We start from the raw sequence: 114,107 nt of genomic DNA, 5'->3' as shown, positions 1-114,107 counted from the left end.
GGCAGCTGGCCGCCGCCAATGTTCAATTGCCGATCGTGTTCATGACCGGTCACGGCGACATCGCCATGACCGTGCGGGCGATGAAGGCCGGTGCCGTGGATTTCCTCGCCAAACCGTTCCGCGAACAGGACCTGATCGACGCGGTGACTGCCGCCCATCACCAGGACCGCCAGCGACGCGAGTCCGAACGCGGCCATCAGCAAGTGCTTGACCGTCACGCCACCTTGACGCCACGGGAGCAGCAGGTCATGGCCCTGGCGGTGTCGGGCCTGATGAACAAGCAGATCGCCGGGGAACTGGGCTTGAGTGAAATCACCGTAAAGATTCACCGCGGCCAGGCCATGCGCAAGATGTGCGCGCGCTCATTCGCCGATCTGGTGCGCATGGCCCAAGTGCTGGAACTGCGCGGCGAACATTAGAAATGCTCATACCCACGTATACTTGGCGGGGCCGCCGGACGGCGTATCTTGCAGTGACACGGGCGCCTTTATGGCCACCTGATATCACCTCCAGGTATCGACATGTCCAACACGGCAATTATTTCAATCATTGATGACGATGAGTCAGTTCGAATTGCATTGGATGGCTTGTTACGTTCCCACGGCTATCAAGTTAAAACATACGCCAGCGCCTTGGACTTTCTATCTTTCGGTGAACTTGAAAGCACGGCTTGCCTGATATCGGATATTCAAATGCCTGGCATGACCGGTATTCAGATGTACGATCGATTGGCGAACCAGGGCATTCTTATCCCGATCATATTCATCACCGGATACCCTGGCGTGCCCCCTCGTCTCAGCATTGCCGCGCCCAAGCCGGTGGCATTTTTTCCAAAGCCCTTCGACTGCGCTGAGTTGATCGCCTGTATCGAGTCGGTACTTGCTCATTCCACTTGACGAAATCGCAGCGTCATACCTTCGTATAGATCCCCCCTACCCAGGCATAGGCCTGATGACCTTATGTAGCAGTGTCAATCACGGTCCCGGTCAATAAGCTTTCCCACAGCGAACCAGAACTGAATGTGCTCGGTATCAATTCATCGAAGCCAGGCATTTCTGGAGAACTTCGCGACACGGTCACGCTGAAACAGTTAAACAATTCAACGTATCGATTTAGTCTTCGGGAGCTCATCATGAAACAACATATTCTGGTTGTTGGCGCAGGTTTCGGCGGGGTCTGGAGCGCATTGAGCGCCGCCCGGCTGCTCGACCAACACGATCGCAATGACGTGCAGATCAGCGTCCTGGCGCCCCAGGCTGAGCTGCGCATCCGCCCTCGTTTCTACGAACCGGATGTCCATACCATGGCCGCACCGCTGGGTGACCTGTTCGACGCGGTTGGCGTGAAATTCGTACAGGGCTCGGCGAGCAGTATCGATGTCGACAATAAGCGGGTTGGCTACGTGGATGTGTTCGGCACCCAGGGCACCCTGGGCTACGACCGCCTGGTGCTCGCGGCGGGCAGCCAACTGGTTCGCCCTGACCTCGAAGGCATGATCGAGCACGCCTTCGACGTTGATGAAATCGAACAGGCCACCCGTCTCGAGGCCCACCTCAAATCCTTGAAAAATCTGCCAGACAGCCCGGCCCGCAACACGGTGGTGGTGGCCGGCGGCGGCTTTACCGGAATCGAAACCGCCACCGAAATGCCCACACGCCTGCGCGCTGCCCTCGGTGAGGACGCGAGCATCCGGGTCATCGTGGTGGATCGCGGGCCGCAGATCGGCGCAGCGTTGGGCGACGGTATTCGTCCGTCCATTGTCGAGGCGTCCGAACACCTGGGTATCGAATGGATCCTCAACGCCTCGGTCGAGTCGGTGGATGCCGGTGGCGTTACCCTGTCGAGCGGCCAGCGTATCGAGTCCCATACCGTGATCTGGACCGTGGGTTTCCGCGCCAGTCCGTTGACCCAACAGGTACCCGGCACCCGTGATCGCCAGGGTCGCCTGCACGTCGATGCCAACCTGAAAGTCCTGGGCCAGAACGACATATTCGCCAGCGGTGACGTGGCCTACGCCGCCACCGACACCCTGGGCAACTACGCGGCAATGTCCTGCCAGCACGCCATCGCCCTGGGCCGCTATGCCGGCAATAACGTCGCCGCCGACTTGCTGGGCGTCGCGCCGATGGCCTACAGCCAACCCAAGTACGTGACCTGCCTGGACCTCGGTGCCTGGGGCGCGGTGTATACCGAAGGCTGGGATCGCCAGCTCAAGTTGGTCGGGCAAGAAGCCAAGGAGCTCAAGACCCAGATCAACACGGTGTGGATCTATCCGCCGGCGGCTGATCGCGCGGCCGCCCTGGCCGCAGCCGACCCATCGATTCCGGTGGCCTGACCTCCATATCCGACCCCGGCCAGTCTCTCCTTTCTGCGCCGGTCTTTCCCGGACGCCTGCCAACGATACTTGGGCAGGCGTTTTTTTCGGCGCTCGTCGCCAAGCCAGGCTGAATATCGTCACTGCCCAGCAAAATCCGTATCAATGCCCGCCCCCTACTCCTTATGCACAAGGTAAGGTAGGCCGTCATCATCCGGACCGAGGTGTACCGTGGCGTCCTATTCCTTGCGTCAGTTGAAGTACTTCGTCACCACCGTTGAATGTGGCAGCGTCGCTGAAGCGTCCCGCAAGCTGTACATCGCCCAGCCGTCAATTGCCGTCGCCATCAAGGGTTGGAAGACAGTTTCGGCGTGCAACTGCTCATTCGTCATCACGCCCAGGGCGTATCGTTGACGCCCGGTGGCGCGCGTTTCTACCGCAAGGCCCAGGAGCTGTTGCGCATGGCCCGGGAGTTCGAGCAGAACGCGCTGGCCGACAACGACGTGGTCAGCGGGCAGATCGACATCGGCTGCTTCGAAACCGTCGCCCCGCTCTAGTGGCGAGGGAGCTTGCTCCCTCGCCACGGTATTCCGGGGCGGCAGACAATGGCTTATCCCGCCACGACGCCGGCCTGAGTGACTCACTCACTGCATCCGCGCCGGAAACGCCTTGAGTTCCAGCTTCTCCATCACCAACCCGATGAACGCCGAAACCGCCAGCGGCAACTGCCGCCGGCTCGGATAGAGCACATTCAGGCCGAAGCCGGTGCGTTGGTATTGCGGCAGCACCCGCACCAGCCTTCCGGCTTCCAGGTCGAGGCTGCTCAGCGCCCCCGGCAACACAGCGATGCCCAGGCCGGCGACGGTCGCCCGGCGCAACGCCTGGGCGGTGTTGGCGTGGAAGCGGCTGGCGATCTGCACCTGTTCCTCGATGCCGTCCGGGCCAACGAATCGCCAATGGGCCATGCCGCCGGGATGAGCGAAACTCACGCCGTCGTGGTGAACCAGGTCCTGCAACGAAAGCGGTGCGCCGCGCGCGGCAATGTACGCGGGGCTAGCAACCATGCCGTCACCGTCGTTCTTGAGCAGTTGGCGGCCGACATACCCCGAATCCTGCAACGGACCGCCACGAAAGGCCACGTCAATGCGGTCGGCAATCAGATCGACCCGAGCATCGCTGAGCACGAAATCAAGTTGTACTCGCGGATGCGCGGCTAAAAAATCGGCCACCCATTCCATCGGGAAGAAATCGAAAAAGTCCGCCATCGCCGCGATGCGCACCAGGCCGCTGGGCTCCTCGCTGCCCATCATCAGTTCCTGTCCGGCGTCCATCAGGCCGTCCACCGCATCCACGCAGCGCTCATAAAACCCCTGGCCCGCATGGGTCAGCGTGAGTTTGCGGGTCGAGCGCTGCAAAAGTCGTGATTCCAGCTGCACCTCCAACTGCTGGACCCGTCGGCTGACGGTGTTGGAAGGCATGCCCAGGCGCCTGGCCGCTTCAGCGAAACTGCCGCTGCGGACCACTTGGACGAACAGCGCAACATCGTTGAGATCGAGCATGGCGCGCACATTCCTTCGTTATATGGACGAGTTCAATCCGATTGTATCGGCTAATCAATCTATTGGCAGGCACTTATCCTTCTCGCATCGAGGCTCAACGCCCAAGACTTGGAGGCAACCCCATGAACAGCATCGTCGCAGCGCCACCCCGCGCCATCGTCCATCGCACTGCTGGCAGCAGCCATGGGCCAATCACCCGGCTCATGAGCCCCGGCGACCTGGGCCAGCTCTGCAAGCCATTCGTGTTTCTCGATCACTTCGCCTTCAACGCAGATGCCCTGCAAAGAGGTTTCGGCATGCACCCGCATTCCGGGATAGCCACGCTGACTTACATGATCGAAGGCCAAGTGATCTACGAAGACACCACCGGCCAGTCAGGCACGCTGCCCAGCGGCGGCATGGAGTGGATGCAAGCCGGTAACGGCGTATGGCACACCGCTCGACCGGTTGCGGGTTCGCCGATCCAAGGCTTCCAGCTCTGGGTTGCGCTGCCGGCGGCAGAAGAAAATTCTCCGGCCCGCAGCGTCTACCTGGCCCCCTCCGAGATCCCCCGCGAAGGTCCGGCGCTGGTGTTGCTTGGCGAATACGGCGCAGCCCGCAGCAGCGTCGCCTCCCCGGCAGGCATGAATTACCTCGCCGTGCAGTTGCAGGACAACGAGCACTGGCGCTACACGCCTCCGGCCGGGCACACCGTCGCCTGGCTGGCGGTCAACAGCGGCGGCCTCAGCGCCAACGGCAAGGTCAATGCCGGGGAAATGGTGGTGTTCGAAGAATCCGGCGCGGCCATCGACATCGTTGCCCGGGGCGCGACTTCCTTTGTGCTCGGTTCGGCGGTCAAGCATCCCCATGATCTGGTGATGGGCTACTACTCGGTGCACACCAGCGAGGCCGCCCTGGAAAAAGGCGAGAAAGAAATCCAGCGCATCGGCGCCCTTTTGCAACAAGAGGGTCGGTTGGCCTGACCGACCCTCGACTAAATCCCTAATTCCTACCCAATCCCTTAGAGGTGAATCATGACTGACATCGATCTCGATCTTTTGTTGTCCCGCACTCAAGTCGGCAAGCTGTCCCTGAAAAACCGTATGATCATGGCGCCCATGACCCGCAGCCGCGCAGGCGCTGGCGATGCCGCCACGCCCTTGATGGCCGAGTACTACAGCCAACGCGCAAGCGCCGGCCTGATCATCAGCGAAGGCTCCCAGGTGTCGGCCCAGGGCAAGGGTTACCTGAGAACGCCGGGGATCTTTACCCCTGAACACATCACCGGCTGGAAACAAGTGACCGACGCGGTCCATGCCGAGGGCGGGCAGATCTTTTTGCAACTCTGGCATGTGGGCCGTCTTTCCCATCCCTTGGTGCAAGTCAACGGCGCCCAACCCGTCGCCCCCTCGGCAATCAAGGCCGATGGCGAGATCTACACCGCCGAAGGCCTCAAGCCCTACGAACTGCCACGGGCCCTGGAACTCGATGAAATCCCCGGGGTAATCGCCGACTTCCGCCAGGCGGCCGTCAACGCGAAGGTCGCCGGTTTCGACGGCGTGGAGATTCATGGCGCCAACGGCTACCTGATCGACCAGTTCCTGCGTGACGGCACCAACCAACGTACCGATGCCTACGGCGGCTCGATCGAGAACCGCGCGCGCTTCCTCAAGGAAGTGGTCGAGTCGGTGATCGAAGTCTTCGGCGCCAGCCGCGTCGGCGTGCGCCTGTCGCCGATCTTCAGTTACTTCTCCATGAGCGACAGTAACCCGCAAGCAACATTTGACTACACGGCCAGGATGCTCAGCCGCTATGGCTTGGCTTACCTGCATATCGTGGAATTGGGCGAAGGCTCGTTCGACTTCCTGGAGCTCAAGCGTCGCTTTGGCGGGACGTACATTGCCAATGGCGGCTACAGCGCCGAACGCGCCGCCACTGCCATCAGCCGTGGAGAAGCAGACCTGGTGGCATTCGGCACGCCGTTTTTGGCAAACCCGGACTTGGTGGAACGGTTCAAACGGGGCCAGGCGCTGAACATCCCTGACGCCTCGACGTTCTACCAGGGCGACGAGCGTGGTTATACGGACTATCCGACTTTGACCGAGGCTTGATTAGGAGCGTCTCGCTTAGGCTTGTACAAATAGAGAAAATACTTGTACAAAAAGCTTTAATTTGTACAAGTCGTGCAGTAGGCTTCTGAAAACTTGTACAGGCATCACTTCCTGTACAACAATCGGAGCCTATGCATGTCCGTCTACCTCCAGCGTTTCGCCCACGCTTTCGCCGAGCTGGACGCCAGTCGCCTGGCTGAGCTCGATGAGCTCTACAGCCCCGACGTTCAGTTCCAAGACCCTCTGCACCGGATCGAAGGCCTGCCGGCCCTGCGCACCTACTTTGCCCAGTTGTACGCCAACGCCAGCAACCTGCGCTATGAATTCCACGCCTTCGATGAAGTCGGTCCCGGAGAGGGCTATCTGCGCTGGACCTTGCATTTCAGCCATCCGCGCCTGGCGCAAGGGGCGCCCATCGCGCTGCAAGGTTGCAGTTATCTGCGTTGGAACGACCGAGTCTACTGGCATCAAGACTTTTTCGACGCAGGTGCCCTGCTCTACGAACATCTGCCGCTGTTTGGATCAGTAATTCGCTGGCTCAAGCGGAGGTTGGCATGAGCCGTGTCTGGCTGACCGGCGCCAGCAGTGGGATTGGCGCGGCATTGGCAGCAGTCCTTTTGGAACAGGGGCATCACCTGGTTGTGAGTGCGCGCCGGACCCAATCCCTGGAGACCTTGGCCGCACGCTATCAAGACCAGATATGGGTGCTCCCGGGCGACCTGACCGACCCGCACCAGGTCGCCACGATTTGTCAACAGATCGACCTTCATTGGGGGGCGCTCGACCTGGTGATTCTCAATGCGGGCACCTGCGAATACCTGGAGCCGGGGCACTTCGACACCCGCCTGGTCGAACGGCTCGTCAACACCAACCTGCTAGGGACTTGCCACTGCCTTGAGGCCGCCTTGCCGTTGCTGCGCCGAGGCCAGCGTCCCCATCTGGTGGTGGTGGGCAGCGCGGTCACCTGGCTGGCCCTGCCTCGTGCCGGCGCCTACGGTGCGTCCAAAGCCGCGTTGCGCTATCTGATCGAATCCTTGCGCATCGACCTGGCCGCCGAGGGAATCGACGTCACCCTGGTCAATCCCGGCTTCGTCGACACACCACTGACCCAACGCAACGACTTCCCCATGCCCATGCGTTGGTCGGCGCAACGAGCCGCCCGCCATATCGCCCGACGCCTGCCGGCACGGCCGCTGGGCATTACCTTTCCATGGTCCTTCACGCTGGTCCTGCGCCTACTCGGGCATTTACCCGCTCGCTGGCGGCTGGCCCTTGGCCAACGCCTGGCTCGCCCCTCCAAGGAGCCTTGAACATGCGCATCGCGATCATCGGCAGCGGCATTTCCGGACTGACATGTGCTTACCTGTTGGCCCGCAGGCACCAGATCACCCTGTTCGAGGCCGACGACAGGATCGGCGGCCACACCCACACCGTGGATGTCGATTGGCAGGGACAACGCTACGGCGTAGACACAGGCTTCATTGTCTACAACGACTGGACCTACCCGAATTTCATCCGTCTGCTGGACCAGTTGGGCGTCGAATCCCGCCCCACTGAAATGAGCTTCTCCGTGCATGATCCGGCCACCGGCCAGGAGTACAAGGGCCACACCCTGCGCAGCCTGTTCGCCCGCCGCCGCAATCTATTCTCGCCGCGGTTCTGGGGCATGTTGCGGGACATACTCAGGTTCAATCGGCAGGCCACCGCCGACCTGCAGGCGCAGCGCATCGACCGCAGCGCCCGGCTCGGCGACTATCTGCACAGCGAAGGGTATAGCCAACGTTTCATCGATCACTACATCGTCCCCATGGGCGCAGCAATCTGGTCGATGTCGCCCGCCGGGATGCTGGAGTTCCCCCTTGAGTTCTTTGTGCGCTTTTGTCACAACCATGGCCTCATGTCGGTCAATCAGCGCCCTCAATGGCGAGTGATCGCGGACGGCTCCCGCGGTTACATCGAGCCTTTGTGCGCCTCTTTTCGCGAACATATCCGGCTCAACTGCGCAGTGCAGCACGTGAGTCGCAACGCGACTGGCGTCAGCGTGACCAGCACTGCCGGTACCGAGCATTTCGATAAAGTGGTGTTCGCCTGTCACAGCGACCAGGCCCTCGCCCTGCTCGAGGCGCCAAGCCTGGCGGAGCGTGAAGTCCTCGGCGCCCTGAGCTACGCCAGCAATGAAGTGCTGCTACACACCGACACCCGCCTGCTTCCCCTGCGACCCCAGGCCTGGGCCAGCTGGAACTACCGCCTCGGCGGCCCTGCGCAAGCGCCTGCCGCGGTGACCTACAACATGAACCTGCTCCAGGGCCTGGACGCCCCGGTGACCTTCTGCGTAAGCCTCAACCTGGGCGATGCGGTCGACCCGGCCAAGGTCCTGGCCCGCTTCGATTATGCGCACCCTCAGTACAGCCTCGCCGCCATTGCCGCCCAAGCCCGCCAAGGTGATCTGCAAGGGCATCAGCACAGTTATTTCTGCGGCGCCTATTGGGCCAACGGCTTCCATGAGGATGGCGTGGTCAGTGCCCTCGACGTGGCGAAGCATTTCGGAGAACAGCTTTGAACAGCAGTGTGTGTCGCGGCTGGATTGATCATCGGCGCCATACGCCGCGAATCCACGCCTTCCGCTATCGGATCGGCATGCTTTACGTGGACCTCGCCGAACAGGAACACATGCTGGGGTTGTCGCGCCTGCTACGGCCCTGGTCCTGGGCCCCCCTGTGCTGGCGCGAGCGCGACTACCTGCCATCGCGCACCCGCCTTGGGGTTCCCCTGGTCGAGGCGGTGCGGCAGATCCTCGATGAAGCCCTGGGTTTCGCGCCCCAAGGGGCGATACACCTGCTGACTCAACCGCGCAGTTGGGGCCTGTCGTTCAACCCGGTGAGCTTCTATTTCTGCCATGAAGCCAACGGGCGCCTGGCGGCGATCCTCTGCGAAGTGCGCAACACCCCCTGGCGCGAGCGCTATCACTATGTATTGCCGGTGCCTCCCGGCGAGTCCTGTGCCTTCAGGGTGGCCAAGGCCTTTCATGTGTCTCCGTTCCTGCCACGGGATATGGACTATCACATGGGATTCCTGGTCCAGGACACGCACATCCGCATACGCATGGAGAACTGGCGCGACGGCCACAAGGTGTTCGAGGCCGACCTGGCACTCAAGCGCCAACCCCTCGACGCCTCGTCGCTGCGCCGACATGTCCTGGCCTTCCCCTGGATGAGCCTGCGCACCGTCAGCGCCATTTACTGGCAGGCCCTGCGCCTGCTTTTCAAACGCACGCCCCTCCACGCCCACCAGGCCAGCGAAGACGGCCTGAGCCTGGGTCAACCCGCTCACAAGGATCCCAATCATGTCCGAACCGACCCTGAGCGCTACCAAGGCTGGTAGTTGCGACCTCTTTAACGGAGGCTTTTTCAAGCAAGCCGTACTGGGTCAGTTACGCCGCCTGCGTCACGGCCACCTGCGACTGCTACTCAACGGCGAGCCTTTGAGCTTCGGCGACCTGGCCAGCCCCTTGGTGGCAGAGCTCGAGATCCTTGACGATGCAGTCTGGGGCATGGTTGCCTGCAACGGTTCCATCGGTGCCGGCGAGGCCTATGTCCAGGGCTATTGGCGCAGCGGCGACCTGACGGCGGTGACGCGCCTGTTCGTTGCCAACCTCGAGGTGCTCGATGCCATGGACAGCGGCCTGGCACGCATCGGCCGCCCGCTGCTGCGCTGGCTGCACTGGCTCAACCGCAACAGCCGACGGGGTTCGCGGCGCAATATCATGGCCCATTACGACCTGGGCAACGGTCTGTTCGAACGACTGCTCGACCCCACCATGATGTATTCAGCCGCCATGTTCGAAAGCCCCGTACAAAGCCTGGAAGAGGCCCAGCTCAACAAGCTCGCCCGCATCTGCCGCAAACTCGACCTGCGCCCCGGCGACCATTTGCTGGAAATCGGCACAGGCTGGGGCAGCCTCGCCATCTACGCCGCCAGCCAATATGGCTGCAAGGTGACCACAACCACGCTGTCCCAGGAGCAATACACCCACACCAGTCGACGTGTCGAGGAGCTGGGCCTGCAACAGCAGGTTCAAGTCTTGCGCAAGGACTACCGCGACTTGCAAGGGCGCTACGACAAGCTGGTGTCCATTGAAATGATCGAAGCCGTCGGGCATCGCTATCTGCCCGAGTATTTCCGGCGCTGCGCCGCGCTGCTCAAGGACGACGGGCTGATGCTGCTGCAATCGATCACCATTCGCGACCAGCGTTATGAGCAGGCCCGGCGCTCGGTGGATTTTATCCAGCGCCATGTTTTTCCTGGGGGCGCGTTACCGTCGCTGTCGATCCTGCTGAAGACTGCCAGCACCCAGACATCGCTCAACCTCCTGCATCTCGAGGATTTCGGCACACATTACGCTCGCACGTTGCGGCATTGGCACGACAACTTTCGCCAATCGCAACAGGCATTGGCGCAGTTGGGTTACGACGAAACCTTCCAGCGCCTCTGGGAGTTCTACCTGTGTTACTGCGAAGGTGGGTTCATCGAACGTGCGATCGGCGTGTCGCAACTGCTCTTCGCCGCGCCCGGCGCCCGTCGATCCGCCTTGCTGGAGCAGCCGTCCGCGTGATGAGTCGCACCGGCCTGATCGTCAATGCCCTCTGGTTGCAACTGGGTTGGTGGGGCTGTGTACTCGGGGCTCAGGATCCGTGGTGGCTGTTGCTGGTGGTCATCGGATTACTGGCCCACCTGTGGCTGTGCCCGGCGCCCCGGGCAGAGCTGTTCGCGGTGATGCGTGTCGGGCTCAGCGGCATGCTGCTGGACTGGAGCCTGGGCACGCAGGGCTTGTTCATCTTCCAGCAAACCCCACTGCCGCTCTGGCTGGCGCTGCTCTGGCTGGTCTTTGCCACAGGCCTGCGTCATAGCCTGGCCTGGGCCAGGCGGCCGCTATCGCGTGGTGTGTTGCTGGGCTTGGTCGGTGGCCCGCTGGCCTATTGCGTGGGGGCTCCGCTCGCCGGCGTCGCCTTGCCACTTGGGGTCGTTGGCACCGCGCTGATCCTCGCACCGATATGGGCTATATGGCTGCCCCTGACGCTGCGCCTGGCCGAACCGAACTGAGCTGGCCCCAGAACGCCGTCGCTACCAGGGCTCATCGAGGAAAAGCGGTACGCGCAGTGGCTCGATCGGCCCCTCACGCTGGCCGCACATCTCATCGTGGACAACCTGCTGCACCAGCGTGCATGGCAGCCGTGGGACGAAACGCAGCAGCTCCCGCAGATGAGTGGTAGAACGAATCTTCAAGGTCTTTCCCGATTCATCGCGCAGCGTAAGCAGGCCAGCGTCCAGCCGGGCGCGCAACACATAGATCCCGCCCTCCAGCGACAACAATTCCAGTTCGTGGACGCGTCCCTCGACAGCCAGCTCCGTGAGCGCCTGCAAGTTCATGGCACGTTTGCGCAACGGGTCAGCCCTATCATCAGTAGCCATGTGATCAGAAAATGTTTCACTTGATTTTTCTCTACTCACTTGAGGTTTGTATTCCAAGCAGTTGATTTCTAAGGCTTGAGTCCCGACTTTTAGCATCGAGCCAGATGGCAAAAAAAGACTGGGCGAATAGCGGGTCGGTTATCGCGAGGGACAGTTTTTCATCCACATAGAAACGACAGCCCTGCCCCGGCAGATACAGGCCAGTGATGCGGCTTCCAGGCTTCACATCAATAAAGGCACCGCGCATGTGAGCAGCCCATTCGTCCCGGCGCTTGGCGTCCAGGGGCGCACCATTGAGGCGCTGCATTTCCTTGAGGCTCGTTTCGACCAAAGACGCTTTGCCGATGGCGCGTCGGTAGTTGAGTTCCAAGGCAAACGCCGTTTCCAGGCTTGGCGTAGCGGCCGTACTCCAGAGCCTGGCCTGATAGATGTCGAACCCATACCATTGGAAATCGGCTTGCCCAACCAGGCGCGTGCCGGGCAATACATCGCGCCAGTCCGACAAGGCTTGGGGGCAATGAAGCGCAGATAGGCAAAGCGCTACGGTAACCAGGCTTTTCCTGAACGCGAACGACCGGGCCATGATGGCGTTACCCGCTGATCAAGGGAGCCCTGATAATTGTACAGGATTAGAATTTTGTACAGCTTTTATGAGCTATACGCTTTCCGACACATCAATCTGAAGCGGAACCACCCTTCTCGGCGCCGAGCCTGGTGGCGTGGCTGTCGCCGCCTGGACCAGTGCTTCAACCGCCTGTTCGGCCATTGCCACGACGGGATGAGACAGCACCGCCTGAACCAACCCCGTCTTCAACGCCTCGCGTGTCAACGGCGTCAGGTCGTGGCACACCACCACGGGCAGGCGAAGCTGCTGCGCCTGGAGGCTGCGCAAGGCACGCAACACGCCGGCAATGCCGCCACCGGCCACATACAGCCCGGCCAGGTCGGGCTCGGCCGTCAGCAAATCCAGCGTATTGCCATACGCGAATTCATCGTCCTCCAGGGTCAAGCGCGACGCGAGCAACTCCCATTCGCTGGAATGCTCGGCCAGGTAACTGCGAAAGCTCAGCTCACAGAGTTCCTGGCACTGGAAACGCTGGCTGCTGAGCATGACGGCCGCGGGGCCAGGTCGATTCGCCAGGCGGCTGATGAACCAGCCTGCCGTGCGACCGGTGAGTCGATTGTCCAGCCCGACATACCCCGTGCCACCGACGCTGGACAGTTCCGACAGCAACGCCACCACCGAAACGCCCGTCTCGCGCAATTGCGCAACCGCGTCCCGGACCCGGGGATGATCCACCGCCACCACGCCCAGGCCATCCACCTGATCGCGTAGGGCCAGGATGCGTTGCGCCACGATGACCGGGTCGAGATCGTCCAGATAACCGATGACCACGCGGATCCGTGCTCGCGTGCAGGTCGCGGCGGCGTTCGATAGCGCATGGGCGAGCCCCTGGTAAAAAGGCACGCCGCTTTTCTGCAACAGGAAACCCAACCGCAAGGTCGGGCGGTCGTTGAGCACCCGCTGTTCAATGACGCCCTTGGCATGGAACCCCAACCGCGCGGCAGCCGCGGCGATGCGTTGGGCGGTGTCGGCGCGCACATCGGCGCGCAAATTCAGCACCCGGTCGACGGTGGACAGGCTGACCCCCGCCTCCCGAGCGACATCGGCCATGGTGGGACGCAGTTTACGGCGGCGTTCTGACATGTTTTGACACCTCTGCTCGGCATCATGAGGGGTTTTGACAGATTAAGCCATCGCCCCATGGCCCCCTCGCCGGTGACGCAATAGCATCAGGCCAAGCACATAACAACAAACACAGCCGGAGCGCCTCATGACGATCCATATCTGCACCGCGCCCTGCTGCTGGGGCGTCGACGACGTCAAGAACCCTTTCCTGCCGCCGTGGCGCCGGGTGCTTGGTGAAGCGGCCGAGGCCGGCTATCGCGGGATCGAGCTGGGGCCGTACGGTTACCTGCCGCTAGACGCCGAAACCGTCTGCCCCGCCTTGTCCGAACAGGGTCTGCAGGTGGTCGCCGGGACGATCTTCGACGACTTGGTCAACCCCGCCAACCTGCCTGAACTGCTGCGCCAGGCCCACGATATCTGCACGCTGCTCAGGCAGTTGCCCCCAATGGAAAAACAGCCCAGCCAACGCTTCGCCGGGCCGTATCTGGTGATCATCGACTGGGGCCACGAGGCGCGCGACTACGCCGCCGGTCACTCGGACCGCGCCCCGCGCCTGGACGATGCCCGCTGGAACGCAATGATGGCGCACATCCGCACCATCGCCGACATCGCCTGGCATCAATACGGCATCCGCGCCGTCATCCATCCCCACGCTGGCGGCCACATCGAATTCGCCGACGAGTTGGCGCGCCTGGTGGACGACATCCCCCATGAAGTCGCCGGGCTGTGCCTGGACACCGGGCATCTTTACTACGCCGGCATGGACCCGGTCGCGTCGCTGCGCACCTACGCCCATCGCCTGGATTACCTGCATTTCAAGGACATCGACCCAGTGGTGTTCGACCAGGTGCTGAACGAACACATTCGCTTCTTCGCCGCCTGCGCCCGGGGCGTGATGTGCCCCATCGGGCGTGGCGTCATCGATTACCCGGCGTTGCACAGCCTCGTGCATGAACTGGGTTATGTGGGCTGCATCACCGTCGAACAGGAACGCGACCCACGCAACGCCGGGAGCAGCCTCGACGACGTGGTCGCCAGCCGCGCCTACCTGGCTGGCATAGGTTTCTGATCACACAAGGACAACGACATGATCAACGGCAGCAAAACCCTCACACGGCCCATCCGCTGGGCCATGGTCGGTGGCGGCGAACACAGCCAGATCGGCTACATCCATCGCTCGGCCGCCCTGCGCGACCGGAACTTCGAATTGATCGCCGCGGCGTTGGATATCGATCCCACCCGTGGCCAAGTCTTTGGCCAGCAATTGGGCATCGACCCCGAACGCTGCTATCCGGATTACCTGAGTCTGTTCGAGCTGGAGGCGCAACGTCCCGATGGGATTGAAGCGGTGTCGATCGCCACGCCCAACGGCACCCACTACGCCATCACCCACGCGGCCCTGGAAGCCGGGCTGCATGTGGTCTGCGAAAAGCCGCTGTGCTTTACCGTCGAACAGGCCGAGGCCCTGCGCAGCCTGGCGCACGCCAAGGGGCGCATCGTGGGCTTGACCTACGGCTACGCCGGGCACCAGTTGATCGAACAGGCCCGGGCGATGATCGCGGCCCAGGAACTGGGGGAGATCCGCATGGTGCACATGCAATTCGCCCATGGTTTTCACAGCGCGCCCGTGGAGGCCCGGAATCAGGCGACCCAGTGGCGCGTCGACCCGCGCCAGGCCGGGCCCAGCTACGTATTGGCGGATGTCGGCACGCATCCGTTGTATTTGTCCAAAGTGATGCTGCCCGATCTGAAGATCAAACGCTTGATGTGCAGCCGGCAAAGCTTCGTCGCCAGCCGCGCTCCCTTGGAAGACAACGCCTACACCTTGATGGAATACGAAGGCGGCGCCATGGGCATGGTCTGGTCCAGCGCGGTGAATGCCGGTTCGATGCACGGGCAGAAGATCCGCGTGATCGGCGCCCGTGCCAGCCTGGAATGGTGGGACGAGCGCCCCAACCAACTGAGCATCGAGATCCAGGGCCAACCCGCGCAGATCCTGGAGCGCGGCATGGGCTACCTGCACGCCGACGCGCTGCAGGACGACCGCATCGGTGGCGGGCACCCCGAAGGGCTGTTCGAAGCCTGGTCCAACCTTTATCGCCGCTTCGCCCTGGCCATGGATGCTGCCAACCGTGGCGACAGCGAAACGCTGGCCACCCTGCGCTACCCCGATATCGATGCAGGGGTGGATGGTGTGCGCTGGGTCGAGCGTTGTGTGGAGTCAGCTGAGAAGGATGCTGCGTGGGTCGCCTATTGACCCGACGCCAGTCAGTCAAAATAACCCTGTGGCGAGGGAGCTTGCTCCCGCTGGGCTGCGAAGCGGCCCCGTCTTGGGACTGCTGCGCAGTCCAGCGGGAGCAAGCTCCCTCGCCACGGGTAATGAGTATTCCTCAATGGAGAACAACAATGAAAATCGCCCTCGACCCCTACATGCATCGCCACCTGAGCCTGCCGGACCTGTGCCGCAAGACCGCCGAGCTCGGCTTCGAGTATCTGGAGCTGTCGCCACGGGAAGACTTCCTGCCCTGGTGGGTCCGCCCCCGCGCCCATAGGGAGCGCATCGCCGAGTTCAAGAAAGCCCTGCGCGACCACGACCTGCAACTGGCCTCGCTGCTGCCGATGTACCGCTGGGCCAGCCCCCATGAAGACGAACGCCGGGCAGCGGTGAGCTACTGGAAGGAGGCGATCCAGGTCGCCGTGGACATGGGTTGCACCACGATGAACTCGGAATTTGGCCGTGGGCCGTCGCCTGATCGTGGGCATACAGTCAGTTGCTGCGGTGGCGTGCACAGCCATGAGTCGAGCGAAGCGGCCTGGTGGCGCTCCATGGAGGAACTGGTGCCGATCCTGGAAAGCGAGGGGGTCACGCTGAACGTCGAACCTCACCCCGAAGACTGGTGCGAAACCCTGAACCCGGCCCTCGACATGCTCAAGACCCTAGGTTCGGACAACGTCAAGTTCCTCTATTGCACGCCGCATACCTTCTATTTCGGCGATGACATGAAAGCCATGATCGCCGAAGCCGGGTCGATGATCGCCCATGTCCACATCGCCGACACCTACAACCACAAGGCCTCGTCCGGCCTGCGCTACATCGTCAACCCGCCCGGCGCCAAGGTCACCGTCCACCAGCACATGGACATGCACCAGGGCGAGATCGACTGGGACCTGTTTTTCAGCGAACTGGCCAAGACCGGCTTCGACGGCATCGTCACCGCGTGTGTGTTCGGCTGGGAGGAACGGGCGGATGAATCCGGGCGCTTCATGCGCAAGGAAATCCAGGCCTACGTCGACAAGTACTTCAGGTAGACCGCGTTGGTCACGGGAGCAATGGCACGATCCGCGGCTCGATCGCCTGTTCGCTCACCTCCAGCAGCGCCAGCGTCACCGGCAACTTGAACCGTCGCCGGCCGGCGCTGCCTGGGTTGAGATAGAGCCGCTCGCCACGCCACTCGATCAGCGGTTTATGGGAATGGCCGGTGATCACCAGCCGCACGCCCGGATCGAGTGGCGCCGGCACATCCGCGATGTCATGGACCAACAGGACCTGCCATCCCTCCAGGTCGAATTGCAGGCAGTCGGCAAGGTGCGCTGCCCACTCGGCGTCCAGGTCGTTGTTTCCACGCACCACCTGCAGCGCGCCGATGGAAGCCAAGGCCTCGAGGATTTCCGGGCTGCCGATATCACCGGCATGAATGATCCGCTCACAGCCCTGCAACGCGGCAAGTGCTTCGGGGCGCAGCAGGCCGTGGGTGTCCGAAATCACGCCAACTTTCATGAAACCTTTCTCCTTCATCGTGTGTCGCCGGTTATACCTGCCTCGTCGCAGTTAGCTAACGTGCTGAAATCGAATAGGATAGGCTGCGCCCTGAAAGGCGCAGACCTGCCGTGGAAAGGATATGTCAATGCTCGGACGCAAGCAGCCAGAGCCCCAGATCGCCCCCCCCGATGAAGCCTTTTCCCAACAGGCTGTGCGGGCCGGAGCTACATTTCGGCTGACCGTTAGTTTCATGCTGGTGGTCGTCATCGCTTTCCTGGCCGTCGAAGGCTGGCGGACCTGGCGCGACTACCGCGCCGCGTTTGCCTCTGCCCGGGACTCGGTGACGAACCTGGCACGGGCGACGGCCCAACACGCCGAAGACACCATCCGACAAGTGGATGTGGTCACCGCCGCCCTCAGTGAACGGGTGGAAGGCGATGGCCTGCAGAACATGGACGTCCCGCGTGTCCATAAGCTATTGGTGCAACAAGCCGCGATCATGCCGCAATTGCACGGGCTATTTATCTACGGCCCGGACGGCCAATGGCTGGTGACGGACAAGAAAGTCATCCCGGAAATGGCGAACAACGCCGACCGTGACTACTTCCAATACCATCGCACCCATGAGGATCGAGGCGTGCGCATCGGTGACGTGGTCCAGAGCCGTTCCACCAACGACTTGATCGTTCCCATTTCCCGCCGCCTGAACAATCCCGATGGCTCGTTTGCCGGCGTAATGCTGGGGACCGTGAAGGTCAGCTATTTCGTCGACTATTACGGCGACTTCAAAATCGATGGCAAAGGCGCGCTGGTCCTGGCCAAGCGCAGCGGAACGATCCTGGTCCGAAGGCCCTTCGTCGCCTCGGTGATTGGCAAAAGCCTCGTTAACAGCGTGATTTTCAGGGAGCATTTACCCACCTCCAACCAAGGGGTTGCCGAAGCCAAGGCCGTCATCGACGACACCGAGCGCCTGTACGGCTACCGGGCCTTGACCACGTATCCGCTGGTGGTGGAAGCCGGCTTGTCCCGCGAATCGATCATTGCGCCGTGGCGCCGGGACCTGCTCAAGACCGGCCTGGTGCTGATTTTCCTCATTGCGATCCTGGTGGGCTTCGGGCTCATCGTGTTGAGCCAACTGCGCTACCGGATGACCATGGAAAAGCAGATTCGCAGCGCCCACCAGGCCATGCGCGACATGGCGCTGACCGACAGCCTGACCGGGCTGGGCAACCGTCGGCGGCTGGACATAGCTTTGGCCGATGAGCTGCGCCTGGCCAGGCGTCAGGGCTCGTCCCTGGCCCTGATCATGCTGGATGTCGACTACTTCAAGCGTTTCAACGACAAATACGGCCATGCCGCCGGCGACGATTGCCTGCGGGCGATTGCAGGCGCGATCGGGCAGACCATCAAGAGGCCGGGCGACCTGGCGGTGCGCTACGGCGGTGAAGAATTCACCGTGTTGTTGCCCAACACCGACAGCGCCGGGGCCGCCAAGGTCGCGCAGCAAATCCTCGAAGCCGTCAGGGCCTTGAACATTGAACATGGCGATCATCCCTTGGGCATCGTGACCATCAGCGCCGGCATCACCACCAGCCAGCCGAGCGACGGGGATGCAACCCCGGCGATGCTGATCAAGGCCGCCGACGCCTTCTTGTACCTGGCGAAAAACACCGGGCGAAACCGTTGGTGCAGCGCCGGTTCGACGCCGGGTTGAACCCGCTGGGCGCACCGCGCATCGGTCAGAATCGTGCAAATCCAAGTCCACAGGTGTCGGCGAGGCGCCTGGCGGCTACAATGCGCGCTTCGACCGTGACCAGCCTGACTAAAAACAAATGTCCTTGCCCAAACATCATCTGGAATTGCTCAGCCCCGCCCGCGACGTGACCATCGCCCGCGAGGCCATCCTGCATGGCGCCGACGCCGTGTACATCGGTGGCCCGAGTTTCGGCGCGCGTCACAACGCCTGCAACGAGGTGGGCGATATCGCCCGGCTGGTGGAATTCGCCCACCGCTACCACGCCCGCGTGTTCACGACCATCAACACCATCCTGCACGACAACGAACTGGAGCCGGCCCGCCAGCTGATCCACCAGTTGTACGATGCCGGCGTCGACGCGTTGATAGTCCAGGACCTGGGGGTGATGGAGCTGGATATCCCGCCCATCGAGCTGCACGCCAGCACCCAGACCGACATCCGCACCCTGGCCCGGGCCAAGTTCCTCGACCAGGCCGGTTTCTCGCAACTGGTCCTGGCCCGCGAGCTGAACCTGCAGGAAATCCGTGCCATCGCCGACGAGACCGATGCGGCCATCGAGTTCTTCATCCACGGCGCGTTGTGCGTGGCCTTCTCCGGCCAGTGCAACATCTCCCACGCCCAGAACGGCCGCAGCGCCAACCGTGGCGACTGTTCCCAGGCCTGTCGCCTGCCCTACACCCTGAAGGACGACCAGGGCCGGGTGGTCGCCTACGAAAAACACCTGCTGTCGATGAAAGACAATAACCAGAGCGCCAACATCCGCGCCCTGGTCGAGGCCGGCGTGCGTTCGTTCAAGATCGAAGGCCGCTACAAGGACATGGGCTATGTGAAGAACATCACCGCCTATTACCGCCAGCGCCTGGACGACGTCCTCGAAGACCGCCCGGACCTGGCCCGCGCCTCCAGCGGCCGCACCGCGCACTTCTTCGTCCCCGACCCGGACAAGACCTTCCACCGTGGCAGCACCGACTATTTCGTCAGCGAACGCAAGATCGACATCGGCGCCTTCGATTCGCCGACCTTCACCGGCGTACCGGTGGGCGTGGTGGAAAAAGTCGGTAAGCGCGACTTGCAAGTGGTGACCTTCGATCCGTTGTCCAACGGCGACGGCCTCAACGTGCTGGTCAAGCGCGAAGTCGTCGGTTTCCGTGCCAACATCGCCGAGCCCAAGGGTGAATTCGAAGAAGACGGCCAGAAGCGTTACCGCTACCGCGTCGAACCCAACGAGATGCCGGCCGGCATGTACCAGTTGCGCCCCAACCACCCGTTGAGCCGCAACCTGGACCACAACTGGCAGCAAGCATTGCTCAAGACCTCCTCCGAGCGCCGGGTCGGCCTGGCCTGGGTGGCGTGCTTGCGTGAGGAACGCTTGGAACTGACCGCCACCAGCGAAGAAGGCATCCGCGCCAGCGTCGTCCTGGACGGGCCGTTCGGCGTGGCCAACAAGCCGGAACAGGCCCTGGAGCAATTGCACGACCTGCTCGGCCAACTCGGCACCACCGAATACCACGCCACCGCCATCGAGCTGGATGCGCCCCAGGCGTTCTTCATCCCCAACTCGCAGCTCAAGGCGTTGCGCCGCGAAGCCATCGAGGCCCTGACCGCCGCCCGCCTCGAAGCCCACCCACGCGGTGGCCGCAAGGCCGAGACCAGTCCGCCACCGGTGTACCCGGAGTCGCACCTGTCGTTCCTGGCCAACGTCTATAACCAGAAGGCCCGGGACTTCTACCATCGCCACGGGGTCAAGCTGATCGATGCGGCATTCGAGGCCCACGAGGAAACCGGTGAAGTGCCGGTGATGATCACCAAGCACTGCCTGCGCTTCTCGTTCAACCTCTGCCCCAAACAGGCCAAGGGCGTCACCGGCGTGCGCACCAAGGTCGCGCCGATGCAGTTGATCCACGGCGATGAAGTGCTGACGCTGAAGTTCGACTGCAAACCTTGCGAGATGCACGTGGTCGGCAAGATCAAGGGCCACATCCTCGACCTGCCATTGCCCGGCAGCACCGCGCAACCGGTGGTCGGCCATATCAGCCCTGAAGACCTGCTCAAGACGATCCCGCGCGCACCGCATTAAGGCAATAGCAAGCCCACATTGGGTTTCGGGCGTTCACAAAACATGCATCCACCACAGGTCCCTGTGGGAGCGGGCTTGCTCGCGATAGCGTCAGCAGCATCAGCATTGATGCAAGCTGACCCACCGCTTTCGCGAGCAAGCCCGCTCCCACAGAGGATTGGTGGCAAACACAAGTGCTGTGAACACCCTAAACCCATTGTGGGAGCGAGCCTGCTCGCGAAAGCGGTGGGTCAGTTTGCATTGATGTTGAATGTGCCGCCGTCATCGCGAGCAGGCTCGCTCCCACAGGGGTCTCGGGTGCTTGACAGCTCTCCGTCATTTTTCATTTCTACGTCGTTTTCGCTTTTCCGGGCGACAAATCGTGTTCAAGGGGCTCCCCCGCCGCGCGCTCATGGTGTTAGGTTGTAAGTGATTGTTTCATCAAACGACACTTCTCCCCTGCAAAGGAATGCCTGCCACCATGAACTTCCCGTTCAAGCGTCTTGCCATTGCCATCCTCATACTGTCCAGCCTGTCGTCATTCGCGATGTCGGCCAGCGCCAACATCACTGCCCAACAGGGCTCAGCCATTGTCAAAACCTTCGCCGGAACATCGGTCAAGGATTTCAGGCAGTTCCTCGCAGAGGTGGCCAAGAGCGACCTGGCCAAAACCGCCAACCTCGGCCCGGCCATCAGCGCCTTCCAAGGCAACAAGCCCCTGTCGGCAGATCAACAGAACGAAATCCACCGCTTGCTGGGCCTCTACGCCCGAGTGAAATACGGCGAAGCCGCCACCGAGACGCTGAAGGAACTGGTCGCCATCCCGACCTATCGCAAGGACGGCGTTGCCCAGCATGAGAACCCGGAATTCCTCAAGACCGCCGACCAGATCAAGCGGCTGGCCGAATCCTTCAACCTGAACTTCCGCAACGTCGACAACCGCGTCTATGAGATTTCCCTCGACGGCAGCGGCGATGAAGTCGTCGGTATCCACGCCCATGCCGACGTGGTCCCGGTCACCCCGGAAAACTGGGTGTTGAAAGACGGTACGCGCCTCGATCCGTTCAAGGTCACCCTGGTAGGCGACCGCATGTATGGCCGCGGTACCGAGGACGACAAGAACGGTATCGTCGTGACGCTCTACGCCATGAAAATCATCAAGGAAGAAAAACTGCCGCTGGCGCGCAATTTCAAGCTGCTGGTCGACACCACCGAAGAAACCACTGGCGACGCCATCCCCTATTATTTCGAACGCAACCCGACGCCCAACTACAACCTGGCGCTGGATGGCGGCTACCCCGTGGTGATTGCCGAGAAAGGCTACGGCACGGTCATGGCCAACTTCCCTCGTCGCGCGGCCCAGGGCAAGGGCGCGGAAATAACAGCGCTGACCGGCGGCATGGCGACCAACCAGATCCCGTCGACCTCGGTGGCGACCTTCGTGGCCGGCGAGCCCGCCGAACTGGCCGCCAACCTGCTCAAGGCCGGCACCGAATTCGCCAAGGCCAATGGCGGCGACTTCGAGGTAAAAAGCGCAGTGGCCGACAACGCGGTCAAGCTGACCTTCACTGGCGTTTCCGCCCACTCCTCCGAGCCCGAATCAGGCGTCAACCCGGTCTCCAGAATGCTGGTGTTCATCAACGGTCTCGACGGCAAGGTCGCGCTCAAGCACAACCACATCACCGACGCCGCCCGCTACGCCGCCGACAACTGGGGCCTGGATTATCTGGGCAATAAACTGGGGATTGGCTTCTCCGATGCGTTCATGGGCCCGCTGACCGCGTCCCTGACCTACGTCGGCATGGATGAGAAGACCTTCAAGCTCGCGGTGAACCTGCGGGTGCCGGTGGGCAAAACCACCGAGGCCCTCAAGACTGAGATTGCCGACAAGCTGGCCGCTTGGAGCAAGCAGTCCCACGTCGCGGTGGCTTTCGATTATTCCGTTGATGCACCGATGTACCGCAACCCTGAGGGTGAATGGGTCAAGGCCCTGCTGGCCGTCGCCACGGAGAACCTGGGCATGGAGCACACGTTCGGCACCTCCGCCGGCGCCACATCGGTCCATGACCTGCCCAACGGCGTGCAGTTTGGCCTGGCGATGCCCAACGTCAAGTACACCGGGCACAACGACAACGAGTTCAAGACGGTGGAGCAGTTCCTGCTGGACTTGCAGATCGTGACCGAGATGATGGGGCGGATCGGGCAGTTGCCGAAGCTCTGATCGGCCCTGAGCGAGACGGTTATCAAGGCCTGTGGGTGATCATTGTGGCGAGGGAGCTTGCTCCCGCTCGGTTGCGCAGCGACCGCAAGTTTTTTGGGACTGCTGCGCAGTCCAGCGGGAGCAAGCTCCCTCGCCACAGGTTTATGTTTGGTCCGGGGACATGGTTTACCCTTATTCCTTCACCTTATTCCTTCAGGTGAGTAGTGCTTGGATCGATGACCTTCGCGGTAACGTCGACCAACTCCAGCCCCCAATCGCCATGCAGGTACCAATCGTCCCCGATCATCTCGGCCGGGTGCATCGTGCGATCGGCGCCGTTGCCGCAGGCCAGCGCACTGGTCGGACAGTAACGATCACACCCCCAGCAAATGCGCTCGGGATGCTTGGGACTGATGGGAAACGGCTTTGCCATGAGGACCCCGTATAACCAATGGGTGTACCCGAACCCTACCCCGGCGGGACACAGCCGCCCTTGATCCTGATCAAGAACAGCCGCACGGGAACGACCTGACGTTCACCGATCAAAAATTCACGCTGAAAATTGACAAGAATCATTATTATTCGCAGCGAAGCTTCCTAGACTCGGCGCCATCATTTAGCCAACCAGGAAGTCATCATGCGTACCCTTGCTCCGTTGTCCCTCGCCCTGCTGTTGCTGCCACCATTGGCCCAGGCCAAGGAATACCCCATCGGCGAACCACAACTGTGCCCGGGACTGGAGGTCGGCGCGGTGTACCTGCAACCGATCGAAATGGCCCCCGCCGGGATGATGCGCGCCACGGCCGATTCAGACGTCCACCTGGAAGCCGACATCCGCGCCACGGCGGACAACCAGCAAGGCTTCCAGGAGGGCAGCTTCGTTCCTTATCTGAACGTGTCGTTCCAACTGAAGAAACAAGACAACGACACCGCGCTCAAGGGCGACTTCCACGCCATGGTCGCCAACGACGGGCCGCACTACGGCGACAACGTCAAGCTGCTCGGCCCAGGCAAATATCAACTGACCTTTACCGTCCTGCCACCTGGCGGCCACGCCTCCCTCGGCCGTCATACCGATAAGGAAACCGGCGTGGCGCCGTGGTTCGAACGCTGCGAACTGCATTACGAATTCGTCTACGCCGGGATCGGTAAAAAAGGCGGGTACTGAACATGATCCGCCGATCCTGGTCGTCCTGCCTGGCCTGGCTGACGCTGGTCGGCCTGCTGATGCCATCCATCGCCCAGGCCGAACTGCCCACTTATGAATTGAGCATCCGCGACGGACATTTCACGCCGTCGCAACTGGAAGTGCCGGCCGGGCAACGCTTCAAGATCGTACTGAAGAATGTCGGCCAAGGTCCGGCGGAGTTCGAAAGCACGCCCTTGCGCGTGGAGAAAGTGCTCTCGCCCGGCGTCACGACCTTCGTGGTCATTCATCCGCTGCGCCCCGGGCACTATCCGTTTTTCGACGAATTCAATCCGCAACTGCCCGAGGGCGGGATTCTCGCCCGGTAAGCGGCGAGCAGGAGGCATTTGCATGACGCAATCGATGTTTATTGTCTGGCGCGAAAGCGTTGAAGCGTTGTTGGTGATCGGGATTCTCCAGGCCTGGGTCAGCCAGCAGCAACAGGCCAGCCAATTGCGGCGCTATGTATGGGCCGGCGCGGCGTTGGGCTTGCTGCTTTCCGGCGTGCTGGCCGGCCTGATCCTGCTCGCCGGCGAGGCCATGAGCGGTACGACCAGTGAATGGTTCCAGGCTGCGTTGGCCTTGGTCGCCAGCCTGCTGATCGTACAGATGGTCGGCTGGATGCACCGAAACGCGAGAACCCTCAAGCATGACCTGACTCGCCACGCCGACCAGCGCCTGAGCCGCCAGGGCGGCCTGGGCCTGTTGGTCCTGGCTTTGCTCGCCGTCAGCCGCGAAGGCAGTGAAACCGTGGTTTTCCTGTATGGCGCCGGTGCGCGCCTGCACGGGCCGCCATTGGGCTTGTTCGCCGTGGGCGCGCTGGCCGGGCTGGTGCTGTCGCTGTTGACCGTCTCCCTGTTGCACAGCAGTCGTCGGTTTATCTCGTGGCCGCGTTTTTTTGCCCTCAGCGAAGCGATCCTGCTGCTGTTGGGCGCGGCGCTGCTGGTCAGCGCTTTCGAGCGGGTCGGCGGGCAATTGCTGGCGATGGATTGGCCCGAGGCGGTGTATCGCGGCATTGGCGACGCGCTGTGGGACAGCAGTGCGCTCCTCGACGACGGCCACGGTTTGGGTGGGTTCCTGGCGGATTTCGCTGGGTATCGGGCCAGTCCGAGTGCGATGACGTTGCTGGTGTGGCTGGGCTATTGGGGCGTCGTCGCGGGCTGGCTGCGACCACGCAAGGCGGAAACCCTGCCATGCCCGACCTGAACCCCTGGCTCCAACGCTTGGGCGACGGCATGCGCCGTCATGGCTCGGCAATTCGTGCGGTGCAATGGGCGGTGGTGCTGTTCTACGCGGTGCTGTTGGTGGTGCCGGCCCTGTTGCCATTACCCACTAGTCAGGCGCGGCTGTTGGACAACCTGACGCTGCTGGCGCAGTTCCTGTTCTGGGGCATCTGGTGGCCGTTCGTGTTGCTGTCGATCGTGCTGTTCGGTCGCCTCTGGTGTGGCGTGTTGTGCCCGGAAGGCGCTTTGAGCGAATGGGCCAGCCAGTACGGCAAGGGCCTCGGGGTGCCGCGCGCGGTGCGCTGGGCTGGCTGGCCGACGTTGGCGTTCTGCCTGACCACGGTCTACGGCCAGTTGATCAGCGTGTACGACTATGCCCAGGCAGCGCTGTTGATCCTCGGCGGCTCGACCGTCGCCGCGGTGATCGTCGGCCTGCTGTTCGCCCGGGGCAAGCGGGTGTGGTGCCGTTACCTGTGCCCGGTCAGCGGTGTGTTTGCCCTGCTCGCTCGCCTGGCGCCGGTGCACTTTCAGGTGGATGAACAACGCTGGCTGGAAAACCCGCCGCCCCGGCGCCCGCCCCCCAACTGCGCACCGCTGCTGGACATCCGTCGCCTGCGCGGCGCCGCCGATTGCCACGCCTGTGGTCGTTGCAGCGGCCAGCGCGACGCGGTACGGCTGATTGCCCGTTCCAGCAACGCGGAAATCCTCCAGGCGACGGCCAACACACTGTCGCCTTGGGACGCTCGCTTGCTGCTGTTCGGTGTCATCGGCCTGGCCATGGGCGCGTTCCAGTGGACCGTCAGCCCTTGGTTCATCGACCTCAAGCAAAGCCTGGCCCAATGGCTGGTGAGTCACGATTGGCTCTGGGCACTTCAGGACAGCGCGCCCTGGTGGCTGCTCACCCACTACCCGCAACTCAATGACCGTTTCAGTTGGCTCGACGGCTTTTGCATCGTCATGTACCTGGGCCTGAGTGCGCTGCTGATGGGCACTTCGTTGCTGTTTCTCATGCGCCTGGCCGCATGGCTCTCGGGCGACACGACAAACTACCAGCCCCTGGCCCTCACCCTGACGCCCCTTGGCGGTGCCGGGTTGTTCCTCGGTTTGTCGGCAACCACGGTCAAGTTGTTGCGCTATGAAGGCCTGTTGCTGGAGTGGGTACCGCCGGCCCGGGCCGCGCTTTTAACGGCCGCGATCGCCTGGAGCTTGTGGCTGGGCTGGAAGCGCCTGCAGGCAAGCGTGGCATCGCCGACCCGACGCTTGCCCGCCATGGCCTGCCTGATCCTGTCCAGCGGCCTGGTGGGGTATGGTTGGTGGTTGCAATTCTGGGGTTGGTGATCGAGGGACTGCGGGGGTTCACAAAAGCCATCCCCACCACCGCCCTTCCCTGTGGGAGAGAGCTTGCTCGCGATGGCGGTGGGTCAGCTTGCATAATGTGTGACTGCGCCGCCCCCTTCGCGAGCAGGCTCGCTCCCACAAGGGGACTTGTGGTGGATGCATAAATCGCGGTCACCCCGAAACCAATGTGGGAGCGAGCCTGCTCGCGAAGGGGGCGCTAGATTCAACATGGATGGAAGCTGACCCACCGCTATCCACCACTCAACTGCGCAACACAAACGAGGGAAACAACTCGCGCATGGCCGCCCACAGCTCAGGCTGCAAGGCCTGCGCCGAGACGCTGGAAAGATGGGGATCGAGCATCCGGGCGGTGCGCACCAGTTGCACGGCAAACCGCGTGACGCCGCGCTCGCTCAGGCGCCGGGCCAGGGTCAGCAACCGCTCGGGGTCGAACAGATGCCAGTGCACCGTCGTGCGACATTCATAGTCCACGCCGCTGTCCAGCAAATGATCGAGACTGCGCCAGTTGGCGGCGCCGCTGCCTTCGACTCGGGTCACGTCCAAGGCGTCTTCGGGCAAGGCCTTGACGTCGAAGCCCACCCAGTCGGCGTGCCCGACCACTTTAGCGAAGGCCGCCGGTTTGATGCCCGCGCTGTGCAGACCGATGCGAAAACCCATCTGCCGCACTTCCTCCATGGCTGGCGCCAGGCCGTCCTGCAAGGTCGGCTCGCCGCCGCTGAACACCACGGCGTCGAGCAGATCCTGCCGGCGTTGCAGGAACGCCAAAACCCGGCACCAATCCACCTCCTCGCTACCGCGCGGCGGGATCAGTTGCGGGTTATGGCAATAACGGCAACGCCAGGCACACCCCTGGCAAAACAGCACGCAGGCCAGTTGGCCCGGGTAATCGAGGGTGGTCAGGGGCACCATGCCCCCGACCCGTAGCACTCGACTCATGGACGCCCGGCCGCGCGTTCGGTGAAGTGCACCCGCTCGCGGTGCTCGGACTGCTTGCCCGGGTTGAAGGCCGCCACCGGGCGGTGATAACCCATCACCCGGGTCCAGACTTCGCAACGTTGACGCTGTGCCTGTGGAATCGTTTGTACTGCGCTCATGGATAAAGCTCCTTGCGGTCGATGGATCGGATCAGTGAACGCTGCCTGCCGACTGCTGTTGCAGCAGCAAGGCTTCGTCGCACTTCGGACAGAACTCGTGTTCGCCGGCCAGGTAGCCGTGCACCGGGCAGATCGAGAATGTTGGCGTGATGGTCAGGTACGGCAGGCGGAAACGTCCCAGGGCCTTGCGCACCAGTTGCTTGCAGGCCTGGGTGGAGGAAATCTGCTCGGCCATGTACAGGTGCAGCACGGTGCCGCCGGTGTATTTGCATTGCAGCTCGTCCTGCAGCTCCAGGGCTTCGAACGGATCCTCGGTGAAGCCCACCGGCAGTTGCGAGGAGTTGGTGTAGTACGGCGCGACCGGGCTGCCGGCCTGCAGGATATCCGGGTAGCGCTTGAGGTCTTCCTTGGCGAAGCGGTACGTGGTGCCTTCGGCGGGCGTGGCTTCGAGGTTGTAGAGGTGGCCGGTTTCCTCTTGGAAACGCAGCAATGTGGCGCGCACGTGGTCCAGTAATTTCAGCGCAAATGCCCGGCCCTGCTCGGTGTGCAGGCCCTCCTGGTCATCGGTGAAATTGCGCAGCATTTCGTGCAGGCCATTCACACCGATGGTGGAGAAGTGATTGCGCAGCGTGCCCAGGTAGCGCTTGGTGTAGGGATACAAACCGGCATCCATATGATGCTGGATGACCTTGCGCTTGACCTCCAGGCTCTCTTTCGCCAGTTCCATCAGGGTATCGATGCGTTGCAGTAACCCGCTGGTGTTGCCTTTGTACAGGTAGCCCAGGCGCGCGCAGTTGATCGTCACCACGCCCAGGGAGCCGGTCTGCTCCGCAGAGCCGAACAAGCCGCCACCGCGCTTGAGCAGCTCGCGCACGTCCAGTTGCAGACGGCAGCACATCGAGCGCACCTGGTTGGGTTGCATGTCCGAGTTGAGGAAGTTCTGGAAATACGGCAAGCCGTAGCGGGCGGTCATTTCGAACAACCGGTCGGCGTTCTCGCTGTCCCACGGGAAGTCGTGAGTGATGTTGTAGGTCGGGATCGGGAAAGTGAAGACCCGGCCTTTCGCATCGCCGGCCTGCATCACCTCGATGTAGGCGCGGTTGATCAACTCCATTTCCGTTTGCAGGTCACCGTAGGCGAACGGCATTTCTTCGCCGCCGATGATCGGGATCTGCTCACGCAGGTCCTGGGGACAGACCCAGTCGAATGTCAGGTTGGTGAACGGCGTTTGCGTGCCCCAGCGCGACGGTACGTTGAGGTTGTAAATGAACTCCTGCAACGACTGGCGGACCTCGTCGTAGCTGAGCTGATCCTTGCGCACATAGGGCGCCAGGTAGGTGTCGAACGAGCTGAACGCCTGGGCGCCGGCCCATTCGTTTTGCAGGGTGCCGAGGAAATTCACCATCTGGCCCAGGGCACTGCTCAAGTGCTTGGGCGGCCCGGCCTCGACCCGTCCGGGCACGCCGTTGAGACCTTCGTGCAACAAGGTGCGCAAGGACCAACCGGCACAGTAGCCGGCGAGCATGTCCAGGTCGTGGATGTGCAGGTCTGCCTCGCGGTGCGCCTCGCCGATGGCCTGGCTGTAGACTTCGTCGAGCCAGTAGTTGGCGGTGACCTTGCCCGATACGTTGAGGATCAACCCGCCGAGGGAATACCCCTGGTTGGCGTTGGCCTGCACGCGCCAGTCTTCACGGTCCAGGTATTCGTTCATTGACGTGGCGACTTCCACCAGCGTACGGCGATCCCGACGCAGGCGTCCGTGCTGCTCGCGGTAGACGATATAGGCGCGCATGGACAGGAAGTACCCGGCATCCATCAGCACGCGCTCGACCCGGTCCTGGATCTGCTCGACGTTTAGCCGCGTCTGCCCTTCCAACCGCGCCAATACCGCCTCAAGCAAGCCTTCAGCCTCGGCTTCGGCGTATTCGCCGGTGGCCTTGCCAGCGGCGATCAACGCCTGGCGGATCTTGTCCGCATCAAAGGCGACCACACTGCCATCGCGCTTGTGCAAGCGGTTACAGCCTACTGAGATCAACGTGCTCTGCATTTTGGCTCCAGATACTACATATAGGTGTTATTTATATTTAAGGCACAATATGCAGTGGAGATTACGGGTAAACAGGTGATTGGGAATTGATTGGCATCAAGAATTCCGGCAGGGCTGGCCTCTTCGCGAGCAGGCTCGCTCCCACATGGGTTCGGAGTGAAACTGAGTAACCAGCCTCACCACCAATCCCCTGTGGGAGCGAGCCTGCTCGCGAAGGGGCCAGTTCATTCAACACCTGTGGCTCGGGTCAGAATGCGTTGGGTCTGCTGCGCAGCCCAGCGGGAGCAAGCTCCCTCGCCACAAGAGCCGGAGGGCAGCGTATCTACCCCCCACTCATGTTCATGAACCGCACGATCTGTACTTCCCCGCCAGGGCTGAAGTCATGTTGCAAGGGCTTGCCCTTGAGTGCCTGTTTGATCGACTGAATGATCGGCTGATCCTCCAGCGGATAACGCCGCAGCAAGCCGCGCAGGTCGAGGGAATCCTCTTGCCCGAGGCACAGCAGCAAGCGCCCTTCGACAGTCATGCGCACGCGGTTGCAACTGGCGCAGAAGTTGTGGGTGTTGGGCGAAATGAAACCGATCCGGGTATCCGGATGCTGTTGCAGACGCACATAACGCGCCGGCCCGCCGCTGCTCTCGGCGCTGTCGAGCAGGCGATGATGACGGGAGATCTCGGCCCGAACGTCATCGCTGGAACAGAACGACTCACCCCTGGACCGCCCCACGTCGCCGAGGGGCATTTCTTCGATGAAACTGATGTCGATGCGTTGATCGATGGCGTACTGCACCAACGCCGGGACTTCATCGAAGTTGCGCCCTTTCATGACCACGCAGTTGAGCTTGATCCGCTCGAACCCGGCGACCTTCGCCGCGTCGATACCGGCCAGCACCCGGTCCAGATCACCGTTACGGGTGATCGCCCGAAAGCGCTCGCCGTCCAGGCTGTCGAGGCTGATGTTCATGCGCTTGACCCCAGCCTCGACCAGCGGCTGGGCCAATCGCCCAAGCTGCGAGCCGTTGCTGGTCATCACCAGTTCCCGCAGGCCGGGCAATGCCGCGATGTCGCGACACAGCCCGACGATGCCCGGACGGATCAGCGGCTCGCCACCGGTCAGGCGGATTTTCTTCACCCCCAGGCCGACGAACAGCCGCGCCAGGCGCTGCAACTCTTCCAGGGTCAACACTTGCTGACGCGGCAGGAAGGTCATGTTTTTCGCCATGCAATACACACAACGAAAATCACAACGATCGGTCACCGACATCCGCAAATAATCGATCTGGCGCCCAAATCCGTCCTGCAACACCGCGTTCATGAAGATCTCCCGATTGAGCCCGTGCTCACTGCACCAGCGGCGAGTCGGCGCCCTGAAGGTGAATGCCGCGAATGTCCGCCGCACCGATCAGGGTTTGCAGGTACTGCACCAGCGCCTTTTGCCAAACGCCCTGCTGCAACTGGGTACGAATCGCCGTCGCCACCGCCTCATACGGCAATGGTTGGCCATCGATGCGCTGGTCGATGCTGATCACATGCCAGCCATAACGGCTTTCCAGCGGTTTGCTGGCCAGGCCCGTCGGCAGGGTGAACAACTGGCGCTCCAGCTCCGGCACGGTCTGGCCCTTGCTGATCTGCCCCAACGAGCCGCCCTGCTCCTTGGATGGACACGCCGAATACTTCAGTGCCAGCTCGGCGAAGCTGCCCGGGAACTGCTCCAACCGTTCCAGCAGCAGCTCGGCCTGGACATGGGCCAGGCTGCGGGCCTCGGCATCGTCCGGCGCGCATTCAAGCAGGATGTGCCGCACCGCCAGCAATGGCGCGCTGTGAAAGCGCGCGCGGTTGCTTTCGTAGTAACGCAGGCAGGTGGCCTCGTCGCACTGTGGCACCTGCACCTCACGTTCCAGCAACAGCCGCGTCGCCGCTTCTTCTTCGTTTTCGCCGGCACCGACCTGCAACGCCAAGCCCAGCTCGGCGATGCGCTGCTGGAGCAATTCACGGATCACCAAGGCGCGGGCGGCCTGGTAGACCGCCTCCTCGCGGCTGTCAGCCGGGTGATACTGCAACTCCTGAGCCATCGCCTGCGGGGTGATCGGCACCCCGTTGACGCTGATGATCGGCCACTCCTGCTCACTGCTGGCGATCAGCTGTGGCGCTTCATCCTCTGCCACCGGCCCCGCCTGGGCCGGCTCGAACTGCACCGCCCCAACCGGCTCCACATCAACCACCGGCGGCACTTTTGCCGAGGAACCGCAACCACCGCCCCCGCTACCACCGCCACATCCGCATCCACTCGCCATGATCTTCTCCTCAGAACTTCTGCCGAACGATTTGATAACGACGCCCCAGGTACCAGACCGGCGCACTGACGATGTGGACCAGACGGGTGAACGGGAACAGCACGAACAGCGTCAGGCCCAGCACCACGTGGAGCTTGTAGACCAGGCCCACCGGCGCGATCGAGGTCGCGGCTTCAACCGGGCGCAACAGCACGGTGTTCTGGGCCCAGTCGGCCAGCATCACCATCACCGAGCCGTCCATATGGGCGGTGGATGCGACGATGGTCATCAGCCCCAACACCAGCTGCACCAGCAGTACCACCAGCACCAGGATGTCCGACACATTGGAGGTGGCGCGCACCCGAGGGTCGGTCAGGCGACGGTTGAGCAGCATCAGCAAACCGATCAGGCCGAGCACACCGAAGAAACCGCCGGAAACCATCGCCAGCAATTGCTTGTTCTCGGTGCTCAGGAAGTGGTGATAGACCGCCGAAGGTGTCAGCAGGCCGACGAAATGCCCGGCCAGCACGAACAGCACACCGATGTGAAACAGGTTGCTGGCCACGCGCATGCCGCGCTTGTTCAGCATCTGGCTCGAACCGGCCTTCCAGGTGTACTGGGACAGATCAAAGCGCGCCCAACTGCCGAGCAGGCAAATCGCCAAAGCGACATAGGGGTAGACCCCGAACAACAACAGATCCCATTTAGACATTGCCCACCTCCCCGGCGGGCGCTGCGGCCCGGCCTTCATGCTGAAAATCCACCCAGTGCAGCGGCACTGCGCTTTCGTCCCGGGCCTTGCCCGGCGCGCTTGGCATCGAACTGCAACGGTCCTGCTGCTCGGCCTTCATGAAATCCACGGCCTCTTCCTCCCAGACCTTGTCCAGGGCTTCGAGGGAGTCATCCCGCTGCTCGGCCTTCACTTGTTCGAGCATCTCGGCCACGGCCGCCTGGGGTTCTGTCCCGGCGATCTGCAGCAGCGCCCGGAAACAACTGGCGTAGGCGCTTTCACGCTCCTCCAGGCGTGCCGCGAGCAAGGCCAGCAGGTGCGCCACATCGGCCAGGCCCTCGCGGGCCTCCAAGTCTTCGCGGGTGGAGAGAAACTCCAGGTACAGCGGGATGTAGTCAGGCAGTTCCTTGACGCCGATGGCGAACCCGGCTTCTTCGTACTGGGCCATCATGTCGACCATGGCCTGGCCCCGGTCGCGGGACTCGCCATGGACGTGTTCGAACAGCAGCAGCGACAGTGAACGACCGCGGCCGAACAACGCACCGTAGTGCTCCTGGCCGTCCATCAGGTCTCGGTCGCAGATCAGTTCCAGCAACTCGAACAAACCGGCACGCTGGGCGGGACTGATTTCCCGCGCCTGCACGATGGCCTGCTCCAGCTCGTCGCGACCGGCCACCAGGGTTTCGGTCGGGTAATCGAGCAGCAACGAAATCACCTTGAGAATGCGCATGCTCATTCCTCCCACAACTGTACGGTCTTGATCACGTCGCGGCGGTTGGCTTTCTTGCCACCGAACATGTTGGTGTCGGAGCTGCCGCTGCAACCGCTGCCGAAACTGAAACCACAACCGGAGCGCTCGGCGAACGCGTCGCTCATGGCGTCCTCGCGGTGGGCACTCGGCACCACGAAACGGTCTTCGTAGTTGGCGATGGCCAGGTAGCGGTACATCTCTTCCACCTGGTTCACGCTCAGGCCGACGTCAGCCAGCACTTGCAGGTCCTGCACGCCGTCGACCTGCTCGGCCCGTTTGTAGGCGCGCATCGCCAGCAAGCGTTTCAGCGCAAGCTTGACCGGCTTTTCATCGCCGGCGGTGAGCATGTTCGCCAGGTAGCGCAGCGGGATCCGCAGGCTGTCGACGTCCGGAATCACGCCGTTCATACCCACCGTGCCAGCCGTGGCAGCGTTCTGGATCGGCGACAGTGGCGGCACGTACCAGACCATCGGCAAGGTGCGGTATTCCGGGTGCAGCGGCAGTGCGAGTTTCCAGTCCACGGCCATTTTGTAGACCGGCGAACGTTGGGCCGAATCGATCACCGACTGCGGCACGCCATCGGCCAGGGCCTGGCGAATCACCGCCGGGTCGTTCGGGTCGAGGAAGATCTCCAGTTGCTTCTCGTACAGGTCCTGCTCGTTGGCGGTGCTCGCCACTTCGCTGATGCGGTCGGCGTCATACAGCAGCACACCGAGGTAGCGAATCCGACCCACGCAGGTTTCGGCGCAAACGGTCGGCATCCCGGCTTCGATGCGCGGGTAGCAGAAGATGCATTTTTCCGACTTGCCGCTCTTCCAGTTGAAGTAGATCTTCTTGTACGGGCAGCCGCTGATGCACATGCGCCAGCCGCGGCATTTCTCCTGGTCGATGAGGACGATGCCGTCTTCCTCGCGCTTGTAGATCGCACCGCTCGGGCAGGACGCTGCGCACGCCGGGTTCAGGCAGTGCTCGCACAGGCGCGGCAGGTACATCATGAAAGTGTTTTCGTACTCGCCGTAGATGTCCGCCTGGATCTTGTCGAAGTTCTTGTCCTTGCGCCGCTTGGCGAATTCAGTGCCGAGGATTTCCTCCCAGTTCGGGCCCCACTCGATCTTTTCCATGCGCTTGCCGGACACCACCGAACGCGGGCGCGCGGTAGGTTGGTGCTCGCCCAGCGGTGCGGTGTGCAGGTGCTGGTAGTCGAAGTCGAACGGTTCGTAGTAATCGTCCAGGCTCGGCAGGTCCGGGTTGGCGAAGATGTTCGCCAACACGCGGAATTTGCCACCGATGCGCGGGTTGATCGAGCCGTCGGCGTTGCGGACCCAGCCGCCCTTCCACTTGTCCTGGTTTTCCCACTCCTTGGGATAGCCAATGCCCGGCTTGGATTCGACGTTGTTGAACCAGGCGTATTCCATGCCTTCGCGGCTGGTCCAGACGTTCTTGCAGGTAATCGAGCAGGTGTGGCAGCCGATGCATTTGTCCAGGTTCAGGACCATGCCGATTTGTGAGCGAATCTTCATCTCAGTTCTCCTCGATATCAGTCGGCAGTGGACGCGGCAAATCATCGCCACTGGAACCGTCGAGCCAATCGACCTTGACCATCTTGCGCACCACGACGAATTCATCGCGGTTGCAACCGACCGTGCCGTAATAGTTGAAGCCGTAGGCCTGTTGGGCGTAGCCGCCGATCATGTGGGTGGGCTTGAGCACCACGCGGGTCACCGAGTTGTGGTGGCCGCCACGGGTCTTGGTGGTTTCCGAACCCGGCACGTTCACGATCCGTTCCTGGGCGTGGTACATCATCACCATGCCTTCCTTGACCCGCTGGCTGACCACCGCCCGGGCGGTCAGCGCGCCGTTGGCGTTGAAGCATTCGATCCAGTCGTTGTCCTCGATCCCGGCGCGCTTGGCGTCGATTTCCGAGAGCCAGACAATCGGTCCGCCACGGCTCAAGGTGAGCATCAGCAGGTTGTCGCTGTAGGTGCTGTGGATGCCCCATTTCTGGTGCGGGGTGATCCAGTTCAGGACGATCTCGGTCTCGCCATTGCTGCGCTTGCCCTTCACGCCTTCGATGGTGCGGGTGTTGACCGGCGGCCGATAGCTCATCAGTTGCTCGCCGAACGCCTGCATCCACGGGTGATCCTGGTAGAACTGCTGGCGGCCGGTGATGGTGCGCCATGGGATCGACTCATGGACGTTGGTGTAGCCGGCGTTGTAGCTGACGTGATCGTCTTCCAGGCCGGACCAGGTCGGGCTGGAAATGATCTTGCGCGGCTGGGCCTGGATGTCACGGAAGCGAATCGCCTCGTGCTCCTTCGAGACCGCCAGGTGGCTGTGGTCGATGCCGGTGAATTCCGACAGCGCTGCCCAGGCTTTCACCGCGACATGGCCGTTGGTTTCCGGGGCCAGGGACAGGATCACTTCGGCGGCGTCGATGGCGCTGTCGATTTTTGGCCGGCCTTGGCTGATGCCCGCGTCGACTTCCTTGTGGTTCAGCTCACCGAGGAACTTCACTTCGGTGTCGGTGTTCCAGTTGATGCCCTTGCCGCCGTTGCCGAGTTTTTCCAGCATCGGGCCCAGGGAGGTGAACTGCTTGTAGATGTTCGGGTAGTCGCGTTCCACCACTTGCAGGTTTGGCGCGTTCTTGCCTGGGACCGGCGCCACACCAGCGCTTTTCCAGTCGGTGCCGCCGAATGGCTGGGCCAGTTCGCCGACGCTGTCGTGCATCAGCGGTACGGTGACCAGGTCTTTCTCGACACCCAGGTGGCCGACCGACATGGCGGAAAATGCCTTGGCGATGCCCTTGTAGATTTCCCAGTCCGAACGCGATTCCCAGGCCGGATCGATGGCGGCCGACAGTGGGTGGATGAACGGGTGCATGTCCGAGGTGTTCATGTCGTCTTTTTCGTACCAGGTGGCGGTCGGCAAGACGATGTCGGAATACACGCAGGTCGAGGACATGCGGAAGTCCAGGGTGGTCACCAGGTCGAGCTTGCCAATGGCGCCCTCGTCGACCCATTCGGCTTCGGTGGGCTTGCAGTCGCCGACTTGGCCGATGTCTTCGTTCATCACGCCGTTCTTCGTACCGAGCAGGTACTTGAGCATGTACTCATGGCCCTTGCCCGAAGACCCGAGCAGGTTGGAACGCCAGATGAACATGTTGCGCGGGAAGTTCACCGGGCTATCCGGCTGCTCGCAGGCAAAGCGCAGGGAACCGTCCTGCAGCGACTTGACCACGTAGTCCTTCGGATCGAGACCCGCCGCCGCGGCGTCGCGGCAGATATTCAGCGGGTTGGTGTTGAGTTGCGGCGCGCTGGGCAACCAACCGGCGCGTTCGGCGCGGATGTTGTAGTCCAGGGCGTGCTCGGGGAACTGCGATTTGTCGGCCAGGGGCGAGAGCACGTCGTGCATGCTCATCTTCTCGTGGCGCCATTGCGAACTGTGGCCGTAGAAGAAGCTGGTGCCGTTCATCTGCCGTGGCGGACGGTTCCAGTCCAGGCCAAAGGCCAGGGGCAGCCAGCCGCATTGCGGACGGAGTTTTTCCTGGCCGACGTAGTGAGCCCAGCCGCCGCCGGTCTGGCCGACGCAACCGCAGAGCATGAGCATGTTGATCAGCCCGCGGTAGTTCATGTCCATGTGGTACCAGTGGTTCATCGCCGCACCGACAATGATCATCGAGCGTCCACGGGTCTTGTCGGCGTTGTCGGCGAACTCGCGGGCGATCTGGATCGCCTTCTCGCGGCTCACACCGGTGATCTGCTCCTGCCAGGCCGGGGTGCCGGGCACCGAGGCGTCGTTATAGTCCTTGGCAACGTTGGCGCCGCCCAGGCCACGGTCGATCGCCAGGTTGGCCGCCGACAGGTCGAACACGGTGGCGACTTTCGCTACGCTGCCATCGGCCAGCACCACGCTGTGCACCGGCACCCGGCGGAACTGCACCGCGTCACCGGCCACATGCTGGAAGTACTCCTGGGCTTCGCCGGCGAAGTACGGGAACGCCACCTCGGCGACGTCGCCACCGATCAGGCTCAGCTTGAGGTCGATCTCGCGGCCCTCGCCGCCCTCGCGGGGCAGGATGTTCCACTTGCCTTTCTCACCCCAGCGATAACCGATGGAGCCTTGGGGCGAAACCAATTCGCCGCTGGCATCCAGGGCGATGGTTTTCCATTCCGGGTTGTTTTCCTGGCCAAGGTTGTCGGTCAGGTCGCTGGCCCGCAGGAAACGGTCCGGCTGGTAGCCCGCACCCGGCGCTGCGCCAAGCATCGGCTTGAGCATCACCAGTACCGGCAGGTCGGTGTAGCGCTTGGCGTATTCGGTGAAATAGGCGCTCGGCTTGTCCAGGTGGAACTCTTTGAAGATCACATGGTTGAAGGCCTGGGCCAACGCGGCATCGGTGCCCTGCTTGGGGTTGAGCCACAAGTCGGTGAGCTTGGCGACTTCGGAATAGTCCGGGGTGATCGCCACGGTCTTGGTGCCCTTGTAGCGCACCTCGGTGAAAAAGTGGGCGTCGGGGGTACGGGTCTGCGGGACGTTGGAGCCCCAGGCAATGATGTAGTTGGAGTTGTACCAGTCGGCCGATTCCGGCACGTCAGTCTGCTCGCCCCAGACCATCGGCGAGGCTGGCGGCAGGTCGCAATACCAGTCGTAGAAGCTCAGGCACACGCCACCGATCAGCGACAGGTAGCGCGAGCCGGCGGCGTAGCTGACCATCGACATGGCCGGGATCGGCGAGAAGCCGACCACCCGGTCCGGGCCGTGTTCCTTGACGGTGTAGACGTTGGCCGCGGCAATGATCTCGTTGACTTCTTCCCAGTTGGAACGAATGAAGCCGCCCATGCCGCGCTTGCTTTTGTACGAGTCGGCCTTGGCCTTGTTCTCGACGATGCTGGCCCAGGCTTCCACCGGCGGCAAGGTCTGCCGCGCTTCGCGCCAGAGCTTGAGCAATGGCTTGCGAATTTTCGGGTACTTGAGCCGGTTGGCACTGTAGATGTACCAGCTGTAGCTCGCGCCCCGGGGGCAGCCGCGTGGCTCGTGGTTAGGCAAGTCGTTGCGGGTGCGCGGGTAGTCGGTCTGCTGGGTTTCCCAGGTGATCAGGCCGTTCTTGACGTAGATTTTCCACGAGCACGAACCGGTGCAGTTCACCCCATGGGTGGACCGCACGATCTTGTCGTACTGCCAGCGCGAACGGTAGACGTTCTCCCAGTCCCGGGACTCCTTGCGGGTCTCGCCATGGCCGTCTGAAAACTCGCCTTGCTTGCGGTTGAAGAACCGCAGTTGATCCAGTAAATGACTCACAGTGTCTTCCTCTCAGGCTTGCTCCGCGGGGTCTGCGCCCCGCCCACGCAATATTCGAATTTGTTCAGCAAGGTGTCGCCGCGCCTTTGCGCGCATACCACCACCAGGTCACCACGATGCAGCTCAGGTAGAAGCCGACGAACATGTAGAAGGCCATCTCCGGGCCGCCGGTCAGGGCCATCGAAGTGCCGAATGATTTGGGAATGAAGAAGGCTCCGAAAGCGCCCATCGCCGAGCTGAAACCCAGCACGGCAGCCGATTCCTTGCCGGCATTCTTGAGCGCCAACTCGCGCTGCTCGGGCTTTTTGCCAAGGGCGGATTTCTCATGCAGGGTGCGGAAGATCACCGGGATCATGCGGAAGGTCGAACCGTTGCCCACACCCGTGGTGATGAACAGCAACATGAACATGCCCAGGAAGCCGTAGAAGCTGCCGCCCTGGCCGTTCTGCGGAAGAAAGTGCAGGACGCCGAAGACCATCGCGATCATCAACACGAAGTTCCACAAGGTGACTTTCGCGCCACCGAGCTTGTCCGCCAGCCAGCCGCCCAGCGGCCGTACCAGCGCGCCCACCAGCGGGCCGAGGAAGGCGAATTTCAGGGCGATGACGTCCGGGAACGAGGTCTTGATCAGCAGCGGGAAGGCGGCGGAGAAACCGATGAACGAACCGAAGGTGGCCAGGTACAGCCAGCACATCAGCCAGTTGTGCTTGCGCTTGAAGATCACCGCCTGTTCGCTGAACGAAGCCCGGGCGCTGGACAGGTCGTTCATGCCGAACCAGGCAATCAGGGTCACGGCGAGGATGAACGGCACCCAGATGAAGCCGGCGTTCTGCAACCACAGCGAGCTGCCGTCGGCCAGGACTTGCGGTTGACCGCCCATGAAGCCGAACACACCGAAGGAGATCACCAGCGGCACGCAGAATTGCATCACCGACACGCCCAGGTTGCCCAGCCCGGCGTTGAGGCCCAGGGCGGTGCCCTGCTGGGCCTTGGGGTAGAAGAAGCTGATGTTGGACATGCTCGAGGCGAAATTGCCGCCGCCGAAACCGCAGAGCAATGCGATCAGCACGAACACGCTATAAGGCGTGGCTGGATCTTGCACGGCGAAACCCATCCACAAAGCCGGGATCAGCAATGACGCGGTGCTCAGGGCTGTCCAACGACGGCCACCAAAAATCGGCACCATGAACGAATAGAAGATACGCAACGTCGCGCCGGACAGCCCCGGCAATGCCGCCAGCCAGAACAACTGATCGGTGCTGAAGCTGAAGCCGATGGCGTTCAGGCGCACGATCACCGTGCTCCAGACCATCCACACCGCGAAAGCCAACAGCAGCGCCGGGATGGAAATCCACAGGTTGCGCCGGGCGGTCTGTTTGCCGCTACGGCCCCAGAAGGCCGGGTCTTCCGGGCGCCAGTCATGAATGACCGGGCCCTTTTCAGGCGTTTGCAGAACGGACATGTTCTTCTCCTTGGGCAATGCTGGAAAACGGGGATTGGCTGGCCGGCGGTTGCTTACCCAGCAGCGGGCGCTTGCGCACTTCGCTGAGGTACATCCAGATCAACGAGACCCAGACCACGCCGTACAGCAACATGAAGCAGGACGAGCGCACGCCGGTGAGGTCCACCAGGGCGCCAAACATGATCGGCAGCACGAAACCACCCAGGCCGCCGGCCAGGCCGACGATGCCGGACACCGCGCCCATGTTCTGCGGGTAGTCGTTGGCGATGTACTTGAAGACCGAGGCCTTGCCGAACGCGAAGGCGATGCCCATCACGAACAGCAGCACGGTGAACAGCGTGGCGTTGAGACCGATGTGGAAATCGACGATGCCGTTGACGGTCTGCACTTGCAGCTGGGTTTGCGGATAGGACAGCAGGAACAGGCAGATCCAACTCACCCACAGCACCCACCAGGTCACGCTCTGGGCGCCCCAACGGTCGGACATCCAGCCACCGACGGCCCGCAGCACGCCACCGGGCAAGGAAAAACACGCCGCCAACAGCGCCGCGCTTTGCAGGCTGAAGCCGTATTCCTGCACGTAGTACTTGGTCATCCACAACGCCAGGGCCACGTAGCCGCCGAACACGATCGAGTAGTACTGGCAGTAGCGCCACACCGCAGGATCTTTCAGTGACTTGAGTTGCTCACGCAACGTGGCGCCGCCGGCACTGCGGTGTTCTTTTTTCTCGGCGGTGAGAAACCAGAACAGCAGCGCGGTAATGAACAGGATCGCGCTGAACACCTTCGGCACCAGATGCCAGGTGCCGAACGCGATCAGGGCTGGGGCGAGGAACTTGGTCACTGCCGCACCGGCGTTGCCGGCGCCGAACACGCCCATGGCGAAACCCTGGTTCTGCTTATCGAACCATTTGGCGACGTAGGCGATGCCCACCGAGAACGAGCCGCCGGCCAAGCCGACGAACAGGCCCAGCACCAGGAACTGCCAATAGGCCGTGGCCAGGGTGATCAGGTACAGCGGCAACACGCAGGCGAGCATCAGCAGGAAGAACACGATCCTTCCGCCAAAGCGGTCGGTCAGAAGCCCCAGGGGCAAACGTACCAGAGAACCGGTGAGTACCGGCGTGGCGGCCAACAGGCCAAATTGGGTTTCGTTGAGGGCCAGCAATTCCTTGATCGGAACGCCGAGCACGGCAAACATCATCCAGACCATGAAGCACACGGTGAAGGCCAGGGTACTCATCCCTAGTACCAGCCCTTGTTGCACTTGTGCTCGCATTACTAGGCACTCCGTCAGTTCGATGAGCGCAGCCTAGTGATACGAACCCTGCGAAAACTTGACCTGGGTCAACGTGCTCCGGAGCGGTCCAGGCCTATGCTTGGCCCGTCTACCTCCAAGGAGGTAGATATGGATATCGATAAAACCCTTTGTTTATCAATGTCCTGATCAAGTTGGCCGAGGCTTTTATGGAAACGGAACGGCCGACAACTCTTTAGAGGTAGTGCGCCCAGGATCGGCTGCTACACCCTCAGGTCCAGGGCGCCCGCTATGCTCGCTTCAACGTTTTGCCCCGCAGGCCCGCGTCGATGATGCGTTGGCTGCGCAGCTCCCTGCCCGCTCGCGCCGGGCTGGCGGTGATCCTGATCGCCATCCTGGCCCTGGCCAGTTCCTTGAGCGCCGGCTTGATCGCCTGGTTCAGCCAGGGCGACGCCGCCGCCATCAACACCGCCGGCTCGGTGCGCATGGAGACCTACCACCTGAGCTGGAAACTGGCGGCAGGCGCCCACGACGACATCCCGGCAATCATCGACAGCCTGCAACAACGCCTCGACAGCCCGGCCCTGCGCGCCGTGCTGGAAGACGGGCCGGAAACCTCTCTGCACAAGAGCTATCGCGACCTCATGCAGCGCTGGAACCAGACGTTGCGTCCGGCCATCGAACGTGGCGATTCAGCGTTTTTTCAAAGCAGCGCCAGCTCTTTCGTTGAGCAACTGGACCAGTTCGTCACCCTGCTGCAACGCCAGAGCGAACACAAACAAGGCTGGCAGCAGGCGATCCAGGGCATCGCGCTGTTCAGCACCATGATCATCCTGCTGATCGGCCTGTATGAGTTGCAGTACGGCGTGGTCACGCCCTTGCAGGAACTGGTGGACGCCACCCAACGCTTTCGTCGTGGCGAATTCCAGGTGCGGGTCAACCATCAGTCCGAGGATGAACTGGGCCAGTTGGCGACCAGCTTCAACACCATGGCCGAGACCATCGAGCAATCCCACCGCACCCTGGAAGCCCAGGTGCAACAAAAAACCCTGAACCTGCAACAGGCCAACGCCGCCCTCGAATTGCTCTACCAGAGCAGCCGCAGCCTGGCGACGCGCCAGGCCAATGCCGAAGGCCTGGATGAGTTGATCCGGCGCTTCCAGCAGCGCTTGCCGGGGCTGCGCCTGACGCTGTGCCTGCAAGGGCAATTGCAAGCCCCGGCCCGGCACCTGCTAGCCCTGCATGGCGCCGCCAACCGCCAGGTCTGCGCCAGTAGCGATTGCGCCAGTTGCCACAAACACAACGCTGCCCGCCCACAGGCCTTCAGCATCAGCAACCAAGGCACCGAACTGGGTGAGCTCAAGGCGCATTTCGTCGATGGCCACGCGGCGCAACCGTGGGAAACCGCGTTGATCCAGGCCTTGGCCAACCTGATCGGCACGTCGCTGTCCCTCAAGCGCCAGCGCGAACAGGACCATCGCCTGCTGCTGCTCGACGAGCGCACGATCATCGCCCGGGAGCTGCACGACTCCCTGGCCCAGGCCTTGTCATACATGAAGCTGCAAGTCAGCCGCATGCAGACCCTGATGCGTCGCGGCGAACCGGTGCAGACCCTGGAAACCGTCACCGGCGAACTGCGCGAGGGGCTGAACAACGCTTATCGGCAACTGCGCGAGCTGCTCACCACCTTCCGCCTGCAGATTCGTGATGACGGCCTGGTCCAGGAACTCAAGGACACCGCCGAGGAATTCTCCAACCGCGGGGATTTCCAGGTGCACCTGTTCATCGACACCCTGGCCTTCGAGCTGTCGGCCAGCGAACAGATCCACATCCTGCAGATCACCCGCGAGGCCCTGTCCAACTGCCTGCGCCATGCCCATGCACAAAACGCCTGGCTCGAACTGCGCCAGGAAGGCGAGACCGTGCGGTTGTCGATCGAAGACGATGGCCGTGGTTTCAGCGGCGAAGTCGACCAGCGCGAGCACCATGGCCTGAACATCATGAACGAACGGGCCCGCAGCCTGCACGGCCAACTGCAGATTCACTCACGTACACCCCAGGGCACCCGTATCCAGGTGCATTTCCAACCGGAATTCCTGGGCCACCCCACCGAAGGCCTCGCAACATGAACGCCCCTCTGCGCCACACCCTGCTCTTGGTCGACGATCACCCGATGATGCGTCGCGGCATTCGTCAGATGCTTGAGCTCGAAGACGATCTGCACATCGTTGGCGAAGCCAGCCACGGCGAAGAAGCCCTGAGCCTGATCGAACCCCTCAAGCCCGACCTGGTGCTGCTGGACAACAACATGCCGCAGATGAACGGCATCGAGACCCTGCGCCGCCTGCGCGCCATGCACTACACCGGCAAGGTGCTGCTGTTCACCGTGTCCGATGCCGAGGACGACATCCGCGACGCCCTGCGCCTGGACGCCAACGGTTACTTGCTCAAGGACATGGAACCGGAGCTGCTGATCCAGTACATCCGCGACGCCCTCAACGGCGCCCTGGTCATCAGCCCCGGCCTGACCCGCGTCATGGCCCAGGCCCTGCGCTCGCCACCGCGCCAGGCCGACGTGGAACTGACCGAACGCGAACGCCAGGTCCTCAAGACCATCGCCGGCGGCTACAGCAACAAAGTCATCGGCCACAAGCTTGGCATCACCGAAGGCACGGTCAAGGTCCATGTGAAGAACCTGCTGCACAAGCTCGGCTTGCGTTCGCGGGTGGAAGCGGCGGTTTGGGCGATGGAGCATTTGCGCGGGGCGGGCTGAGCCCCCTGGAACCCATGAATTAACACACAACCCGTGGCGAGGGAGCTTGCTCCCGCTGGGCTGCGCAGCAGCCCCCTGGTTCAGCCGCTGACGTGGATCAGGTCGATCGCATTCAGTCTTTTTGGGGTTGCTACGCAACCCAGCGGGAGCAAGCTCCCTCGCTACGGGATTTGCGCCAGCAATCAAATCCCATCCCTCTTCCGAGGTAGGCCTGCCGAGGCATAGGCCGGCGGCGATTTGGGCTCTACCATGACGGCACGCGGAGGTACGCCATGCTGACCCACCCTTCCATCGTTTTACTGTTGCGTCGTCATCACCTGTTCAGCCAACTGCCGGAGCGGGTCTTTGAAGATGTCTGTAGCCTGGCTGTCCTCAAACGCCTGGAATGCAACAGCACGCTCATGCACCAGGGCGATCCGGCCAAGCGATTTTTCTTGCTGGTCAGTGGCCAGATCAAGCTGTTCCGGGTCACCGGCGAAGGCCAGGAGAACCTGGTGGAAATCATCCAGCCCGGGCAGACCTTCGCCGAGGCCCTGCTGTTCAGCCAGGCCCGTTGCTACCCGGTGAGTGCGTCGGCGATCAAGGACAGCGTGCTGGTGAGTATCGAGGGTACCCATTACCGTAAGGCCCTGGAGGACCAGCCCAAGGTCTGCCTGGCGATTCTGGCGAGCATGAGTATTCATTTGCATCAGCGGCTCAAGGACATCGACAACCTGACCTTGGCCAGTGCCAGTCGGCGGGTGATTAATTTCCTGTTGCAGGAGCGAGATCCAAGGGATGGCCAGGTGGTGTTGCAGGTGTCGAAGCGGCTGGTGGCTTCCAAGTTGGGGATCCAACCGGAGACGTTTTCGCGGATTCTGCATCGGTTGGTGGATGGGGGGTTGATTGCTATGGAGCGGCGTCAGATTCGTATCTTGTCCGAGGATGGGTTGGAGGCTTATCAGCAGTAGTTTTTGGGATTGGGATTTGTGTGTATATCCGTTTTTTTGTAACGGCCACTTATGGTTCCGCTCTTACAGCGGGTCACTTTCGAAAAGCCCGGAAGCCGGCCCAGTCGAAAGTAACCAAAGCGCTCATGCCCCACCACTCGGTGCCTCGCCTAGGCTCGGCATGCCCTCACTCCGGCATTGCTCCGTGGGCCCGCCGCGAAGGGCCATCCATGGCCCAGCGCGGCTATCCCGGCATCCATGCCGGGATGCCCACTCCACAATGCCTGCGTTCAGCCAGCGTGGTTAACGGGGCGCCCGAGATCAACGTCCACCGCGAGGCGGCCTAACAGCCGACCTGACTCTTGATGGGACCGCGTTTTTCCTGTGGGAGCGGGCTTGCTCGCGAAGGCGTTGGCACAGCCAACCTCACCACAAACTGATACTCCGCTTTCGCGAGCTAGCTCGCTCCCACATGGGTTTACGGGCGTTCACAAGCCTCTGCACACGACACAAAAACCTGTGGGAGCGAGCCTGCTCGCGATGACGTCGAAACATCCAACATCACCGCAAACTGAACCACCGTTTTCGCGAGCAGGCTCGCTCCCACAGGGGAAACGCGGTCTGCACCAAGAACCAGGTCGGCTATCAGGCCGCCTCGTGGTGGACGTTGATCTCGGACGCCCCGTTAACCACGCTGGCCGAACGCAGGCATTGTGGAGTGGGCATCCCGGCATGGATGCCGGGATAGCCGCGCTGGGCCATGGATGGCCCTTCGCGGCGGGCCCACGGAGCCATGCCGGAGTGAGGGCACACCGAGCCTAGGCGAGGTGCCAAGTGGTGGGGCAAGAGCGTTTTGCTTACTTTTGACTGGGCCGGCTTCCGGGCTTCTCAAAAGTGAGCCGCTGTAAGAGCGGAACCATAAGCCGCCGTTACCGCAGAAATGGATATGTACCCGTTGCGAAGAAATGGAAATACACAACCCAACCTCTAACCCACATCAATCAACCCCATCACCCGCGAAAACACCAACTCCATCTCAGGCTCACCGCAATCCACCCCAAACCGCTTCCGCAACCCCAGCTGACTCAGAATCACATGCACATCCGCCTCCAAATCATGCTGCCGCAAACACGCCCGGACGCACTGCAATGGACAACCATCCAACGCAATGATCCGCCGCCCTGAGCGCGCCTTGTCAACCAGCGGCGCCACACCTCCACCCACCCCGACAATGCAGGACATCTCAGCCAGCCCCGCACGATCCAGCCGCAGCGCAACGGTATTGGCCAGTTGCGCCACATTGGAACAACCGGAACACGAATACACCAAGGGAAGCGCGTTCGAAGCTTTCATCAGACCGCCGCCAACCCCTTCCCCGCCCTTTCCAGATTGCGCCAAAGCCACGGCGGCAACACCTCCGGATCAAGACTGTCGATCAAATTCTTCAACGCCAGCCCCAACTCGGTATCCCCCTCGATCACCAACCGCCGACGAAAAAACAACGTGTCAGGGTCTTCCTGCCGACTGGCCAGCAACAGAAACTCGCGCCAGTTGCCGCTGATGGTGACCTGGGCCTCGGCCCGTTCGGCGATGCGCAATCCATCCCGGGCCAGGGTCAGGTACCAGCATAACTTCAGGTCCGGCACGCGCAGGCACAACCAGCGCCCACGCAGCATCTCGAAACCACCGTCGCGCAACGGCTCGGCCAGACAGCGATTGAGCGCCTGCTGCAACGCCAGTCGCTGCACCACGAACGGCACCTTGCCCACCAGCGGCAGCAAGCGATCGGCACCTTTGAGCACCCACTTCTTCGGACTCAACACAGGCCCGTCTCCTCTACCTTCAACATGCCGGCATGGCCGTGCCAGTAACCATTGCATCCTTCCACGAACAACGGCGGTGCTTCGCCCTGGCGAACCTTGTCGAAGGCGGTGACCACCTCAGCCATGCCCTGGGCACGCGGACTCAAGCGCAGCACATCGGCGCCGCAGGCCATCAACGCGTTGTAGTCGGCCAGCAGGTTCGTCACCTCGCCGGACATCGTCTGGATGCCGTTGAGGGTGAACAACTGTTGGCCTTCCTGGCTGCTCAATGCCAGGCCGTCGGGGTAGTTGATGCAGCAGAACTGACAGTCGTCCTTGGGCCGGTTTTCCGCCCGGGCGGTAAAGCAGCGCGCCGAGTACGCCAAGGGCAGATGACCATAGGAAAAAATCTCGACTTCAGGCACCTCACGGTCCATGTCCCGCACCTGCTCCAGCACATCGCCGATCAGCGCCGCCGAGCACTCCACGGGCGGCACCCAGCGGATCATGCCGCTGTCGAGCAGTTGTGCCAGGGCGTGGCCGTTGTACAGGTTCAACGCCGGGCCGCCGACAAAGGGCAGCTTGCGTTCGGCCATGAACTGCACCGCGCCCATGTCGTTGGCTTCCACCAACAATTGGCCGTTGTCACACAGGCGTCGCAGCGAAGAAAGCTCCGAGGCCGCTTCGATCAGCGTCAGGCTCGACAGCACAATCTGCGCCTGGCTACAGGTTTGCAGCTCGCGTGCCAGGCCCAGCCATTGGTCCAGGGAAAACGCCCGGCGCTTCGAACACACGGTTTCTCCCAGGTAAATCACGTCCAGCGGCAAGGCCGACATCTCGGCGTAGAAATTTCCCAGTTGCGCTTTGTCCCAGTAGAACAGGACCGGTCCCAGGCTGAGTTTCATCTGGCCTCCTTCATTGCCATGATCGATGGTAGGCACCCAGGGTGGTCTGGCTGCCTTCGGACAAACCGGCCAGCGCCTGGCGCCATTCTTCCCGCACGCGGAACCGTTGCGGCGCGGCCTGGTGGGCATCCAGTGCGGCGCGCCAGACCCGGGTCACTTGCTCGACGTAGGCCGGGCTGCGTTGGCGACCTTCGATCTTCACCGCTTCGACGCCGATGGTCGTCAGTTCCGGCAGCAGGTCGAGAGTGTCGAGGCTGGTGGGTTCTTCCAGGGCGTGGAAACGCTTGCCGCCGACCAGGAAGCGGCCTTTGCACAGGGTGGGATAACCGGCCGGCTCTTCAGGGGTGTAGCGGTCGATCAGCACTTCGCTCAAGCGCGCGCTCAAGCCTTGGGCATCTTCGCTCCAGCGTACGGCCTTGGCGGGCGAACAGACGCCGCACAGGTTCGGCGATTCGCCGGTGATGTAGGAAGACAAATGGCAACGGCCCTCGGCCATGATGCACAGGCTGCCGAAACCGAAGACTTCGATCGGCACCGGGCTGCCCGCTGCCACCTGTCGCACTTGGGCCAGGGACAGCACCCGCGGCAGTACCGCACGGCGAATGTCATAGCGCTGGGCGTAAAAAGCCAGGGCGGCTGCGTGTGTGGCCGAGCCTTGTACGGAAAGGTGCAGCGCCAACCGAGGATGGCGCTGGCTGGCGTAGCTGAGCACGCCGGGGTCGGCGGCGATCAGGGCATCCACGCCGAAATCGGCGGCACGGTCCACGGCCCGTTGCCAGCGCTCCCAGCCCTTGGGTTGCGGGTAGGTATTGACCGCCACGTAGAGCTTGCGTTGGTGCTGGCGGATATGCGCGACGGCCGCGTCGAACTGCTTGTCGTCCATGTTCAGCCCGGCGAAGTGCCGGGCATTGGTGTCATCGCGAAAGCCGACATAGACGGCATCGGCGCCTTGGCGCACCGCCGCTTTGAGGGCAGGCAGATTCCCTGCCGGGCAAACCAGTTGCATGGGGCAACCTCGTGAGAAAACTAAGGGCGCCGCCAGTCTAGCCAGCCAGCCGGCGGCGACCTTGACGGCAATCAATTGCCGTCAATGCATCAGGCTCGCGAACGACAGATACAGCACCCGGTCGTGCTTGTGCACCAGCGCCTCCCGCTCGACCACAGCCAAGCCATCGGCCCAACAAGCGGCGGTCAGCATCGCTGAACTTTGCTGGGGATGCAGTTCGACACACAACTGGCCGTCGATGCCAGCAACCAATCGGGCTCGCAGGTATTGCCGGCGACGGTTGCGCTTGAGCCAGTCGAATCCGGCCGGCACCTGCAACGGCACCGGCAGGACATCGCCCATGCCCTGGGCCCGGAACAGGAACGGCCGCACAACGATCAGCGCGGTAATCAACGCCGCCGACGGGTTGCCCGGCAGCCCGATCCAAGGCTTGCCCTCTACATCGCCAAAGGCCAGGGGCTTGCCCGGCTGGATCGCCAGGCGCCAGAGGTCAATGCTGCCCAAGGTTTCGATGGCGTGCTTGAGGTGATCTTCTTCACCCACCGAGACACCGCCCGAGGTAATCAGCACATCGCATTCGGCCGCGGCCAGGCGCAACGCTTGTCGACTGGCCAATAGCTGGTCGGGCATGACCCCGAAGTCGTGCACCTCGACACCCCAACCGCGCAACAGCGCGGCGAGGCTGTGGCGATTGCTGTTGTAGATCTGCCCCGGTGCCAGTGGCTCGCCCGGTTCGCGCAGCTCATCGCCACTGCTGAGCAAGCCCACTTGCAAGGGGCGATAAACGTCCACTTGGCCGACGCCGGCACCGGCGAGCAAACCCAACTCCTGGGCACGCAAGCGCGTGCCGGCTTCGAGCAGCCGATCACCTCGACGCAGCTCCTCGCCTTCCCTGCGCACATGGTCACCGCCGTCGACCGACGGCAACCAGACTCGCTCGCCCTCGACGCGACAGCTTTCCTGTGGCACCACCGTGTCGGCGCCGGGTGGCAGCGGCGCGCCGGTAAAAATCCGTACGGCCTGCCCGGCCTGCAACGCTTCACCCGGCTGGTCACCGGCGGCGATGCGCCCGGCCAACAGCAGGTAGCCGCCCTCCACCGGCAGATCCGTAGCCCGCAGGGCATAGCCGTCCATCGCGCTGTTGTCCCAGGCCGGCAGGTTCATCGGGCAGATGATGTCAGCAGCCAACACACGCGCCAGGGCCTGGTCCAGGCCGACCCGTTGCACCGGCGGTGGCGGTGGCGCCTGGTCGAGCAGATGCCGGATCGCTTCATCCACCGGCATCAGCACGCCGCTGTCGCACACCCGGCCGCTCACGAGCGCGTCTCGCACGCCGTCGGGGCGATACCGTCCTGGGGCTTGAGGTGTGGGGTGAAATTGCACGGACCGGTGCGGCTGTCCAATTGCCCGGCCAGGATCTGCTCCCAACCGGTCCGACATGCCCCCGGCGAACCCGGCAGGCAACACACCAGCACACCGTTGCTCATGCCCGCCAAGGCACGCGATTGCAGGGTGGACATGCCGATCTCCGCCAGCGACACCTGGCGGAACAACTCGCCAAAACCATCCACCTGTTTGTCCAGCAACGGCGCCACCGCCTGGGGCGTGTTGTCCCGCGGGGTGAATCCGGTGCCGCCGGTCATCAACACCACCTGGACCTTGGGGTCGGCGATCCATTGGGAGACCTGGGCGCGGATCTGGTAGATATCGTCCTTCACCAGCCCCCGGTCGATGAGCGCGTGCCCAGCGGTTTGCAGCAAGTCCGCCAGGGTCTGGCCCGAGGTGTCGGTGTCAAAGGTGCGGGTGTCGCTGATGGTGAGGACCGCAATGTTCAGCGGTTGGAAGAGGCGTTGCGTCAGATGGGCCATGATCAGCCGTCCTGTCAGAAAAGATGGCCCAGCCTGAACCGCAATTGTTGCCGGGCCTATTCCTCCTTGGAGGTACCTCCCTTGGCGTCAGGGTGCCAGGCGGCTGCGCTGCCAGGCGCCATCCTGCAGGCGGTAGTCGAGACGGTCATGCAAACGGTCGGCGCGGCCCTGCCAGAACTCCATCCGTTCGGGCCGCAGGCAATAGCCGCCCCAATGGCCGGGACGCCGCACGGGCTGATCGGCGAAGCGTTGTTCAGTTTGCGTGAGCAAGGTTTCCAGCGCGGCCCGATCCGGCAATGGGCGGCTTTGTGGCGACGCCCAGGCACCCAGGCGACTACCTACCGAACGGGATTCGAAATAGGCATCCGACAGCGCCGGATCAAGCTTGTGGACCGGTCCTTCGATGCGCACTTGCCGCTCCAGCCCCGGCCAGAAAAACGTCATGGCGGCCCAGGGATTGGCCGCCAGGTCCTGGCCCTTGAGGCTGTCGTAGTTGCCGAAAAACGAAAAGCCCTGGGCGTCGAAACCCTTGAGCAACAACACCCGACAGTGAGGCCGGCCCAGCGCGTCCACCGTCGCCAGGGCCATGGCGTTGGCTTCCACGGGTGGACTTTCGGTATCGCGGGCCTGTTGCATCCAGAGCGCGAACAGGGTCAGGGGATCGTCCGATGCCTGGGCTTCGTCCAGGCCATCGCGGGTGTACTGGCGGCGCATCTTGGCCAGGGAAAGGGGCATGAGGGGGAGCTCCACTGTGGGTTTGGGCCAGTGTGGAGTCGACTGCGGTGGTTGGCCTTGATCGTTGTCAATGGCAACTCTTGTAGTGAATGGGAGACCGCCTTCGCGAGCAGGCTCGCTCCCACAGTGGGACTTGTGAACACCGCAGATCAACTGTGGGAGCGAGCCTGCTCGCGATGAAGGCGACTCGGTATGACAGCCCCCCTTACTTAAGCCCCAACCGCCGCGCCAGCTTATGCAAGTTGCTCGGGTCAACCTCCAACAACCGCGCCGCCCCCGCCCAGTTCTGCCCGCAGCGTTCCAGGGCCTTGAGGATCGCCTGGCGCTGGCAACCATCAACGGCCTCGCTCAAGGGCTGCACGGGCGCTTCCAACGCTTGCAGGGCTCGTTCCGGCAGCGCCTGTGCAGAGGCGCTGCTGGCACTGACATCCAAATCCAGCACCTGCGGTTCAAGCGTCATGATCACGCCGCGACTGGCGCCACGACTCAGCACCTTCAACGCCGCGCGGCTGATGACATGCTCCAGCTCCCGCACATTGCCGGGCCAGCTGTACGCCAGCAACGCCTGTTCGGCCGCCGGTGACAGGCGCAAGCCGCGCAAGCCCAAGCGAGTACGGTTCAGTTCGAGAAAGTGCCCGGCCAGCATCAACACATCGTGGCCGCGCTCGCGCAGCGGCGGGATCGGCACCGGGTAGACCGAAAGCCGGTGGTACAGGTCGGCGCGAAACAGCCCATCGCGAATGCTGTCGGGCAAATGCCGGTTGGTGGCGGCGATGATCCGCACATCGACGTGCAACGGCTTGTCCGCCCCCAGGCGCTGGATCTCGCCGTTCTGCAAGGTGCGCAGCAACTTGGCCTGTACGCTCAACGGCAACTCACCGACCTCATCGAGAAACAGCGTGCCGCCATTGGCCGCATCGAAGCGCCCGGCGCGATCCGTGGTTGCCCCGGAAAACGCCCCTTTGACGTGGCCGAACAACTCGCTTTCGGCCAGGGACTCGGGCAACGCCGCGCAGTTGACCTGCACCAATGGCTTGTGACTGCGCCGGGACAGGCGATGCAGCCGCCGGGCAAACAACTCCTTGCCCACGCCAGTCTCGCCCAGCAACAGCACCGGCAGTTCCGAGTCGGCGAGCACATCCAACTCGTTGAGCAATTGCTGCAAGCCTTCGCTGCGCCCAAGGATCTCGCCCTCCTCGGCTGGCAGGCGCAGGTCGGTCGGGTCGCTGCGCGATGCCCGCAGGCTACGGTTTTCCTGTTCAAGACGGGTGACCCGCACCGCCGCCTCGATCTGCAACGTACAACGCTTGAGCTCCTCCCGGGCGCGACTGTCGAAGGTGCCGGCGTGCAGCGCATCCAGGGTGATCGCGCCCCAGAGCCGCCCTTCTACGTACAGGCTCACGCCCATGCAATCATGTACCGGCAGCGGTTCGCCGACGTGGTTGTCGAGCAAGCCGTCATACGGATCGGGCAAGCGACTGGCCGGCTCGAACCAGGTGGGCTCGCGCGAGGCCATGATCGCCGCCAAGCGCGGATGTTGGGCAATGACGAAACGCCGACCCAGCGCTTCGTGAACCAGGCCCACGGTGGCCACGGGCCTGAGACTGTCGTCGTCCAGGCGCAGCAGTCCCACGGCGCCACTGTTGAAATATTCGCGCAGGGTCTGCACCAGGCGCTGCAATCGCACCGCATTGGGCAGCTCGACGATCAGGTCGGCGGCCAGGCTTTCACGCAGCATGGTAGTGATGACCCTCCAGGGTTCGTTTGACCCTTCACAATCAGGGTGACAATCACCCTGTAAAATATTTAATGCTTTGTTTTCAATCAGTTGAATCTGGCACGCCGGCTGCAAAAAGAACGTTCATCTGTCCCTCCCGGGATTCAACCCAAGGAAACATGATGAGCCTCGATCTGTTGGAACAAAGCCTCGGCCAACTGGCCTGCGACATTCCCGGTGCGACCCGTACCTTCCATCACTACAACCTCGACTTCTGTTGCGGCGGGCGAAAATCCTTGCGCGAAGCGGCGCTGGGCAAAGGCCTGAACCCGTTGCTGATCGCCGATGCCCTGCGCACCCTGCAAGCGGCCGGGGAGCTGGGCCATGACTGGCGCGACGAGCCCCAGGCATTGTTGATCGCTCATATCCTGGAACGCTACCACGCGCGCCACCGCGAACAACTGCCGGAACTGATCCGCCTCGCCCGGCGCGTCGAGACGGTCCATGGCGCCCGGGCCAGTTGCCCCAACGGCCTGGCCGATCACTTGCAGGACATGTATCAGGAACTCGAAGGCCACATGCTCAAGGAAGAGCAGGTGCTATTCCCGATGCTGCAACAAGGCCTGGGCGAACGCGCCTCGGCGCCGATCCAGGTGCTGCGCTATGAACACGACCAGCACGGCGAAGCCCTGGAAACCATGCTCGCCCTGACCGACCAGATCACCCCACCCTCCGACGCCTGCAACACCTGGCGCGCCCTGTACCGCGGGCTGGTGGAGTTTCGCGATGACCTGATGCAGCACATCCACCTGGAAAACAATGTGTTGTTCGTGAATGCGATGAAGCCTGCCCGTTAACTCTCAAACATTGCCCATTACGCCTGTGGGAGCAAAGCTTGCTCGCGATGGCATAGTGTCAGTCAATATCAATGTTGACTGATTCACCGCTATCGCGAGCAAGCTTTGCTCCCACAGGCATTTGCTGCTCTCATTTGCTGCTCTCATTTGCTGCCCTCATCTGCCGCTCAAAACTGCCAATAGAACATCGCCTTCGCCAACACCACGATCAGCACCATGTGCGCCAGGATACTGCGCCGCAGCCAACAGGCTCGGTTCGGCGTCAGGCGACCGCTCTTGAGCCAGTACGCCAGCCACAGGTAATGCCCGATGATGCTCAGGGCCAGCAGGATCTTCACGCTCAACAACAGGCCAAAGCTGCTGCTCCACGGCTGGCTCAATGCGCCGCGATGCTGCCAGGCCAAGGCCATGCCGGCGCCGTACAACACCAGCACCACGCCATGCAGCACATGCCGCGAGCGCTGGGCGATCGCCTGATCGGCGCCCTCCCTGACGACCTGTGTCAAAGGCCGACGCGCGGCATGCCAGATGAAGACCTCGAAAAACAGCGTGCCAATGAAGGCGATGGCCGCCAACAGGTGCGTAACCAGCAAGACCCCGTACATCATCGCCCCCCTCTACCCAATCGGTTCATCCCGGGTGCCCATCCACCCGCGCCCTCAACAGCATCGGCCCATAGCGCCAGGCGTAGAGACCGAACGCCAACGTCCAGCACAGCGCCGCCAGCCACAGTCCGGCCAACGGCAACAACAGCACCACCAGCACCCGGCTCAGGCATGCCAGGTTCAGCAGGATGAATGCCAGGGTCATGCCCACCGGTGGCTCCAAGGGACGCCCGGTATGGCCCAGGCTGACGCGGGCAATCATCGCCAGGATCAAACCGGCCATGGCGCCGATGGTCAGGCTGTGCACCGCCAGGCTCGGGCTCACCGGCACACCGAAATGCCACAGCGCCATGCCCAGGCAGGCCACTGCCAGCCAAGCGTAGGCCAGGTGCAACGACCACAGCAGCGGCACCCGCCACAAGTCCCGATCATGCCAACGCACCAGTCGAGTCCCGTGCCCCACCGCCAACGCGGCGAACACCAGGCCAACCCAGACGCTGGCCGTCAGCGCCGGACCGAAGGCATACAACAACGCCACCAGCGCCGAACCCGCCAGCAACAGGCGATCAAGCCACGGCCAAGGGGCCACGCCCTCGACCCGGCCGAGGCCGCGCTGGGTAAAGAATGGAATCACGCGCCCGCCGATCAAGCCCATCATGGCCGCCACCAGCCACAGGCCGGTGAGCACGCTCTGGCGTTGCAAGCCCTCGTCGTGCTGCACCAGGCCGTACACGGACAAGCCATCGGCGGCGGCCAACAGCAGCAATACCAGCACAATCGGGTAATTGCGCTTCTGCCGCACGCGCCACAACGTCACGCCCATCAACACCGCGACTGCCAGGGCAAAACCCAACTCCAACAGCGCCAGCAACGGCCAGGGCGAATCGACCAGCCAGGCCAGCCGCGCGCCCAGCCACAACAATGCCAGGGTTGCCAGGCGCTTGCCGCTGAGCCCCGGGGTGCCGGTCCAGGTTTGCACTGCGGTCAGCAAGAACCCAGCGATGATCGCCAGGCCGAAACCGAACAACAGTTCATGCCGGTGCCAGGCCAACCAGCCGCCCGCCGGATGCCAGGCCGACAACCGCCCGGTAAACGCCGCGAGCCAGAAAGGAACGGCCAACAACGCCAACACACAACCGGCCAGAAAAAACGGCCGAAACGCCAGGCGCCACAGCGGCGCGATGGCCATGGCCTTGCGACGGTCAAGCACTTGCATACACCACTCCTTTGCCTCGCCGGACGGCCAGCGAGGTACGACAAACAGGGTTCGAATGATCGGCTATCGACGCCGGCCGGCCTTGTCTCAGATCAAGCCAGCGCATCGGCGACCTCCCGCCTCGAACAGGCACTTGCAAGGGGCTTGCCGAAGTGGGTCATTGTGGGAGTTCAGTAATGCTGTTCACTTAAGGCATTCGATAAACCCGTGGCGAAGGAGCTTGCTCCCGCTGGGCCGCGAAGCGGCCCTTAAAGCCGCCAAATGCAGAGCATCAGACACTCCGCGCCCGCCGATTTACGACTGCTTCGCAGCCGAGCGGGAGCAAGCTCCCTCGCCACAGGTCCATCATTTTTCTTGTGTACCGCATGGTGCTCCCACAGGGACTGTAGCTGAACGGGGTATTTAAGACCCTTTCGTGGTTATTTTTACCCTATTGCCCCAGGGTTATTTTTACCCTGCCCAGCCCCGACGCCCCACGAACCAAAGCCCCCAGGCCTGGCCCGGCTCTTGCTCAGGCACGGCATCACCTTTCTTTGCCGGGGCCCACCATGAAATCCGTCGTTTTGCCGCTCACCTGGTTCGTCTTGCTCTCCTGCGTCGTAGCGCTGGCCAGCGGCCTGTCCCTGAGCTTGGTCTGACCCCGTCCCTCTCTTTAGCCAACACAAGGATCCATGCCATGGTGCTCCACCGTGTCCATCACCAGATTCTGCGCAGCCATCATCTGTTCGAGCCGTTGAACGAAGAACAGCTCGACGAACTGATGAGCAACAGCCAACTGCTGAGCATCGACAGGGGCGACCCGCTGTTCCGCCAGGGAGAGCCGGCGCAGGCGTTTTACTTCGTGATTTCCGGCGCGGTGAAAATCTACCGGCTGACCCCGGACGGTCAGGAAAAAGTCTTCGAGGTGATTGGCGAGCGCCAGACCTTCGCCGAAGCCATGATGTTGATGGACACGCCCAACTACGTCGCGTCCGCCGAAGCCGTCGGCCCGACCCAGCTGTATCGGCTGTCCAACGCCACCTACATGCGCCTGCTGCAAAGCAACAGCCGGCTGACCTTCGCCCTGCTCGGCAAGCTCTGCGTGCGTTTGCACCAACGGGTCAACGAGATTGAAACCCTGTCGCTGAAAAACGCCACGCACCGCGTGGTGCGCTATCTGTTGACGCAACTGGTGCGCCTGCAAACCGTCGACAGTCAGTTCGAACTGCCGATGGCCAAGCAGTTGATCGCCGGGCACTTGTCCATCCAACCGGAAACCTTTTCGCGGATCATCCGCCGCCTGATCGATGAAAAGATCATCACCCAGGACGGTCGCCAGATCGCCATTCTCGATCGCCTGCGCCTGGAGCAATTCGAATGAGCGCGCAGCCCACTTGCCTGTATTGCCAACAGGCCCATCCCGCCGACGCAACCGAATGTCGCCAGTGCGGCATGCCCCTGCCCGCCGAAGCAGCGATGGCCGGCGAGCGCCGACTGCGGCGCTTCACCTGGTTCTGTGTCGGTTTGACGATCTTCTGCATCGTCATGTTCTTCTGGCTGCCTCGCAGCATCGCCTGAACCCTCAATCCTGAGTCAATTGCCGGTACAACTGCGGTAGACGCAGCGGCAGTTGCTCGGGCTGGCGAATCAAGGTGTAGCCGTTGGCCCCGAACATGTACGGCAGGTAATCCCCCGCTTCGCGGTCGATGGTGATGCAGAACGGCGTCAAGCCTTGGCGCCGGGCTTCCAGCACCGCCTGGCGGGTGTCCTCTACACCATAGCGTCCCTCGTAAAGGTCCAGGTCGTTGGGCTTGCCGTCACTGAGCAGCAACAACAATTTGCGCCGCCGCTTGCAGCCCGCCAACCGTTGCGTGGCCTGGCGAATCGCTGCGCCTATGCGCGTGTAGTAACCGGGCTTGAGGCCCTGGATTCGCCCGCGGGTGTGATCGTCGTAACGCTGATTGAAGGCCTTGAGCTCATGCATGCGCACCTGCTGGCGACGCAGAGAAGAGAAGCCGTACAAGGCGAAATCATCCCCCAGCACCGACAGGGTTTCACCGAACAGCAACAGGCTGTCGCGGATCACGTCGATCACCCGGTGCTCGTCATTGAGGTGGGCATCGGTGGACATCGACAGGTCGGCCAGCAGCAGGCAGGCCAGGTCGCGGCGCGTCTGGCGCTGATCCATGAACAGCCCGCGTTCGCTGCATTGGCCATGCTGGCGCTCGACGTGAAAGTCCAGCCAGGCTTGCAGGTCCAGTTCCGAGCCTTGGGTTTGCTGGCGCAACCATTGGCGGTCGTTGCGCAAGTGTTCGAACTGGCGACGCAGGCGCTGGGCCGAGCTTCGCAGGCGTGCGGGCAACGGCTGGGCCTGGCAATCGCGTGGGGTGAAGGTTTGCAGGCTAACGAAGTCGTCCTGCAGGCGTTGCTTGCGATAATCCCATTCCGGCAACAGGATGCCAGCGCCCAACGGGACGTCATCCACATCGGCCGGCGGCAGGTCCAGGTGCAGCTTCAAGCCACCGCCCTTGCGCACGCGGGTGCGCGACAAGGTCAATTGGTCGAGGTCTTCGGCAACGCGAGCGGCGTCCGGGTCTTCGCGGTCGTCCGCCCAGCGATCCAGGTCCACATGTTCGGTCCAGCTGAACAGGTTTTCCAGGCGCACGATCAGCAGCCCACCGTCACGGGAGCTGTCATCGATTCGCTCGGCGCGCTTGCGGCCGCCCTGTTGTTCTCCGGGCGGTGTCGCCAGGTATTGCTCGGAGTCCTCGAGGTTGGCGGCCTGGGGATTGGCCAGGTGTTGGGGTGGGTAGAGCCACAGTGGCAACGGCCAGGCGGCCCGCTCGCTGCGGGGAAAATGTTCGACACTGCCCGGGTCGCGCAAGGCTTGGCACAACGCCCGCTCCAAGGCGGCTTCAGCCGGGTTGAGCGTGGCCGGATCGGGGCGCAGGGACAAGTGCGCATCCACCAGTCGCCGGTAGCGCGGACGCAGCGCCGGATAGCGCTTCAAAACCGCCAGGGTCCAGCGCTGATTGTCCCGGCCCCAATGCTTCATCGATCCCGACTGTGCGGCGAGCAACGCCAGCCAGCGATACAACTCTTGGTTGAGCTCGACATCGGGGAACGCCGCCAGGCTCGCCGGCAAGCGCAGATTATCGCCATCGCACCAGGCCAGGGGCACTTGCTTGCAAGTGCCGGCGATCTGCTGCATCAGGTTGCGCCGCAGCAGCAGGTCGCGGTCACTGACCGCTTCCACCCCCAAGTGCGGCGCACCACCGGTGGCCCGAAACAGCACCTGCAGCGAACGTTGCCGGGGGACCAGCTCGACCCGTGCCTCCGGAAAATCGGCACTGGCCCGGCGGGTGATGAAACGGTGCCAGACACTGCCGACCCATTCTTCCAGCTCCAGGGTGAATGCCATGGTTATTTCCTCTTAAGCCGAACCCATTTGTGGCGAGGGGATTTATCCCCGCTGGGCTGCGAAGCAGCCCCAGAAATGTCTGCTACTGCGGTGTTTCAGACAGGTTGTAGGGGGCCGCTTCGCGCCCCAGCGGGGATAAATCCCCTCGCCACAAAAACTCCTTCGCTACAGTCTCAGTGGTAATGACTTATGAAGGCACCACCGCCGCCGGTGCACGCAGGGCCGCGCGGCCACGTTGACGGAAGCTGAACAGATAGCAGAGCAGCCCGGCCAGGAACCCGACGCCGCTGACCAGTCGCGCCCAGAACAACGGCTTCAAATGATCCATCGTCGCCATGAACGGCAAGGCACTGCCATCCTCCATCCAACGTTGCAACCAGACCTGGACGACACCGGCCGCGGTGAGGACCAAGGTGATCATCACCATCGACAGGGTCATCAACCAGAAGCCCCAGATCTCCAGGCGCTGCGAGCGTTCGTCCGCGGCTTCACCCAAGCCGCGCAAGCGTGGCATGGCGTAGCTGATCAGCGTCATCACGATCATTGCGTAGGCGCCGTAGAAGGCCAGGTGACCGTGGGCCGCGGTCAGTTGCGAACCGTGGGTGTAGTAGTTGACCGGCGCCAGGGTGTGCAGGAAACCCCAGACGCCCGCGCCAAAGAACGCAGTGACCGTGGTGCCCTTGGCCCATAAGGTCGCGGCGCGGTTCGGGTGGTGCCGACGACGGTTCTTCACCATGCTGAAGGCGAAGACCACCATCGCCAGGAACGGCAGCGGTTCCAGTGCCGAGAAGATCGAGCCTACCCACAACCAGACCTCGGGCGCGCCGATCCAGAAGAAGTGGTGGCCGGTGCCGATGATCCCGGTGATCAACGCCATGGCGATAATCACGTAGAGCCATTTTTCTACTACTTCGCGGTCCACGCCGGTGATCTTGATCAGGACGAAGGCGAGCATCGAACCCATGATCAGTTCCCAGACGCCTTCCACCCAAAGATGCACCACCCACCACCAGTAGTACTTGTCGCGAGCGAGGTTTTCCGGGTTGTAGAAGGAGAACAGGAAGAACACCGCGAGGCCGATCAGGCCGGTCATCATCACCATGCTGACCGTGGTCTTGCGACCTTTGAGCATCGTCATGCCGATGTTGTAGAGAAAGCCCAGGCACACCACGACGATGCCCATCTTGGTGATCGTCGGCTGCTCCAGGAACTCCCGCCCCATGGTCGGCAGCAAGTCGTTACCGGTGAACTTGGCCAGCGTCGCATAAGGCACCGAGAGGTAGCCCAGGATCGTCGCCACGCCTGCGGCGGCGAATACCCAGAACAGCAACAGTGCCAGTTTCGGGCTGTGCAGTTCGCGGTCGGCCTCCTCCGGTATCAGGTAATACGCCGCGCCCATGAAGCCGAACAGCAGCCAGACGATCAGCAGGTTGGTGTGGACCATGCGGGCCACGTTGAAAGGAATCAGCGGAAACAGGAAGTCGCCGACCACGTATTGCAAGCCCATGATCAAACCGAACAGCACCTGCCCGAGGAACAGCATCAGGGCAAACACGAAGTAGGGTTTGGCGACGGCCTGCGAGGCGAATTTCAGATGCGGATTAGCCATGCTCATCTCTCAGCCCTCCTTGTTTGGCGGCCAGCCATTGGTGTTGATTTTCGAGCTCCACTTGAGGAACTCGGCGATGTCGTCGACTTCCTGCTCGCTCAGGTTGAACTGCGGCATGGCCCGACGACCCGGAACGTTCAGCGGCTGCATTTTCATCCAGGCCTGCAGGAACGGCTTGAAGGCGTCATCGCCACCGCGACGGTTGACCACGTTGCCCAGCTCCGGCGCGAAATACGCGCCCTCGCCCAGCAGGGTGTGGCAGCCGATGCAGTTGTTGCGCTCCCAGACGCCCTTGCCGCGTATCACCGATTCCGTCAATTGCGCCTGGTTGCTGCGCTCGGGAAAGGTCTGTTCCGTGTGGTAGGTCAGGGCCAGGAATATCAGGAAGAAGAAAATGCTTCCCCCGAAGTAAATATTCCTGGCCATGCCTTTGGTGAAGGTATCTGACATGGTCACTTCCTCATTGCTTGGCGTGACCATTCTAGGAAGCGCGGGGTCGGAAACCGCTTGATGGCGATCAAGAATCTCCGATGGTTTTGGTGGGTTGTTCCAAGGACACCACGATGATGGACAGCAGCGTTTGTGGCGAGGAAGCTTGCTGTGGCGAGGGGATTTATCCCCGCTGGGCTGCGAAGCAGCCCCAGAAACGTCTGCTACTGCGGTGTTTCAGACAGGTTGTAGGGGGCCGCTTCGCGCCCCAGCGGGGATAAATCCCCTCGCCACAGGGTTTGTGTTTGCAAGGTCAGATCGTGGCTGAGATGACAGTTCCTATCACAACCGCCAGCACCACCGCCCAGCTCAACACCAACCGCCGCCACAACCGCGGCGCATGGCTCAGTTCCATGAAACCGTCGGCGATCAGCCAGGCCTTCGCCACCGCGACCGCCAGGATGGCGATGGACACCATCGTGCTGCCGGCGACCTGGCCCAGGGCGACGGTGCCGCTGCTCAACACAGCCAGCGTCACCCAGCAAGCAATCAAGATACGGGAAGCGGACATACGCACCTCCTCAGTCAAGAATGTAGACAACCGGGAACAGCAGCACCCAGACCAGATCCACCATGTGCCAATACAGCACGCCGGATTCCAACCCACTGTTGCGCCGCGACCCATAGCGACCTCGCCGACAACCCTCGGCCAGCCAGGCAAGGATCACCATGCCCAGCAGCACATGGAGGAAATGAAACGCGGTGAGGATCCAGTACAAGGTGAAGAAGGTGTTGTGTTCCATCCCCAAGCCGTTCGCCAGCAGATGGGCATACTCCGTGAGTTTGATCGCCACATAACCGCAAGCGAGCAACAACGCCCCGCACAACCACAGCGCGGCTCGACGCGGCCGGTCCTGCCTGACTTGCTCTTGGGCCAGGGCGGCGAACAGGCCGGCGGTCAGCAGGCTGAGGGTCATCGCCAGGCCCGTGGACCGGTCCAGCAACTGCCGGCCTTCGCTGAACATCTGCGGGTACAACGCCTGGGCAACGATGAACGCCAGGATCAACAGCGCGAACACTGACAACTCGGCGAGGATGAAAAACCACATGGCCAGGTCCCCGGGCAACCGCCGGGACACGCCAGCGGTTTCAGCCGAAGTGGACATCGACGACATCCATCAACGCGGCAACGGTCTGCGGGTCGTCACTCAACGGCTCGGCCAGGCAGGCCAGGCAGGCTTGGCGCGGGTCCATGCCGGAGCCGATCATGCGCGCGGCGAAAATCAGCAAGCGCGTCGACGCCACTTCTTCCAGATCATGTTGGTCGAGCCGGCGCAGGGCCTGCCCGAGCCGCACCACTTGGGCGGCCAGGGCCAGGTCTACAGCCGCCTCACGGGCGACGATGCGTTCTTCATCGGCCACTGCCGGATAACCAAAGCGCATCGCCACGAATCGCTGGCGCGTACTGGGTTTCATGCCCTTGAGCAGGTTCTGGTAACCGGGGTTGTACGACACCACCAGCATGAACGACGGCGGCGCCTGCAGCACTTCGCCGGTGCGCTCCAGGTACAACTGCCGCCGATCATCGGCCAGCGGGTGCAGCACCACCGCCGTATCCTGGCGCGCCTCGACCACCTCATCCAGATAACAGATGCCGCCCTCGCGCACGGCCCGGGTCAAGGGCCCGTCCTGCCACCAGGTGCCTTGGGCGCCGATCAGGTGACGGCCCACCAGGTCGGCCGCGCTCAAGTCATCGTGGCAAGCGACGGTGTACAGCGGCAGCTTCAAGCGGTGGGCCATGTGCTGGACGAAACGGGTCTTGCCGCAGCCAGTGGGGCCTTTGATCAGCACCGGCATGCCGTGCTGCCAGGCCTGTTCGAACATCGCCTGCTCGTTGTCCTGGGGTTGATAAAAGGGTTCGTCGGGGTGCTGCAAAGTGTGGATAGCGTTCATGGCGAGGGCCTGATCAGACAACACGATTGCCGGCCACGCTACGGTGCCCTGCGACAACCTGGCAAGGGCGGCGGGCGGCAAACTTGATCGCCGTCAAGCGGCTCACCACCGCCCTGGGCATAGCCTTGCATCGCACCAAGAACCTGCGCGCCGAACGTCATTTACAGCGCAGCGCGGGTCATGCCTGAGGAGAAATGGAATGCTGATCAGCCACAAAAAATCGTGGGCCCTGAGGGTGACGGCGCTGTGTACAGCGCTGGTTGCTCCCTACGCCTTCGCCGACCAACCCACCACGCCGGAATCACCTCGCGTGGTCAAGACCGAAGGCGCCCCGGACCTGAGCCAGGCCGACTTCGACTCGGCGAAGGAAATCTATTTCCAGCGCTGCGCCGGCTGCCACGGGGTGCTGCGCAAGGGCGCCACCGGCAAGCCGCTGACACCCGACATCACCCAGTCCCGCGGCCAGGCTTACCTGGAAGCGCTGATCACCTACGGCTCGGCCGCCGGCATGCCGAACTGGGGCACCTCCAACGCCCTGACCAAAGACCAGATCACGGTGATGGCCAAGTTCATCCAGCACACCCCGCCGACGCCGCCGGAATGGGGCATGGCCGAAACCCTCAAGACCTGGAAGGTCCTGGTCAAACCCGAGGACCGGCCGACCAAGCAGCTCAACAACCTCAACCTGCAAAACCTGTTTTCAGTCACCCTGCGCGACGACGGCAAGATCGCCTTGATCGACGGCGACAGCAAGAAAATCGTCAAGCTGATCGACACCGGTTACGCGGTACACATCTCGCGCATCTCGGCGTCGGGGCGCTACCTGCTGGTGATCGGCCGGGACGCCAAGATCGACATGATCGACCTGTGGCCGAAAGAGCCGACCAAGGTCGCGGAAATCAAGGTCGGTATCGAAGCCCGTTCGGTGGAAACCTCCAAGTTCAAAGGCTACGAGGACAAGTACACCGTTGCCGGTTCGTACTGGCCACCGCAGTTCACCATCATGGACGGCGAGACCCTGGAGCCCAAGCAGATCGTCTCGACCCGGGGCATGACCGTCGACACCCAGCAATACCATCCCGAGCCGCGCGTCGCGGCGATCATCGCCTCCCACGAGTGGCCGGAGTTCATCGTCAACGTCAAGGAAACCGGCAAGGTGATGCTGGTCAACTACCAGGACATCAAGAACCTCACCATCACCAGCATCGACGCCGCACCGTTCCTGCATGACGGCGGTTGGGACAGCAGCCATCGCTACTTCATGACGGCCGCCAACAACTCCAACAAGGTCGCGGTGATCGACTCCAAGGACCGCAAGCTCACCGCCCTGGTGGATGTCGGCAAGACCCCGCACCCAGGCCGTGGCGCCAACTTCAACCATCCGCTCTACGGACCGGTGTGGGCCACCAGCCACTTGGGCGATGCAGGGGTTTCGCTGATCGGCACCGACCCGGTCAAGCATCCGCAATACGCCTGGAAACAGGTCGCTTCGCTCCAAGGTCAAGGCGGCGGTTCGCTGTTCATCAAGACCCACCCCGCGTCGCGCCACCTGTATGTCGACACCACCCTCAGCCCTGACGCCAAGCTCAGCCAATCGGTGGCGGTGTTCAACATCGACAAGCTCGACGCCGGCTACACCGTGCTGCCGATTGCCGAATACGCCGGCATCAAGAAAGGCGCGTTGCGCGTGGTGCAACCGGAATACAACAAGGCCGGCGACGAGGTCTGGTTCTCGGTCTGGAGTGGCCAGGAAGACGAGTCGGCGTTGGTGGTCATCGACGACAAGACCCTCAAGGTCAAGAACGTGATCAAGGACAAGCGCCTGATCACCCCGACCGGGAAATTCAACGTCTACAACACCCAACACGACATCTATTGAGCCCCATCAATAAGAGGAAAAACCATGAAGCCTATTCTGATCGCACTGGCCTTGACGGCCGCCTACAGCCTGCCGGCGTTGGCACAAGACGGCCCGACGCTGTTCAAGAGCAAGCCCTGCGCGGCCTGTCACTCCATCGACACCAAGGTGGTGGGCCCGGCGCTCAAGGAGGTCGCGGCGAAAAACGCCGGCGTCGCCGGAGCCCAGGATTTGCTCGCCAAGCACATCAAGGAAGGGACGCAAGGCAACTGGGGACCGATGCCAATGCCGGCCAATCCGGTGACGGAAGAGGAAGCCAAGATCCTGGCGGCGTGGGTCTTGACCCTTAAGTAACGCTCAAGGAGCACATCTGTGTGGCGAGGGGATTTATCCCCGCTGGGCTGCGAAGCAGCCCCAGGAAGGGCAGAACCTATCTGCCTGACACACCGCGATGTCAGGTTTTAGGGCTGCTTCGCACCCCAGCGGGGATAAATCCCCTCGCCACAGGGGACGCGCAAAAACTCAATCTAGGAGGACGTCATGGAACGACACCGCTTCATCACCTCGATAACCACCCTCCTCTTCATTTTCTCCTCCTGCGCGCTGGCCGCTCCCGACAGCCAGCGCCAGGCCCAACTGCAACACCTGCTGGACCAGGATTGTGGCGCCTGCCACGGCCTGTACATGACCGGCGGCCTCGGCCCCCCCCTGACCCACGAAGCCCTGGCCGGAAAATCCCGCGACAGCCTCATCGCCACCGTCACCCTCGGCCGGCCCGGCAGCGCCATGCCCGGTTGGGCCGCGCTGCTCGAACCCGACGACATCCGCTGGCTGGTGGACCGGCTCCTTCAAGGAAAACCCGCCCAATGATCCGTTCTCTCCTGTCCTCCACGGCCATCGCCCTGCTGCTCTGCGGTTGCGCCCAGACACCGTTGCGCGGCACCGGCGATTTGGGCGTGGTGGTGGAACGCGCCAGCGGCAGCCTGCAAATCATCGAAAGTGACACCCGCACCGCCCTGGGCCGCGTCGAAGGCCTGGGCGACCTGTCCCACGCCTCGGTGGTGTTCTCCCGCGACCAGCGCTACGCCTATGTGTTCGGTCGCGACGGTGGCTTGAGCAAAGTCGACCTGCTGAAGACGCGCATCGAGCGCCGGATCATCCAGGGCGGCAACAGCATTGGCGGTGCGATCAGCCAGGACGGCAAGCTGATCGCCGTCTCCAACTACGAGCCCGGCGGCGTCAAGGTGTTCGATGCCCGGACCCTGGAACAGGTCGCCGACATCCCGGCCACGCCGTTGCCCGGCGGCCAGAAACGTTCACGCGTGGTCGGTTTGGTGGATGCGCCGGGACAACGCTTCGTGTTCAGCCTGTTCGACACCGGTGAGATCTGGACCGCCGACTTCAGCCAGGGCCTCACCCCACGCATCGAACGTTTCACCGCCATCGGCCAGCAACCCTACGACGCCCTGATCACCCCCGACGGGCGTTATTACATGGCCGGGCTGTTCGGCGAGGACGGCATGGCCCAACTCGACCTCTGGTACCCGGAGCGCGGGGTGAAACGGGTGCTCGGGCATTACGGACGCGGCCAGGACAAGCTGCCGGTGTACAAGATGCCGCATCTGGAAGGCTGGGCGCTGGCCGACCAGCAAGCCTTCGTGCCTGCCGTCGGGCATCACCAGGTCTTGGTGATGAATGCCCAGGACTGGCAGCAGACCGACGCCATCGCCGTGGCCGGCCAACCGGTGTTCGTCACCGCGCGACCAGATGGCCGGCAACTGTGGGTCAACTTCGCTTATCCGGACAACGACCGCGTCCAGGTCATCGACACCCAGACCCACACCATCGTCGCCGACCTGCGGCCAGGCCCGGCGGTGCTGCACATGGAGTTCACCGCCCGGGGCGACCAACTGTGGCTGTCGGCCAGGGACGGTGGCGAGGTCCAGGTATGGAACCCGTATCGGCTCGAACGCCTGGGCAGCCTGCCGGCCCTGAGCCCCAGCGGCATTTTTTTCAGCAGTCGCGCGCACAAACCGGGGTACTGACCATGACACCCAACTCACTGGCCCGACGCCTGATCGATCGATTCCAGCACGGTCTGCCGTTGTGCGCCGAGCCCTATCAAGCCATGGCCCAAGCCTTGGGCTGCAGCGAAGCCCAAGTCATCGACTGCCTGCAACACCTGCAGGTGGCCGGGACCTTGTCGCGGGTCGGTCCGGTGTTCGAACACTCCCGCGCCGGAGCCAGCACCCTCGCCGCCCTGGCCGTGCCCGAAGATCGCCTGCACCAAGTGGCGGCACGCATCAGCCAATACCCGGAAGTCAACCACAACTATGCCCGGGAACATCGCTACAACCTCTGGTTCGTGCTGACCGGTCCCAACCGGGCGCACCTGGACAACATCCTTCAGGAACTGGAACACGACACCGGTCTCACGCCACTTGACCTGCCCATGCTCACCGCCTACCGCATCGACCTGGGCTTTGCCCTGGAGGCCACCCCATGAACATCGCCCTGAGCGAACAACAGTCACTGGCGCTGCGCCGTCTGCTGGAAACCGGCCTACCCCTGACCTCCCGTCCCTTCCAGGCCTTGGCCGAACAGATCGAGGCCAGCGAACCACAGGTACTCGAACAGGTGCAGCGCTGGCATGAACAGGGTCTGTTCCGCCGTGTCGGCCTGGTGGTCAACCATCGCGCCTTGGGGTTTTCCGCCAACGCCATGCTGGTGCTGGATGTGCCGGACGCCCTGGTCGATGAAGTCGGCCGACGCCTCGGCCAGGCCCCGGGCATCAGCCTTTGCTACCAGCGTCCACGGCGCCTGCCCCAGTGGCAATACAACCTGTTCTGCATGATCCACGGTCGCCAGCGTGACCGCGTCGAGGCCCAGGTCCAGGCGCTGCTGGAAGAACACCTGCTGGACGACCTGCCCCACCAGTTGCTGTTCAGCACGCACCTGTTCAAGCAATGCGGCGGACGTTTCGCCGCACCGGTCGGAGCCCGTAGCGATGGATGACCTCGACCGGCGCCTGATCAATCGCCTGCAACTGGGCCTGCCACTGGTCCGTCACCCTTGGCAGGCCCTGGCCGAGGAACTGGACAGCAATGCGACTGAACTGCTGGACCGCCTGCATGAACTGCTCAACGACGGCGTGCTGACCCGCTTCGGCCCGATGTTCGATATCGATCGCCTGGGCGGTGCGTTCACCCTGGCGGCACTGGCGGTGCCCGAATCGCGCTTCGAAACCATCGCCGAGCTGCTCGCGGACATGCCCGAAGTGGCCCACAACTACCGCCGCGAGCACACCTGGAACATGTGGTTCGTGCTCGCCTGCCCCAGCGAACAGGCGATCAACGACACCCTGCTGCGCATCGAGCACCTGACCGGTCTGATGCCGCTGAACCTGCCCAAAGAGGAGACCTACCATGTCGGCCTGTACTTCCCCGTCTGAGTCGTTGTGGCAAGTACCGCCACGGCTGGATGAAACGCCCTTGGCCCTGCGCCTGGTGGAACTGACCCAGGCCGGCCTGCCCTTGCTCGAAGACCCCTGGGCCTGGCTGGCCGAGCAACTGGGCTTGAGCGTGGAATCCACCCTCGACCTGCTCAAGCGCCTGCAGGCCGAGGGTGCAATCCGCCGCATTGCCGCCGTGCCCAATCACTATCGCCTGGGCTATCGCCACAACGGTATGACGGTGTGGGACGTGGCCGATGCCGATATCGCACGCCTCGGCGCCCTGCTGGGGGCGCAGCCCTTTGTCAGCCACTGCTATCGGCGCCCGCGCCGGCCCGGTTGGCGCTACAACCTGTTCGCCATGGTCCACGGCCGCAGCCGCGAAGAAATCGACCGCTACCGCGAACACCTGCGCTATCTGCTGGGGGACGCCTGCGCCGCCGACGACATGCTGGTGAGCAGCCGCATCCTGAAAAAAACCGGCCTGCGCTTGACACCTGTGGGAGCAAAGCTTGCTCGCGAAACAGGCGCCTCGGTTTTATGAAGGACCGCATCGGCTTTATCGCGGGCAAGCCTTGCTCCCACAACAAAGGAGCACCTATGTTGAGACCGGCCTGCGCCTGTCGCCTGTGGGAGCAAAGCTTGCTCGCGAAGCAAGCACCTCGGTTCCAGAAGGACCGCATCAGCTTCATCGCGGGCAAGCCTTGCTCCCACAACAAAGGAGCACCTATGTTGAGACCGGCCTGCGCCTGTCGCCTGTCGCCTGTGGGAGCAAAGCTTGCTCGCGAAGCAAGCACCTCGGTTCCTGAAGGACCGCATCGGTTTCATCGCGGGCAAGCCTTGCTCCCACCAAGCCTTGCTCCCAAGACAAAGGAGCACCTTATGTTGAGGATCAGCCACTACCTGCGGGCCCTGGCCGGGCATTGCCCCGCCCCACGTGTCGCGCCACCGGGCAGCCAGCGCCCGCCGGTGGTGATCTGGAACCTGCTCAGGCGCTGCAACCTGACCTGCAAGCACTGCTATGCAACATCCGCCGACAGCGTGTTTCGCGATGAACTGGACACAGCGGCCGCCCTCCAGGTCATCGACGACCTGCATGATGCCGGGGTGCGCGTGCTGATCCTGTCCGGCGGCGAACCCTTGCTGCGCGACGATCTGTTCCAGCTCAGCGCCTATGCTCGCGACAAAGGCTTTTTCCTGGCCCTGTCCACCAACGGCACGCTGATCGACGCGTCCAACATCGACCAGATTGCCGCGGCGAACTTCGACTACGTCGGCATCAGCATCGATGGCCTGGAAGCGACCCACGATGAATTCCGTCAGCTCAAGGGCAGCTTCGCCAGCTCCATGGCGGCCATCCGCCTCTGCCGCGAGCAAGGGATCCGGGTCGGGTTGCGCACCACCCTCACCCAGCAAAACCATGCCCAACTGCCACGTTTGCTGGACTTGATGGATGAATACGACGTACAGAAATTCTACCTGTCGCACCTCAACTACAGCGGCCGGGGCAAGCGCAGTCGCAAGCTCGATGCCCATCAGCAGATGAGCCGCGAGGCCATGGACTTGATCTTCGAACGGGCCTGGCACGACATCGAACAAGGCCGCGACAGTGACTTCGTCAGCGGCAACAACGACGCCGACGCAGTCCTGTTGCTGCAATGGGTATCCCGGCGCCTGCCCCAACACTACGCCGCACTGGAGCAGATGCTGCGGGCCTGGGGCGGCAATGCGTCGGGCAGCGGCATCGCTAACATCGACAACACCGGCGAGGTTCACCCCGACACCTACTGGTGGCAGCACTCGGTGGGCAACGTGCGCCAGACACCGTTCAAGACCCTCTGGTCAGAGCGCCCCGACGCCCTGCTCTTGAAGCTGCGCGAACACCCCCGGGCCGTGGGCGGCCGCTGTGGGCAATGCCGCTGGCTGGACATCTGTAACGGCAATACCCGCACCCGCGCCTGGGCCGACGGCGACCTGTGGGGCCAGGACCCCGGCTGCCACCTCAGCGATGACGAAATTGGCCTGCATCCGATCCCCAGCGTTGCGCTGCCCTGCGCCTGATGAACCGACGGCGAACCTGATACCGAACCAAGGAAGTCCCATGCCTGCCTCCATCGTTTTGCCCGCTGCCCTGCAATCGCCCTTCAGACCGGGCGAGGTCGCCCTGGTCGGCGCCGGCCCCGGTGACCCGGGCCTGCTGACGTTGCGCGCCTGGAGCCTGTTGATGCAGGCCGACGCGGTGGTCTATGACCGCTTGATCAGCGCGCAATTGCTCAGCCTGATTCCACTCACCTGCGCCCGGCATTACGTCGGCAAGGCCGCCGGCTGCCACAGCCTGCCCCAGCCACAGATCAACGAACTGCTGGCCGACCTGGCCGACCAGGGACAACGGGTGGTGCGGCTCAAGGGCGGCGATCCGTTCATCTTCGGTCGCGGCGCCGAGGAACTGGAGTATCTGCTGGCGCGGGGTATCGATTGCCAAATCGTGCCTGGCATCACCGCCGCGGCCGGTTGCAGCACTTACGCCGGCATTCCCCTGACTCATCGCGACCTGGTCAATTCCTGTCGTTTCATCACTGGTCATCTGCAACGCGAAGGCGACCTGAACTTGCCTTGGCAAAGCCTGGCGGATGACAGCCAGACCCTGGTGTTCTACATGGGCTTGTCGAACCTCGGCACCATTGCCACGCAGTTGATCGCCGCGGGCCTGGCGGCTGATACGCCGGCGGCGTTGATCAGCAACGGCACGCGCCCCGACCAGCAGGTCCTGCGCGGTACTCTCCAGCAACTGCCGGAGCTGGCGCAGGCGTGCGCCGAAGGCCTGCCGACCTTGACGGTGATCGGCAAGGTGGTCGGCTTGTTTGCCCATCAGTTGCTGGAACATCCAGCCCGTCTGCACCCGGCCCTACCGCTCCAGCCAAATATCGCGAGGGTCGCCTCATGAGAATCGGCTGGCTTGCCCCATTGCTGTGGATCGGCACTGTCCACGGCGCCACAGTGCCGGAACCGGACCTGGCATCGGCCGAACAGACCTACCAGCAACACTGCCAGCAGTGCCACGGGGTCAATCGCATCGGCGCTGCCGGGCCGGCACTGTTGCCGCAGAGCCTGAGCCGGATCAAGCCCGACGAAATCCGCCAGGTGATCACCCATGGACGCCCGGCCAGCCAGATGGCGGCGTTCGGCGCAGTGCTAACGCCCACGCAGATCGATGGCCTGACCCACTACCTTCAACGTCCGCCCGCCGTCGAACCGACCTGGAGCGAGGACGATACGCGCCGCAGTCATCGCCTGCTGGCGGATGTCGCCAGCCTGCCTGATAAACCCCAGCACCACGCTGATCCGCTGAACCTGTTCGTGGTGGTGGAGGCTGGCGATCATCACGTCGATATCGTCGATGGGGATCGCTTCGAAGTCCTGGCACGCTTCGCTTCACACTTTGCGCTGCATGGCGGCCCGAAATTTTCCCCGGACGGACGCTTTGTCTATTTCGCCTCCCGGGACGGCTGGATCAGCCTGTATGACCTGCATAACCTCACGCTGATCGCCGAGGTGCGGGCCGGGCTCAATACCCGCAACCTGGCGGTGAGCAAGGACGGGCGCTGGGTGCTGGTGGGCAACACCCTGCCGGGCAACGTGGTGGTGCTGGATGCCCGCGATCTGTCACTGGTCAAGACCGTTGCAACGGTGGGCCTGAACGGTCAGCCGTCGCGGGTCAGTGCGGTGTATACCGCGCCACCGCGCAACAGCTTCATCGTCGCCTTGAAAGACGTGAAAGAGGTCTGGGAGCTATCCACCGGACCGAACCCGGACTTCGTGCCCCGACGGATCGAGGCCGAGGATTACCTCGATGATTTTTCTTTCTCGCCTGATTACCGGCAGTTGCTCGCCACCTCACGCAAGGCCCAGGGCGGCCAGGTGATCGACCTCGACACCGGACGGATCGTCACTGACATCGCGCTGCCGGGCATGCCGCACCTGGGCTCGGGGACCTATTGGAAACGCGATGGACACTGGGTGTTCGCCACGCCCAACATCAGCAAAGGGCTGATCTCAGTGATCGATTTCGACACCTGGAAAGTCATCAAGCAGATCCCCACGCTCGGGCCGGGATTCTTCCTGCGCAGCCACGTCAACTCCCGCTACGCCTGGACCGACGTGTTCTTCGGCCCGGACAACGATGCCATCCACCTGATCGACAAACAGACCCTGGAAATCGCCCACACCCTGCGGCCCATGCCCGGCAAGACCGCCGCCCACGTCGAGTTCACCCGCGATGGTCGCTACCTGCTGTTGAGCATCTGGGATAGCGATGGCGCGCTGATCGTCTACGACAGCAACACCCTCAAGGAAATCAAGCGACTGCCCATGAACAAGCCTTCGGGCAAGTACAACGTCGGCAACAAGATCGAGTTTGCCGAGGGGACGTCGCACTGAAAAAAAGGGGCTGATGCGCAGCCCCCTGGAGCAAACTCCCCGCCACAACAGACTGCGACGGGGTTCAGTTGGAATGACTATTGTGGCGAGGGGATTTATCTGTGGAAATAAAGGCCTGTGGGAGCATGGCTTGCCCGCGATGAACGATAACGCGGTTCAGCTGTTCGAACGCGGCGCGGCTATCGCGGGCAAGCCTTGCTCCCACAAGCCTTGCTCCCACAGGCCTTGCTCCCACAGACGGCGTCGGACCCAAAGGATTCAACTCTTACCAGGTAAGCACCGCCCCCACCGCAAACGTGTCGGTATCTTCGTTCTGGGCGCTCGTATCGTGGCCATTGATTTCGAACTGGTTGTACTCGGCCACGAGCTTGAGGTTGTCGTTGATGTCATGGAACAGCGCGATGCCACGGGTTTCGTAATCGGCACCACTGCCTACCACGCCATTGCCGTCGTCGTCGGTCTTGCCGTAGGACAACGCCAGGCGGTTCTTGCCCAACTTGTACGAGCCCTGCAACAGATAGCCCTTGCTGTCGACATTGCGCAGGGTCGCTTCACCGGCATTGTTGGTGAAAAACGGGTTGATGCCCTTGGCCTGGAACCCCGAACCGGTGAGCGACAGCCCGCCCATCTTGGCTTGCACGCCATACCCCAGGCCCTTGGAAGTGACCGATTCGACGCTGGAGTCGGTGTTGTCCGAGGTCTGGTAGCTGCCGTTGAGCCAGCTGTAGATCTTCGCCCCGCCCAAGTCGAACTGGTAGGTGATCTCGCTCTCGGTGCGCGGGTTTTCCTGATAGGCCTTGCCGGTGGCGCTGTTGTCGTTGGTGTCCACCGGGTCCATGATCCCCACCGCCACCCGCAGCCCATCCATCACTGGCGTGCGGTAGGTGATCTGCGAGGTCGGGAACGGGTACGGATAGCCGCTGCCGATGTTGCCGAACGAGACGCCACCGCCGTCCACCAGCCCCAGGGTGTCGCTGACTTGGCCATAACCAGCGAGCAGTTCGTCCAGCAGGATGTTGGAGCGGGCAAACAGGCCGAAGTCCTTGCCGATCAGCACTTCGCCCCACTCCGGGTTGGCCACGGTGCCGTAGAACTGGCGCACATCGATGGCGGTGTCGGTGCCGTTGGTTTCACTGTCGTTGATGGTCACCCAGAACGAGGCCCGGGCGCCGAGCTTGAGGTCATCGACCTGCTTGCCCATATTGAAACCCAGGTAGTTGGGCAAAAAGCCCATCTTGACCCGCGCCTGCCGACGGTCGTACTGCTCACCGGCGCGGTCCACGTCGCTGTTGACGTAGAAGGCGTTGATATAGCCATCGGTGGAAAAGGTGGTCTGGTCCTTGTCGTACAGCATGATTTCAGCGTTGGCCCAAGGCGTCAGGCCCAGGCTGGAAAGACCGGCGATGACCGCAGGCAAAAAACGCAGGCAGGTATTTTTATTGTTGTGCATGGCGCGCTCCGCAACAGGGGACGGGATGTCGGAGGCGATTATCGAAAGGCGCCCGGGCGCGTCATACGCTGCCTTGGAGGCAATTGGCGGATGCTTTGGCAGCGCCGGCCCGGCGCGGCAGTTTGGGTGTAAGACGGCGAGGCTGGCGGGCGCGGTACTTTGGGTGTGGGCCGCAAGGTGGCTTGGGAGGATGCGGGGAGGATTTATCTGTGGGAGCAAGACCTGTGGGGAGGCCTGGGGGAGCAAGACCTATGGCGATACCTGTGGGAGCAAGGCTTGCCCGCGATGAACGATAACGCGGTTCAGTTGTTCGACCGCGGCGCGGCTATCGCGGGCAAGCCTTGCTCCCACAGGTATTCCCGCAGGCCTTGCTTTCTCGCTGCCTTCTCAGAACCGCGGCTTGACGGTCTTCCAGTCCGGCCGGTAACGCTGCATCTGCCGCACATCGTCGCGCTGGCGAATGCCGCAACTGAGAAACTGCTCATGCAGTTTGCCCAGTTGATCCCGATCCAACTCCAGGCCAAGACCCGGCGCCCGGGTGATCTTCACGCAGCCGTCGACAATCGGCAGCTTGCCGCCCTTGATCACTTCTTCATCCGGCTCCTGCCACGGGTAATGGGTGTCGCAGGCATAGTCGAGGTTCGGCACCGCAGCCGCCACGTGGGCCATGGCCATGAGGCTGATACCCAAGTGCGAGTTGGAATGCATCGACACGCCCAGGCCGAAAGTGCTGCACATTTTCGCCAAGATCTGAGTGTCCCGCAGGCCGCCCCAGTAATGGTGGTCGGCCAACACGATCTGCACGCTCTCCAAGGCCACGCTGCGGCGGAACTCATCGAAATCGGTGACCACCATATTGGTCGCCAGCGGCAACCCCGTGCGCTTGTGCAGCTCGGCCATGCCTTCCAGCCCGGGCGTCGGGTCCTCGTAATACTGCAAGTCATCCCCCAGCAGCTCGGCCATGCGAATCGAGGTCTCCAGGGACCAGTTGCCATTGGGGTCGATGCGCAACGGGTAGCCGGGGAACGCCTGTTTCAGCGCCTTGATGCAGGCGACTTCATGCTCGGGATCAAGGGCGCCAGCCTTGAGCTTGATGCTCTTGAAGCCATAGTCCTGAATCATTCGCCGGGCCTGGGCGACGATCTGCTCTTCGTTGAGCGCTTCGCCCCAATTGTCGGCCGGATACGGCGAATCGATATGCTCGGCGTACTTGAAAAACAGGTAGGCACTGAACGGAATCTCGTCGCGAATCGCGCCGCCCAGCAGGTCCACCAACGGCACGTTCAGGTAGTGGGCTTGCAAGTCCAGGCAAGCCACTTCGAACGCCGAATAGGCATTGCTCACCGCCTTGCTCGCATGGGAGCCCGGCGCCAATTCGGCACCGGCGACGCTGGCCGGTTTCTGCGCGGCGACGGTCGCCTGGACGATGGCCCGCAATTGATTGAGGTTGAACGGGTCCAGGCCAATCAACTGGCTCTGCAACTGCTGCTGGATCGCCAGGGCCGGGGCATCGCCGTAGCTCTCCCCCAGGCCGATGTAACCGTTGTCGCTCTCGATCTCGATGATCGAGCGCAGCGCGAACGGCTCATGGATGCCGCTGGCATTGAGCAAAGGTGGATCGCGAAAAGCGATGGGTGTGACGGTGACGCGTTTGATCTTCATACAGCGGCTCCGATCATTGTTGACGAACGGGACGATGATGGACGCGACGGATTGTTCCCGTCTAATCTAACTTGGCACTTGATTGATACCTGGATTGAATCAATGTTTGAACTGGCCCAGCTACGCTGCTTCACCACCGTGGCGACCGAACTCAACTTCCGGCGTGCCGCCGAACGCCTGAACATGACCCAGCCACCGCTGAGCCGGCAGATCCAATTGCTGGAGCATCACCTGGGCGTCGAACTGTTCACCCGCAGCACCCGCAGCGTGGCGCTCACCGCCGCCGGCCGGGCGTTTTTCATCGAAGCACAAAACCTGTTGGAACAGGCGCAACAGGCCGCCGTGGCGGCCAAACGTTTTGCCAAGGGTGACATTGGCTCGGTCACCATCAGCTTCGTCGGCAGCGCGGTGTACGAGTTCTTGCCCAAGGTGATCGCCGAGGCCCGGCTGAAACAGCCCCAGGTCAAAATCGTCCTGGCGGAAATGAACACCTACCAACAGCACGAAGCCCTGCGCGCCCGGCGCATCGACCTGGGCATCGTCCGCTCGCCGCTGCTGGAAACCGGCTACGCCACCGAATGCCTGGTGCGCGAACCTTTCGTGCTGGCGGTGCCCGCCGGTCATCCGCTGGCCAGCGCCGATACCGTGAGCGTCCACGACTTGGACGCGCAACCGTTCCTGATGTACTCCCACGCCGCCTACCCGCCCTTCAACGAACTGCTCACCGGCATGCTGCGCTCGGCCCGGGTCGCACCGCAGTTCGTGCAATGGCTGGGCTCGTCGCTGACGATCCTGGCCCTGGTCAACGCCGGCATGGGCCTGGCCCTGGTACCGCGTTGCGCCAGCAGCGTGGTGTTCAAGGACGTGGTGTTTCGCGAGATCGACCTGGGCGAAGGGGTGCAGAGCGAGTTGCATTTGGTGTGGCGCGAGGATAATGACAACCCGGCGTTTACCATGCTGCTGGAAGGGATTCGGGGGGCGGTTCGGGAAGGGTTGTGAAGGCGGAGCAACAAGGCCCATGGGGTTGGCAGTGGCTGACCGAGCGTCGTGGACTTAGGTTGCGAGGGCGCTCGCAGCGCCCCCACAACACTACCTGGCGATTACCCAGGCTTGTGGTTATCCAGTACTCGATTGACCGCTAACTCACCCAACATGATGACCCGTTGCAGCACCAGCATCGTTTGGCGTCTTGGGCCGTCCGCCAAATCGGTGAGGTCGCTGACCATCACGCTGGCAGATGCCAAGGATTCGCACGCCTCAACGAGTAACGTTTCGTCATCCACCGCTGCGTCGATGGTGAAGATCGTGCTGGGTTTGCGGGGCTGTATCTGCGTTTTCGTTGCCCCGGGGTTCAGGTAGTGCTTGAGCGCGCGGTCTGCCGCCTCTTTCAACTTTTCAGGGTCGAGAGAGTCGCCGTAGAGTACCGAGTCGATATCCGGGGGGTTGGGAGTAACCTTGAACATATAACTAATTCCCTCAGTTGGGGCCGCAACCGTTCTCGACTAAAAGAAGGGTGGCGGCTGTGCGCAGGTTAGTCGACCGGTGGAATTAGCAAGCCCGGCGCGCCCAAGGGCGCCCTGCGCACAACCACCATCAAGTGCAGGAATAGAATGACCTGACTGAATGGTACTTATGCACTTTACTAAAACCGTCCGGGCGACTAAACCCGACCACTGATGGGCAGTGGCAGGGAAACGATAGAGGCCAGGGGCAAAGCGCACAAGCCGGCGGATTCTGACGCATGCGTAAGTAAGGACGCAAGGTCTCGTAGCCTTTAGGGCGTAATGTGGAGTGTATTTAAACGTGTCGCGCTGGATATGTTTATGGCAATTAAACGGGGCGACTTTTATTCGTTATTTCTTGGGACTGTATTGGTGTAAATACAGTGTCTTACGGGACGCTTTGGCCTCATCGATATTAAACGAGGTCATGCCGTAGATAATACGTTGGCGGATACTTTGAGGAGTCTTCCTACAGCTGACCGGCTATAACTTGTTGCGTTATCAAATGGCACCTTGCCCGATATTTACCCTGCGATTCCTCATAGACCGATCAATATGTATTTTCAGCCTTAAAAATCACATGGTTGCAATTTGTTCCATGAGAGCTTGCTCCCGCTGGGCTGTAGGAGCTGACGAGTGCAACGAGGCTGCGATCTTTCCTCTGTCCATTGAGTCCAAAGCGAAAGATCGCAGCCTTCGGCAGCTCCTACCGCAGCCCAGCGGGAGCAAGCTCCCTCGCCACATTGTCAGTGCCCTATTCCAGTCCCCCTCGACAAGTTGTACGATGACCGACGAGCACGCATCGCTCGCGTTCCTGATACCTACAACAACAAGGAAACCCCCATGAAAAAAGCGACATTGGTCTTCGGCTTCTTGTGCCTGTTCGGCGGCTACGCTACGGCCGCTACATCGCCCGAGCAGGAGGTGGCCCAGGCGGTCGACCACCTGACCCAAGCCATGCTGCACAAAGACATCCCCCAGCTCCAGGCACTGGCCGCCGAGAACCTGACCTATGGGCACTCCAGCGGCAACATCCAGGACAAAAAAGCCTTCATCGCCGACATCGAAACGGGCAAGAGCGCATTCAAGACCTTGGAAATGAAGAACCAGAAAATTACTCTGTCCGGTGATGTGGCGCTGGTTCGCAATCACTTCTCGGCCCAGGCGCTCAAGGGCACTGAAGTGGTGCCGACGGAAATCGAGAACTTCCAGATCTGGCAGAAGCAGAAGGATGGCAAGTGGTTGCTGATCGGTCGTCAGGCGTTTCGATTCTGATAGCGGGCTAGGCCGGGAATCTCTGCGGCAAGCGCATTATTTGAGCGTGTGGTGATCCATTGTGGCGAGGGAGCTTGCTCCCGCTCGGTTGCGAAGCAGCCGCAAAAAAGGGGCCGCTACGCAGCCCAGCGGGAGCACGCTCCCTCGCCACAGGGATGCCCTTTTCAGCCCTGGCGCCTTGCGTCAGGCTCCGGCCCACTGCTCCCGGTACTGCAACAGGAAATCCACAAAAGCACGCACCCGCTGCGGTACGTACCTGCCATGGGGGTACAGCAAGGTGAACGGCCGGGAGCGACCCGCGAAAGGCGCAAGCACCTCCACCAACTGCCCGTTGGCCAGCTCCTGTTCGACGATGAACTTGTAAGTCTGGAACAAGCCCGCGCCATGCTTGGCCAGCGTCACGCCGCCGAGCACATCATCCGAACAGCAATAACCCCCTTGGCCGAACACTTCCTTTTCCTTGCCATCGATATTGAACAACCAGGAAATCCGTCGCCCACTGCTGGGCAACTCGAACTGGATGCACTCGTGGTCATCCAGGTCTTCAAGTACCTGCGGCGTGCCGGCCTTGCGCAGGTACTCCGGGGAGGCGATCACCACCAACTTCGCATCTTCCAGCAGCCGGGCGATCATCGACGAGTCGGGCTGGGCCCGCACCCGGATGGCGAGGTCATAACCTTCGGCAACAAAATCGATGTTTCGATTGCTCAGGTGCAGGTCCACCGTCACTTGCGGGTACAGCACCCTGAAGGCCGGTAGCAAGGGCAGGATGCGATGGTGACCGTAGGTGGTGGGCAGGCTGATGCGCAGTTGCCCGGACGGTACCGATTGCGCGCCCATCATTTCCTGTTGCGCCTCGACCAGTTGCGTCAGCGCTTGTCGGCATTGCTCGAAATAGGTCTTGCCGGCTTCGGTCAGGCGAATGCTGCGGGTGGTGCGCACGAAAAGCCGTGAGCCCAGGCGTTCTTCCAGGCGAAAGATCGAGCGGCTCACCGCCGCAGGCGTCACACCCGCCAATTGCGCCGCCGCGGTGAAACTGCCCGCCTCCGCCGCCAGACAGAACAGTTCTATGCTGCCCAATTGCAGGTCTTCGAAATGACGCTTCATGATTAGTTACACCGCGTATCAACTGAAGTTTCCAAAAGCCTGTTTATCAGTCCGTGGCGTATAAATACAGTGGCCTTGCAACACGCGGGCGTTGGCCCGCGTCCATTTCCCACCCGCTGGAGTGCACCATGCCTTTCGTCAATGTGCGAATTACCCGAGACGGCGTTACCCGTGAACAGAAAGCCCAGGTGATTTCCGAAATCACCGAAACCCTCCAGCGCGTGCTGGGCAAGGACCCACACTTGACCCATATCGTGATCGAGGAAGTCGACACGGATAATTGGGGATATGCGGGGATGACGACGACTGAGTATCGAAGTCTTCCCAAGGAGTGAGGCCCCACCTTTGCGAGCCCGGTCCGATTGACCGGGCTTTTTTCTGCCTGCCAACCCGCCAACCCTGTGGGAGCGAGCCTGCTCGCGATAGCGGTGTGTCAGTCAATATCAATACTGACTGGCCTGACGCTATCGCGAGCAGGCTCGCTCCCACAAGGGATTACTGGCGAACGTGGATTTTGCGATCAGCCGGGAACATTGTGGGAGCGGGCTTGCTCGCGAAGACAGAGTTTCAGTCAGAACTCTGTAGCTGACACACCGCCTTCGCGAGCAAGCCCGCTCCCACAGGGGATTGCTGGCGAACGTGGATTTTGCGATCAGCCGGGAACATTGTGGGAGCGGGCTTGCTCGCGAAGGCAGAGTTTCAGTCAGAACTCTGTAGCTGACACACCGCCTTCGCGAGCAAGCCCGCTCCCACAGGGATTTATGGTGTTCCAGATTGATTACATGACGTATCAACTCAAGTACCAGAAGCCTTATTTATCAAACCCTGGCGCATCAATACCCTGAGCTCAACCAACGCCACACCGGCGCATCGGTTCAACTCAATGTGATCAGGAGTCAATCATGAGCCTCAACAAAACCGTCATCATCACCGGCGCTTCCAGCGGGATCGGCCTGGGCTTGGTCAAGGCATTCCTCGCTCGGGGCTACAACGTGGTGGGCAATGCCCGCTCCCCGTCCGGCCTGGAGGCTGCCGCCGCCGAGCTCGGTCACCCGGCCGGTTTCCTCGGCGTGGCCGGCGACATCGCTGACCCGGCCACTTCAACCGCCCTGATCACCCAGGCCATCGAGGCGTTCGGCGCCGTTGACGGGCTGGTGAACAACGCCGGTTTTTTCCTGCCAAAACCCTTCGTCGAATACAGCCCCCAAGACCTGGACGCGCTGCTGGACACCAACCTCAAGGGGCTCGTCTTTGCCAGCCAGGCCGCTGCCGCGCACATGATCGGGCGCCAGCAAGGCTTCATCATCAACATTTCAGCCGCCGTGGCCCTGCAACCGAACATCCAGGTGCCCGCAGCACTGCCGGTGTTGATCAAGGGCGGCGTCAACCAGATGACCCGCGCCCTGGCCCTGGAACTGTCGCCCCACAACATCAAGGTCAACGCCGTCGCACCTGGCATCATCGACACGCCGATGCACGACCCGGCGCACCGCGACTTCCTCAACCACCTGGCCCCGGCCGGTCGTGTGGGCACCATCGAGGAAATTGCCGAGGCCGTGTTGTACCTGGCGGGTGCTGATTTCACGACTGGCGCGATACTGCCGGTGGACGGCGGGATGAGCACAGGCAAGTGGTAAATAGGCAAGTGGTAAAAAACGAAAACCCCGGAGGCCAGGCCTTCGGGGTTTTCGTGACGCAACGGATTCAGAGCGTGTAGGAGATACCAGCCTGCACGGTCCGCGGTGCGCCTGGATAGGCGTAGACGCCACCAAATGCACCCTCTTCGTAGTCGGCGTCAAACAGGTTCTTCAGATCCAGGTTGAGGCGGATCCGCTCGTTGACCTTGTAGTAGCCGAGCAGGTCCACGACGGTGTAACTGTCCATGGTAAAGGTGCTGGCCGCCGTGTTGCCGGCCCGCTCATCGACGTACTTGGCGCCCAGGCCCAAGCCGAGGCCCTTGAGGCCGCCGTCCTGGAACTCGTAGACGTTCAACAGGCTGAAGGAGTTCTTGGGCACGTTGAGCAAGCGGGTGCCGGACGGGATATTGATGTCCTTGGTCACTTCGGCATCCACATAGGCATAGCCACCGATCACGCGCCACTCCGGCGTCAGGTTGCCCGCCACGTTCAGGTCAAAACCACGACTGCGCACTTCGCCGGCAGCCACTTTGAAATCCGGGTCCACCGGATCATTGGTCAACACGTTACGTTTTTCGATCTGATACACCGCAGCATCGACGCTCAACTGGCGATCCAGGGCTTCCCACTTGACACCCATTTCGTAGGACTTGCCCTCTTCCGGCTTGAACCCTCCCCCTGCACTGCTGCGGCCGGTGTTAGGTTTGAACGAGCGGGCGGTGTTGGCATAGACAGCCACTGTGTCGGTCAGGTCGTAAATCATCCCCAGTCGCGGGGTCACGGCACTGTCGTTCACATTCCAGTTTCCAGTGTCGGTCACGAACGTTTTGTACTTATGCTCGAACCGCTCAAAACGCGCCCCAGCCAACACTTTCAACCGCTCAGTCAACGCCACCTGATCCTGGACAAACACACCAAACGTCTTGAGATTTTCCTGGTCATCGGTGGGCTTGCGCGTCAATGCCGGGCGTGGCTGGCCATGCACCGGATCGAAGATATCGATCGGGTAGGTACCGGGGGCACCAGAGGAGCGCTGAATGATCGACTGGTAATCGTAGTCTTCGTACTCAATGCCCGTCAGCAACGTGTGCTCGAACCCGCCGGTGGAAAAATGCCCGGTGAGGTTGAGCTGGGTGTCGTGGTCGGTCCATTCCAGCTTGCGGTAGTTGAAGTTGCGACTGAGGGTACGCCCATCGGCGCCGATGCTGTTGCCCTCCACGGCATTGCCCTGCAAGGTGCCGTCGAGCCACTGGGTGCCGCCGGCCAGGGTCCAATCGTCGTTGAGCATGTGCTCGAAACGCACCTGCAGCATGTTGTTGTCGTTGTGCAGCTTGCCCACGTCTTTCTCGCCGAAGAACGTATCCCGCGACGCGGTGCCGCGCTGGCCGGCGTAATGGGTCAGGCCACGGTCCAGCGGGGCATTGTTGCGCATGAAATCGCCTTCGAAGGTCAGGCGCGTGGTGTCGTTGACCTGCCAGCTCACCACTGGCGCGATGCCGTAACGCTCGGTCTCGACGTGATCGCGGAACGTATCGCCGCCCTCACCGATCACGTTCAGGCGATAAGCCAGGCGCCCTTCTTCGTCCAACGGACCGGACGCATCGAGCGTGCCGCGACGCATCCCCTGGTCGCTGACCTGGCTGCCCAGGGTCACCGTGCGCTCGGCCAACGGTTGCTTGGATACCACGTTGAAGGTACCGCCCGGGTCGCCACGGCCATAGAGCATGGTGGCCGGGCCGCGCAGGACTTCCAGGCGCTCGATGGTGTTGGCGTCCGGCATGTTCGGGTAGCCACGGTTGATCGGGAAACCGTTGCGGTAGAACTCGCCGGTGGTGAAACCGCGCACGGTGAAGGTGGTCAGGCCCTGGCCGCCGAAGTTGTTGGCCCGGCCTACGCCGCCGGCGTAGTCGAGGGCGTCTTGCAGGCGCGTGGCACTGAGGTCTTCAACGACATCGCGGGAAACGACGGAGATGGATTGCGGGGTTTCATGGATTGCCGTGTCGGTACGGGTCGCACTGGCCGAGCGGGTGGCGTGATAACCCTTCACCGGGCCCTGCGCTGTTTCATAGTCTGAATTGCCGACGATATCGGTCGCTTGCAACTCAAGGGAGGCCGGCTTGGCAGGGATCGGCTCTTCGGCCCAGGTGGGAATGGAATAAGCTTGGAGCACACACAGTGAAACGAGAATCCGACGCATCGATGCACAATCCTAATGGAAACAACCCCCCACATCGGGGGCTGACAAAAATGTGTCGCGAAAGATACAGTAACTCATTGTCGTTTGATATCTATTCCCATTAACACGGGATGTTTTTGTGACTGCTTAGTCAGCCATCGCGAGCAAGCTTTGCTCCCACAGGGATCTTTAGTGGATACAAGTCTTGGGATTGGCCCCTGCTCTGCGCTGTGGGAGCAAAGCTTGCTCGCGATGGCGCCAGGACAATCTCCCCCAAAACCCTACTGCCCCACCGCAATCGACTCCTCCTCGACCCGCTGGAAAAACCTCTGCGCACGTACATCCTGGGTATAAGCCACATTCAACCGCAGCCAATCACACGCCTCCCCTTGCGGCAGGAACGTCGAGCCCTGGGACAGTTGAATCTGCAGCTCCCGGGCGATTTGCTGCACCCGTTGTGCCGCCAAGCACCGCGGCCTGGCCCAGATGAACAGCCCTCCCATCGGCTCGGCAAAGACCTCCCAGTGGGCCGGGTCCAGTTGGCGCAGCGTGCTCGCCATCTGCTTGTTCAGGCGCTGGCGCAAGCGCTGGATCAGCTTGCGATAAGCACCGTTGGCCAGCAACGTCGCCACCACGTTTTCCGCCAGCAGCGAACAACCGATGCCGGTAATCATCTTGACTTCGGCCAGGCGCTGGATGATCTCGGGATGAGCGACCACGTAACCGATGCGCAGCGAACTGGACAGCGTCTTGGAAAAACTCGCCAGGTAGATCACCCGGTCCAGGGCATCCAGAGAGGCCAGGCGTGAGGTCGGACCATTCTGGAAATCGGCGTAGATGTCGTCCTCGATGAGACGAAAGTCATGGGCCGTCGCCAGTTGCAGCAGGCGGTAGGCCACGCTCGGCGCCAGGCTGGTGCCGGTGGGGTTCTGGTACATGCTGTTGATGAAGAAGTACGAGGGTTTATGCTCGCCGAGAAGCTGTTCCAGGCGGGCGATGTCCGGGCCTTGGGCGGTTCTCGGCACCGCCACGGTCTTCACCCCGTGCAGCTTCAGCAGATTGAACAGGTTGTAGTAGCCGGGGCTTTCCACCAGCACCAGGTCACCGGGCTTGAGCAGCGTTCGCACCAGCAGGTCGAGGCCCTGGCTGGCGCCTTGGGTGGTGATGATTTGCGCCGGGTCGACGTGAATGTCGATCAGGCCCAGGCGCTTTTGCAGGTGCAGGCGCAGATGAGGCGAGCCCAACGGGGTGCTGTAGTTGAACAACGCATGGTTGTCGCTGCGCACCACTTGGCGGATCGCCTGGCCCAGGTCGGTGTCGTCGCGCCAGGCGTCGGGCAGCCAGCCACAACCGAGCTTGAGCTGGGGCGATTCATTGTCGAACAACTGCCACGACGGGTTATCCGTATCGGGTGCCGGTTCCACCGGCCGGGCCAACTGTTGCGCGACATAAAAGCCCGCACCATGCCGAGACTCCAACACCCCGCTGGCCACCAGTTGGTCATAGGCCTTGATCACGCTCGACAGGCTCAGGTCATTGTCCCGCGCCAGTTGGCGAATCGACGGCATCCGCGCGCCGGGGCGAATGCCATGGGCGTCGATCCAGCCCGTGAGGTGCGTCACGAGCTGCCGGATCACAGGCTCGGCAACGTTGCGATCAATCTTCAGGTCCACGGCTGGCACTCTTGTTCAAGTGTTCTCAGATTTCGAGCGAACAGTTAAGCACAAATGGCCTGGGTCTGTTCCTTGTTTGCGCTGTGCCTGGCAGTGATAGTCCCCGGGACTTCATGCACACCCTTTAAGGAACACCCTTGAACCCATCGCATCGACATTCCTGGGGGCTGGCCTTCGGCCTTTGCCTGATCACCCTCGCGGTCAACCTGCAGGCGCCGCTGTACACCACCTATGCGCAGTTGTCCGGCTACGGGGCCGGCGCCACGGCGGTGGCGTTTTCCGGTTATGTGCTGGGCGTGCTCCCGGTGCTGCTGGCATTCGGTGGGCTGGCCGACCGGGTGGGGCGCAAACCGTTGATCCTCGTCGCCCTCGGGCTGTCGATGCTGGCGACGCTGGTGACCATCCTCTGGCCGAACCTGGTGGCGCTGGGCGTCGCGCGCCTGATGATGGGGGTCGGCACCGGGCTGGCTTCGGCCACGTCGACCGCCTATATGGCCGAGCTCATGGCAACCAGCGATACCCGCTCACCGGCCAACCGGGTGACCGCCAGCACTTCCCTGGGATTTGGCCTGGGGGCAGCGTTGACCAGCCTGTTCCTGTTCGTCCACCACAGCGCCACGCCCGGCAGCTTCTGGTTGCAGCTCGCGTTGGCCGCCCTGGCGATCGTCGTGGTCTGGCGACTCCCGGACCCGGCGCTGAAAACCAAAGACGCGCCGCTGCTGCGCCTGCCGTTGTTTCCCGCTGGCAGCCTGCCCTACAGTTTTTCCATGCTCTTGGCCTGGGCGACGTCGGGCCTGGTCATCGCCCTATTGCCGTCCGTGCTGGCGACCCACGACTTGCAGCGCTGGTCTGGCCTGTCGACCTTCACGGTCATCAGTTGCGGCTTGCTCTTCCAGCCTTGGGTGCGCCGCCTGCAACCGGCCAGGGCCACGTGCCTGGGGCTGTTGATCCTGCCCGCGAGCTACGCGCTGCTGGCCTGGGGCGCGAGCGCCGGCTCCCTGCTCGCCGTGCTGCTGGGGGCGTTGGGGGCCAGCAGCGCTTGCTACGGTTTCCTGTACCTGGGCGGTCTGTCGGCCATCACGGCCATGGCTGGGGCGGAAAAGGCCCGGGTCAGCGCCGGGTTCTTTCTGTTCGCCTATGTCGGGTTCAGCATTCCGGTGGTGGTGACCGGGTTGCTGGCTGACGCTTTTGGCGCTGACGTGGCGTTGGTCGTGTTTGGCCTGGCGTTGTTGGCGGGGGCGTCCGTCACCGGATGGCGCATCGTCCGGACCGAGGCTGATATGGCCCACTTTTCCCATGGCTGAACAAACAACCGTTGTGGCGAGGGAGCTTGCTCCCGCTCGATTGCACAGCAATCGCAAAATCCCGGGTCTGCTGCGCAGCCCAGCGGGAGCAAGCTCCCTCGCCACAAGGGGCTGGCTGGAGGATTGAGGGAGCCTGGGACAGCTCGACACCGCATCCGGCAAAGTCGTATACCATATCCCCACCTAAGCCGAACGACCCGCCGCCGTGACTTTATCCAAGTTCAACCTGCCTGACCTGGGCAACACCCCGTCCACCTCGGAAATCATCACCCGCCACCTGCGCGATGCCATCGTAGCCGGGCATTTTGCCGAGGATGAGCCGATTCGCCAGGATGACATCGCCCGCCAGTTCAACGTCAGCAAGATTCCCGTGCGCGAAGCCCTCAAGCGTCTGGAGGCCGAGGGCCTGGTGATGTTCCAGCGCAATCGCGGGGCGATGGTGACGCGCATTTCCGAGGCGGAACTGGCGCAGATGTTCGAAGTGCGCATGCTCCTGGAAGACAAAGTCCTGCGCCTGGCGATTCCCAACATGACCGAAGACACCTTCGCCCGCGCCGAAAGCATCTGCCAGGAGTTCATCGGTGAAGACGACGTCGGGCGCTGGGCCGAACTGAACTGGCAACTGCACGCCTGCCTCTACGAGCCAGCGCAACGGCCCTTCATGGTGAGCCTGATCCGCTCGGTGCACGACAAGCTGGAGCGGTACTTGCGCATGCAGATGAGCCTGTCGGCCGGTAAGGACCGTGCCGATCACGAGCACCGGGAAATCATCAAGGCCTGCCGCGCCGGTGATGTCGAACGGGCCGTGGCGCTGCTGGACGAGCACATCGCCGGGGTCTGCGAAACCTTGTTCAAGTTCCTGCCTTCCAGCCATTGATGCATTGGTACTGTGCCGATTTCGTCATCGGCGATAGTTAAAACCCTCAAGCCGTCATCCCCTGGCGCGGGCCACGCTTACCGTCACTCATCTGAACGGACGTGGCCCTCCCATGAAACGCATCACCGTGATCGATTCCCATACCGGCGGCGAACCGACCCGTCTGGTCACCGACGGTTTTCCTGACCTGGGCCAGGGCAGCATGGCCGAGCGCAAGCAACGCCTGGCCACGGAGTTCGACGCCTGGCGCAGCGCCTGCGTGCTGGAACCGCGGGGCAGCGATGTGCTGGTGGGGGCGCTGCTCTGTGAGCCGGTGGACCCGAGCGCCTGTGCCGGCGTGATCTTTTTCAACAACAGCGGCTACTTGGGCATGTGCGGCCACGGCACCATCGGCCTGGTGGCATCACTGGCCCACCTGGGCAGGATCGGCCCCGGCGTGCACAGTATCGAAACCCCGGTGGGTACGGTGCAAGCAACCTTGCACGAAGACCGCTCGGTGAGCGTGCGCAACGTGCCGGCCTACCGTTACCGCCAGGCCCTGGCCTTGGAGGTGCCCGGCATCGGTCCGGTGGTGGGCGACGTGGCCTGGGGCGGCAACTGGTTTTTCCTGATCGCCGAGCATGGCCAGCGTGTCGCCGGCGATAACCTCGACGCGTTGACCGCCTACACCTACGCCGTGCAGCAAGCCTTGGAGCAGCAGGGTTTTCGCGGCGAGGACGGCGGCCTGATCGATCACATCGAACTGTTCGCCGACGACCCGCAAGCGGACAGCCGAAACTTCGTGCTCTGCCCGGGCAAGGCCTATGACCGCTCCCCATGCGGCACCGGCACCAGCGCCAAACTGGCGTGCCTGGCGGCCGATGGAAAACTGCAACCCGGGCAGATCTGGCGCCAGGCCAGTGTCATTGGCAGCGAGTTCGAGGGTTCCTACGAGCGCTCGGGCGAGCGCATCGTGCCGACCATTCGCGGTCGCGCCTACATCAGCGCCGAAACCACCCTTATCATCGAAGCGGATGACCCGTTCGCCTGGGGCATTCGTCCGTGAGCGAGGGCCATGTCGCCGACGTGATCATCATTGGCGCGGGCATCATCGGTGCGGCCTGCGCCCAGGCGTTGGCCCGACGCAACGTCAACGTGCTGGTGCTGGACGCCGGTTGGCACGGCGCCACGGCGGCTGGCATGGGGCATTTGTTGGTGCTGGATGACAACCCGGCGGAACTGGCCCTCAGCCAATACTCCCTGCAACGCTGGCACGAACTGGCGCCAGCCCTGCCCGCCGATTGTGCCTGGCGCAACAACGGCACCTTGTGGCTGGCGGCCAATGCCGAGGAAATGGCGGTGGCCCATGGCAAATACCTGAACCTGCTGGCCCATGGCGAAGCCTGTGAACTGATCGGCCGCGCCGCCCTGCATCAACGTGAACCCGAGCTGCGTCCGGGGCTGGAAGGTGGGCTGCTGATCAAGGGCGACGGCATCCTCTACGCCCCGGCCGCCGCGCGCTGGATGCTGGACGCGCCCAAGATTCGCCAGCAACGGGCACAGGTCAGTGAAGTCGACGGGGCTCGCGTGCGCCTCGACGACGGGCGCTGGTTGAGCGCCGACGCGGTGGTCCTCGCCAATGGCATCCAGGCCAAAGAATTATGTCCGGAACTGCCCATCGAACCGAAAAAGGGTCACCTGCTGATCACCGACCGCTACCCCGCCACCGTCACCCACACCCTGGTGGAGCTGGGCTACGTCACCAGCGCCCATAACGCCAGCGGGCCGTCGGTGGCGTGCAATATCCAGCCGCGCCCGACCGGGCAATTATTCATCGGCGCCTCGCGACAGTTCGGCACCGTCGACCCGCAGGTGGAAGGCTGGATGCTGGCGAAGATGCTCAAACGCGCCGTCGACTACATGCCTGGGTTGGCGCATCTGCACGGCATCAGGGCCTGGACCGGTTTTCGCGCGGCGAGCCCCGACGGCTTGCCCCTGGTGGGCCAACATCCGCAGCGCCAGGGACTGTGGCTGGCGGTGGGTCACGAGGGGTTGGGCGTCACCACGGCACCCGCGACCGCCGACCTGCTGGTGGCGCAGCTGTTCCACGAAACCTCGCCATTGGCCGCGCAGCCTTACCTGCCGCAGCGTTTCCTCGGAGAACCGGCCCATGCCTGAAGCCCGACATACTTCCCCTGTTTGCTCCGGGGATAGAATTGCCCCCCTGTGGCGAGGGAGCTTGCTCCCGCTCGATTGCGCAGCAATCGCAAAAATGTCGGGTCTGCTGCGCAGCCCAACGGGAGCAAGCTCCCTCGCCACGGGGCCGGGGTGTGCTCACGACATTCGCTTCGCCAAGGAGGATTGGCCCCATGCCTGAAGCCCGACGCACTTCTCCTGTTTGCTCCGGGGATAGGGTTGACCTTGTGGCGAGGGAGCTTGCTCCCGCTGGGGCGCGAAGCGGCCCTGTTTTGGGTCTGCTGCGCAGCCCAGCGGGAGCAAGCTCCCTCGCCACGGGGTCGGGGTGCGCTCACGACATTCGCTTAGCCAAGGAGGATTGGCCCCATGCCTGACCTATTCCTGGATGGCTGCCCGCTTTCAGTCGCCAATGGCACCAGCGTCGCCGCGGCATTGGCGTTGGGCGCGGACGGTTGCAGTCGCACCTCGGTCAGCGGCCAGCGGCGAGCGCCGTTGTGCGGCATGGGCATTTGCCAGGAGTGCCGGGTGCTGATCGATGGCCGGCGCCGCCTGGCCTGCCAGACCCTGTGCCTCGATGGCATGCAGGTGCAGACCCGACCATGAGCGAAGCCACCGACCTGCTGATCATCGGCGCCGGCCCCGCCGGCATGGCCGCCGCCCTCGCCGCAGCCAACAGCGGCGCGCGTATCGTGCTGCTGGACGACAACCCACTGCCCGGCGGGCAGATCTGGCGCGACGGTCCCCAGGCCAGCCTGCCCAGCGCCGCCCGGCACCTGCGCGAGCAACTGCGAAACTGTGCCAACGTCCGCTGGCATGCCGGCATTCGCGTAATCGCCTGCGCGGCGGATAAAACCTTACTGGTGGAAGATGCCGAGCGTGGCTGGCAGATCCGCTACGAACGCTTGATCCTCTGCACCGGCGCCCGTGAGCTGCTGCTGCCGTTCCCCGGCTGGACCCTCCCCGGCGTGACCGGCGCTGGCGGCTTGCAGGCGCTGATCAAGGGCGGCTTGCCGGTGCGCGGCGAACGGCTGGTCATCGCCGGCAGCGGCCCCTTGCTGTTGGCCAGCGCCGCCACGGCGAAGCATCAAGGTGCACAGGTGGTGCGCATCGCCGAGCAGGCCCGTCGCGGCGCCGTCGCCGGTTTCGCCGCGCAACTGCCGCGCTGGCCGGGGAAGTTTTTCCAGTCGTTCAGTCTGTTCGACCGGCACTACCGCACTGACACCCATGTGGTGGAAGCGCTCGGTGGGGAAAGGCTGGAGGGCGTGCGCCTGCAACAGCAAGGCAAGACGATTGAATTGGCCTGCGACCGGCTCGCCTGTGGCTTCGGGCTCATTCCCAATACCCAGTTGGGCCAGGCCCTGGGCTGCGCGGTTGAAGGCCAGGCGCTGGCGGTTGACGCCTGGCAAGCGACCACGCGTCACGAACATTACGCCGCCGGGGAATGCACCGGTTTCGGTGGCAGCGAACTGGCGCTGGTGGAAGGCGCAATCGCCGGCCATGCCGCCGTCGGCAACACCGAAGCCGCTCAGCAGCTGTGGCCGCGCCGCGCACGCTGGCAGAGTTTTGCCGGGGCATTGAACAAAGCCTTCGCCCTCGATCCACGGCTCAAGACCCTGGCCCGCAGCGACACCCTGGTCTGCCGCTGCGAAGACGTACCGTACGGCGAACTGGTCGGCCACGAAAACTGGCGCGAAGCGAAACTGGCCAGCCGCTGCGGCATGGGCGCCTGCCAGGGCCGAGTGTGCGGCGCCGCCCTGGAACACCTGTTCGGCTGGACACCACCGACACCCCGCCCACCCTTCAGCCCGGCGCGGATCGAGACCCTGCTGGAGCTGGAAGAACCCCCACCCACCTGAACCCGACACACATCCCACTCTGACCTGTACTCCCCACAAATCCCCTGTGGGAGCTGAGCTTGCTCGCGATAGCGGTGGGTCAGTTGGTAGAGATGCTGCCTGTGCCGCCGTCATCGCGAGCAAGCTCGGCTCCCACAGGGATTTGAAGTGAACTTCAACTTTGCAGGCACCCGCAGGCCCCATGTGGGAGCGGGCTTGCTCGCGATGACGGCGGCACATCCGGCATCGATGCAAGCTGACCCACCGCTTTCGCGAGCAGGCTCGCTCCCACAGGGATTGAGGTGAACTTCAACTTTGCAGGCACCGCAGGCCCCATGTGGGAGCGAGCCTGCTCGCGATGGCGGCGTGACAGACAGCGCATTTTCGATTGACACTGCGCCATCGCTCCCACCAAAAAGACGCCGCCGGCCATGTACCCCTCGCTCACTTCCCTCGCCCCCTGCGATCTCGACACCCTGCTGCGCAGCCTGCCACCCATCGCCCCGCTGCTGGACACCCTCGCCGACGTGGTGTTTTTCATCAAGGACAAACAAGCCCGCTATGCCTTCGTCAACCAGACCCTGGCCCGGCGCTGCGGTTTCAAACACAGCGGCGAGCTGCTCGGTCTCACCGCCGAGCAGGTGTTCCCCGAACGCTTCGGGCCGCTGTACACCGAACAGGATCGCCGGGTGCTGGCCAGCGGGCGGGAGTTGGCCGACCAACTCGAACTGCATTTGTATTACGGTAACCAGCCCGTCTGGTGCCTGACCCACAAGCTCGCCCTGCACGATCCAGACGGCCAGATCGTCGGCCTGGCCGGCATTTCCCGCGACCTGCAACTGCCGCAATCGAGCCACCCGGCGTTTCACAAACTGGCGGCGGTGGACGCCCATATCAAGCAGCACTTCGCCCGCCCCATCAGCCTTGCCGAGCTGACCGCCATTGCTGAATTGTCGGTGGCGCAGTTGGAGCGGCACTGCAAACGCATCTTCCAACTCACGCCTCGGCAGATGATCCACAAGGCACGCCTGGAGGAAGCCTCGCGGCTGTTACTCGACCAGGACCTGCCGATCACCGAGATCGCCTTGCGCTGCGGTTACACCGACCACAGCGCCTTCAGCCGCCAGTTCCGGGCCCTGACCAGCCTGTCGCCGAGCCAATACCGTGGGAGTCAGCGCTGATCGTGTTCCCTGATGGGGCGTCGGATCCCATCGCTGCTCCCATCTGTAACACCCCAAGCCAACGTAGCAACTTGCCTGATGCGCCACCGCTCGGCGAAAACGCCTCTAGATCAACCCTCCAATGCCATTACCGCGCCCCACGTCAAAACAGGCATGTTGATTGCTTATCTAATATCGTATACGAAATCCTCAATACGATATCTCACCGCGTTTATACGACAGCGAGGCATTTATGAAAAACCCTGCATTGGCCGTAGCCCTCAGCGTTGTCCTCACCCCGCTTTTCATCGCACCCGCCCACGCCGACAAGCTCGACGACATCATCGGCTCAGGCAAGCTACGTTGCGCCGTGACCCTGGACTTCCCACCCATGGGCTTTCGCGATGAAAAAAATAAACCGGCGGGCTTCGACGTGGACTATTGCAACGACTTGGCGAAGGTCCTCGGCGTAGACGCCGAAGTGGTGGAAACCCCATTCTCCGACCGAATCCCCGCGCTGTTGTCCGGCCGCGCCGACGTCATCGTCGCTTCCACCTCCGACACCCTGGAGCGAGCCAAGACCGTCGGCCTGACCGTGCCCTACTTCGCCTTCCAGATGGTGGTGCTGACCCGCGACGACACCGGCATCAACAGCTACGCCGACCTCAAGGGCAAGAAACTTGGCAACACCAGCAGTACCTACGAAGCCATCGCCTTGGAAAAGGATCAGAAGAGCTGGGGCAGCGGCAGCTTCCGCGCCTATCAATCGCAGAACGACACCCTGCTGGCCGTTGCCCAGGGACACATCGATGCCACCGTGGTGACCAACACCGTCGCCGCCGCGACCCTCAAGTCGGGCAAATACAAGGGCTTGAAGATTGCCGGTGACGCCCCCTACGTCATCGACTACGTGTCCCTCGGCGCCAAGCGCAGCGAGTACGGCCTGCTCAACTACCTCAACCTCTTCGTCAACCAGCAGGTGCGTACAGGCCGCTACAACGAACTGTTCGTCAAATGGGTCGGCACCGACATCCCGCCGGCCAACCTGACCGTTCCCCAGGTCTATTACTGAGGATCGGCCCATGCCAAGCACGCCTGTCCGTGTGAAAGGCCGCAGCCTGGTGGAGGGTGCCGCCCAGGGCGCCCTGTTGTTCACCGATGTGGGCCTGAGTTTCTGGGGCGGGGTCGATCCGGCCAGTGGCGAGGTCATCGACCGCCACCACCCCTTGAGCGGCGAGCGCCTGGCCGGGCGCGTCTTGGCGATTCCCAGTGGACGCGGCTCCTGTACCGGCAGCAGCGTCTTGATGGAACTGATCAGCAACGGCCACGCCCCCGCCGCCCTGGTGTTGGCCGAAGCCGATGAAATCCTGACCCTGGGCGTGCTGGTGGCGCAGGTGATTTTCCAGCGGTCCCTGCCGGTGTTGTGCGTGGGACACGAGGCCTTCAACGGGCTGCGCGGCCAGGGTTTTGTCCGCCTCGAAGGCGATGTCCTGACCCTCACCGGGCGCCGCCCCAACGACGGCTGGCAAGGTTCGGAGGCATCGTCGCAGCCGCTGACCTCAACCCTGAAGCTGACCGAGCAAGACCAGGCATTACTCGACGGCACCCACGGCCAGGCCGCCCGGGTGGCGATGCACATCGTGCTGCGCATGGCCGAGATCCAGGGCGCCACGCAGTTACTGGACGTGACCCAGGCTCACATCGACGGTTGCATCTACACCGGCCCGGCCAGCCTGCGCTTTGCCGAACAACTGGTGCAGTGGGGGGCGAAGGTGCGCGTCCCCACTACCCTCAACGCCATTTCCGTGGACCAGCGGCGCTGGCGGGAACTGGGCGTCGATCCGGCCCTGGGCGAGCCAGCCAGTGCCTTGGGGGATGCCTATATGGCGATGGGCGCCCAACTGAGTTTCACCTGCGCACCCTACCTGCTGGACACAGCGCCAACGCTCGACGAGCAAATCGTTTGGGCCGAGTCCAACGCGGTGGTCTACGCCAACAGCGTGCTGGGCGCGCGCACGCAAAAGTACCCGGACTTCCTCGACATCTGCATCGCCCTGTGCGGACGGGCGCCGTTGGCGGGCTGCCATCTCGACGACCCACGCAAGGCCCGGCTGATCGTCGACGTGCCGGCACTGGGTCAGGTGGATGACAGTTTCTACCCATTGCTGGGCTACCACATCGGCAGCCTGACCGGCCGGCGCGTCCCCTTGATACGCGGCCTGGAGCACGCCGCGCCGAGCCTGGACGACCTCAAGGCCTTCGGCGCAGCCTTCGCCACCACCAGCGCCGCGCCGTTGTTCCACATTGCCGGGGTGACACCGGAAGCCCTCGACCCTGCCGATGTCCTGTCAAGCGACGTCACCGTGCCGCAGGAAAGCGTCGATGCCGCAGGCCTGCTTGCCAGTTGGCGCGAGCTCAACAGTGCCCGCGACAACTGGGTGGACGTGGTGTCCCTGGGCAATCCGCATTTCTCCCTCAGCGAATTCGCCGCCCTCGCGACGTTGTGTGCGGGCCGGATCAAGCATCCGTATGTGGTGTTGGCCATCACCTGCGGCCGAGCAGTGCTGGAACAAGCGCGCAAAGCCGGATACCTGACTGCCATCGAAGCCTTTGGCGCGGTGCTGGTGACCGACACCTGCTGGTGCATGTTGGGTGAGCCGGTGATCCCGCCCCAGGCCACCACGCTGATGACCAACTCCGGTAAATATGCTCATTACGCACCGGGCCTGGTCGGTCGCGGGGTGCATTTTGCCGCCCTCGCCGACTGCGTCGAGGCCGCCTGCACTGCCGCGACCCACGGCCAGCCGCCGACGTGGCTGCAACCCACTGCCCGCACCTGGAGCCAGACCCATGTTTGACTACAGCTTCCAGTGGCGCCCGGCCTTGCGCGCCCTGCCCGACATGCTCGCCGGGGCCTGGGTGACCTTCGAGACCGCCGCCCTGTCGATGATTTTCGGCGTGCTGATCGCCCTGGTACTGACGGTGATGCGCCAGGCCCCGAATCGCCTGCTGCGGGGCGTGGGCAATGGCTGGGTGTCCATCGCTCGCAACACGCCCTCGCTGTTCCAGATCTACATCCTCTACTTCGGCCTCGGCTCCCTCGGCCTGCACGTCAGTTCCTGGCTGGCCTTGCTGGCCGGGATCACCTTCAACAACGCCGGCTACCTGGCGGAAAACTTTCGCGGCGGCCTCAAGGCCGTGCCCGGTACGCAAATGCGCGCCGCCCGCTCCTTGGGGATGAGCGCCTTCCAGGCGTACCGGATGATCATCGTCCCGCAATTGTTGCGCATCGTCTTCTACCCGCTGACCAACCAGATGGTCTGGGCGGTGCTGATGACGTCCCTGGGGGTGGTGGTCGGCCTGAACAACGACCTCACCGGCGTGACCCAGGAATACAACGTCAAGACCTTCCGCACCTTCGAATACTTCGCCCTCGCGGCGCTGCTGTATTACCTGATCGCCAAGTTGATCGTCGGCTTGGCCCGGCTGTTGTCCTGGCGCTTGTTTCGGTATTGAGGAGGGAGGGTCATGTTTTCTACAAGCCTTACCGTCAACGACCTGCTGTATTTGCTCGAGGGGGCCTGGGTCACGCTGCAACTGACCGTGTGGTCGATCCTCATGGGCACCCTCGCCGGGTTGCTGTTTGGCCTGTTGCGGGCGCTGTTGCCGCGGGCCAGCCTGCCACTGGCCTGGCTGCTGGACGTGTTTCGCAGCGTGCCGCTGCTGATCCAGTTCGTGTTGTTCAATTCCCTCAAGAGCATCGTCGGCCTGAACCTCAGCGCCTTTGCCGTTGGTTGCATCGTTCTCGGGGTCTATGCCGCCGCGTACTTCACCGAGATCGTTCGTGGTGGCGTGTTGGCGGTGCCGTTGAGCACCCGCCGGGCCAGTCGGTCGCTGGGCCTGAGCTATGGGCAGGACCTTCGCTTCATCGTCCTGCCGATTGCCACGCGGGTGGCGTTTCCCGGCTGGCTGAACCTGGTGCTCGGTGTGATGAAGGACACTGCCCTGGTGATGTGGATCGGCATTGTCGAATTGCTGCGGGCCTCGCAAACCATCGTCACGCGCATTCAGGAACCCCTGCTGGTGCTGTGCATCGCGGGCCTCATTTACTACGTCATGAGCCTGGTGGTCGCCCGCCTCGGCGCACGTCTGGAAAGAAGGTGGCAGGAAAATGATTGAGATCGAAAACGTGCACAAATCCTTCGGTGACCTGGAAGTGGTCAAGGGTGTGAGCCTGACGGTGGACAAGGGCGAAGTGGTGTCGATCATCGGCGGTTCCGGCTCCGGCAAGTCGACCCTGTTGATGTGCATCAACGGCCTGGAGCCGATCCAGAAAGGCAGCATCCGCGTGGACGGCATCGAGGTCCATGACCGCGCCACCGACCTCAATCGCCTGCGGCAGAAGATCGGCATTGTGTTCCAGCAATGGAATGCCTTCCCCCACCTGACCGTGCTGGAAAACGTGATGCTGGCGCCGCGCAAGGTGTTGGGCAAAAGCAAACAGGACGCCGAGGCCCTGGCGGTGCAGCAGCTTGAGCACGTGGGCCTGGGGGACAAACTCAAGGCCTTCCCCGGCAAGCTTTCCGGCGGCCAGCAGCAGCGCATGGCCATCGCCCGGGCCTTGGCGATGTCACCGGACTACATGCTCTTCGACGAAGCCACCTCGGCCCTCGACCCGCAACTGGTGGGCGAAGTGCTGGACACCATGCGCATGCTCGCCGAAGACGGCATGACCATGGTGCTGGTGACCCACGAGATCCGCTTCGCCCGGGACGTGTCCGACCGCGTGGCGTTTTTTTGCAATGGCCGGGTCCATGAGATCGGACCGCCGGACCAGGTGATTGGTAATCCGGTGCAGCTGGAGACGGCGGCTTTTCTCAAGTCGGTGAAATAGCGGATGGCCCCATCGCGAGCAGGCTCGCTCCCACAGGGCCTTATGTACACCACAGAGCTCTTTGTGGGAGCAAGGCTTGCCCGCGATGAGGCCCGACCAGACAACACAAGGATTTGATCCATGCGCTCATCCAGAATCATCCATGTCGTCAGCTGCCACGCCGAAGGCGAAGTCGGCGATGTGATCGTCGGCGGTGTCGCCCCACCCCCCGGCGCCACCGTGTGGGAGCAGTCACGCTGGATCGCCCAGGACCAGACCCTGCGCAACTTCGTCCTCAACGAGCCCCGTGGCGGGGTGTTCCGCCACCTCAACCTGCTGGTCCCAGCCAAGGACCCACGGGCGCAAATGGCCTGGATTATCATGGAACCGGCCGACACCCCACCGATGTCCGGCTCCAACTCGCTATGCGTCGCCACCGTGTTGCTGGACAGCGGCATCCTGCCGATGACCGAACCCCAGACCCGCCTGGTGCTGGAAGCCCCGGGCGGCCTGATCGAAGCCGTGGCTGACTGCCGCGACGGCAAGGTGCAACGGGTCGAGATCAAGAACGTACCCTCCTTCGCCGACCGCCTCGATGCCTGGATCGAAGTCGAGGGACTGGGTTCGTTGCAGGTGGACACCGCCTACGGCGGCGACAGCTTTGTCATCGTCGATGCCCAGCGCCTGGGTTTTGCCATTCGCCCGGAGGAAGCCGCCGAACTGGTGGCCGTGGGCTTGAAAATAACCCGCGCCGCCAACGAGCAATTGGGTTTCGTCCACCCGCTGAACCCCGACTGGTCGCACATCTCGTTCTGCCAGATCGCCGCGCCCATCGTCCGTGAGAACGGCATTAACACCGGCGCCAACGCCGTGGTGATCCAACCCGGCAAGATCGATCGTTCCCCCACCGGCACCGGCTGCTCGGCGCGCATGGCGGTGTTGCAGGCCAAGGGGTTGATGCAGGTCGGCGAGCGGTTTATCGGCCGCTCGATCATCGGTTCCGAATTCCACTGCCGCATCGACTCACTGACCGAGGTGGCCGGACGCCCAGCGATTTATCCGTGCATCGCCGGACGAGCGTGGATCACCGGGACCCATCAGTTGCTGCTCGACCCGGCCGATCCTTGGCCCCAGGGGTATCGGCTTTCGGACACCTGGCCCGGCGCATGACTCCCGGACTCGCATCGCCCCCTGTGGGAGCAAGGCTTGCCCGCGATGAAGCTGACACGGTCTGCCATGGGAACCGCGGCGCCTGTATCGCGAGCAAGCTTTGCTCCCACACCCCCCTTGCCACAAACCATTAACAACCGGAGACAACCCATGAGCAAACGCATCAACTGGAGCGGCGTCTTCCCTGCCGTCACCACCCAATTCAACGATGACTTTTCCATCAACCTGGAAAAAACCCACCAAGTGATTTCCAACGTCATTCGCGATGGCGTTTCCGGCCTGGTGGTCTGCGGGTCGGTGGGGGAAAACACCTCCCTGAGCGCCGAGGAAAAAATCGCCGTGACCGAAGTCGCGGTGGACGCCTCCCGGGGCCGGGTGCCGGTGATTTGCGGCGTGGCCGAGTTCACCAGCGTGCAGGCCGCCAAGGTTGCCAACGCGGTGCGCAAGGTCGGTGTCGACGGGGTGATGCTGATGCCGGCGCTGGTCTACGGCTCCAAGCCCTTCGAGACCGCCGAGCATTTCCGCTACGTGGCCCGCCATGCCGACGTGCCGCTGATGGTCTACAACAACCCGCCGATCTACAAGAATGACGTGACGCCGGACATTTTGATTTCCCTGGCCGATTGCGACAACGTCGTGTGTTTCAAGGACTCCTCCGGCGACACCCGGCGCTTCATCGACGTGCGCAATGAAGTCGGCGATCGCTTCGTGCTGTTCGCCGGTCTCGACGACGTGGTGCTGGAAAGCCTTGCCGTGGGCGCCGAAGGTTGGGTTTCGGGCATGTCCAACGTATTCCCGCAGGAAGGCGAGACCATTTTCCGCCTGGCCCGCGCCGGACGGTTCGCCGAAGCGATGCCGATCTATGAATGGCTGATGCCGATCCTGCACCTGGACGCCCGCGCCGACCTGGTGCAATGCATCAAGCTGTGCGAAGCCATCGCCGGCCGCGGCAGCGCCCTCACCCGCCCACCGCGCCTGGCCCTGCCGGAAGCGGACCGGGTGTATGTGGAGCAGATCATGGCCAAGGCCTTGGCCAATCGACCGGTGTTGCCGGATGTGGGGCTTTGATCACAAGGCATGGCGCTAACCGGCGGTGGTTGTGCGGCCGCCATCGCGAGCAGGCTCGCTCCCACAGGGATCGATGGTGAACGCGCAATAGTTAGCTCATGCGACTCAACCTGTGGGAGCGAGCCTGCTCGCGATAGCGGTCTGCCAGAGCCGGCTATGCTGGATGTGCCGACCAAATCGCGAGCAGGCTCGCTCCCACAAAGTCTTGACGAGGCTTCCCATGAACTATTTCCTGGCCCAGGCCCTGAACAACCGATGGGCCAACCACAGGCTGCTCGGCGCCTGCGCGCAGTTGAGCGAGGCCGACTACGCGGCGCCGCGCACGGGATTCTTCCCGTCCATCCAAGCCACGCTTTGCCACATCCTGGAAGTGGACCGCTATTACCTCACCGCCCTGGAAGGCGACCGTGACGGCCAGATCAAGGATTTCTCCGAGACCCTGGCCTTTGCCCAACTGATGCACAACCAGACCCAGACCGACCAGCGGCTGGTGGCGTTCTGCGAAGCCCTGCGGGAGAAAGACCTGGCCCGTTCCGTCGACCTGATACGAGCCGACGGCCAAGTGCGCGAACGAATCGACCGGCTGCTGTTGCACCTGTTCGAGCATCAGATCCATCATCGTGGCCAGGTCCACGGCATGCTCAGCGCCACCCACGTCGCGCCGCCACAACTCGATGAGTTTTTTCTCGACTGCGACCGACCGTTTCGCAAGAACGAGGAGCAACTGCTTCAATTGGATGAACGGCGGGTCTGGCGCGAATACCTGCCTGGTTGAATCGACCACCCAAAGGAGACCTTGCCATGAACTTCATTCTTCGTAGCATCGGTTTGGCGTTGATGCTGATCACCACGGCGGCACTCGCCCACCACGGCTGGAGCGAATACGACGCCAGCAATCCCCTGACGCTGGAAGGCACGATAAAGGAAGCCGGCTATTCCCATCCCCATGGCTACGTACGCCTGCAAACCACCGACAAAACCTGGACCGTCGTGCTGGCCCCACCGTCGCGCATGGAGAATCGGGGGCTGAGCAAAGACATGCTCAAAGCGGGTAACCGCGCCACCGTGGTCGGCTATGCCAACCGCAACAAACCCGACGAGTTACGTGCCGAACGCATCACCATCGACCACAAGACCACCGAGTTGCGCTGATGCAGGCCTCCCAGGCAGGCTCGGCCCAAGTCTGGATGGACCAACTGGGCGATTCGTCCCTGGCATTGGCCATGCGCAGCGAGCTGTGGCTTTATCCGCTGGTGGAAGTGGTGCACATCATCGGCTTTTCGATATTGGTGGGCGCGGTGGTGATGTTCGACCTGCGCCTCCTCGGGCTGTCCAAGGGCATCGCTGTGAACGCCCTCGCCCGTCACCTGTTACCCTGGGCCGTTGCGGCCCTGCTGTTGATCGTGCCCGCCGGGTTGATGATGTTCAGTGCTCACCCCCATGACTTTGCCGGCAACAACGTCTTCATCCTCAAGCTGTTCCTGATCGCGGTGGCGGGCCTCAACGCCCTGCTGTTCCACGTTGGCACCTACCGTTCCGTCCAGCAATGGAACACCGGCCATAAGGCTCCCGGCCTGGCCAAGGTCCAGGCATTGGTTTCCATGGCCCTGTGGATTGCGGTCATATTCTGCGGCCGCCTGCTGGCCTACACCTGAGCTACACCTAAAAAAGAAGCGATGGCCGCTGCCGGCCATCGCCAAAACCGCCCACCCGGGCGCTCTCAAATCCGTGCGGGAGACACGATGATCTTCACGTTGTGCTCCTTGTTGTTGACCAACTCCTCGAAGCCCTGCCCGACGATCTCTTCCAACTGGATGCGTCCCGTCACCAACGGCGAGATGTCCAGGCGCCCATCGGCGATGAAGGCAATCACGTCGGCGAACTCACCGTTGTAGGCCAGCGCGCCCAGCACTTGCTTCTCCGTGGAGACCAGCTCGAAGAAGTTGAACTCGCTCGGTTCCTCGAAAATGCCCACCAACACACACTTGCCGGCCTTGCGGATCAGGTCGATGGCCAGCTTGGCGGTGTGCTTGTTGCCAATGCATTCGAAACTGACATCGGCACCCAGGCCACCCGTCAGGCGCCGAACTTCGGCCAAGGCGTCGCATTCATTCGGATCGATCACATGGCTGGCCCCGACTTCCAGGGCCTTGGCCTTGCGCGCACCGGACATTTCCAAGGCAATCACCTGGGCCGCGCCAGCCGCCTTGGCACACATGATGGTGCACAGGCCGATGGTCCCGGCGCCCACTACCACGACGTTCTGGCCCAGCAGGCTGCCGGCCTTTTTCACCGCATGCATGCCCACCGCCAGTGGCTCGATCAACGCACCGGCCTCGGCGGGGAAATCGGCCGGTAGTTTGTAGAGCAGGTTCGCCGGGACGTTGACCAGCTCCGCGAACGCACCGTTGTTCATCAACCCGGTGAACGCCAGGTTCTCGCAAATGTTGTAGAGCCCATGGGTGCAGTAGTAGCAAGTGCCGCAGTGCTGGCAGGCGTCCGCCGCCACTGGCTCGCCGACACTGAAACCCTCGACGCCGGCGCCCAGTTCGACGATCTCGCCGCAGAACTCGTGGCCAAGGATGCACTGGCCTTTGATTCCGGTCAGCGGGTGTGGCGCGTCCACCGGGATGAACACCGGCCCGGCCACGTACTCGTGCAAGTCGGAGCCGCAGATGCCGCACCATTGCACACGGATCTGCACCCAACCGGCGGGGGGCGAAACCGGCAGGGGCACGTCTTCGACGCGGATGTCGTTGCGGCCATGCCAGACGGCGGCGCGCATGCTGCGGGTCGGCTTGATAGAAACGTTCATAGCGTTGCCTCCAGAATTTTTATAGGGCGACGACGCAAGCGCCGCCCGCTTGGTCAGTGCTGTCCGATGAACCCGTTGATCAGCCGATTGACCTGCTCGGCCGCTTCCATCTGCACCATATGGCCTTGGCCCGACAGCACCTCGACCCGCGCTGATAACCCTTCGGCGTGAGACGCCGGGATGATTGCGTCGTCGCTGCCCCAGATCACCAGGGTCGGCACGTGGCCGGCCTGCACCACTTCGCGCAGGTCCGCCTGCTGGCGGCCGTCGGCGAACAACGTCGCTGACAACTGCTGCAGCGCCGCGTCCACACCTTCCAGGCGCTTGTACTTGAGCATGTCGTCGAGCATCTGACGGTTGACCAGCTCGGCATTCGAGAACAGTTGCACCAACTGTGGCTTGAGGGCGTTGCGGTTGGCCGCTTCGACGAACCCTTTCAGGTAGCTGCCGTTGATCTGCGCACCCAGGCCGGCACTGCCGATCAAGGTCAGCGAGCGTATCCGCTGGGGCATCAGGCGCGCGGCGTTCAGCGACACCGCCCCCCCCATGGAATGCCCCACCAGATGCACAGCGTTGATGTCCAGGTGATCGAGCAAGGCCAGCACCACGCCGCTCAGTTCGTCCAGGTCGCCGCGTTGCAGGGTCTTCGACGATTCGCCGTGGCCCGGCAGGTCCAGGGCAATGACCCGTCGCCCGGCCGCCAGGGCTTCATGGTTGAACAGCCAGTTGTTCAAGTCGCCGCCAAAACCGTGCACCAGCACCAGCGGCGTACCGCCCTCGCCGCGCTCGAAATAGCGGATCACCCGGCCGTCCAACTCGACTTTCTGTGGTTTCGGACCACTGTCCTCATCAGCCGCGTCGCCGGGGACGAAGTTGGATTGGAACTGCTCGATGACCGCATCGATCTCGGCGTCGCTGGCCTCGCCTTCGACGACGATGCCGAGCAAGGCGCCGACCGCGAGGGTTTCGTCCTGCCGGGCAACCTGGCGGCGCAGGATTCCAGAGAACGGCGCCTCGACGCTGCTGGAGATCTTGTCCGTCTCGACGTCCATCACTTCCTCGCCCTTGGTGATGGCCTGGCCCTCCTCCTTGAGCCAGGCATCGACCCGGCCCTCGGTCATCGACAGGCCCCACTTGGGCATAGTCAGGGTATGAATCTGGCTCATCAGCGCTTGCTCCACTCGATCACGTTGAGCACGGCTTGTTCGATCTTCGCCGCGTCAGGGATGTACAGGTCTTCCAGGGAATCGGAGAACGGCACCGGGGTGTGCGGCGCGGTGACCATTTCAATCGGGGCCTTGAGCGCGCCAAAGGCTTTTTGCGCCACCAGCGCCGAGATATCGGTGGCCATGGAGCAGCGTGGGTTGGCCTCGTCGATCACCACCAGGCGCCCGGTCTTCTCGACACTTTCCAGGATGCTGTCCTCGTCCAGCGGGCTGGTGGTGCGCAGGTCGATAACCTCGCAGTCGATGCCGCGTCCGGCCAGGCTACGCGCGGCGTCCATCGCGGTGTTGACCATGCGCCCGTACGAGACCAGGGTCACGTCCTTGCCATCGCGCAGGAAGTTGGCCTCGCCAAAGGGAATGGTGTAGAGCTCTTCCGGCACTTCGCCCTGCATGCTGTAGAGCAACTTGTGCTCGCAGAAGATCACCGGGTCGTTGTCGCGAATAGCCTGGATCAGCAGGCCCTTGGCGTCGTAGGGCGATGATGGGCAGACCACTTTGAGCCCCGGGATGTGCGTCCACAAAGACGTGAGCATCTGCGAATGCTGGGCGGCGGCGCGCAGGCCGGCACCGACCATGGTGCGGATCACCAGGGGTGTCGAGGCCTTGCCGCCGAACATGTAGCGAAACTTCGCCGCCTGGTTGAGGATCTGGTCCAGGCAGCACCCGGCGAAGTCGACGAACATCAGTTCGCACACCGGGCGCACGCCGCAGGTGGCCGCGCCGACCGCCGCGCCGACGTAACCGATTTCCGACAGTGGAGTGTCCAGCACGCGCCCGGGGAACTGGTCGTAAAGCCCCTTGGTCACCCCGAGCACGCCGCCCCAGGCGTCGTTTTCACCGGGGGCGCCGGCGCCACCGGCCACATCCTCCCCCATGATGAACACGCTGGCGTCGCGGCGCATTTCCTGGGCCAGGGCTTCGTTGATTGCCTGCTGATAGCTGATTTTTCTCGCCATGATGAAATTCTCTGTTCTTGTTTTAGGAGGGCGTTCAGGGATAGCTGACGTAGACGTCGGTCAGCAGGTCCGCTGCAGAGGGCTTGGGATCGGACTTGGCCTTGTACACGGCGTTTTCAATCAGCAGGTCCACTTCCTTGTCGATCTGGTCCAACTGCTCGACGGTGAGCAAACCGGCCCGGGTGGTGCGCTCGCGGAACTGCATCAGGCAGTCCTGGTTTTCGCGGAAATGCTTGACCTCGTCGGGTGCGCGATAGGTCTGGGCGTCGCCTTCGAAGTGGCCGTAGTAGCGGGTCAGCTTGACCTCGATCAGCGACGGCCCTTCCCCGGCACGGGCGCGTTCGACGGCGGCTCCGGCGGCCTCATGGACGGCGAAGAAGTCGAAGCCGTCCACCGTCACGCCGGGCATGCCGAAGCCGGCGGCGCGGTCGGCGATGTGATCGCAGGCCACCGACCAGTTGGAAGCGGTGGCTTCGGCGTAGCCATTGTTTTCAGCGATGAACAGGCACGGCAGGTTCCACACCGAGGCCATGTTCATGGCTTCGAACACCGCGCCTTCGTTGGAGCCGCCATCGCCGAAAAACACCACGGCGACGCTGTCGGTGCCCTTGAGGCGGGCCGCCAAAGCCGCGCCGACCACCAGTGGCGCGCCGGCGCCAACGATGCCGTTGGCACCGAGCATGCCTTTCTCGAAATCGGCGATGTGCATCGAGCCACCCTTGCCTTGGCAGACGCCGGTTTTCTTGCCGTAGATCTCGGCCATCATTCCGTAGACGTCCACGCCCTTGGCGATGCAATGGCCGTGGCCACGGTGGTTGGAGGCGATGCAATCGTCATCGCCCAGGTGGGCCATGACGCCGGCGGCCGACGCTTCTTCGCCGGCATACAAGTGGACGAAACCGGGGATCTCGCCAGTGGCGAACTCCACGTGTAGGCGCTCTTCAAAGGCGCGGATGGTGCGCATCACCTGGTAGGCGTGCAGCAGTTGATCGTGGGTGAGCGGTGTCGACATTTTTATTCTCCTGGGGTGTCTTCTTGAAGATTCAGAGGGTGTTGCGGGTGCTCGCGGCCGATGGCCAACAAGCGTTGTTGCGCGGCGTAGGCCAGCACCGCGTTGACGTCGATGCTCAGCGGACCGCCGGCATCGAGGGTGACCGTGGGCCGGTCATGGACGTTGAATTCGATTTCCCGTTCGCCATCCAAGGCCAAGGTGCCGCTGGACAGCGACAAGCCATGGGCGACGTCGGGTTCCAAAGGGCCGGCGGCGAGCACCCCACAGCCTTGCAACAGGCCCGGGGCGAGCGGCACCAGCAGCGCTTCGGGGGATTGCGGGTCCAGGCGCATCCAGGCCCCGCCCGGTGCCTGGCGGGACACCGGGAACCACAAGCCGCACAACGCCGACAGGCCAATGGATTGCGGTTCGGCGAAAGTCACGAAAACTTCGGCCAGGTCCTGGGCGCGGCTGATGGCCCGGGCGCCGACAAAACGCAGCGGCGACACGGCGACGTCCACCAGGGCGACTTCGCGCAAGCCACGTCCGGCATCGCAGACCAGCAGGCGCTTGTTGCGGCGCAAACCGATCGCGTCCGGGATCCGGCCGCTGGCGTACAACCCACCGGCCAGCCCGGCACTGGTGGCCTCGCGCAGCTCGGGAAAGGCGTTGTTGGTGCCGGTGGACAGGGTCAGCAACGGGATGTCGCCCACTTCGGCGGCCACTGCCTTATGGGTACCGTCGCCGCCAAGCACGGCGATCAACGCCACCTCGCGCTCGGCCATCAGACGTGCGGCCCGGCGGGTGTCCTCAACGGTCTGGCGCAGGGTCAGGTCGAGGAATTCCAGGGCCGGCCAGTGGCTGCTGCGGGCCTGGCGGCTGTGGCTGTTTTTCAGCACGGCGGCGGCCATGCCGATCATGTCGGTGGGCATCAACACCTGCTCGATGCCGGTGGCGCCGAACGCGGCCAGCAGGCGCTGGATCACCGAAACCTTATCGGTACTGGAAAACAGCCCGGCATTGGCGGTCAGGCGCCGCACGTCACGGCCCGATGCGGGGTTGGCGATGATGCCCACGGTCAGCGGTCGGCGGCTCATGGCGCCACCGTGGACGGTGTGGGCAAACGGCCTGGGCAGGAAGACATAGACACCTCGTTGTTATTATTGGAGGCCCGTCGGGCGGGTTCCAGGCATAGAGCAAGGGCGGTGCCAGTTGCGAAAAAAACCTGCGAGAAGGCCGAACCAGAGCGGTCCCGAGACGATTGACGAAGCAGCGGACCGAGCCCCGGTGAGACGCCCCATGTCAGCCTGCACGAGGTTGCGGCGAGACACTGAGACGTGGCGTCTCACGCCACCCGGACAACCCGTCGAGCTTGTCTGCACCCGGCGAACGGCGCTTAATGTGCGCACAACGACAAGAAGCTGAATCGGAGGCCCCATGCTTTCCGCTCACTCCCGGGCGCACGTGGATTGCGTCAGCCGCGTGGTGAAAAACGCGAACCAATTGCCACAACTGCCCGTCCCGGACCTGATCCTCGACTCCTGGCGCCGTTCCCTGGAGCAACACCACCTCGACCCGGGTTCGCTGCAGGGCCCACGCATCCTCTCCCAGGACGTGCTCAAGCAATGCCGAGAGCGCTCCGAGCTGTTCCTCAATATCGCCAGCGAAGAAGTGGCCCGCCTCCATGGCCGGGTGCGCGATGCCGACTATTGCGTACTGCTGACCGATGCCCAGGGCCAGACCATCGACTATCGGGTGGAAACCACGATTCGCAATGACTGCCGCAAGGCCGGGCTGTACCTGGGCACGTGTTGGTCGGAGGGCGAAGAAGGCACCTGTGGCGTGGCGGCGGTGCTCACGGCCAAGGCCCCGGTAACCGTGCACAAGCGCGATCATTTCCGCGCGGCGTTCATCGGCCTGACCTGTTCCGCCGCACCGGTCTTCGATCCCCAGGGTGAATTGCTCGGCGTGCTGGACGTCTCGGCGGTGCGCTCGCCGGATGATCGCCGCTCGCAGCACCTGATCCGGCAAATGGTGGTGCAGAGCGCCCGGGAGATCGAACAGGCGTTTTTCATGAGCAGCGCCCAGGGCTATTGGGTGCTGCGGGCCCATCGCAACCCCGGCTACGTCGACAGCCAGCCGGACTTCCTGTTCGCCTGGGATGACGACGGTTGCCTGCAAGCCCTGAACCCGGCTGCCCGCCAGTACCTGCTGCAACAGTACGGGCAGTTGCCGCAACACATCGGCCAAGTGTTCGACCAGCAACGGCTGCACCGCGCCCGGGACGAAAGCCTCTGCTTGCTCGATCACGCCCTACACGGGCGCTTGAGCGCGCCGCGCCAGCGGGCCAACCCGCGTCCACGGGTGGCGATGACGCCTGCCGAGATCGACCCGCGCCTGGCCGACAGCCTGCGCCTGGCGGTGCGGGTCAAGGATCGCAACCTGCCGGTGCTGATCCAGGGCGAAACCGGTGCAGGCAAAGAAGTCTTCGCCCGCCAGTTGCACCAGGCGAGCCAGCGCCGCGAGCGCCCTTTCGTGGCGCTGAACTGCGCGGCCATTCCCGAAAGCCTGATCGAAAGCGAATTGTTCGGCTACGTCGCCGGGGCGTTCACCGGCGCCTCGGCCAAAGGCATGCAGGGCCTGTTGCAACAGGCCGATGGTGGCACCTTGTTCCTGGATGAGATCGGCGACATGCCGCTGGCCTTGCAGACCCGACTGCTGCGGGTACTGGCCGAGGGTGAAGTGGCACCACTGGGGGGATCCCGGCGCAAGGCCGTCGACATTCAGGTGATCTGCGCCACCCACCGCGACCTGGAGACGCTGGTGGCCGCCGGCGAGTTTCGCGAGGATTTGTATTTCCGCCTCGGCGGTGCGCGTTTTCAGCTACCGCCGTTACGGGACCGCAGCGACCGGCTGGCGCTGATCAATCGAATTCTTGCCGAGGAGTCGGCGCTCTGCGGGGGAACCGTGCAGTTGAGCGGCGCGGCCCTGGAATGCCTGCTTGGCTATCACTGGCCGGGCAATGTCCGCCAGTTACGCCATGTGCTGCGCTATGCCTGCGCGGTGTGCGAAGCCAGTGTGATCCAGCTCAGCCACCTGCCCGAGTCGTTGCACTGCACTAAGGCCGTCGATCAGGGTCCGGAGCCGAGCGCCAGCCCGGAACGCCAGGCGTTGCTCGATGCCTTGGTGCGCCACCGCTGGAAGCCCACCGCCGCCGCCCGGGCCTTGGGCATTTCCCGGGCGACCCTGTATCGACGGGTACACCAGCACGGCATCGAGATGCCAGGCCGCAGCCCCGCCTGAGCACCTAGCGGCGCGCCAGCTCATGACGGACACACTGCTCGTAGTAGGTCTGCTTGACCGCCGCGGGCTTGAGACGCGAAGCGCTGTTGTAGGTCTGCTCGGTAATGCCCAGGGCGGTCATGCGCATCCAGGGCCGGGGAAACTTGCGCACCTGCAACTTCTTGCGTGCGCCGTACAGGCTGACGCCAGACAGCTTCGACGCCTGGGCCCCCGCCGCAATGTCCGAACCCCAGCGGCACACCGATTGCTGGTTCTGCGTCAGCGCCCTGGCCTGGGCCTCGAGCGAGACGGCAGCCAAGAGAAACGTCGCCACGACCCACATAGAAATACGCATAGGTTTGTCGCCCAACTTTCTGAAAGGAAAGAAGTTTGCCTCTCTGCAGATGAGCAAGGGGCCAGCATTCGCAGGCCATTCTCGAATCCGCATGCAACCCATTGTGGCGAGGGAGCTTGCTCCCGCTGGGCCGCGCAGCGGCCCCCCTGTATTTGCCTGACACACCGAGTCTGTCATGGCTTTTTTGGGGCCGCTTCGCAGCCCAGCGGGAGCAAGCTCCCTCGCCACGGGGACGGCATGCTTTCGCCATCTGCGACATTCGTCCACAAGTGACGCGCCAAACTAGAAACAGCTAGAAAAAATTATCTCAATCAATTGAAATTAAAGAGTTTAGTTAACAATCCGGCTAGCCTTCGCCTCCTCCAACAACTGCTGGATCACCTGCTCCTGCTCGCCATAACGCCCTTCACCAAAATGGCTGTAGCGCACCTGCCCCTTGGCATCGATGAAGTAATGGGCCGGCCAGTATTGGTTGTTGAAGGCGCGCCAGATCGCATACTGATTGTCGATTGCCACCGGATAGTGGATGTCCAGCTTGCGCACCTGCTCGCGGACGTTGTCGATGATCTTCTCGTAGCCGTATTCCGGGGTGTGGACACCGATCACCACCAGCCCATCCTTTTCATACTTCTTCGCCCAGCCGTTCACATAGGGCAAGGTGTGCTGGCAGTTGATGCAGTCGTAGGTCCAGAAGTCCACCAACACCACCTTGCCCCGCAGCGACTCGCTGCTCAGCGGCGGCGAGTTCAGCCATTGCACCGCGCCGTCCAGCGCAGGCATGGCGCCTTGGGCGTCGAGGGTCGGCATGGCACTGGCGCCGGCCTTGCTCACCACGTAGTCGATGGCCTTGGGCACGTTCTCCAGCAGGCTTTTTTCCAAGGTGGTCGATTGTTGAGACGAAGTCGCCGCCAACAAGCGGTCATCCGCCCCAGTGCCAATCGCCACGGCCGCCAGTAACACCGCCAGCCCCGTGCCACGGCGCAGCCAGGTGGTCATCGGCAGCGAGAGCTTCAGGCGCCCGACCAGACCACGCCCGGCCAGGATCAGCGTGCCCAGGGACAAGGCACTGCCCAGGCCGTAAGCGAGCAGCAACAGGCTGGTTTGCGCGCTGGCGCCTTGCAGCATGGCGCCGGTCAGGATCACCCCGAGTATGGGCCCGGCGCACGGTGCCCAGAGCAACCCGGTTGCAACGCCGATCAGCACCGAGCCCACCGGCCCGGCCATCCGCCCGGCCCCGGCGTCCAGGCGATTGCCCAGGTTGACCAGCGGCCGCGCCAGCCAGATGCCAACCCGGCTGAAGATCAACGACAGGGCGAACACCCCCATCACCACCAACGCGACTTGCCGACCGACGCTGCTGGCGCGCACCACCCATTCGCTGCTGACCACCGCCAGGCTGGAGACCAGGGCGAAGGTCAAGACCATGCCGCCGAGGGTCAGCAGCACCGAGCTGCGGGAGCGATTGGCCCGGGCGAACAGAAACGGCACCACCGGAAGAATGCAGGGGCTGAGGATCGTCAGGATCCCGCCGAGAAATGCGATCAGAAGCATGGCAACACCTCAATTAGTAAAGGCTGACGTTAACCCTGTGGCGAGGGAGCTTGCTCCCGCTGGGCTGCGCAGCAGCCCCCGAAATCAATCTGACAATTGGGTGCGTCAGGAAATAAAAGGGCCGCTTCGCGCCCCAGCGGGAGCAAGCTCCCTCGCCACAAAAGCAGGTCAGTTCTGGTTGGTGCAGTTATCGGAAAACTTGCGGTAGTCCAGCGCCTGCTGGTGGCCTGCCGAATCCAGGTAGGTCATGTGGGCGTTGACCACGCCGCAGGTCGGCTCGGTGTCTTCGGTGAGGGAAAGCACCTTCTGGATGTCCAGGTGGCTGCCGTAGGTGTAGGTGTGCGGTTGCACGTTGCTTTCGGCCCGGGCCGACAGGGTGCAGATGTTCAGCGCGGCGAAAAGGCAGGCAGCGTAGACGGCTTTGGTGTTCATGGCGATTCCTCGATTCAATGGGGGTTTATCTGCCGAGGCCTGTTGTGTGCCTCGATGGATGCCATTGAATGCCCCGCAGGTATCGCGTCTGTATCGAGCCCGGTGGCTTTTTGCATCGCTGTGTATCCGTCAGGCGCCAGATACACTGCAATACAAACCGCCGCGAGCCGGGCTGGCCGGGGCCTGTAGACTGCTCACAACGAAACGCCGAGGAGCGGGACACCATGGATCATGTCGATCACGTGCTGATAGTGGATGACGATCGCGAGATCAGAGAGCTGGTTGGCAACTACCTGAAGAAGAATGGCCTGCGCACCACCGTTGTCGCCGATGGCCGGCAAATGCGCGCCTTCCTCGAAACCACCCCGGTGGACCTGATCGTGCTGGACATCATGATGCCCGGCGACGACGGCCTGGTGCTGTGCCGGGAATTGCGTGCCGGCAAGCACAAGGCCACGCCGGTGCTGATGCTCACCGCCCGCAACGACGAAACCGACCGCATCATCGGCCTGGAAATGGGCGCCGACGATTACCTGGTCAAGCCGTTCGCCGCCCGTGAGCTGCTGGCGCGGATCAACGCCGTGCTGCGCCGCACCCGCATGTTGCCGCCCAATCTGGTGGTCACCGAAAGCGGTCGCCTGCTGGCGTTCGGACGCTGGCGCCTGGACACCACCGCCCGCCACCTGCTGGACACCGACGGCACCATGGTTGCCTTGAGCGGCGCCGAGTATCGGTTGTTGCGGGTGTTCCTCGATCATCCGCAACGGGTACTCAACCGCGACCAGTTGCTTAACCTCACCCAGGGCCGGGACGCCGACCTGTTCGATCGCTCCATCGATTTGCTGGTCAGCCGCCTGCGCCAGCGCCTGCTGGACGACGCCCGGGAACCGGCCTACATCAAGACCGTGCGCAGCGAAGGCTACGTGTTCTCGCTGCCGGTGGAGATTCTCGAGGCGTCGGTATGAACCTGCCGCTGCGCTGGCCGCGGACCCTGGCCTCGAGGCTGTCGCTGATCTTCCTGATCGGCCTGATCCTGGCCCAGGGCCTGTCTTTCGGCGTCCAGTACTACGAGCGCTACCAGAGCGCCAAGTCGACCATGCTCGGCAACCTGGAGACCGATGTATCGACCTCGGTCGCGATTCTCGACCGGCTGCCTGCCGCCGAACGCCAGGCCTGGTTGCCGAAACTCGCCCGACGCAACTATGGCTACCTGCTCGACGAAGGCCAGCCCGGCCAACCGATGGACCTGGCCGACGCGCCGGTCTCGGTCAGTTCGATCCAGGACGCCATTGGCCAGGCCTATGGCCTGACCTTCAAGCAGATTCCCGGGCCAAAAATGCACTACCAAGCGCACCTGCGTCTGGCAGACGGCAGCCCGCTGACCATCGACGTACGCCCGGCGATGGCGCCCCTCTCCCCTTGGCTGCCAATCGTGTTGCTGGGGCAATTGACACTGTTGATCGGCTGCACCTGGCTGGCCGTGCGCATCGCCGTCGGCCCCCTGACCCGGTTGGCCCAGGCGGTGGAAACCCTCGCCCCCAACGCCCACAGCGTCCGCCTGGACGAAAAAGGCCCGACCGAAGTGGTGCATGCGGCCAAGGCCTTCAACGCCATGCAGGACCGCATCGCCACCTACCTCAAGGAGCGCATGCAGTTGTTGGCGGCGATTTCCCATGACTTGCAGACCCCCATCACGCGCATGAAGCTGCGCGCCGAATTCATGGACGAAGGAATCGAAAGGGACAAATTGTGGAGCGACTTGAGCGAAATGGAGCACCTGGTGCGTGAAGGCGTGGCCTATGCCCGCAGCATCCACGGCGCCACCGAGGCCAGTTGCCGGATCAGCCTGGACGCGTTCCTCGACAGCCTGGTGTTCGACTACCAGGACACCGGCAAGGACGTGCAACTGTCCGGGAAAAACGCCGCCGTCATCGATACCCGTCCCCATGCCCTGCGGCGGGTGCTGGTGAACCTGGTGGACAACGCCTTGAAATTCGGCGGCGCAGCGCAGATCCAGGTGCAACCGGCCGACAACGGGCAATTGGCGATCCAGGTACTGGACCGTGGCCCCGGCATCAGCGAGCAGGAACTGGCCGAAGTGCTCAAGCCGTTCTACCGGGTGGAAAGCTCGCGCAACCGGGAGACCGGCGGCACCGGCCTGGGCCTGGCCATCGCCCAGCAACTGGCGATCGCCATGGGTGGCTCACTGACCCTGAGCAACCGCGACGGCGGCGGGCTCTGCGCCGAATTGCGCCTGGCATTCACAAACTGACACCCCCCCACACTGTTTTGGGGCGCTGCAAATAGGGTGCCTTACCCAAACTCCCCCTGTGGGAGCGGGCTTGCTCGCGAAAGCGGGGCATCAGCCAGCATCCATTCAACTGACCTGACGCATTCGCGAGCAAGCCCGCTCCCACACTGTTCTGTGGCGCT

Annotated in this window: 110 protein-coding genes and 1 pseudogene (1 of these 111 running past the window's edge); 63 read left to right on the top strand and 48 right to left on the bottom strand. The window is 62.9% G+C overall.

The genetic code is table 11. From position 1 onward, the window contains the following. The 4 genes and pseudogenes from J3361_RS13935 to J3361_RS13920 form a co-directional block, all read left to right on the top strand. Positions 1–419, top strand: partial view of a response regulator transcription factor gene (locus J3361_RS13935; protein WP_207965070.1) — the 3' portion only. Its footprint begins 232 nt before the window's first position; the window shows 419 of its 651 coding nt (coding positions 233–651); its start codon lies beyond the left edge, outside the window; the stop codon is at positions 417–419. Positions 420–521: 102 nt separating this feature from the next. Further along, a complete protein-coding gene (locus tag J3361_RS13930; protein WP_207965069.1) occupies positions 522–896 on the top strand; it encodes a response regulator in 375 nt (124 codons plus the stop codon). A 236-nt stretch (positions 897–1,132) separates the two neighbouring features. Continuing rightward, positions 1,133–2,335 (top strand): NAD(P)/FAD-dependent oxidoreductase, encoded by a 1,203-nt coding sequence (locus J3361_RS13925; protein WP_207965068.1) that lies wholly within the window; start codon positions 1,133–1,135, stop codon positions 2,333–2,335. A 210-nt stretch (positions 2,336–2,545) separates the two neighbouring features. After that, positions 2,546–2,868: pseudogene (locus J3361_RS13920) on the top strand (LysR family transcriptional regulator); the annotation flags it as partial. Between the two features lie 90 nt (positions 2,869–2,958). Here the strand turns inward: J3361_RS13920 and J3361_RS13915 are convergent. Beyond that, positions 2,959–3,873 (bottom strand): LysR family transcriptional regulator, encoded by a 915-nt coding sequence (locus J3361_RS13915; RefSeq protein ID WP_207965067.1) that lies wholly within the window; start codon positions 3,871–3,873, stop codon positions 2,959–2,961. A gap of 122 nt (positions 3,874–3,995) precedes the next feature. On the opposite strand from J3361_RS13915, the gene J3361_RS13910 reads away from it, so the two are divergent. From J3361_RS13910 to J3361_RS13875, 8 genes are all read left to right on the top strand, one after another. Further along, entirely contained in the window at positions 3,996–4,835 is an 840-nt protein-coding gene (locus J3361_RS13910; RefSeq protein ID WP_207965066.1) for a pirin family protein, read from the top strand. A 51-nt stretch (positions 4,836–4,886) separates the two neighbouring features. Further along, positions 4,887–5,963 (top strand): alkene reductase, encoded by a 1,077-nt coding sequence (locus J3361_RS13905; protein WP_207965065.1) that lies wholly within the window; start codon positions 4,887–4,889, stop codon positions 5,961–5,963. 135 nt (positions 5,964–6,098) lie between these two features. Continuing rightward, the gene (locus J3361_RS13900) at positions 6,099–6,521 is read left to right on the top strand and encodes a nuclear transport factor 2 family protein (protein WP_207965064.1); all 423 of its coding nucleotides are present in this window, start codon (positions 6,099–6,101) and stop codon (positions 6,519–6,521) included. Next, positions 6,518–7,273 (top strand): SDR family NAD(P)-dependent oxidoreductase, encoded by a 756-nt coding sequence (locus J3361_RS13895; protein WP_207965063.1) that lies wholly within the window; start codon positions 6,518–6,520, stop codon positions 7,271–7,273. Before J3361_RS13900 ends, J3361_RS13895 begins: the two co-directional genes overlap by 4 nt. Positions 7,274–7,275: 2 nt before the next feature. Beyond that, a complete protein-coding gene (locus J3361_RS13890) occupies positions 7,276–8,523 on the top strand; it encodes an FAD-dependent oxidoreductase (protein WP_207965062.1) in 1,248 nt (415 codons plus the stop codon). Next, on the top strand, positions 8,520–9,344 hold the full coding sequence (locus J3361_RS13885; RefSeq protein ID WP_207965061.1) for a DUF1365 domain-containing protein: 825 nt from the start codon (positions 8,520–8,522) through the stop codon (positions 9,342–9,344). Before J3361_RS13890 ends, J3361_RS13885 begins: the two co-directional genes overlap by 4 nt. Continuing rightward, complete coding sequence (locus J3361_RS13880) at positions 9,307–10,575, top strand: cyclopropane-fatty-acyl-phospholipid synthase family protein (protein WP_207965060.1); 1,269 nt, start codon at positions 9,307–9,309, stop codon at positions 10,573–10,575. The genes J3361_RS13885 and J3361_RS13880 overlap by 38 nt, the downstream gene beginning before the upstream one ends. After that, complete coding sequence (locus J3361_RS13875; protein WP_207965111.1) at positions 10,575–11,063, top strand: DUF2878 domain-containing protein; 489 nt, start codon at positions 10,575–10,577, stop codon at positions 11,061–11,063. The genes J3361_RS13880 and J3361_RS13875 overlap by 1 nt, the downstream gene beginning before the upstream one ends. A 21-nt stretch (positions 11,064–11,084) precedes the next feature. Here the strand turns inward: J3361_RS13875 and J3361_RS13870 are convergent, their stop codons facing one another. The 3 genes from J3361_RS13870 to J3361_RS13860 all read right to left on the bottom strand — a co-directional run bounded on the left by J3361_RS13870 (position 11,085) and on the right by J3361_RS13860 (position 13,140). Next, positions 11,085–11,390 (bottom strand): DUF6482 family protein, encoded by a 306-nt coding sequence (locus J3361_RS13870; protein WP_207965110.1) that lies wholly within the window; start codon positions 11,388–11,390, stop codon positions 11,085–11,087. 73 nt (positions 11,391–11,463) lie between these two features. After that, the gene (locus J3361_RS13865; protein WP_207965059.1) at positions 11,464–12,015 is read right to left on the bottom strand and encodes a chalcone isomerase family protein; all 552 of its coding nucleotides are present in this window, start codon (positions 12,013–12,015) and stop codon (positions 11,464–11,466) included. 72 nt (positions 12,016–12,087) lie between these two features. After that, positions 12,088–13,140 carry a LacI family DNA-binding transcriptional regulator gene (locus tag J3361_RS13860; RefSeq protein ID WP_207965058.1) on the bottom strand — a complete coding sequence of 351 codons (1,053 nt, stop codon included), beginning with the start codon at positions 13,138–13,140 and terminating at the stop codon, positions 12,088–12,090. A gap of 127 nt (positions 13,141–13,267) precedes the next feature. On the opposite strand from J3361_RS13860, the gene J3361_RS13855 reads away from it, so the two are divergent. From J3361_RS13855 to J3361_RS13845, 3 genes are all read left to right on the top strand, one after another. After that, entirely contained in the window at positions 13,268–14,191 is a 924-nt protein-coding gene (locus J3361_RS13855) for a TIM barrel protein (RefSeq protein ID WP_207965057.1), read from the top strand. Positions 14,192–14,209: 18 nt separating this feature from the next. After that, on the top strand, positions 14,210–15,379 hold the full coding sequence (locus tag J3361_RS13850; protein WP_207965056.1) for a Gfo/Idh/MocA family oxidoreductase: 1,170 nt from the start codon (positions 14,210–14,212) through the stop codon (positions 15,377–15,379). 149 nt (positions 15,380–15,528) lie between these two features. Next, complete coding sequence (locus J3361_RS13845) at positions 15,529–16,431, top strand: sugar phosphate isomerase/epimerase (RefSeq protein WP_207965055.1); 903 nt, start codon at positions 15,529–15,531, stop codon at positions 16,429–16,431. A 10-nt stretch (positions 16,432–16,441) separates the two neighbouring features. Here the strand turns inward: J3361_RS13845 and J3361_RS13840 are convergent, their stop codons facing one another. Beyond that, complete coding sequence (locus tag J3361_RS13840; protein WP_207965054.1) at positions 16,442–16,900, bottom strand: metallophosphoesterase family protein; 459 nt, start codon at positions 16,898–16,900, stop codon at positions 16,442–16,444. 127 nt (positions 16,901–17,027) lie between these two features. On the opposite strand from J3361_RS13840, the gene J3361_RS13835 reads away from it, so the two are divergent. From J3361_RS13835 to J3361_RS13825, 3 genes are all read left to right on the top strand, one after another. Continuing rightward, on the top strand, positions 17,028–18,596 hold the full coding sequence (locus J3361_RS13835; protein ID WP_207965053.1) for a sensor domain-containing diguanylate cyclase: 1,569 nt from the start codon (positions 17,028–17,030) through the stop codon (positions 18,594–18,596). 118 nt (positions 18,597–18,714) lie between these two features. Beyond that, the gene (locus J3361_RS13830; protein ID WP_207965052.1) at positions 18,715–20,715 is read left to right on the top strand and encodes a U32 family peptidase; all 2,001 of its coding nucleotides are present in this window, start codon (positions 18,715–18,717) and stop codon (positions 20,713–20,715) included. A gap of 460 nt (positions 20,716–21,175) precedes the next feature. Beyond that, positions 21,176–22,915: a dipeptidase gene (locus J3361_RS13825; protein WP_207965051.1), complete on the top strand. Its 1,740-nt coding sequence runs from the start codon at positions 21,176–21,178 to the stop codon at positions 22,913–22,915. 184 nt (positions 22,916–23,099) lie between these two features. Here J3361_RS13825 and J3361_RS13820 read toward each other — a convergent pair whose 3' ends face one another. Then, the gene (locus tag J3361_RS13820) at positions 23,100–23,327 is read right to left on the bottom strand and encodes a DUF3079 domain-containing protein (protein WP_207965050.1); all 228 of its coding nucleotides are present in this window, start codon (positions 23,325–23,327) and stop codon (positions 23,100–23,102) included. 204 nt (positions 23,328–23,531) lie between these two features. Between J3361_RS13820 and J3361_RS13815 the strand changes: the two genes are divergently transcribed. From J3361_RS13815 to J3361_RS13800, 4 genes are read left to right on the top strand one after another with little or no spacing between them, the layout of a single operon-like run. Then, positions 23,532–24,062 carry an iron transporter gene (locus tag J3361_RS13815; protein ID WP_207965049.1) on the top strand — a complete coding sequence of 177 codons (531 nt, stop codon included), beginning with the start codon at positions 23,532–23,534 and terminating at the stop codon, positions 24,060–24,062. A gap of 2 nt (positions 24,063–24,064) precedes the next feature. Then, a complete protein-coding gene (locus J3361_RS13810) occupies positions 24,065–24,409 on the top strand; it encodes a cupredoxin domain-containing protein (protein ID WP_207965048.1) in 345 nt (114 codons plus the stop codon). A 22-nt stretch (positions 24,410–24,431) separates the two neighbouring features. Further along, complete coding sequence (locus J3361_RS13805; RefSeq protein ID WP_207965047.1) at positions 24,432–25,286, top strand: FTR1 family protein; 855 nt, start codon at positions 24,432–24,434, stop codon at positions 25,284–25,286. Then, positions 25,274–26,641, top strand: a complete 1,368-nt coding sequence (locus J3361_RS13800; protein WP_207965046.1) for a 4Fe-4S binding protein — start codon at positions 25,274–25,276, stop codon at positions 26,639–26,641. The genes J3361_RS13805 and J3361_RS13800 overlap by 13 nt, the downstream gene beginning before the upstream one ends. A gap of 261 nt (positions 26,642–26,902) precedes the next feature. On the opposite strand, the gene J3361_RS13795 is transcribed toward J3361_RS13800, so the two are convergent. The 11 genes from J3361_RS13795 to J3361_RS13745 form a co-directional block, all read right to left on the bottom strand. Then, positions 26,903–27,598, bottom strand: coding sequence for an anaerobic ribonucleoside-triphosphate reductase activating protein (locus tag J3361_RS13795; protein ID WP_243458868.1), 696 nt, complete (start codon positions 27,596–27,598; stop codon positions 26,903–26,905). Beyond that, positions 27,595–27,756 (bottom strand): anaerobic ribonucleoside-triphosphate reductase, encoded by a 162-nt coding sequence (nrdD, locus tag J3361_RS13790; RefSeq protein WP_030137643.1) that lies wholly within the window; start codon positions 27,754–27,756, stop codon positions 27,595–27,597. Before nrdD ends, J3361_RS13795 begins: the two co-directional genes overlap by 4 nt. 31 nt (positions 27,757–27,787) lie before the next feature. Then, the gene (locus tag J3361_RS13785) at positions 27,788–29,803 is read right to left on the bottom strand and encodes a ribonucleoside triphosphate reductase (protein ID WP_207965045.1); all 2,016 of its coding nucleotides are present in this window, start codon (positions 29,801–29,803) and stop codon (positions 27,788–27,790) included. Positions 29,804–30,125: 322 nt separating this feature from the next. Next, the gene (moaA, locus tag J3361_RS13780; RefSeq protein WP_207965044.1) at positions 30,126–31,118 is read right to left on the bottom strand and encodes a GTP 3',8-cyclase MoaA; all 993 of its coding nucleotides are present in this window, start codon (positions 31,116–31,118) and stop codon (positions 30,126–30,128) included. A 25-nt stretch (positions 31,119–31,143) separates the two neighbouring features. Continuing rightward, positions 31,144–32,097 carry a peptidylprolyl isomerase gene (locus tag J3361_RS13775; RefSeq protein ID WP_207965043.1) on the bottom strand — a complete coding sequence of 318 codons (954 nt, stop codon included), beginning with the start codon at positions 32,095–32,097 and terminating at the stop codon, positions 31,144–31,146. A 10-nt stretch (positions 32,098–32,107) separates the two neighbouring features. Further along, entirely contained in the window at positions 32,108–32,788 is a 681-nt protein-coding gene (gene narI, locus J3361_RS13770; protein ID WP_186705787.1) for a respiratory nitrate reductase subunit gamma, read from the bottom strand. After that, a complete protein-coding gene (gene narJ / locus J3361_RS13765; RefSeq protein WP_207965042.1) occupies positions 32,781–33,536 on the bottom strand; it encodes a nitrate reductase molybdenum cofactor assembly chaperone in 756 nt (251 codons plus the stop codon). Before narJ ends, narI begins: the two co-directional genes overlap by 8 nt. A gap of 2 nt (positions 33,537–33,538) precedes the next feature. Next, positions 33,539–35,077: a nitrate reductase subunit beta gene (gene narH / locus J3361_RS13760; RefSeq protein ID WP_186705785.1), complete on the bottom strand. Its 1,539-nt coding sequence runs from the start codon at positions 35,075–35,077 to the stop codon at positions 33,539–33,541. 1 nt (position 35,078) lies between these two features. Beyond that, on the bottom strand, positions 35,079–38,852 hold the full coding sequence (locus J3361_RS13755; RefSeq protein ID WP_207965041.1) for a nitrate reductase subunit alpha: 3,774 nt from the start codon (positions 38,850–38,852) through the stop codon (positions 35,079–35,081). A gap of 64 nt (positions 38,853–38,916) precedes the next feature. Then, positions 38,917–40,314 (bottom strand): NarK family nitrate/nitrite MFS transporter, encoded by a 1,398-nt coding sequence (locus J3361_RS13750; RefSeq protein WP_207965040.1) that lies wholly within the window; start codon positions 40,312–40,314, stop codon positions 38,917–38,919. After that, the gene (locus tag J3361_RS13745; protein ID WP_186705782.1) at positions 40,292–41,593 is read right to left on the bottom strand and encodes a nitrate/nitrite transporter; all 1,302 of its coding nucleotides are present in this window, start codon (positions 41,591–41,593) and stop codon (positions 40,292–40,294) included. The genes J3361_RS13750 and J3361_RS13745 overlap by 23 nt, the downstream gene beginning before the upstream one ends. Before the next feature lie 308 nt (positions 41,594–41,901). Here J3361_RS13745 and J3361_RS13740 point away from each other — a divergent pair, with 308 nt between their 5' ends. The 3 genes from J3361_RS13740 (at position 41,902) to J3361_RS13730 (ending at position 45,295) form a co-directional block, all read left to right on the top strand. After that, positions 41,902–43,701, top strand: coding sequence for a HAMP domain-containing protein (locus J3361_RS13740; RefSeq protein ID WP_207965039.1), 1,800 nt, complete (start codon positions 41,902–41,904; stop codon positions 43,699–43,701). After that, positions 43,698–44,345 carry a two-component system response regulator NarL gene (narL, locus tag J3361_RS13735; protein WP_207965038.1) on the top strand — a complete coding sequence of 216 codons (648 nt, stop codon included), beginning with the start codon at positions 43,698–43,700 and terminating at the stop codon, positions 44,343–44,345. Before J3361_RS13740 ends, narL begins: the two co-directional genes overlap by 4 nt. A 272-nt stretch (positions 44,346–44,617) precedes the next feature. After that, positions 44,618–45,295, top strand: coding sequence for a Crp/Fnr family transcriptional regulator (locus tag J3361_RS13730; protein WP_207965037.1), 678 nt, complete (start codon positions 44,618–44,620; stop codon positions 45,293–45,295). Positions 45,296–45,919: 624 nt separating this feature from the next. On the opposite strand, the gene J3361_RS13725 is transcribed toward J3361_RS13730, so the two are convergent. The 9 genes from J3361_RS13725 to norR form a co-directional block, all read right to left on the bottom strand. Then, entirely contained in the window at positions 45,920–46,069 is a 150-nt protein-coding gene (locus J3361_RS13725) for a hypothetical protein (protein ID WP_207965116.1), read from the bottom strand. Between the two features lie 192 nt (positions 46,070–46,261). Continuing rightward, positions 46,262–46,627, bottom strand: a complete 366-nt coding sequence (locus J3361_RS13720; RefSeq protein ID WP_207965036.1) for a putative zinc-binding protein — start codon at positions 46,625–46,627, stop codon at positions 46,262–46,264. Continuing rightward, complete coding sequence (locus J3361_RS13715; protein WP_207965035.1) at positions 46,627–47,097, bottom strand: SCP2 sterol-binding domain-containing protein; 471 nt, start codon at positions 47,095–47,097, stop codon at positions 46,627–46,629. The genes J3361_RS13720 and J3361_RS13715 overlap by 1 nt, the downstream gene beginning before the upstream one ends. Continuing rightward, positions 47,091–47,981, bottom strand: a complete 891-nt coding sequence (locus J3361_RS13710; RefSeq protein ID WP_207965034.1) for a U32 family peptidase — start codon at positions 47,979–47,981, stop codon at positions 47,091–47,093. The genes J3361_RS13715 and J3361_RS13710 overlap by 7 nt, the downstream gene beginning before the upstream one ends. A 10-nt stretch (positions 47,982–47,991) precedes the next feature. Then, on the bottom strand, positions 47,992–48,987 hold the full coding sequence (locus J3361_RS13705; RefSeq protein ID WP_207965033.1) for a peptidase U32 family protein: 996 nt from the start codon (positions 48,985–48,987) through the stop codon (positions 47,992–47,994). An 81-nt stretch (positions 48,988–49,068) separates the two neighbouring features. Then, the gene (gene glp / locus J3361_RS13700) at positions 49,069–50,304 is read right to left on the bottom strand and encodes a gephyrin-like molybdotransferase Glp (RefSeq protein WP_207965032.1); all 1,236 of its coding nucleotides are present in this window, start codon (positions 50,302–50,304) and stop codon (positions 49,069–49,071) included. Then, complete coding sequence (moaB, locus tag J3361_RS13695) at positions 50,301–50,855, bottom strand: molybdenum cofactor biosynthesis protein B (protein ID WP_207965031.1); 555 nt, start codon at positions 50,853–50,855, stop codon at positions 50,301–50,303. The genes glp and moaB overlap by 4 nt, the downstream gene beginning before the upstream one ends. An 87-nt stretch (positions 50,856–50,942) precedes the next feature. Further along, on the bottom strand, positions 50,943–51,590 hold the full coding sequence (pdxH, locus tag J3361_RS13690; protein ID WP_207965030.1) for a pyridoxamine 5'-phosphate oxidase: 648 nt from the start codon (positions 51,588–51,590) through the stop codon (positions 50,943–50,945). A gap of 205 nt (positions 51,591–51,795) precedes the next feature. Continuing rightward, entirely contained in the window at positions 51,796–53,328 is a 1,533-nt protein-coding gene (norR, locus tag J3361_RS13685) for a nitric oxide reductase transcriptional regulator NorR (protein ID WP_207965029.1), read from the bottom strand. 161 nt (positions 53,329–53,489) lie between these two features. Here norR and ytfE point away from each other — a divergent pair, with 161 nt between their 5' ends. Beyond that, a complete protein-coding gene (gene ytfE, locus J3361_RS13680; protein ID WP_207965028.1) occupies positions 53,490–54,164 on the top strand; it encodes an iron-sulfur cluster repair protein YtfE in 675 nt (224 codons plus the stop codon). A 167-nt stretch (positions 54,165–54,331) separates the two neighbouring features. On the opposite strand, the gene J3361_RS13675 is transcribed toward ytfE, so the two are convergent. Both J3361_RS13675 and J3361_RS13670 read right to left on the bottom strand, forming a co-directional pair. Beyond that, entirely contained in the window at positions 54,332–54,769 is a 438-nt protein-coding gene (locus J3361_RS13675; protein WP_207965108.1) for a hypothetical protein, read from the bottom strand. A 25-nt stretch (positions 54,770–54,794) separates the two neighbouring features. Continuing rightward, complete coding sequence (locus J3361_RS13670; RefSeq protein ID WP_207965027.1) at positions 54,795–55,985, bottom strand: NnrS family protein; 1,191 nt, start codon at positions 55,983–55,985, stop codon at positions 54,795–54,797. Positions 55,986–56,661: 676 nt separating this feature from the next. On the opposite strand from J3361_RS13670, the gene J3361_RS13665 reads away from it, so the two are divergent. Further along, positions 56,662–57,345: a Crp/Fnr family transcriptional regulator gene (locus J3361_RS13665; RefSeq protein ID WP_186705769.1), complete on the top strand. Its 684-nt coding sequence runs from the start codon at positions 56,662–56,664 to the stop codon at positions 57,343–57,345. Further along, complete coding sequence (locus J3361_RS13660; RefSeq protein WP_207965026.1) at positions 57,342–57,542, top strand: protein DnrP; 201 nt, start codon at positions 57,342–57,344, stop codon at positions 57,540–57,542. Before J3361_RS13665 ends, J3361_RS13660 begins: the two co-directional genes overlap by 4 nt. Positions 57,543–57,546: 4 nt before the next feature. On the opposite strand, the gene J3361_RS13655 is transcribed toward J3361_RS13660, so the two are convergent. The 6 genes from J3361_RS13655 to J3361_RS13630 all read right to left on the bottom strand — a co-directional run bounded on the left by J3361_RS13655 (position 57,547) and on the right by J3361_RS13630 (position 63,307). Then, positions 57,547–59,385 carry a VWA domain-containing protein gene (locus tag J3361_RS13655; RefSeq protein WP_207965025.1) on the bottom strand — a complete coding sequence of 613 codons (1,839 nt, stop codon included), beginning with the start codon at positions 59,383–59,385 and terminating at the stop codon, positions 57,547–57,549. A 187-nt stretch (positions 59,386–59,572) separates the two neighbouring features. Beyond that, positions 59,573–61,000: a cbb3-type cytochrome c oxidase subunit I gene (locus J3361_RS13650; protein ID WP_207965024.1), complete on the bottom strand. Its 1,428-nt coding sequence runs from the start codon at positions 60,998–61,000 to the stop codon at positions 59,573–59,575. Between the two features lie 3 nt (positions 61,001–61,003). Beyond that, the gene (locus J3361_RS13645; RefSeq protein WP_207965023.1) at positions 61,004–61,444 is read right to left on the bottom strand and encodes a cytochrome c; all 441 of its coding nucleotides are present in this window, start codon (positions 61,442–61,444) and stop codon (positions 61,004–61,006) included. Positions 61,445–61,736: 292 nt separating this feature from the next. Next, the gene (locus J3361_RS13640) at positions 61,737–61,994 is read right to left on the bottom strand and encodes a cytochrome C oxidase subunit IV family protein (RefSeq protein WP_207965022.1); all 258 of its coding nucleotides are present in this window, start codon (positions 61,992–61,994) and stop codon (positions 61,737–61,739) included. Positions 61,995–62,004: 10 nt separating this feature from the next. Next, positions 62,005–62,589 carry a cytochrome c oxidase subunit 3 family protein gene (locus J3361_RS13635; RefSeq protein ID WP_207965021.1) on the bottom strand — a complete coding sequence of 195 codons (585 nt, stop codon included), beginning with the start codon at positions 62,587–62,589 and terminating at the stop codon, positions 62,005–62,007. Further along, positions 62,573–63,307, bottom strand: a complete 735-nt coding sequence (locus J3361_RS13630; protein WP_207965107.1) for a CbbQ/NirQ/NorQ/GpvN family protein — start codon at positions 63,305–63,307, stop codon at positions 62,573–62,575. Before J3361_RS13630 ends, J3361_RS13635 begins: the two co-directional genes overlap by 17 nt. A 268-nt stretch (positions 63,308–63,575) precedes the next feature. On the opposite strand from J3361_RS13630, the gene nirS reads away from it, so the two are divergent. The 11 genes from nirS (at position 63,576) to J3361_RS13575 (ending at position 73,122) form a co-directional block, all read left to right on the top strand. Continuing rightward, entirely contained in the window at positions 63,576–65,255 is a 1,680-nt protein-coding gene (gene nirS / locus J3361_RS13625) for a nitrite reductase (protein WP_207965020.1), read from the top strand. A 24-nt stretch (positions 65,256–65,279) separates the two neighbouring features. Beyond that, positions 65,280–65,588 carry a c-type cytochrome gene (locus J3361_RS13620; RefSeq protein WP_014339157.1) on the top strand — a complete coding sequence of 103 codons (309 nt, stop codon included), beginning with the start codon at positions 65,280–65,282 and terminating at the stop codon, positions 65,586–65,588. A 186-nt stretch (positions 65,589–65,774) separates the two neighbouring features. Further along, on the top strand, positions 65,775–66,104 hold the full coding sequence (locus J3361_RS13615; RefSeq protein WP_207965019.1) for a cytochrome c: 330 nt from the start codon (positions 65,775–65,777) through the stop codon (positions 66,102–66,104). Then, positions 66,101–67,279 (top strand): cytochrome D1 domain-containing protein, encoded by a 1,179-nt coding sequence (locus J3361_RS13610; RefSeq protein WP_207965018.1) that lies wholly within the window; start codon positions 66,101–66,103, stop codon positions 67,277–67,279. Before J3361_RS13615 ends, J3361_RS13610 begins: the two co-directional genes overlap by 4 nt. Positions 67,280–67,281: 2 nt before the next feature. Continuing rightward, positions 67,282–67,740 carry an Lrp/AsnC family transcriptional regulator gene (locus J3361_RS13605; protein ID WP_207965017.1) on the top strand — a complete coding sequence of 153 codons (459 nt, stop codon included), beginning with the start codon at positions 67,282–67,284 and terminating at the stop codon, positions 67,738–67,740. Beyond that, positions 67,737–68,249 (top strand): Lrp/AsnC family transcriptional regulator, encoded by a 513-nt coding sequence (locus J3361_RS13600; protein ID WP_207965016.1) that lies wholly within the window; start codon positions 67,737–67,739, stop codon positions 68,247–68,249. The genes J3361_RS13605 and J3361_RS13600 overlap by 4 nt, the downstream gene beginning before the upstream one ends. Next, on the top strand, positions 68,242–68,685 hold the full coding sequence (locus J3361_RS13595; RefSeq protein WP_207965015.1) for an AsnC family transcriptional regulator: 444 nt from the start codon (positions 68,242–68,244) through the stop codon (positions 68,683–68,685). Before J3361_RS13600 ends, J3361_RS13595 begins: the two co-directional genes overlap by 8 nt. Beyond that, complete coding sequence (locus J3361_RS13590) at positions 68,660–69,229, top strand: Lrp/AsnC family transcriptional regulator (RefSeq protein ID WP_207965014.1); 570 nt, start codon at positions 68,660–68,662, stop codon at positions 69,227–69,229. The genes J3361_RS13595 and J3361_RS13590 overlap by 26 nt, the downstream gene beginning before the upstream one ends. Before the next feature lie 338 nt (positions 69,230–69,567). Next, a complete protein-coding gene (nirJ, locus tag J3361_RS13585; protein ID WP_207965013.1) occupies positions 69,568–70,746 on the top strand; it encodes a heme d1 biosynthesis radical SAM protein NirJ in 1,179 nt (392 codons plus the stop codon). A 40-nt stretch (positions 70,747–70,786) separates the two neighbouring features. Beyond that, positions 70,787–71,629, top strand: a complete 843-nt coding sequence (cobA, locus tag J3361_RS13580; RefSeq protein WP_207965012.1) for a uroporphyrinogen-III C-methyltransferase — start codon at positions 70,787–70,789, stop codon at positions 71,627–71,629. Beyond that, positions 71,626–73,122 (top strand): nitrite reductase, encoded by a 1,497-nt coding sequence (locus J3361_RS13575; protein ID WP_207965011.1) that lies wholly within the window; start codon positions 71,626–71,628, stop codon positions 73,120–73,122. Before cobA ends, J3361_RS13575 begins: the two co-directional genes overlap by 4 nt. Before the next feature lie 265 nt (positions 73,123–73,387). On the opposite strand, the gene J3361_RS13570 is transcribed toward J3361_RS13575, so the two are convergent. Further along, the gene (locus J3361_RS13570; RefSeq protein WP_207965010.1) at positions 73,388–74,572 is read right to left on the bottom strand and encodes a porin; all 1,185 of its coding nucleotides are present in this window, start codon (positions 74,570–74,572) and stop codon (positions 73,388–73,390) included. A 387-nt stretch (positions 74,573–74,959) separates the two neighbouring features. Beyond that, positions 74,960–76,234 (bottom strand): glucarate dehydratase family protein, encoded by a 1,275-nt coding sequence (locus J3361_RS13565; RefSeq protein ID WP_207965009.1) that lies wholly within the window; start codon positions 76,232–76,234, stop codon positions 74,960–74,962. Between the two features lie 102 nt (positions 76,235–76,336). On the opposite strand from J3361_RS13565, the gene J3361_RS13560 reads away from it, so the two are divergent. Beyond that, entirely contained in the window at positions 76,337–77,233 is an 897-nt protein-coding gene (locus tag J3361_RS13560) for a LysR substrate-binding domain-containing protein (RefSeq protein WP_207965008.1), read from the top strand. 101 nt (positions 77,234–77,334) lie between these two features. Here the strand turns inward: J3361_RS13560 and J3361_RS13555 are convergent, their stop codons facing one another. Next, positions 77,335–77,697 (bottom strand): DUF6124 family protein, encoded by a 363-nt coding sequence (locus J3361_RS13555; protein WP_207965007.1) that lies wholly within the window; start codon positions 77,695–77,697, stop codon positions 77,335–77,337. An 882-nt stretch (positions 77,698–78,579) separates the two neighbouring features. On the opposite strand from J3361_RS13555, the gene J3361_RS13550 reads away from it, so the two are divergent. Further along, on the top strand, positions 78,580–79,011 hold the full coding sequence (locus J3361_RS13550) for a nuclear transport factor 2 family protein (RefSeq protein WP_207965006.1): 432 nt from the start codon (positions 78,580–78,582) through the stop codon (positions 79,009–79,011). Positions 79,012–79,194: 183 nt separating this feature from the next. Here the strand turns inward: J3361_RS13550 and J3361_RS13545 are convergent, their stop codons facing one another. Next, the gene (locus tag J3361_RS13545) at positions 79,195–80,118 is read right to left on the bottom strand and encodes a LysR family transcriptional regulator (protein ID WP_207965005.1); all 924 of its coding nucleotides are present in this window, start codon (positions 80,116–80,118) and stop codon (positions 79,195–79,197) included. 128 nt (positions 80,119–80,246) lie between these two features. Here J3361_RS13545 and J3361_RS13540 point away from each other — a divergent pair, with 128 nt between their 5' ends. Both J3361_RS13540 and J3361_RS13535 read left to right on the top strand, forming a co-directional pair. Continuing rightward, on the top strand, positions 80,247–80,453 hold the full coding sequence (locus J3361_RS13540) for a 4-oxalocrotonate tautomerase family protein (RefSeq protein WP_025213530.1): 207 nt from the start codon (positions 80,247–80,249) through the stop codon (positions 80,451–80,453). A 567-nt stretch (positions 80,454–81,020) separates the two neighbouring features. Continuing rightward, complete coding sequence (locus J3361_RS13535; RefSeq protein WP_207965004.1) at positions 81,021–81,755, top strand: SDR family NAD(P)-dependent oxidoreductase; 735 nt, start codon at positions 81,021–81,023, stop codon at positions 81,753–81,755. Positions 81,756–81,822: 67 nt separating this feature from the next. Here the strand turns inward: J3361_RS13535 and J3361_RS13530 are convergent, their stop codons facing one another. Then, positions 81,823–83,952 (bottom strand): TonB-dependent siderophore receptor, encoded by a 2,130-nt coding sequence (locus J3361_RS13530; RefSeq protein ID WP_207965003.1) that lies wholly within the window; start codon positions 83,950–83,952, stop codon positions 81,823–81,825. Positions 83,953–84,212: 260 nt separating this feature from the next. Then, complete coding sequence (locus tag J3361_RS13525) at positions 84,213–85,604, bottom strand: PLP-dependent aminotransferase family protein (protein WP_207965002.1); 1,392 nt, start codon at positions 85,602–85,604, stop codon at positions 84,213–84,215. Positions 85,605–85,741: 137 nt separating this feature from the next. Here J3361_RS13525 and J3361_RS13520 point away from each other — a divergent pair, with 137 nt between their 5' ends. The 17 genes from J3361_RS13520 (at position 85,742) to J3361_RS13440 (ending at position 101,721) form a co-directional block, all read left to right on the top strand. After that, complete coding sequence (locus tag J3361_RS13520; RefSeq protein WP_207965001.1) at positions 85,742–86,908, top strand: MFS transporter; 1,167 nt, start codon at positions 85,742–85,744, stop codon at positions 86,906–86,908. Between the two features lie 205 nt (positions 86,909–87,113). Then, positions 87,114–87,785, top strand: coding sequence for a GntR family transcriptional regulator (locus tag J3361_RS13515; protein WP_186704947.1), 672 nt, complete (start codon positions 87,114–87,116; stop codon positions 87,783–87,785). Positions 87,786–87,897: 112 nt separating this feature from the next. After that, positions 87,898–88,830, top strand: a complete 933-nt coding sequence (locus tag J3361_RS13510; RefSeq protein ID WP_207965000.1) for a 4-hydroxyproline epimerase — start codon at positions 87,898–87,900, stop codon at positions 88,828–88,830. Continuing rightward, positions 88,827–89,942, top strand: a complete 1,116-nt coding sequence (locus tag J3361_RS13505; protein ID WP_207964999.1) for an FAD-binding oxidoreductase — start codon at positions 88,827–88,829, stop codon at positions 89,940–89,942. The genes J3361_RS13510 and J3361_RS13505 overlap by 4 nt, the downstream gene beginning before the upstream one ends. Before the next feature lie 384 nt (positions 89,943–90,326). Continuing rightward, entirely contained in the window at positions 90,327–90,563 is a 237-nt protein-coding gene (locus J3361_RS13500) for a 2Fe-2S iron-sulfur cluster-binding protein (protein ID WP_207964998.1), read from the top strand. Continuing rightward, complete coding sequence (locus J3361_RS13495) at positions 90,560–91,816, top strand: FAD/NAD(P)-binding oxidoreductase (protein ID WP_207964997.1); 1,257 nt, start codon at positions 90,560–90,562, stop codon at positions 91,814–91,816. The genes J3361_RS13500 and J3361_RS13495 overlap by 4 nt, the downstream gene beginning before the upstream one ends. Positions 91,817–92,226: 410 nt before the next feature. Beyond that, positions 92,227–92,976, top strand: coding sequence for an AraC family transcriptional regulator (locus J3361_RS13490; RefSeq protein ID WP_207964996.1), 750 nt, complete (start codon positions 92,227–92,229; stop codon positions 92,974–92,976). 232 nt (positions 92,977–93,208) lie between these two features. Beyond that, positions 93,209–94,027 (top strand): transporter substrate-binding domain-containing protein, encoded by an 819-nt coding sequence (locus tag J3361_RS13485; RefSeq protein WP_207964995.1) that lies wholly within the window; start codon positions 93,209–93,211, stop codon positions 94,025–94,027. A 10-nt stretch (positions 94,028–94,037) separates the two neighbouring features. Beyond that, positions 94,038–95,813, top strand: coding sequence for an aconitase family protein (locus J3361_RS13480; RefSeq protein ID WP_207964994.1), 1,776 nt, complete (start codon positions 94,038–94,040; stop codon positions 95,811–95,813). Continuing rightward, a complete protein-coding gene (locus J3361_RS13475; RefSeq protein ID WP_057452167.1) occupies positions 95,806–96,471 on the top strand; it encodes an amino acid ABC transporter permease in 666 nt (221 codons plus the stop codon). The genes J3361_RS13480 and J3361_RS13475 overlap by 8 nt, the downstream gene beginning before the upstream one ends. A gap of 12 nt (positions 96,472–96,483) precedes the next feature. Then, positions 96,484–97,134: an amino acid ABC transporter permease gene (locus J3361_RS13470; protein ID WP_207964993.1), complete on the top strand. Its 651-nt coding sequence runs from the start codon at positions 96,484–96,486 to the stop codon at positions 97,132–97,134. Further along, on the top strand, positions 97,127–97,849 hold the full coding sequence (locus J3361_RS13465; protein WP_207964992.1) for an amino acid ABC transporter ATP-binding protein: 723 nt from the start codon (positions 97,127–97,129) through the stop codon (positions 97,847–97,849). Before J3361_RS13470 ends, J3361_RS13465 begins: the two co-directional genes overlap by 8 nt. Before the next feature lie 120 nt (positions 97,850–97,969). After that, entirely contained in the window at positions 97,970–98,998 is a 1,029-nt protein-coding gene (locus J3361_RS13460) for a proline racemase family protein (protein WP_207964991.1), read from the top strand. A gap of 150 nt (positions 98,999–99,148) precedes the next feature. Further along, positions 99,149–100,066: a dihydrodipicolinate synthase family protein gene (locus J3361_RS13455; RefSeq protein ID WP_003202565.1), complete on the top strand. Its 918-nt coding sequence runs from the start codon at positions 99,149–99,151 to the stop codon at positions 100,064–100,066. A gap of 220 nt (positions 100,067–100,286) precedes the next feature. After that, positions 100,287–100,841 carry a DinB family protein gene (locus J3361_RS13450; protein ID WP_207964990.1) on the top strand — a complete coding sequence of 185 codons (555 nt, stop codon included), beginning with the start codon at positions 100,287–100,289 and terminating at the stop codon, positions 100,839–100,841. Between the two features lie 26 nt (positions 100,842–100,867). After that, positions 100,868–101,218, top strand: a complete 351-nt coding sequence (locus J3361_RS13445; RefSeq protein WP_207964989.1) for a DUF6152 family protein — start codon at positions 100,868–100,870, stop codon at positions 101,216–101,218. Continuing rightward, a complete protein-coding gene (locus J3361_RS13440; protein WP_207964988.1) occupies positions 101,218–101,721 on the top strand; it encodes a DUF6644 family protein in 504 nt (167 codons plus the stop codon). Before J3361_RS13445 ends, J3361_RS13440 begins: the two co-directional genes overlap by 1 nt. A 65-nt stretch (positions 101,722–101,786) precedes the next feature. Here the strand turns inward: J3361_RS13440 and J3361_RS13435 are convergent, their stop codons facing one another. The 5 genes from J3361_RS13435 to J3361_RS13415 form a co-directional block, all read right to left on the bottom strand. Beyond that, positions 101,787–102,851: a 2,3-butanediol dehydrogenase gene (locus J3361_RS13435; RefSeq protein WP_225917632.1), complete on the bottom strand. Its 1,065-nt coding sequence runs from the start codon at positions 102,849–102,851 to the stop codon at positions 101,787–101,789. Positions 102,852–102,934: 83 nt separating this feature from the next. Further along, entirely contained in the window at positions 102,935–104,047 is a 1,113-nt protein-coding gene (locus J3361_RS13430) for an acetoin dehydrogenase dihydrolipoyllysine-residue acetyltransferase subunit (RefSeq protein ID WP_207964987.1), read from the bottom strand. Next, complete coding sequence (locus J3361_RS13425) at positions 104,047–105,063, bottom strand: alpha-ketoacid dehydrogenase subunit beta (RefSeq protein WP_207964986.1); 1,017 nt, start codon at positions 105,061–105,063, stop codon at positions 104,047–104,049. The genes J3361_RS13430 and J3361_RS13425 overlap by 1 nt, the downstream gene beginning before the upstream one ends. Before the next feature lie 34 nt (positions 105,064–105,097). Then, positions 105,098–106,075, bottom strand: a complete 978-nt coding sequence (locus J3361_RS13420) for a thiamine pyrophosphate-dependent dehydrogenase E1 component subunit alpha (protein ID WP_053119650.1) — start codon at positions 106,073–106,075, stop codon at positions 105,098–105,100. A 2-nt stretch (positions 106,076–106,077) separates the two neighbouring features. After that, a complete protein-coding gene (locus tag J3361_RS13415; protein ID WP_207964985.1) occupies positions 106,078–107,151 on the bottom strand; it encodes an NAD(+)/NADH kinase in 1,074 nt (357 codons plus the stop codon). Between the two features lie 340 nt (positions 107,152–107,491). Between J3361_RS13415 and J3361_RS13410 the strand changes: the two genes are divergently transcribed. Continuing rightward, a complete protein-coding gene (locus tag J3361_RS13410) occupies positions 107,492–109,357 on the top strand; it encodes a sigma-54-dependent Fis family transcriptional regulator (RefSeq protein ID WP_207964984.1) in 1,866 nt (621 codons plus the stop codon). A gap of 4 nt (positions 109,358–109,361) precedes the next feature. Here J3361_RS13410 and J3361_RS13405 read toward each other — a convergent pair whose 3' ends face one another. From J3361_RS13405 to J3361_RS13395, 3 genes are all read right to left on the bottom strand, one after another. Continuing rightward, positions 109,362–109,691: a hypothetical protein gene (locus J3361_RS13405; RefSeq protein WP_053119980.1), complete on the bottom strand. Its 330-nt coding sequence runs from the start codon at positions 109,689–109,691 to the stop codon at positions 109,362–109,364. A gap of 330 nt (positions 109,692–110,021) precedes the next feature. Next, positions 110,022–111,242, bottom strand: a complete 1,221-nt coding sequence (locus tag J3361_RS13400) for a cytochrome c biogenesis protein DipZ (RefSeq protein ID WP_207964983.1) — start codon at positions 111,240–111,242, stop codon at positions 110,022–110,024. Between the two features lie 168 nt (positions 111,243–111,410). Further along, the gene (locus tag J3361_RS13395; RefSeq protein WP_207964982.1) at positions 111,411–111,674 is read right to left on the bottom strand and encodes a DUF2790 domain-containing protein; all 264 of its coding nucleotides are present in this window, start codon (positions 111,672–111,674) and stop codon (positions 111,411–111,413) included. Between the two features lie 224 nt (positions 111,675–111,898). On the opposite strand from J3361_RS13395, the gene J3361_RS13390 reads away from it, so the two are divergent. Together J3361_RS13390 and J3361_RS13385 are read left to right on the top strand one after the other, a co-directional pair. Further along, positions 111,899–112,639, top strand: a complete 741-nt coding sequence (locus tag J3361_RS13390; protein ID WP_003202589.1) for a response regulator — start codon at positions 111,899–111,901, stop codon at positions 112,637–112,639. Beyond that, a complete protein-coding gene (locus J3361_RS13385; RefSeq protein WP_207964981.1) occupies positions 112,636–113,946 on the top strand; it encodes an ATP-binding protein in 1,311 nt (436 codons plus the stop codon). Before J3361_RS13390 ends, J3361_RS13385 begins: the two co-directional genes overlap by 4 nt. Positions 113,947–114,107: the final 161 nt, after the last annotated feature.

This window comes from Pseudomonas sp. OA65 (assembly GCF_017498305.1).
Taxonomy (GTDB): Bacteria; Pseudomonadota; Gammaproteobacteria; order Pseudomonadales; family Pseudomonadaceae; genus Aquipseudomonas; species Aquipseudomonas zanjanensis.
The sequence above is the reverse complement of the archived record's forward strand: the minus strand, read 5'-3'. Positions and strand labels throughout refer to the sequence as shown.

Coding starts and splice junctions, on each gene's coding strand:
- J3361_RS13825 (WP_207965051.1), top strand. CDS start 21,176: ATGAACTTCCCGTTCAAGCGTCTTGCCATTGCCATCCTCATACTGTCC.
- J3361_RS13910 (WP_207965066.1), top strand. CDS start 3,996: ATGAACAGCATCGTCGCAGCGCCACCCCGCGCCATCGTCCATCGCACT.
- J3361_RS13775 (WP_207965043.1), bottom strand. CDS start 32,097: ATGGCGAGTGGATGCGGATGTGGCGGTGGTAGCGGGGGCGGTGGTTGC.
- J3361_RS13445 (WP_207964989.1), top strand. CDS start 100,868: ATGAACTTCATTCTTCGTAGCATCGGTTTGGCGTTGATGCTGATCACC.
- J3361_RS13605 (WP_207965017.1), top strand. CDS start 67,282: ATGACACCCAACTCACTGGCCCGACGCCTGATCGATCGATTCCAGCAC.
- J3361_RS13880 (WP_207965060.1), top strand. CDS start 9,307: ATGTCCGAACCGACCCTGAGCGCTACCAAGGCTGGTAGTTGCGACCTC.
- J3361_RS13540 (WP_025213530.1), top strand. CDS start 80,247: ATGCCTTTCGTCAATGTGCGAATTACCCGAGACGGCGTTACCCGTGAA.
- nrdD (WP_030137643.1), bottom strand. CDS start 27,756: ATGAGCGCAGTACAAACGATTCCACAGGCACAGCGTCAACGTTGCGAA.
- J3361_RS13730 (WP_207965037.1), top strand. CDS start 44,618: ATGCTGACCCACCCTTCCATCGTTTTACTGTTGCGTCGTCATCACCTG.
- cobA (WP_207965012.1), top strand. CDS start 70,787: ATGCCTGCCTCCATCGTTTTGCCCGCTGCCCTGCAATCGCCCTTCAGA.
- J3361_RS13745 (WP_186705782.1), bottom strand. CDS start 41,593: ATGCGAGCACAAGTGCAACAAGGGCTGGTACTAGGGATGAGTACCCTG.
- J3361_RS13435 (WP_225917632.1), bottom strand. CDS start 102,851: ATGCGCGCCGCCGTCTGGCATGGCCGCAACGACATCCGCGTCGAAGAC.
- nirJ (WP_207965013.1), top strand. CDS start 69,568: ATGTTGAGGATCAGCCACTACCTGCGGGCCCTGGCCGGGCATTGCCCC.
- J3361_RS13425 (WP_207964986.1), bottom strand. CDS start 105,063: ATGGCGAGAAAAATCAGCTATCAGCAGGCAATCAACGAAGCCCTGGCC.
- J3361_RS13750 (WP_207965040.1), bottom strand. CDS start 40,314: ATGTCCGTTCTGCAAACGCCTGAAAAGGGCCCGGTCATTCATGACTGG.
- J3361_RS13430 (WP_207964987.1), bottom strand. CDS start 104,047: ATGAGCCAGATTCATACCCTGACTATGCCCAAGTGGGGCCTGTCGATG.
- J3361_RS13835 (WP_207965053.1), top strand. CDS start 17,028: ATGCTCGGACGCAAGCAGCCAGAGCCCCAGATCGCCCCCCCCGATGAA.
- J3361_RS13830 (WP_207965052.1), top strand. CDS start 18,715: ATGTCCTTGCCCAAACATCATCTGGAATTGCTCAGCCCCGCCCGCGAC.
- narI (WP_186705787.1), bottom strand. CDS start 32,788: ATGTCTAAATGGGATCTGTTGTTGTTCGGGGTCTACCCCTATGTCGCT.
- J3361_RS13565 (WP_207965009.1), bottom strand. CDS start 76,234: ATGAAGATCAAACGCGTCACCGTCACACCCATCGCTTTTCGCGATCCA.
- J3361_RS13530 (WP_207965003.1), bottom strand. CDS start 83,952: ATGCGTCGGATTCTCGTTTCACTGTGTGTGCTCCAAGCTTATTCCATT.
- nirS (WP_207965020.1), top strand. CDS start 63,576: ATGCTGATCAGCCACAAAAAATCGTGGGCCCTGAGGGTGACGGCGCTG.
- J3361_RS13600 (WP_207965016.1), top strand. CDS start 67,737: ATGAACATCGCCCTGAGCGAACAACAGTCACTGGCGCTGCGCCGTCTG.
- J3361_RS13845 (WP_207965055.1), top strand. CDS start 15,529: ATGAAAATCGCCCTCGACCCCTACATGCATCGCCACCTGAGCCTGCCG.
- J3361_RS13465 (WP_207964992.1), top strand. CDS start 97,127: ATGATTGAGATCGAAAACGTGCACAAATCCTTCGGTGACCTGGAAGTG.
- J3361_RS13705 (WP_207965033.1), bottom strand. CDS start 48,987: ATGCAACTGGTTTGCCCGGCAGGGAATCTGCCTGCCCTCAAAGCGGCG.
- J3361_RS13420 (WP_053119650.1), bottom strand. CDS start 106,075: ATGTCGACACCGCTCACCCACGATCAACTGCTGCACGCCTACCAGGTG.
- J3361_RS13650 (WP_207965024.1), bottom strand. CDS start 61,000: ATGAGCATGGCTAATCCGCATCTGAAATTCGCCTCGCAGGCCGTCGCC.
- J3361_RS13385 (WP_207964981.1), top strand. CDS start 112,636: ATGAACCTGCCGCTGCGCTGGCCGCGGACCCTGGCCTCGAGGCTGTCG.
- J3361_RS13630 (WP_207965107.1), bottom strand. CDS start 63,307: ATGTTCGAACAGGCCTGGCAGCACGGCATGCCGGTGCTGATCAAAGGC.
- J3361_RS13810 (WP_207965048.1), top strand. CDS start 24,065: ATGATCCGCCGATCCTGGTCGTCCTGCCTGGCCTGGCTGACGCTGGTC.
- narH (WP_186705785.1), bottom strand. CDS start 35,077: ATGAAGATTCGCTCACAAATCGGCATGGTCCTGAACCTGGACAAATGC.
- J3361_RS13860 (WP_207965058.1), bottom strand. CDS start 13,140: ATGTCAGAACGCCGCCGTAAACTGCGTCCCACCATGGCCGATGTCGCT.
- J3361_RS13665 (WP_186705769.1), top strand. CDS start 56,662: ATGGTGCTCCACCGTGTCCATCACCAGATTCTGCGCAGCCATCATCTG.
- J3361_RS13785 (WP_207965045.1), bottom strand. CDS start 29,803: ATGCAGAGCACGTTGATCTCAGTAGGCTGTAACCGCTTGCACAAGCGC.
- J3361_RS13710 (WP_207965034.1), bottom strand. CDS start 47,981: ATGAAACTCAGCCTGGGACCGGTCCTGTTCTACTGGGACAAAGCGCAA.
- J3361_RS13400 (WP_207964983.1), bottom strand. CDS start 111,242: ATGCTTCTGATCGCATTTCTCGGCGGGATCCTGACGATCCTCAGCCCC.
- J3361_RS13905 (WP_207965065.1), top strand. CDS start 4,887: ATGACTGACATCGATCTCGATCTTTTGTTGTCCCGCACTCAAGTCGGC.
- J3361_RS13620 (WP_014339157.1), top strand. CDS start 65,280: ATGAAGCCTATTCTGATCGCACTGGCCTTGACGGCCGCCTACAGCCTG.
- J3361_RS13670 (WP_207965027.1), bottom strand. CDS start 55,985: ATGCAAGTGCTTGACCGTCGCAAGGCCATGGCCATCGCGCCGCTGTGG.
- J3361_RS13925 (WP_207965068.1), top strand. CDS start 1,133: ATGAAACAACATATTCTGGTTGTTGGCGCAGGTTTCGGCGGGGTCTGG.
- pdxH (WP_207965030.1), bottom strand. CDS start 51,590: ATGCCCCTTTCCCTGGCCAAGATGCGCCGCCAGTACACCCGCGATGGC.
- J3361_RS13395 (WP_207964982.1), bottom strand. CDS start 111,674: ATGAACACCAAAGCCGTCTACGCTGCCTGCCTTTTCGCCGCGCTGAAC.
- J3361_RS13570 (WP_207965010.1), bottom strand. CDS start 74,572: ATGCACAACAATAAAAATACCTGCCTGCGTTTTTTGCCTGCGGTCATC.
- J3361_RS13410 (WP_207964984.1), top strand. CDS start 107,492: ATGCTTTCCGCTCACTCCCGGGCGCACGTGGATTGCGTCAGCCGCGTG.
- J3361_RS13875 (WP_207965111.1), top strand. CDS start 10,575: ATGAGTCGCACCGGCCTGATCGTCAATGCCCTCTGGTTGCAACTGGGT.
- J3361_RS13500 (WP_207964998.1), top strand. CDS start 90,327: ATGCCTGACCTATTCCTGGATGGCTGCCCGCTTTCAGTCGCCAATGGC.
- J3361_RS13870 (WP_207965110.1), bottom strand. CDS start 11,390: ATGAACTTGCAGGCGCTCACGGAGCTGGCTGTCGAGGGACGCGTCCAC.
- J3361_RS13740 (WP_207965039.1), top strand. CDS start 41,902: ATGATGCGTTGGCTGCGCAGCTCCCTGCCCGCTCGCGCCGGGCTGGCG.
- J3361_RS13550 (WP_207965006.1), top strand. CDS start 78,580: ATGAAAAAAGCGACATTGGTCTTCGGCTTCTTGTGCCTGTTCGGCGGC.
- J3361_RS13480 (WP_207964994.1), top strand. CDS start 94,038: ATGCCAAGCACGCCTGTCCGTGTGAAAGGCCGCAGCCTGGTGGAGGGT.
- J3361_RS13495 (WP_207964997.1), top strand. CDS start 90,560: ATGAGCGAAGCCACCGACCTGCTGATCATCGGCGCCGGCCCCGCCGGC.
- J3361_RS13635 (WP_207965021.1), bottom strand. CDS start 62,589: ATGTCCACTTCGGCTGAAACCGCTGGCGTGTCCCGGCGGTTGCCCGGG.
- J3361_RS13795 (WP_243458868.1), bottom strand. CDS start 27,598: ATGAGTCGAGTGCTACGGGTCGGGGGCATGGTGCCCCTGACCACCCTC.
- J3361_RS13865 (WP_207965059.1), bottom strand. CDS start 12,015: ATGGCCCGGTCGTTCGCGTTCAGGAAAAGCCTGGTTACCGTAGCGCTT.
- J3361_RS13415 (WP_207964985.1), bottom strand. CDS start 107,151: ATGAGCCGCCGACCGCTGACCGTGGGCATCATCGCCAACCCCGCATCG.
- J3361_RS13440 (WP_207964988.1), top strand. CDS start 101,218: ATGCAGGCCTCCCAGGCAGGCTCGGCCCAAGTCTGGATGGACCAACTG.
- J3361_RS13545 (WP_207965005.1), bottom strand. CDS start 80,118: ATGAAGCGTCATTTCGAAGACCTGCAATTGGGCAGCATAGAACTGTTC.
- J3361_RS13450 (WP_207964990.1), top strand. CDS start 100,287: ATGAACTATTTCCTGGCCCAGGCCCTGAACAACCGATGGGCCAACCAC.
- J3361_RS13575 (WP_207965011.1), top strand. CDS start 71,626: ATGAGAATCGGCTGGCTTGCCCCATTGCTGTGGATCGGCACTGTCCAC.
- J3361_RS13895 (WP_207965063.1), top strand. CDS start 6,518: ATGAGCCGTGTCTGGCTGACCGGCGCCAGCAGTGGGATTGGCGCGGCA.
- J3361_RS13535 (WP_207965004.1), top strand. CDS start 81,021: ATGAGCCTCAACAAAACCGTCATCATCACCGGCGCTTCCAGCGGGATC.
- ytfE (WP_207965028.1), top strand. CDS start 53,490: ATGAGCCTCGATCTGTTGGAACAAAGCCTCGGCCAACTGGCCTGCGAC.
- J3361_RS13720 (WP_207965036.1), bottom strand. CDS start 46,627: ATGAAAGCTTCGAACGCGCTTCCCTTGGTGTATTCGTGTTCCGGTTGT.
- J3361_RS13390 (WP_003202589.1), top strand. CDS start 111,899: ATGGATCATGTCGATCACGTGCTGATAGTGGATGACGATCGCGAGATC.
- J3361_RS13850 (WP_207965056.1), top strand. CDS start 14,210: ATGATCAACGGCAGCAAAACCCTCACACGGCCCATCCGCTGGGCCATG.
- J3361_RS13725 (WP_207965116.1), bottom strand. CDS start 46,069: ATGGCTCCGTGGGCCCGCCGCGAAGGGCCATCCATGGCCCAGCGCGGC.
- J3361_RS13595 (WP_207965015.1), top strand. CDS start 68,242: ATGGATGACCTCGACCGGCGCCTGATCAATCGCCTGCAACTGGGCCTG.
- J3361_RS13900 (WP_207965064.1), top strand. CDS start 6,099: ATGTCCGTCTACCTCCAGCGTTTCGCCCACGCTTTCGCCGAGCTGGAC.
- moaB (WP_207965031.1), bottom strand. CDS start 50,855: ATGGCCCATCTGACGCAACGCCTCTTCCAACCGCTGAACATTGCGGTC.
- norR (WP_207965029.1), bottom strand. CDS start 53,328: ATGCTGCGTGAAAGCCTGGCCGCCGACCTGATCGTCGAGCTGCCCAAT.
- J3361_RS13645 (WP_207965023.1), bottom strand. CDS start 61,444: ATGTCAGATACCTTCACCAAAGGCATGGCCAGGAATATTTACTTCGGG.
- J3361_RS13590 (WP_207965014.1), top strand. CDS start 68,660: ATGTCGGCCTGTACTTCCCCGTCTGAGTCGTTGTGGCAAGTACCGCCA.
- J3361_RS13655 (WP_207965025.1), bottom strand. CDS start 59,385: ATGGCATTCACCCTGGAGCTGGAAGAATGGGTCGGCAGTGTCTGGCAC.
- J3361_RS13405 (WP_053119980.1), bottom strand. CDS start 109,691: ATGCGTATTTCTATGTGGGTCGTGGCGACGTTTCTCTTGGCTGCCGTC.
- J3361_RS13675 (WP_207965108.1), bottom strand. CDS start 54,769: ATGTACGGGGTCTTGCTGGTTACGCACCTGTTGGCGGCCATCGCCTTC.
- J3361_RS13475 (WP_057452167.1), top strand. CDS start 95,806: ATGTTTGACTACAGCTTCCAGTGGCGCCCGGCCTTGCGCGCCCTGCCC.
- narJ (WP_207965042.1), bottom strand. CDS start 33,536: ATGCGCATTCTCAAGGTGATTTCGTTGCTGCTCGATTACCCGACCGAA.
- J3361_RS13915 (WP_207965067.1), bottom strand. CDS start 3,873: ATGCTCGATCTCAACGATGTTGCGCTGTTCGTCCAAGTGGTCCGCAGC.
- J3361_RS13555 (WP_207965007.1), bottom strand. CDS start 77,697: ATGTTCAAGGTTACTCCCAACCCCCCGGATATCGACTCGGTACTCTAC.
- J3361_RS13490 (WP_207964996.1), top strand. CDS start 92,227: ATGTACCCCTCGCTCACTTCCCTCGCCCCCTGCGATCTCGACACCCTG.
- J3361_RS13815 (WP_207965049.1), top strand. CDS start 23,532: ATGCGTACCCTTGCTCCGTTGTCCCTCGCCCTGCTGTTGCTGCCACCA.
- narL (WP_207965038.1), top strand. CDS start 43,698: ATGAACGCCCCTCTGCGCCACACCCTGCTCTTGGTCGACGATCACCCG.
- J3361_RS13460 (WP_207964991.1), top strand. CDS start 97,970: ATGCGCTCATCCAGAATCATCCATGTCGTCAGCTGCCACGCCGAAGGC.
- J3361_RS13840 (WP_207965054.1), bottom strand. CDS start 16,900: ATGAAAGTTGGCGTGATTTCGGACACCCACGGCCTGCTGCGCCCCGAA.
- J3361_RS13890 (WP_207965062.1), top strand. CDS start 7,276: ATGCGCATCGCGATCATCGGCAGCGGCATTTCCGGACTGACATGTGCT.
- J3361_RS13485 (WP_207964995.1), top strand. CDS start 93,209: ATGAAAAACCCTGCATTGGCCGTAGCCCTCAGCGTTGTCCTCACCCCG.
- J3361_RS13820 (WP_207965050.1), bottom strand. CDS start 23,327: ATGGCAAAGCCGTTTCCCATCAGTCCCAAGCATCCCGAGCGCATTTGC.
- J3361_RS13640 (WP_207965022.1), bottom strand. CDS start 61,994: ATGTCCGCTTCCCGTATCTTGATTGCTTGCTGGGTGACGCTGGCTGTG.
- J3361_RS13560 (WP_207965008.1), top strand. CDS start 76,337: ATGTTTGAACTGGCCCAGCTACGCTGCTTCACCACCGTGGCGACCGAA.
- J3361_RS13615 (WP_207965019.1), top strand. CDS start 65,775: ATGGAACGACACCGCTTCATCACCTCGATAACCACCCTCCTCTTCATT.
- J3361_RS13470 (WP_207964993.1), top strand. CDS start 96,484: ATGTTTTCTACAAGCCTTACCGTCAACGACCTGCTGTATTTGCTCGAG.
- J3361_RS13930 (WP_207965069.1), top strand. CDS start 522: ATGTCCAACACGGCAATTATTTCAATCATTGATGACGATGAGTCAGTT.
- J3361_RS13855 (WP_207965057.1), top strand. CDS start 13,268: ATGACGATCCATATCTGCACCGCGCCCTGCTGCTGGGGCGTCGACGAC.
- J3361_RS13510 (WP_207965000.1), top strand. CDS start 87,898: ATGAAACGCATCACCGTGATCGATTCCCATACCGGCGGCGAACCGACC.
- J3361_RS13455 (WP_003202565.1), top strand. CDS start 99,149: ATGAGCAAACGCATCAACTGGAGCGGCGTCTTCCCTGCCGTCACCACC.
- J3361_RS13800 (WP_207965046.1), top strand. CDS start 25,274: ATGCCCGACCTGAACCCCTGGCTCCAACGCTTGGGCGACGGCATGCGC.
- J3361_RS13610 (WP_207965018.1), top strand. CDS start 66,101: ATGATCCGTTCTCTCCTGTCCTCCACGGCCATCGCCCTGCTGCTCTGC.
- moaA (WP_207965044.1), bottom strand. CDS start 31,118: ATGAACGCGGTGTTGCAGGACGGATTTGGGCGCCAGATCGATTATTTG.
- J3361_RS13805 (WP_207965047.1), top strand. CDS start 24,432: ATGACGCAATCGATGTTTATTGTCTGGCGCGAAAGCGTTGAAGCGTTG.
- J3361_RS13660 (WP_207965026.1), top strand. CDS start 57,342: ATGAGCGCGCAGCCCACTTGCCTGTATTGCCAACAGGCCCATCCCGCC.